This window comes from Pontibacter sp. E15-1, assembly GCF_022601975.1.
In the GTDB taxonomy this organism is placed as follows: domain Bacteria; phylum Bacteroidota; class Bacteroidia; order Cytophagales; family Hymenobacteraceae; genus Pontibacter.
The window spans coordinates 54,504-152,560 of the sequence record NZ_JAKVIR010000017.1 but is presented as its reverse complement, the minus strand read 5'-3'; the positions used below and the strand labels follow the sequence as shown (position 1 = coordinate 152,560).

The following is a 98,057-nucleotide window of genomic DNA, read 5'->3' as shown; positions in this document are numbered from 1 at the left end:
TGGTTAAGGGATATATGCAACAGCCTGAGGCAGTAAAGCAGCTAACACTCTTCCCATACATGGCCCAATGCGCATAATTGATTTGATATTGGTATTAGATGTGCTATGGAGGCAATATCATGCTCGGTACGACCTGAAAGGCAAGCCTCGTGTATTGAGAAATTCTCAGAACATGCTTCCATGAGCATGAAGGGCAGTGCAGACGAGTTCTTTTTTTTTGCTCTTTTACCTGAAGCAGAACACGCTAAGGTAAAGGTGAAAAACCATGGCTACAAAGCCAACAGCTTTTTTCGCACGGGACTTGACAAAATAAGGGAAATGCTCAGAATGAAAGCAAAAGAATGGCACCAGAAGATAGAAACCTTTATCCGATGGATCAATCGACAAATTCAACACTACCAAAACACCACAATTTTAGTTGGGTAGAGTAGGCTGAAGTTAACGCTCATAACTACGTGACTTTACAAGTTAAACAAATGTAGCTTTGCAGTCAACCTTAATCAAGATGTACAGCTTCTGTACATCTTGTGAATCAATAGGTTATGTAGATATTGGTGAGTCGATCACCCCTTCAGCCTAACTCACCAGATTACTCACCTCTATTATGCGAAAAAGTGAATAATTTAGTGTCGTCCGGAAACGAAAAAACCCTGCAAACATTTGATTTGCAGGGTTTTAGCTGATTTTGGTATCGCTACCGGCAGAGAGTGAGGGATTCGAACCCCCGGACCTGTTACAGTCAACGGTTTTCAAGACCGCCGCGTTCGACCACTCCGCCAACTCTCTTTCTTAATTCGTGTACAAAAGTAGGGGGCTGGGTTGAATTATCAAAACGATACCACAAAATTTTTCAAGGCCATGGGCGTATCTGTTGTTAAAACCCTGACAGTGAACTCCATTTTTTATCCGATTGCGCAGACCTTTCTTCGTTTGCCTATACCGCTGTGCGCATGTATGGCCTTTCAGGCGCGTGCAGTGCGGGTGATGCGGGCGTTCTTTTTCCGCACCAGGCGCTTGGTCACTGTGTCGATGCTCACATTGATCTCGAAGCCCAGGATCAGGATCATGGAGATAAAGTCGAGCCAGATCATCAGACCGATAAGCGCCCCGATAGAGCCGTAGAACTTATTATAGCTATCGAAGGCTGTGATATAGAAGGAGAAGATCATGGACACCAGAAAGATGAGCCCGGTTGCCACCACGGCACCCGCCGAAAAGAAAGGCCACTTGTCTTCGATGGCGGGCACATAGTAGTAGATAAGCGACGTGGCCAGCAGAAACAGCAGCACAATGGCGATGTACTTCAGCACGATGAGCAGGGTATAGGTATAACTCTCCGTCACGACCTCGTAAAACACCAGCACGTCCAGCATCCACTGCCCGAAGAAGATGGTGGCCACCGCCGTGAAGAGGATAAAGGCCAGCACTACCGTCAGGGCGGTGGCGATCAGGCGCTTCTTCACGTACCTGCGCTTGTAAAAGGTATGGTACTTCTTGTCGAAGGCGTCCATCAGCGACATGATGCCGTTGGTGGAGAGCACCAGCGCAAACAGGAAACCGAACGAGAGCAGGCCCCCGCGCGGCTTGTTCACGATGTCCTCGATGGTGGTATAGGCCACGGCATACATCTCCTCGGGCATAAAGTCCTCGATAAAGCTGAAAATGCTCTGGCTCAGGTCCAGCGACAGCACGCTGGGGATGTATGGGATGAGCGTAAAAAGGAAGATGATACTCGGGAAAATGGCCAGGGTAAAGTTAAACGCCATATAGGAAGCCCGCTTCGTGATAGAGTCGAGTCGCAACTCCCCTATCAGCACATCGACGACATCGTATACCGATGACTGGCCGTCGTTGAACCGCCAGCGTTTCAGAAAAACGATGAACTTCCGATACGACCTACGGCGCTTCAGATATTGTTGGTTTAGCCTCATTCGCTAAAGTAAGAGTCCATTTTCTGGTGAATGAGCTCAGGCGCCGTCCTGGGGCGGCCCGTTTTCATGTCCACAAAAACCATGGTGGTCTCCCCTACATTCAAGAGGGTATCGTCCTGGTTATACACCTCATACGAGAAAAGTATGCGCGAGCCGCTGGGTTTGGTTTTCAGCAACAACTTTATCCGCAGCATGTCGTCGTACTTGGCGGGCCGGATGTACTTGCACTTCAGTTCAAGCACGGGCATCATGGTGCCGGTGGCCTCCATGTCTTTGTAATTTATACCCAGCCGCCTGAAAACCTCGGTACGGGCCACCTCATAATACGCCGCGTAGTTGCCGTAGTATACATACCCCATCTGGTCGGTTTCGGCATACCGCACGCGTATCTGCACTTCTGATTCGAACATGGTTTCGTTGATTGTTATTCGTTGCTCGTTAATCGCTATTGGTTGATTACTTGATGATGTTCTTAAATAAATTTTGGCTATTCGCCGACCTTTACTCAAGGTGTAGGGCACTAATTAACTTATCACGATCAACCAATAACGAATAACGAGCAACCACTATTTAAGAATATTCCGCTGCGTCAGTGCTCGTTGGTAGCGGCGGGCGTTGGCCACATGCTCTGCCTGCGTCACGGCAAAGCTGTGGTAGCCGGAAAAATCCTCTTTGGCGCAGAAATATATATACTGGTGCTGCTCCGGGTTCAGGACGGCGTCGATGCTGGAGATGTTCGGCACATTGATCGGGCCCGGCGGCAGTCCTTTATACATATAGGTGTTGTAGGGCGAGTCGTAGCGCAGGTGCACGTTCAGGACACGGCGGATGGTGAAGTCGCCCACCCCGAACACCACGGTCGGGTCGGCCTGCAGCAGCATGCCTTTCTGCAGCCGATTGAGGTATACCCCGGCCACGCGCGGCTTCTCATCGTTCTTAATGGTTTCGGCCTGCACGATAGAAGCCAGCGTGGACACCTGCTGCTGCGACAGGTTCAGCTTTTCGGCTTTGGCTTTTCGCTCCGCTGTCCAGAATTTGTCGTACTCGGTCTTCATGCGCTCCAGCAAAGCAGGCGCAGAGGTCGTCCAGTATACCTCGTAAGTGTTCGGGATGAACATGCTCACGATGTTGGTGGTGTCGAACCCGAGCGACTGCAGGTGGGCCGTGTCGTTCAGCAGGCTGTCCACTTCTTCCTCACTCGCCTCCACGTTGGCGGCAAGCTTTTGGGCAAGCTGACCACGCAGCCGGATGCTGTTGAAGGTCAGGTTTAGCGGGGTTTGCTTGCCCAGCCGTAGCGCCCCGATCAGCTGCCGGTTGCTCCAGCCATTCTCTATCTTGTAGCGCCCCGGTTTCACCAGTTCATCATAGTCCATCAGCTTCGACATAAACCGCATCGAGAGCTTGTCGATGATCGCGCCCGTTGCCTCCACAGAGTCCATCGCCTGGGTATAAGTAGCCCCTGTCGGGATGAGCACGAACGTATCGCGGTCTTTGGTGTCCACGTTCGAGGTATATACAATCTGGTAAGCGTAGTATGAAAAGCTCACGAACAAAAACAGGAACAGCGCGGTCAGGGCTGGGGCCAGCATGCTCTTCTCTTTTCTCTTTCTTCTCGGTTTGGGTGTATTCACTTTATTGGCTTTTTTAAAGTAAAAGGCCCGGGACATGGTGTAAGGTTCCGCGGCTGTCTATTTTCAGGGCTCAAAAATAACACTATTCTTCCTGATCTGGCTTATTTAAAGCAACTGAATTGAGGGGGCACCTTTGGTAGGGCCATCCGGGCAAGCTCGCAACTCCCGCCAGGGCAAAACCTGAAACGCTTGCACTGCTTATTAAGTATGAGTAGTTTTAATGCCTACCAGCAACCCATACCTAAACCGCTAAACCATGAGTAATGCTTCCCTCCTCCAGATCCATCCCGAAAACCCGCAACAGCGCAAAATACTGGAGGCTGTGGAGATCCTACGCAAAGGCGGAGTGATCATCTACCCCACCGACACGATCTACGGCATCGGCTGCGACATCCACAATGCCCGCGCCGTGGAGCGCGTATGCCAGATAAAAGGCGTGAAGCCCGACAAGGTGAACCTCTCTTTCATCTGCTCCGACCTCACTCATATTTCTGATTACGCCAAAATCGACACGCCTACCTACAAGGTGATGAAGAAGGCCCTGCCCGGTCCGTTCACGTTTGTGCTGGAGGCAAGCAGCCGTGTGCCCAAGTATGCCGGCAACAAGAAAACGGTGGGCATCCGGGTGCCGGACAATAACATTGCGCTGCAGTTGGTAAAAGAGTTGGGCAACCCTATTCTCTCCACCTCCATCCGCGACGACGATGAAGTGCTGGAGTACAGCACCGACCCGGAACTGATCTACGAACGGTATAAAAACCTGGTGGATGCCGTGATTGACGGTGGCCCGGGCAACAACATCGCCTCAACTGTGGTGGATGTCACCAACGACTTCGAAGTGCTCCGCGAAGGTGCCGGAGACATCGAACAATACCTTTAGAGTTCCGAATTATGAGTTCCGAGTTCCGAGTTGTATGATTTGAAACTCGGAACTCGGAACTCATAATTCGGAACTAAGCCGCTTGCGGCTTGCTGTGTTTCCAGCGTTTGTGGGTCCAGAGGTAGTCGGCGGGGCTGCGGCGGATGGACGCTTCGAGCTTTCTGGCAAAGAGCGTGGTGATGGGGTATTCATCGGCTTCTGTTGCTAAGGGCGCAGTGCCATCCCAAATCGTCTCGAAGGTGAGGGTATAATGGCCGCGGCTGGTGCGCTTCACGTCCAGAAACAGGACAGGGCAGTTAAAGCGGATCGCAATTTTCTCCGCGCCCACATAAAACGGGGTGTCCTGGTGCAGGAAAGTGGTCCAGAAGGTGATCTCGCTTTTCAGGGGTGTCTGGTCTGAGAGCATGGCCACGACGCGGGGCTTGTTGCGGTTAGCGGCGAAATCGCGCAGGGTATCTTTCATTTTGATGAGCGTTGCCCCCAGGTGCGTGCGTGCCTTCAGCATAAACGCATCGAAAAACGCATTGTTAAGGGGCTTGTAGATGCCTGCCGCCGGAAAACCGAACTGCACAGCCCCCGCCGAGAGCACCCACTCCCAGTTGCAGGAGTGCGAGCCCATGGTGATGGCGGTTTTGCCTTGCCGCACCAGGTCATCGAGCAAGTGCTGGTTGGCAAAGGTGATGCGGCGCTCCATCTCTTCCCTGCCCATCGACCGAAGCCGCAGCGTCTCTACGGCCACATCGGCAAACTGACGGTAAAAATCCTTCGCCACCCGCCGAAGCTCAGCTTCGCTTTTTTCAGGGAAGGCCCGGCGCAAATTGTCCAGCACTACTTTTTTCCGGTAGCCTATCAGGTGATACACGACCACATACATCACATCGGCCAGCACATAGAGCACAGGCAGCGGCAGCATCGACAGGCCTTTCAGCAAAAACCAGAGCGGGTAATAGACCGGGGGTATGGGTATAGCTTTCTTCATGGGTTAAACGCAGGCTACAAAGGTACAATCGGTGCCCCGCATTACGAAATTCGAGAATTGTGCTACTTTAGCAGCACGTGAGGTATAGCGTCTGCGTATTGCTCCTTAAAACCGATGCTTATACCCTCTCCCCTAATTCGTAATTATTAATTCGTAATTCATACCGCTTGATTCTCCTTACCGAAGCCCAATATAACCCGCCGGTGTCCTACTTCTGGCATGCCCTGCGCGCCGAAATCCTGCTGCTGGAGCAACACGAAAATTATATTAAACAAAGTTACCGCAATCGCTGCCACGTGCTCACGGCGCAGGGTGTGCAACCGCTCAGCGTGCCGGTGGTGAAGGGCAGCAGCAGGCACAAAACCCTGATCACGGAGATCGAGATAGACTATACCCAGAAATGGTATAACGTACACTGGCGCACCATACAGGCGGCCTACGGGCGGGCTCCCTATTTCGAGTTCTACACAGACTACCTGCAGGAGGTGTATGCCCGGCGTCCAAAATATTTATTCCAGCTTAACACGGATTTGTTGCGCCTTTATCTTAAATTACTAAAACTAAACAGGCCGCTCGGATTTACGGAGGCCTATCACCAGGAAAAGCAGGGCGAAAACGTGCTGGATATGAGAAACAGGATACATCCTAAAATCTATCCTGACATTTTGAACGTAAAACCTTATACGCAAGTATTTGGCAAACAATTTGTACCAGAGCTTAGTATACTTGACTTGTTGTTTACACAGGGGCCTGCTTCACTTTCCTTCCTTCAGTAAAGGCGGGCATCAGGCTAAACATTTGCGCTGCTCGGCTTGTTTAAGAATTGGCTTTTCCTGTTAGCCTCAATCAGTTACCATTTTTTGAAATTTTTAAGAATACACGGAGTATAGTAATAATACATGGAAGCAAAATTCTCAAACCGAGTGAAAGAGGTCATCTCGCTAAGCCGTGAGGAAGCTATTCGGCTCGGTCATGATTACATCGGCACCGAACATCTCGTGCTGGGTATGATTCGTGAGGGAGAAGGTACTGCAATTGCCCTGCTAAAAAAGCTTGGCGTTTCGATAGATGAGTTAAAGTACGCTTTAGAGCAGGCTACGCGAAATACAGCAACGCAGAGCAGTAACATTACCGGCAGCATCCCGCTAACGAAACAGACTGAGAAGGTTCTCAAGATAACCTACCTGGAGGCTAAAATCTTCAAGAGCGATATCATTGGCACAGAGCACCTCTTATTATCCATCCTTCGGGATGAAGACAATATATCTTCTCAAATTTTAGCGAAATTCAACGTGAACTACGAAGCAATAAGAGATTCCCTGGATTATCATAGCAATAATCCACTCGCGTCGTCAGACACTGACGATTCAGATGATTCAGACAAATTGTTCGGCAGCTCGTCCTCCCGCTCCGGCAGTACCAGCAAAAAGGCCGGTGAGAAGTCGCGCACCCCGGTGCTCGACAACTTTGGCCGCGACCTGACCAAGCTGGCCGAAGATGACAAGCTGGACCCGATTGTTGGCCGCGAAAAAGAGATTGAGCGTGTGGCCCAGGTTCTGAGCCGCCGCAAGAAAAACAACCCCATCCTGATAGGTGAGCCTGGTGTAGGTAAAACTGCTATTGCCGAGGGCCTTGCCCTGCGCATTATCCAGAAGAAGGTAAGCCGTGTGCTGTTCAACAAGCGCGTGGTAACCCTGGACCTTGCCTCGCTGGTGGCCGGCACAAAATACCGTGGCCAGTTTGAGGAGCGTATGAAGGCCGTGATGAACGAGCTCGAGAAGTCTCCGGACGTGATCCTGTTCATTGATGAGCTCCATACCATTGTGGGTGCCGGTGGCGCCTCAGGCTCCTTGGATGCCTCCAACATGTTCAAGCCAGCGCTCGCACGCGGCGAGATCCAATGCATCGGGGCCACTACTTTGGACGAGTACCGACAGTACATCGAGAAGGATGGTGCCCTGGCTCGTCGTTTCCAGATTGTGATGGTAGACCCTACCACACCGGAGGAAACGATCGAAATCCTGAATAACATCAAGGACAAGTATCAGGATCATCACCACGTAAACTATACCGATAAAGCCATTGAGGCCTGCGTGAAGCTTTCGGACCGCTATATGAGCGACCGCTTCCTGCCAGACAAGGCCATCGACATTCTGGATGAGGCTGGTGCGCGCGTGCACATCAACAACATTATTGTGCCGGATGATATCCTGAAGCTGGAAGAGCAGATCGAGAACATCAAGGTAGAGAAAAACCGCGTGGTGAAGAGCCAGAAATACGAAGAGGCCGCCCAACTCCGCGATAAAGAGAAGAAACTCATCGACCAGCTGGAGACAGCCAAGAAAAACTGGGAAGAGGAGACAAAGAAGAAACGCTATACCGTGAAGGAGGAAAATGTGGCAGAGGTAATTGCCATGATGACAGGTATACCGGTGAAGCGTATCGCGCAGAAAGAAGGCGTGAAGCTGCTTAACATGGGCGAAGAGCTCAAGGGCAGAGTAATTGGCCAGGACAAAGCGATCGGTCAGTTAGTGAAAGCCATTCAGCGTACTCGTGTGGGTCTGAAAGATCCTAAAAAGCCAATCGGCTCGTTCGTGTTCCTTGGCCCGACAGGTGTGGGTAAGACTGAGCTTGCGAAAGTGCTCGCCACATACCTCTTCGATAAAGAGGATTCGCTGGTGCGCATCGACATGAGCGAGTATATGGAGAAATTCAGCGTGTCTCGTTTAGTGGGAGCGCCTCCGGGATACGTGGGTTACGAAGAAGGCGGACAGCTGACAGAGAAGATCCGACGCAAGCCTTACTCTGTGGTGTTGCTGGATGAGATTGAGAAAGCGCACCCAGATGTATACAACCTGCTGCTGCAGGTGCTGGACGATGGTATCCTGACGGACGGACTGGGCCGCAAGGTCGATTTCCGGAACACGATCATTATCATGACCTCGAACATCGGTGCCCGCGATCTGCAGGACTTTGGAGCCGGTATTGGTTTCATGTCGAAGAGCAAGCAGGAAAACGTGGACGATATCATGAAAAGCACTATTGCCAGTGCCTTGCGGAAAACGTTCTCGCCTGAGTTCCTCAACCGTCTGGACGACGTGATTGTGTTCAACTCGCTCAACCGCGCGGACATGCACAAGATCATCGAGCTGTCTTTGAACAAGCTTTTCAAGCGCGTTCAAGCCTTGGGCTATGCCATCGAACTGACGAAAGAAGCGAAAGACTACGTGGCCGAGAAAGGGTATGATCCTAAGTATGGTGCCCGTCCGTTGAATCGCGCGATTCAGAAGTACATCGAGGACCCGATTGCCGAGGAAATCCTGAAGGCTGAGGTAAATCAGGGTGATGTGATTATGGTTGATCACAAAGAAGGAGACGAGAACCTCTCTTTCGTTTCGAAGAAGAGCAACGGCAAAAAGCTCAAGGGCGCTTCCGACGAAATGCCGGGGGAAGAAGAAAAGGAGCCAACCAAGTCATCTGATTCGGACAAGACCAAAGAATAAGCATGAAGTACATTGTTGATAAGGGCTGCCTGCAAAGGCAGCCCTTATTTTTTTCTCTTTTGCGCATCCCGGAATTCTGCTCCCCGCCTACTTAAAAAAAAGGCAACTCTACAGAATTTAGCTGCAGAGTTTTTAAATTTGAAAAATAACAATTTAGTCACACTGGATTAACTATACCCTACTCACATGGCAGGAGAAATCAAACAGAGCCAATTGGAAACCCTAGAGCGCAAAAACGCTGAGGCACTTTTAGGCGGCGGCCAGGACCGCATCGACGCACAGCACAAAAAAGGGAAGCTGACAGCACGTGAGCGCATTCACCTGCTCCTCGACGAAGGCTCCTTTGAAGAGATCGGCAAGTTTGTGATGCACCGCTCTAAAGACTTTGGCCTGGACAAGCAGTATTACCTGGGCGACGGCGTGGTGACGGGCTACGGCACCATACACGGTCGCCTGGTGTATGTCTTTTCTCAGGATTTCACGGTGCTCGGCGGTTCCCTGTCTGAGACTCATGCCGAGAAGATTGTGAAGGTAATGGAGTTGGCCATGAAAAACGGCGCACCGGTTATCGGGCTCAACGACTCGGGCGGAGCCCGCATTCAGGAAGGCGTAGTCTCGCTGGGGGGCTATGCGGATATTTTCTACCGCAACACGCTAGCCTCTGGCGTTATCCCGCAGATTTCGGCAGTGATGGGACCTTGCGCGGGCGGCGCGGTATACTCGCCAGCCATCACCGATTTCATCATGATGGTGGAAGACACCTCTTACATGTTTGTGACCGGCCCGAATGTGGTGAAAACCGTGACGCACGAGGACGTGACCTCCGAAGAGTTGGGCGGTGCCAGCACGCACAGCACCAAAAGCGGCGTCACGCACTTTTCCTGCGCCAACGAGGTAGAGTGCATCACCTACATCAAAAAACTGCTAAGCTATATACCCCAGAACTGCGAAGAGCTACCCCCTGCCCTGCCTTATGAGGCTTCCGGCGACGAGATGCGCAGCATCCTGGACACTATCATCCCGGAGAACCCAAACCAACCGTATGACATTCGCGAGGTGATCGATGGCATCATCGACACAGACTCCTTCTTTGAGGTGCACAAAAATTTTGGGGAGAACATCGTCGTCGGTTTTGCGCGCCTTGGCGGCCGAAGCGTCGGGATTGTGGGCAACCAGCCCGCTGTGTTGGCCGGTGTGCTTGACATTAACGCCAGTACAAAGGCTGCCCGCTTTGTGCGTTTCTGCGATTGCTTTAACGTGCCGCTGCTGGTGCTGGAAGATGTACCGGGCTTTCTGCCGGGCACTGACCAGGAGTGGCGCGGCATCATTACCAACGGTGCCAAGCTGCTGTATGCCTTCTGCGAGGCCACTGTGCCGCGCATCACCGTGATTACCCGCAAAGCGTATGGCGGCGCCTACGACGTGATGAACTCCAAGCACATTGGGGCCGATATGAACTTTGCCTGGCCAACCGCCGAGATCGCCGTGATGGGCGCACAGGGAGCGGCCGAGATTATCTTTAAGCGCGAGATTGCCGCCGCCGAAGACCCGGAGGCAAAACTGGCCGAGAAGGTGCAGGAGTATAAAGCCAAGTTTGCCACGCCATACCGCGCCGCGCACCGTGGTTTTATAGATGAGGTGATTTTGCCCTCCGAAACCAGAGCCAAGCTGATTAAGGCGTTTAAGATGCTTGAAAATAAAGCCGTTACCCTGCCCAGAAAGAAGCACGGAAACATTCCACTTTAAAAAAATTTGGATTAATTTTAGGGATTCTTTATGAATGTATGTACATAAAACTGTTTATAACAAGTCCCTACAGTGTATAAATCCTACCATCTAACGCATATGAGACAAGAATCTTTCGACTTTTTACAGCAGTACCTCAATAACTCCTCACCTACCGGATTCGAGTCTGAAGGCCAGAAGCTGTGGCTGGAGTATATCAAACCCTACATCGACTCATATTTCACGGACACTTACGGCACTGTGGTGGGCGTCATCAACCCTGAGGCGGAGTATAAAGTAGTGATTGAGGCGCATGCCGACGAAATCTCCTGGTTTGTGAACTACATCACGCCGGAGGGCTATATCTACGTGAGGCGCAACGGTGGCTCCGACGCGTTGATCGCCCCGTCCAAACGCGTGAATATTTATACCTCCAAAGGCATCGTAAAAGCCGTGTTCGGCTGGCCAGCCATCCATGTGCGCAAAGTGGAGAACGAGAAAGCCCCTGCCATCGACACCGTGTTTCTGGACTGTGGCGCTAAAAACCGCGAAGAGGTGGAGGAAATGGGGGTGCATGTGGGGTGCGTGATTACTTTCGAAGACGAGTTTACAGTGATGAACGACCGCTACTATGTGGGCCGCGCGCTTGATAACCGCATCGGGGGCTTTATGATTGCCGAGGTGGCGCGCATGCTGAAGGAGAACAACAAGCAGCTGCCGTTTGGGCTTTACATCGTGAATGCGGTGCAGGAGGAGATCGGGCTCCGCGGCGCGGAGATGATTGCGCACCGCATCAAACCGGACGTGGCCATTATCACCGACGTAACACACGACACACAGTCGCCGATGTATGAGAAGAAGACGAGCGGCGACATCCACTGCGGCAAAGGCCCCGTGATTGCCTATGGCCCCGCGGTGCAGAACAACCTCCGCGACCTGATCATCAACACCGCAAAGGAGAAGGAAATACCGTTCCAGCGCTCTGCTGTTTCACGTGCAACCGGCACCGATACCGATGCCTTCGCTTACTCTAACGCCGGTGTGGCCTCGGCCCTCATCTCGCTTCCGCTCAAGTATATGCACACCACCGTCGAAACCGTGCACAAGGACGATGTGGAGAGCGTGATCAAGATGATTTACGAGACAGTGCTCAAGATTCAGGACAAGCAGGACTTCCGCTACCTGAGCTAATCACATAACGAAACGCCTCCGGACCTATATTCGGAGGCGTTTCGTTTTATGCTTGTATCACTCCGTTACCGGCTTTCTGTATATGAACCGCTACCTGTTCTGGGCCCTGATTATCCTGCCATGGATTGTACTGGCTGTGTACCTGAGCAGACCCAAGGACGATCCCCGTGTCACGGCGTTTATACTTGTGTCGCTGGTCATACATCTGGGCATTATCTTCAACATTCGCAGAAACGCGGTGGGCCTGACAGTAGCCGAAACGCTCAAGGCTTTTGTGCCGCTCTGGGGAACCAAAGAATTTAAGCGCCTGTACTTCCAGAAGGTATAGCCATATAGGAAACGCCTGCGGCACAACAACGCAAAGGTCTTTTCTGGGCGCTGCGAGGTTTTCGAACGCTTTAACTTGTCATTCTAAAAGTGATTTTTACTGATCAAATGCACCACCGGATTACGCTGCCCGCCTTGCCGCAGCGGATCGTTTCACTGGTGCCTTCCCAAACGGAACTGCTCTTCGACTTAGGCTTGGCTGACCGTGTGGTGGGCATCACGAAGTTCTGTATACATCCTGAAGCGACGGTGAAGGAGAAAGCGATCATCGGCGGCACCAAGAACTTTCATTTCGATCAAATCAATGCGCTGCAGCCCGATTTGATTATCGGAAACAAGGAGGAAAACTACAAAGAAGGCATTGAGGCTTTGCAGCAGAAGCACCCGGTATGGATGAGCGATATTTATACCCTGGAGGATGCGCTGCAGATGATCCAGCAAATTGGCCAATTGACGGGCACAGCAGCAAAGGCCACCGAACTGGCCCTGAACATCAGTGCGGGCTTTGGCGGTCTGAAGCCAATGCAACCGCCCGTCAGCACGGCGTATTTTATCTGGCGCAAACCCTATATGGCAGTGGGCAACCAAAACATCATCGACTACATGCTGCAACGCTGCGGCTTCCGGAACGCCTTTTCAGGCCTAAACCGTTACCCCGAAATCATACCCGAACTGTTACACGAGGCCAACCCAAGGCTCATTTTGCTTTCATCGGAGCCATACCCTTTCCAGGAAAAACACATTGAGGAGTTCAGAGCACATTGCCCCGATGCGGTGATACAAGTGGTTGATGGCGAGATGTTCAGCTGGTATGGCAGCAGGCTGCTGCACGCGCCCGGTTACCTGCAACAGGTGATTGGGGAGGTAGAGCGGCTTATTGCCTCGAAGGCCTGATTTTCTCTAAAACCCGCGTGGCGCGGTTGGCAATGGCTGTGAAGTCAGCGGCATCCTGTGCAATTTCGGTTTGGGTTTTGCGCAGCACCTCGCGCCTGTTTAAGGGGCTATCCAACTCTGTTAATTTGATCACCTGCCCCATTCGTTTCCGGGCGGGGGCATCTTGCGGCAGAAGCAGTTGCTGCTCCAGCTTCTCTACTAAACTTTGCCGGAATTCCTTTTTCTCCAGCGCCTCTTCGTCCAGCAACCGGAAGACGGCGGCCACCGTTTCATCTTCGTGCGCACTCTGAAGGGCAATGTCAATAAGCTGCGCCGTTGTAGGCAGCGGAAGCCGGATCAGCAGTTGGTAACCGCCGCCCTGTGCGGCGGAAGTGGCATAACACAGGAACCAGAATGCGCCCGTGTCCGAGTGTTTATACACGGCGGCGTAACCTCCGGCAGCGGTTTCCTGCAGTTCCATGTGCTGCAGGAGTTCTTTTATCTGCCCCGCGTCCCCGTATAAACGCCGCCCGGCCATCAGTCATTCTCCTGTATCTCGAACCCTACCTTTTGCAGGTCTTCCCAGAAACGGGGGTATGATTTGCGCACCACGCTCGGCTCCTGTATCTCTACGGGCTCCAGTAAAGCAAGCGGCGCGAAGGCCATGGCCATCCGGTGATCCTGGTAGGTACGGAACGACAGCTCCTGCTTTGTCAGGATGCCCGGTGTGAGCCTGAACACCTCCGGCGTGATTTCCTCCAGACCGGAGTTCATGGAGAGCACCTCAATCTGGAGGGCCTGAATACGGTCTGTTTCTTTGATGCGCAGGCTTTCCAGCCCGGTCATGTCCAAGCTGATGCCCTTGCCGGCACCCAGCGCAACAATGGTCTGGGCCAGGTCCGGGCAATCGGAGAAATCGAAGGAGGCGTGCCGCTCATGCTCTTTCTTAGTGAGGCGAACGCCCTCCCCTGTAAACATGGTGTATACTCCCAGGCGGCTCATGATGTCCACGATCGCGCGGTCGCCCTGGAATGATTTTTCCTTCAGTCCCAGCAGCGTGATATCTGCCTCTTTGGCCAGCGCCACCAAACTATACCAGTAGCTTGCCGCCGACCAGTCCGACTCCACGCTAAAGGTGGTGGCACGGTATGGCTGGTGCGGCACCGTGATGGTGCTTCCCTCAAAAGCAGCCTTCACCCCGAAATGCTCCATCAGCGAGAGCGTCATCTCGATGTATGGCCGCGAGCCGATCTTGCCCTCCAACTCCAGCTCCAGCCCCTCGGGCAGCAGCGGCCCCACCATCAGAAGCGCCGATATATACTGGCTGCTGATGTCGCTGCGCACGCGCAGGTGGCGCTTGCCGTTTCCGGCAAAACCCCTCATCTGCAGCGGCGGATACCCTTCCTCGCCCAGATACGCAATGTCAGCGCCCAGCTCGCGCAGCGCCTCCACCAGTATCTTGATCGGGCGCTGGCACATGCGGTCGGTTCCGGTAAGCGTTTTTCGTTGCTCCGTCACGGCGTAGTAAGCCGTCAGAAAGCGCATCACGGTGCCTGCGTCCTCTGCGTCTATGGCGGCGGCATCGCTTTTAAGCAGGCGCTGCAGCAGTTGGGTGTCATTCGCCTCGGAGAGATTCAGTAGCTCCGACTCCTGCCCGGACAGTGCCGCGATAATCAGCGCACGGTTTGCCTCGCTCTTGGAGGCGGGCAGCCTGATCTCGCCTTGCAGTTTACCAGTTGGGTGCATGAGCGTAACGGAGCGTAGTTTTTTTGATGATATCATAGTGACTGGTAATAGCGTAATGACTCTTTGATGTCGTGCAGGGTGATGGGTTGGTTGTAAACGGCGTGGCCGATGCCATTGAGCAAGGTGCAGTTGATGGACATGCCCGTGTTCTTCTTGTCCTGAAGCGCAAGGGCGGCAATCTGCTCCACATCGTCTTCCCGGATGGCCACCTTCTCGTAGATCATCTCCATAAACACCTCTATCTTGTCCAGGTCAGCTTTTGCGAGCAGCTCTTTTTTCTCGGACAGGAACGCCTCGCAGATCATCCCGACGGCAATAGCCTCGCCGTGCAGCAAGGCGCGGTCGGGTTGGCTCATCAGGTAGGTTTCCACGGCATGCCCCACGGTATGGCCGAAGTTCAGCACCTTGCGGTACCCGCCCTCCAACGGGTCAGCCTCCACCACCTGAGATTTGATGGCCACTGAATGCCATATCAGTTCCTCCCAGTTATCGGTCATCATACCGATGTTCCGTTGCTCCTCAAATTTGACGGCATCGGCAATAAGCCAGTGCTTGATGATCTCGGCATACCCGGATTTGAGCTGGCGGGGAGGCAGGGTTTGCAGGAAAGTGGGGTTGATGAACACAGCCTGCGGCTCCCGGTATACCCCGAGGTGGTTTTTGAGCCCCTGGAAATCGATGCCTGTTTTCCCGCCCACGCTGGCGTCTACCTGCGCCAGCAGCGTGGTGGGCACCTGCACAAAGAAGATCCCGCGCTTGAACACAGCCGCGCAGAAACCGCCCATATCCCCTATCACGCCACCACCGAGGTTCAACAGCACCGCCCAGCGGTCCAGGTGCAGTTCCGTCATCCGTTGCCAGATATAGGCGCAGGTTTCCAGCGTCTTGTGCTCCTCACCGCTCCTGACCTGGATCAGGTCATGCTCCGGGAGGTGCGGCTTCAGGAGCGGGTAGCAATGCGCCAGGGTATGTTCATCAAGCAGCACAACCACCTTGCTGAACGCCTTGTTCTGAAGCAGTATGGGCAGTTCCTCCAGCGCCTGCTGCCCGATATGTATCGTCTCTGTCATGGTTCGAACGTTAGTTTGTTGCCATCAAGTGTTTTCGCGCAATCTGCTGGGGCTAAGGTATGGCTCCGCGGGTTGCACCCGCAATATAGTAGCTACAGCCATACTTTTTCCTACCCAAAGGCAGAAAAGGCCAAATGATCTTGCCCGCTGCGAAAAAAAGATCAGAAAAATAAAGCCTGCGATGCTTACAACTTTTGCAACGGACTACCGCTAAAATTACAAAGTTACTAAACGCCAAATCAGAATAAAATCAACCTCGTAGCGGTTGTAAACACAGGCCAGAACAGCACGGTTTTTGACCTTCTGCTCTGGCAGAGACAGGGGTTGTGAACGCTGCCCGAAACACTATCTTTACAGCGAAATTTATACTTGCATGAACCTTACCACATCCGTGTCTTTTGATGACACAGCCATTGCGTTTTGCTCAAAATCCAACGCGGAGCTTTACAAACTTTATCTGCTGTTTAAGATGATGAACAGCAACTTTCTGGTGAAGGTGGGCGGTGGCCTGCTGAACACGGCCATCAACCTGCACCTGCCGGTAAAGTTCATTGTCAAAAAAACCGTTTTCGATCACTTTTGCGGCGGCGAGACGATTGAAGAGTCGGAACGGGCCATACAGGAGTTGAGCCGAAGCAACATCGGTACTATCCTGGATTACTCTGTAGAGGGGGAAGGCGATGAGAAAAGCTTTGACGCCACGCTGGCGGAGCTGCTGCGCACCGTGGAGAAGGCGCGTGGGCATGCGCTTATACCTTTCTCCGTGTTCAAAGTCACGGGCCTGATCGACATCAACCTGCTGCAGAAAGTGCAGGACCGCCAGGACTTGGGCGTAGCCGAGCGTGCGGCGTTTGAGCGCGGCCGCGACCGCATGAACACGCTGTGCCAGCGTTGCCACGAGGCCAACGTGCCGGTGTTTGTGGATGCTGAGGAAAGCTGGATACAGGACTCTATCGACAACCTGGCCTACGAGATGATGGCGCGCTACAATAAGGAGCGGGCCATTGTGTACAACACGTATCAGATGTATCGCCACGACCGCCTGGCCGTTATCCAACAGGACTACGCCACCGCTGTGAAAGAGGGATATTATTTGGGTGCGAAGCTGGTGCGTGGCGCCTATATGGAGAAAGAGCGCAGGCGCGCCCAGGCAATGGGTTACCCCGATCCGATCAACCCCAGCAAGGAGGCGTCAGACAAGCTGTTCGATGAGGCCATGCAGTTCTGCGTGGAGCATCTCGAAGGGATATACTTTTGCGCCGGAACGCACAACGAGCAGAGCCTATACCTGTTGATAGAGCTGATGGCCGAGCATAACATCGCCCCAAACGACAAGCGGGTTTACTTCTCCCAACTGTATGGCATGAGCGATAATCTGTCTTACAATCTCGCGCATGCCGGGTATAACGTCGCCAAGTACGTGCCGTATGGCCCCGTTGAGGCCGTCATGCCATACCTGCTGCGACGCGCCAACGAGAACACGGCCATCGCGGGGCAAAGCAGCCGGGAGTTTGGCCTCATACAAAGCGAGATGGAGCGCCGGAAGAAGCAACAAGCCGCATAGCAAAAGAAAAGGCCCGCTTAAACAGCCGGGCCTTTTCTTTTGCTATGCAGTAAAACACAACGGGACCTCGCGCCGAAGTACAAGGTCCCGTTATGTGTTTTTAGAACTATAAGCTTATCGCTGTAGTTCTTGCTTCAATTACTGAGCAGCTTCTTCAGTAACTACAGGAGTTTCAACAACAGTTGAATCAACGATTACTTCTTCTTCCATTACTGGAGCCTCTTCAACAACTTCAGTCTCAACAGCTTCTGTTTCAGTAGCTGCTTCTTCGTTGTTACAAGCAGAGAAAGTAAGAGCAAGAGCTACGATGGCGAAAGTGAATAAATTTTTCATTTTGTGTTTGTAATTAAGTTTTTGGTTTCGATTTTAACTTCATACCGGAACAAGCCATAGGTAACCCGGCTTTTTCAAAAAATTTAAAAATAATTTTTCAACGGGTTACATTGCGGCCCCAAACGTATTAAAATTGACAGGAATGAAGAAGAGTTTGTATGCGACGGATGAGGCAGTGATGGAGGGCATCCGGCACGATGATGAAAGAGCGCTTGCCTACCTGTACAAACTATACTACCCGATGATCTCTCATTTCATTTTGAGCAACAGCGGAACCGAAGACGAGGCGAAAGACATATATCAGGAGGGTGTGATTGTGTTCTACGAGAAGATCAAGGGCAACACGCTCGACCTGCACTGCCAGATCAAAACCTACCTGTATTCGGTGTGCCGCCGGCTGTGGCTGAAGCGGCTATCTGAAAAAGGCCGCTTCGTGATGAAGGTAGACGAGTCGGAGGAGTTCCTTCCGGTGGAGGAGGACTCCCAGCACCACGAAGAGCAGGAAAAGCAGTTCGGCATCATGGGCGAGTCGCTGGAGCAGTTAGGTGAACCCTGCCGCAGCTTGCTGGAGGATTTTTATATCAAGGCGCAGAACATGCAGGTGATTACGGAGAAGTATGGCTACACCAACTCCGATAACGCCAAAAACCAGAAGTACAAGTGCCTTCAGCGTCTCAAGAAATTGTTTTTCACCACCTATAAGCCCGGGGTGTGACCGGGTTGGGAAATATGACAGGCCTAGGCTAGGTCAAAGAGGAAAAGAAGATGTTAGAGTACCGCGCTTACGAGCAAATTGAAAGCTACCTGAAAGGAGATATGGCCGCCGAGGACAAGGTTGCCTTTGAAGCCTTGCTGCGCACCGACGCGCGTTTGGCGGAGCAGTTGCGCGAGCATAAGCAGTTGCTGCAAACACTGCAGGGCTTTGGCCAGCGCCGGAACCTGAGGCAGCAGCTTAACCGCTTCCATTCTGAACTGGAGTCGGATACAGTAGCCCCCACAGCCGCCCCGGCAGGCTGGAAGGTATACTGGAACCGCCATGCGCAGACGATTGCCGTTGCGGCCAGCGTATCGCTGCTTTCCGTCTTCGGTGCGCTCTGGAGCGTGCAGCAGTTGAAGGCGCCTGTGCGCCAGCAGACCGCACGTTACGTGGAGCTGCGCCGCGAGGTAGAACGGCTGAAGAAAACCCAGACAGCCATTATCAACGGCATCAACGACGCGTCGAAGCCTGCCCCCCGCTCAGCGGCGTTCAGCGGCACCGGCTTTGCCATCAGCGCCGATGGTTTCCTGGTTACCAGTTCGCACGTGGTAGAAGGGGCAGATTCTGTGCTAATCGAGAATGCGGCAGGGCACAAATACAAGGTAACTGAGGTATACCGCGATCAGATCCATGACCTTTCTATCCTGAAGGTGTCGGACCCGGCGTTTGTCTCGTTTGGCAACTTGCCTTATACCTTCAAGACGCAGGAGTCTGATTTAGGAGAGCGAGTATATACCCTGGGCTATCCGCGCGAAGACATTGTTTTTGGAGAGGGCTCACTGAGCTCATCCACCGGGTTTGAAGGTGACACTACTGCCTACCAAATCTCTATCCCTCTAAATCCAGGCAACAGCGGCGGCCCCCTGCTGGATGATAAAGGCAACCTGATCGGGGTAATCAGCGGAAAGCAGGCTGGCCAGGAAGGGGCGTCATTTGCCATCAAATCTGCATATTTACTGCAAATGATCTCCGAGCTGCCTTCTGAAGACACTTCCTCTGCTGCAGTTTTACAAAGGAATAATACACTTTCTGGACAGAGCAGGCCACAACAGCTAAAAAAATTAAAAGACTACGTTTTTGTAGTTAAGGTTTATAATTGATTCGCCAAAGGCCTCATTTTATTAGCCAGAAGCAATAATTCACATAATAACGAGGTTGTTTTAACAATCATAGCTTAACATTCAGTGCCATAAACCAGTTAAAAGTATAGTTACTTAAGAAATACGAATCTTCGAACTATTAAATTTTTAACTACGAGCTATGAAAAAGAAATCAATTTTACCAGTGGCACTTTCAGCAGCTTTGCTGTTTGGCTGTGCCAGTTCTAATGATACGATGAACGACGCTACCGCCACGGACGAAATGACCATGAGCGAAACCCAGACAATGGCTGGTAGCACCACGGATGACGACGCCTCCGCAACAATGCCAATGAATGATATGTCCTCACATGACATGTCCGCCCATATGGACCTATCCATGGAAAATCCGGTTGATGTGAACGACATGTTCGAAGACGTGAGCGACTCCAAGCAGTACGATATATTGACTCTGGCAAAGAAAACCCCAAACCTCTCTACATTTGTGGCCTTGGTTGAGCACGCGGGTTTGAAAGACGACCTGATGCGCGTGGGCGAAATGACTGTTTTTGCGCCTACAAACGTGGCCTTCGCCAAATTGGACAAGCAGAAACTAGAGATGCTGACTGAGCCCGGCAACAAGGCGCAACTTATGAATATACTACAGGCCCATGTGTTGCCAAGCAAGGTAAGTTCCGTACAATTTAACAGCAGCCAGCGCATCAAGCTCACTGAAGACAGCTACCTGCCTGTATCCGTTGGCATGAACGGCACCAGCATTACAGTTGGGGGAGCCACCATCGTAAAAAACAACATAGAGGCCTCTAATGGCTACATTCATGTTGTTGACAATGTGATTATGCCAAGTAAAGTCTCTGCTGAATAAGGAGCAGGATATCACGTATCCTCGCCCCGTTAAAACAGAAAGCCTTTCCCGCTTAGGAAAGGCTTTCTGTTTTAACGGGGCGGGGGAAAGCAAGTAGAAAATCAGGCGCGCCAACTGTGCTGCTAATCTCACCGTTCATATAAAGTCATTAAACCGAGACAACCACATGAGAATATACACTTGGGGAGCATTGGCTTTCGCTGTTTCTGTAAGCTATGGCTGCGCGAGTTCTGATACGACCGTGAACTATGAAGGCATGGCCACAGAGTCTCCCATTACAGATGAAAACGAGATAACCTCCTATACCCCTCCCGACACGGCAGGCTCCATGGATCGAGACGCTTACGTTTCCGCAGAGAACGAGCTTGGCAGCAACCAGAATATTATCGCTTTGGTGCAGCAGAACCCGGACCTTTCAACCTTCCTGGACCTTTTACGGGCCGCTGACCTGGTAGTAACCCTGGAAAGCCCCGCCAGCTACACAGTATTTGCGCCATCAAACAAAGCCTTTGCCGCGTTGCCTGAGGGTACCCTTGCCGCGCTTAAGGCACCATCCAACAAGATGGAACTTACCCGTATTTTGCAGGCGCACATACTCCCCATCAGGCTCTACACTGCTTCTCTGCAGCAGCACCCCGCGGTTACCACTGCACAAGGGGATGCACTAAAGGTAACACACAGCGACTCTGGGCTGATGGTGGGAGGGGCTCACGTCCTCACTCCCGATGTAAAAGCCGCCAACGGGGTGGTTCACGTTATCGATAAAGTGCTCGTGCCGCCATCGGCAGACAACCGGTAGCGAAGAAACAATGTAACCATCGCGGAAAGTCACCGTTAATTATCAGGCAGGAAAGAATTTTACATTCCTGCTTACGAACTTTTAAAACTGAAAAAGCTATGAACACAACAGATAAAGCGGGTATGATGACCGCCATGTTTCCTGATAGAGACACTGCAGAGCGTGCGTATGACGAACTAAGAGCTCGCGGCTACGAGAAAGACGATATAAATGTAGTTATGTCGGATGATGCGCGCAAGCGCCATTTCGGAGATGATGACAAAGAAGACACAACTGAGCTAGGCAACAAGTCGCTGGAAGGCACTGGGGCTGGTTCTGCCATCGGAGGTACTTTGGGCGCTATTATTGGCGCAGTGGCAGCTATTGGCACGTCAGTAGCTATCCCGGGCCTTGGCCTTGTAATTGCCGGTCCGTTGGCGGCAGGCCTTGCAGGCGCAGGTGCCGGTGGCCTTACTGGCGGACTTATCGGGGCACTGGTTGGTGCTGGCATACCGGAAGAACGCGCCAAGGTGTATGAGTCCGGTGTAAAAGAGGGCAACATTGTTCTTGGCTTCAGGCCACATAACGCGGAAGATGCGCGCTATTTCGAGACGCATTTCAACAAAAACAGAGGAGAGCACATCTATTATTAATCGGAGATAGCGGTTAATAGGCATCCTCAAATCAGAAAGCCAGTTTCCTATTTAAAGGGAACTGGCTTTCTCTTTTAGTCAGGTTTGATAATGCCATTTATACCTATACGCGAACTACACATAGGTATAACCCGGTATAGGGCAGCACCCGCTCTTCTCTTGAGGGTACGAGGTTTTGTGCAGGTATAAACTTGCGATTATGTGAACAGGCAAACGCTACCCATACTGAACGCCGGGAGTGCTTGCGGGTAATTTACAGGAGTTCTTTCAGCACGTTCCAGGTATGGCTTGCCAGCACCTTGTGCCCTTCTGCATTCGGGTGTATTCCATCGGGCAGGTTCAGGTACCGGTTTCCCACTACCCCTTCGAGCAAAAACGGGACAAACGACACTTTCTCTTTAAGCGCCAACTCCCGGAACAGCACCCTGAACTCAGCGGCGTAGCGCCCGGGCACAATATCCGGGATTTCCATCCCCGACAGGATAACCTTTACTTCAGGGAACGTATGGCGCACCTTATGGATGATCTCTCTCAGGTTTTTGGAGGTTTCGTGTACGGGTATGCCGCGCAGGCCATCGTTCGCCCCCAGCGCAAGCACCAGAATATCCACGGGCTCCTGTAGCCAGCGGTCAAGGCGTTGCAAGCCGCTGGCAGAGGTGTCTCCGCTAAGCCCCGCATTAATCGCCTTGTAAGCATACCCCTCCTCCTGCAGCTTTCTCTGGATGAGGCTTGGGTATGACTGGCCGGAAAGCAGACCATAGCCGGCAGTAAGGCTGTCGCCGAAAAACAGGATATTTTTCATTCTTCCTTTGTTTTAAACCTAGGTTGATGGTTTTCTTTTGGACATATACGCACTGCCGAAAACAAAAAGGGGCTACCATACCATGGTAACCCCCTTTTATTTTTAATCCAGGTGAGCTTAGTCTACGCTCTCTTTCATTTGGCGCAGCCGCTCGCAGGTAGCCAGAGACGAGTTCTTCTGCTTCTCTACCATCTGCACTACATTCTGAGGCAACTCTGCCTTATGGTCCAGGGCATCGTTGTACGCTTTTTGTGCCCACTCCTCGCCGTATATGTTAGACTCCACGATAGACTCTTCGTCGTTGCCGGTTACGGTAGCTTTCACGTCCATCCAGCCGCGGAAAATCTTTCCTTTCATGGTGGTGCCTTCTTCTCGCTCGCCCCCGAAGCTGCTCAGGGTGCTGTTTATCTCATTGGAGAATGACTTACTCTCCTGAATCAGGTCTTTGTAAAAAGATTTGTGCGCCGGGTTCTTTGTCTCCTCAGCGGCGTGCTTATACCCCTCCATTCTGTCGTTCACGAATTGGTTAAGCTCCTGTAAAACATCTATTGTTCTCTCGTTGTTAGTTTGCATAGTTTTAAAAGTATTTTGGTTCTTGAGTTAATGGAAACGAAAATACAGCCGGAAGAGTTATATAAACCTAAGCCCATTACAGTATAGCCAGGGAAGAGTAACCGCTAAAAGCAATTCGGGAACTGCCCCCTATGAATTAACGCATTTTCATACTACATTACGGGGTAATGCTTTTTGTGTGAATTTAAAAGCGATATGCGGCATTACTTTTGCGTATCAAGTTATAAGTCCAATCACTAAATAGATGCTATCATTGACAACCCGTTTCAAAATCATATTGTCGGTTTTCGCAGTAATTCTGCTGACAGGCTCGTTCATCCTTTACAGTCGCGACAACTCGCCGGAGGGCAAGAACCAGATCCTGATCAAAGCTCTGATGCAGGGCCTGAACTCCGGACACTACCAGCCTGAGAAGGTTGACGACGCTTTCTCCCAGAAAGTGTTTGACCTGTATTTGGACAGGATCGACTTTAACAAGAAATTCCTCCTTGCCTCTGATGTGCAGGCGCTGCGCAAATACAGAACGGCCATCGACGATCAGCTTCGCCAAGGCTCATTCGAGTTCTTTGACGTGTCTTCTGACCTCATCGGCCAGCGCATGAAAGACTCGGAGGCCTATTATAAGGAGATATTAGACAAGCCTTTTGATTTTTCGAAGGACGAGACGATTGAGACTGATGGCAAAAAGCTGGCTTATGCCAAAGACAAAGCCGATCTGAAGGAAGATTGGCGCAAGCAACTGAAATACCAGACGCTGATCAGGCTGGTAGACCTGCAGGAAGAGCAGCAAAAAGCCCTCGAGAAAGACAGCAAGGCAGCACAGAAAACACCTGCGGAGTTGGAGAAAGAGGCCCGTGAGAAGGTGAAAAAAACGTACGACGACCTGTACAGCCGTTTGGCTAAAATCAACAAAGATGACCGCCGCACGACTTATATCAACGCCATCACCAACGTGTATGATCCACATACCGGCTATTTCCCGCCGAAGGACAAGAGTAATTTCGACATTGAGTTTACTGGCCGTTTAGAGGGCATTGGCGCTTCGTTGCAGGAGAAAGACGGTCAGATTAAGGTGATGGAGATCGTGCCTGGCAGCCCATCTTATCTGCAGGGCGACTTAAAGCCGGGAGACGCGATCCAGAAAGTGGCGCAGGGCAACGGTGAGCCAGTTTTGGTGGAGGGCATGCGCCTCGACGACGCGATCCAGCTGATTCGGGGTAAGAAAGGCACAGAAGTTCGCCTCACCGTGAAAAAGCCGGATGGCTCATCCAAGGTTATTCCGATCGTGCGCGACATTATCGTGCTGGACGAGGGCTATGCGCAGTCAGCCATTATCAACGACAAAGAGAAGATAGGCTATATCAAACTGCCAGGTTTTTACGCCGACTTCCAGAACAAGGACGGTCGTTTTAGTGGCGCTGATGTGAAGCAGGAAATTGAGAAACTGAAGAAAGCCGGAATGGAAGGCCTGATTCTGGACCTCCGAAACAACGGCGGCGGCTCCCTTTCTGACGCTGTGGAGATGGCAGGCCTGTTTATTGAGCAGGGCCCCATTGTGCAGGTAAAGACAGCCTCTGGCAAAGCCGTGGTGCTTGACGACCGCGACACGCAGGTGCAGTACAGCGGCCCGCTGGTGATACTGGTGAATGCCAACAGTGCCTCGGCCTCCGAGATTCTGGCCGCAGCCATGCAGGATTACAAGCGCGCCGTGATTGTAGGCAGCCCAACGTATGGGAAAGGCACTGTGCAGCAGTTCTTCGAGCTGGATGATGCGCTTCCGTCGCAGTTCAATGCTTTTAAGCCGTTTGGCGCCCTGAAGCTCACCACACAAAAGTTTTACCGCATCAACGGAGGCACCACACAGCTACGCGGTGTGACACCAGACGTGATCTTACCGGATGCCTATGCATACCTTGAGTTTGGCGAGAAAGAGCAGGATTATCCGCTGCCCTTCGATGAGATTTCTCCGGCAAAATACGCTACCTGGAAAAATGGCAAGATAAACTTCCAGCAGATACAGGCCAACAGCAAGACCAGAATCGCGATGAACGAGAACTTCAAGCTAATCGAGGAAAGCGCAGAGCGCCTGAAAAAGCAGTCTGATAAGACAGAGCGTTCCCTGAAGCTGGAAAAATATATGGCAGAGGAGGCCAAAGCCGAGGCAATATCCAAGCGCTACGAGGCGGCCCAGAAAAACATACCTGTGCTGGACATCAAACGCCTGCAGCAAGATCTGCAAGCCCTGGGCACCGACACAGCCAAAGTGGCCCGCAGCAAAGAGTTTGTGAAAAGCCTTACGCAGGATGTGTATGTGGAGGAGGCAGTAGCAATCATCGAAAACGACCTGCATACAGTGGCAACAGTAAAGAAAGGCGTAAAATAAGCCTTCCCATACATATTTAAGAAAACGCCGGCTATGGTTTCATAGCCGGCGTTTTCTATATTAGCCCCTCACGTTTCCCATACCCTATGCGCTACCTATCTCACTCACACCGGACGATGCGTCCTCTCCTGCTAGTCTGCCTGCTCCAGTTGGTTTTTAGCGGCTGTGCAACCGACCCTGGCACTAAACAGATCCCTACGCAGGCAAGGGGCTTTATTGCGACTGAAGCCATGGTGGTCTCGGCACACCCGGAGGCCTCGCGTGTGGGCAAGGAGATTCTGCAACTGGGCGGCAATGCCTACGATGCCGCCATTGCCACACAGTTTGCCCTGGCGGTAGTGCTTCCGGCGGCAGGGAATATAGGAGGAGGGGGCTTTTTGGTATACCGCCAGCACACCGGAAAGGCCGGCACCCTGGATTACCGGGAAACAGCCCCAGCCGCCGCATCCGAAACCATGTACCAGGACAGTGCCGGGAATGTGGTGAATGGCCTGAGCACAGGCGGACACCTGGCAGTTGGCGTGCCCGGCACTGTAGATGGCATGGTGCAGTTGCACGGGCGGCTAGGCTCACTGCCCTGGGCCAGGCTTGTACAGCCTGCCATTGACCTTGCGGCAAAGGGAGTCGTGCTGACGGAAAAGGAGGCGGCAGGCCTTAACCGCACAAGGGAAAACTTCCTGCAGCACAACAAACACATCCCATACCTTACCCGGGAAAGCAACTGGCAGGCAGGCGATACGCTGCGCCACCCGGACCTTGCCCGCACCCTATCACGCATCCGCGACGAAGGCCGTGATGGCTTTTATACTGGCGTGACGGCCGACCTGCTGGTGCGCGAGATGCAACGCAGCAATGGCATCATCACACATCAGGATTTACAACGGTATGCTGCCGTATGGCGCGAGCCGGTAACAGGCCGCTACAAAAACTACCGGGTTATCTCTATGGCGCCGCCCTCCAGCGGAGGCGTAGCACTGCTGCAACTGCTCCAGATGGTGGCGCCTTACAACCTGCAGCGGTATGGATGGCAAAGCACCGAAACCATTCAACTCATGACGGAAGCGGAGCGCCGGGTATACGCAGACCGTGCCACCTATCTGGGCGACCCAGGGTTTGTAACGGTGCCTGTGCAGGAACTGCTCGACTCCGTTTACTTACGCCAGCGTATGGCCACCCTGGACCTAGCCAAAGCCACCCCCTCCACAGCGGTAAAAGCCGGTGAAATGCCTGTATATGAATCAGAGCAGACCACTCACTTCAGCATCGTGGATACGCAGGGCAACGCCGTGTCGGCCACAACCACGCTCAATGGCGCATATGGCTCTAAGGTAGTGGTGGAAGGCGCTGGGTTTCTGTTGAACAACGAGATGGACGATTTCAGCGTGAAGCCCGGCGTGCCGAACATGTTCGGACTGGTGGGAGGCAAAGCCAACGCCATCGCCCCCGGCAAGCGGATGCTCAGTTCCATGACGCCAACCATTCTGGAAAAAGACGGCAAGCTATACATGGTGGTGGGCACGCCCGGTGGCTCCACCATCATCACTTCCGTGTACCAGGCTATCCTGAATGTGGTGGCGCATGGCATGACAATGCAGGAAGCCGTGGCAGCGCCCCGCTTCCACCACCAGTGGCTCCCAGATGAGATACAGCATGAGCCCAACGCCATATCGCCCGAAGTACGGGAGGCCCTGCGCCATAAGGGGTATACCCTGCAGGAACGCGGGCCTTACGGTCGCGTTGATGCCATTTTAGTGCTGCCCGACGGTCGCCTGGAAGCCGGTGCCGACCCGCGCGGCGATGATGCCGCCGCTGGGTTCTAAGCTTCTGCCATACCTCAAAGTAAGTTATACCACCACTGCTCTTTAACTGTATAAAAGCTGAGGCCTGCCGCAAACGCGACAGGCCTCGGCAAAATCTATCCGGAACCAGGCTGGATTACTGCTTCAGCATCTTGCTTTTGAAAACCTCTTTCCTCGCCTTCACTTTCAGGACATAGAGCCCTTTTTAAAGTCAGCGGCTTACTGGCGCAGCAGCTGCTGCACGTTTTCCCGAGTCCCTGTAACAGTAAACAACTGCTTTCCTTCCATACCATACCCGTTCATCTGCGCGGCTCCGGTGCCATTCAGACCATAGGTGGTACAATCCCAGACTGCGTTTCGGTTAGACATACCGGAGCCAGTTGCGCTAACCGCTGTCACATTTTAGCCAGGGCCTGGGCCACATCCCGGATCAGGTAGTCCGGGTCCTCCAGGCCAACATAGAACCGCACGAGGTTGAAAGGTAGGTCCAGTTTCATTTCCTGGGAGGTATAGGCCGCCGACATCGGAAAAATGAGCGACTCGTGGCCACCCCACGAGGCAGCCATCAGGAAATGCTGCAGGCTGTCGCAGAACCGGTCTACCTGCTCCAAACTATCGGCGTGCAGCAACACCGAGAACTGCCCGGAGTTGGTGCGCATCTGCCGGTGCGCCAACGCATGTTGCGGGTGTGAGGGCAGAAACGGAAACAGCACCTGCGCTACTTTAGGGTGCGAAGCCAGATAAGCCACGACCTTTTGCGTGGAGTCCGCCACCCGTTCCATCCGCACGGGCAATGTGCGCAGCCCCCGGATAAACAGCCAGGCGTCGTGCGGCGACATTACCGCGCCCAGCGTCATATACTCCGCCTTGAATATTTTCTGAATACGCTCCCGCGAACCGCACACGATGCCGCCCATCACGTCGGAGTGTCCGCCAATGTACTTGGTACAGGAATGGACCACTAAATCGATGCCGAAAGAAAGCGGGTTCTGGTGCAGCGGGGAGGCAAAGCTGTTATCGATGATGGTGGCGCAGTTGTGCTTTCGGGCAAGGGCTGCCACTGCGGCCAGGTCCTGCAGCTCGAAGGTGAACGAGGTGGGGCTCTCGAGATAAAACAGGCGCGTGTTTGGCCGGATCGCGCGTTCGAAGTTGGCTGTGTCGCTTCCGTCCACCTGCGTCACGTCCACGCCAAAGCGCGGGAGAAAGCGCTGCATCAGCGTCTTGGTCCAGGTATAGGTGCGTTTTACGCATACCACATGGTCACCGGCCTTCACCTGCGAGAGCACGGCAGCCGCCACGGCCCCCATGCCACTCCCAAACGCGATCGCCTCCTCGGCCCTCTCCAGCGCAGCCAGCTTCTTCTCCAATATCGATACAGTGGGGTTGTTGCCACGGGTATATAGGTGCGCGTCTGCCTCGTGCCGCATTTTATACCGCATTTCGGCCACTGTGTTGCTGGCAAAGTTGCTGGTCTGCAGAATGGGTGGTGCCACCGCATCATAGTACTTTCCGCGCTCCTCCCCCAGTTCGTTGATGATGTATGATAAATCCATAGAAGTGATATGTACAACGTAAACCCGGCAATCAGAAATTATATGATGTATGAGAACAGCATCAACTTAAACTATGGTGTCATCCTCATCCTATAAAAAAGTGCAGTCAAAAAATCAATCTATAATTTTCGGGCTCGCATCAATCCAACCACACATTTCCGTGAATACTTTTTATCAGAATGCCTTTAAATCCCGTCTCGCTATACTCTTTTACTCCGCCCAAGCACTTTGCGTTCCGTGGCTTTTTTGTACGCCTGCACGGGTATAAAAGCCCTCTGCTCCCGCCTGTTTCAGGCATGTAGCTGGCTTCGTTTCCCCAGTTTTATACCTCCTCACAAATTTTTCAAAATTAATTTATAACACGCTGATTTACAGCGGTATAATTTTGCTAAAATACTACAAATATTAGCATTCCCTGCAACTGTTATACCCCCCAAACTGTTATAAATGCATGAAAGAGAAAGAAGAAGAAAACGTGGTTTCGATGTATCCGGAGGAGCAGAGAGAAACTGACAAAGAGTGGCAGAAGTCGATTCCGGCACAGGTGTTTCTGAACTACTTTTTTGCGATCAATTACCATATCCAGCACTTCACCGACAACGGCCTGGACCACCTTGCTTTCTTCCGGGAGGCGAAGCCGGAGCTGAGCGAGCAGGACGTGGCCGCCGTGAAACAACTGTTGCTCAATTGCTGGAGCACCGAGTATGCGTTGCGGGCCACCGCCGAACTGGGAGACGAGGCGTATATGCGCAATGCCCTCCACTGGACGTTTCCGCAGGCCTACTATACTGTCTTTTCGGGCCTGCAGGCTTTCCTGCGCACGCGTGGGGTTACCTCCGGCCACGAGGCGCTTGTGCTGCGCGAGGCAGGCCGCCTGGTGGTGAAAAACGCCTACCCGCGTGCCATTAGCTTTTACGCCTCGGGCCATTACGGTCACTTTAACATACATCGCCTGCCGCTGGCGCACTACAAGCCGGGCCTGCAGATTGCGGGCAAGGAACTGGAGGCGCAGGCCCAGGTAGGGCAGTTTTTGCGCACCACCCGCCGGCAAAAAGCGAAGGCCGTGCGCCAGCAGGTGCAGGCAAACCCGGCCACTGCCATCCGCAGCACTCGCACCGGCGAGACCCTGCAGAAGTTTGGCCCGCAGCACTGGCAGCAGCTGACCTGGCGCGTGGGCTATACCACCCTGTTCGACCTGATGGCGCGGCTGCGCATTTCCTCTTCGCACCGCGAGATCGAGCGCTTTGTGCAGGCCGACATCGACTTTAAGCTTTTCCATGAGTCGCTGCTGCAGATCGTGAGCTACCTCAACGGCATCCACGAGGGGTATGTGGCACAGGCGCTGGGCATCGCGGAGTACACGGCATTTGTGCAGGAGCTGCCGCAGCACCTGCAAGGCTCCTTTGTGGCCGCCAGAATGCACGAGCGTATCAAGCCACTCTTCGGTGATGAGTTCCGGCTGGGACAGGCAGCCTAGGCTCGCCCACTTTAGCTATCTTTCCGGCTCCCGTAGGTTCTCCTGCGGGAGCTTTTTTATTTCGAACAATTGAATTTTAAATAGATGACGAAATGAATTTTAACGATGAAGAAGTGACCACTGTATAAGCAGGCAAATGGACATTATACATCGTCTCCAACCTGGAGCGTTTGCAGTAGGCAGCTATATTTTTTCGACTTTATCAGCACCTACAGTGCAGCAATTCAACAATCAAGAATTAATTATTTAAAAGCTGCCATTTATTTCCGAATTTCGCAGATTGTTAAAACGACCACCATTAGTTAAGATAGCATGCAATTGAGCGAACAGGAACTACGCAGACGCCACGAGCGCGAAGAGTTGGAGAAGATGGGCATCAACCCATACCCCTCTGAAACATTTGAAGTTACTGCCACTGCCAAAGAGATAAAGGAAAATTTCGATAAGGAAAAGAACAACTACCAGGAGGTAAGCCTTGCTGGCCGGCTGATGAGCCGCCGCGTGATGGGGAAAGCCTCTTTTGCGGAGCTGATGGACAGCACAGGCCGTATCCAGATTTACGTGTCGCGCGATGACATTGCACCCGGCGAGAACAAGGATATGTATAACACCGTGTTCAAGAAGATGCTCGACATCGGTGACTTCATCGGTATAAAAGGCCATGTGTTTGTGACGCAGGTTGGCGAGACATCGGTTCACGTAACAGAGCTTACGGTGCTCACGAAATCGCTGAAGCCGCTGCCGATTGTGAAGCGCGAAATAGATGAGAACGGCGTGGAGCACGTGTACGACGCTTTCAGCGACCCGGAGCTGCGCTACCGCCAGCGCTACGTGGACATGATCGTGAACCCGCAGGTGCGCGAGACGTTCAAAAAACGTACGCAGTTGGTGAACTCCATGCGCACCTTCCTGAGCGACAAAGGCTACCTGGAGGTGGAAACCCCTATCCTGCAGCCGCTGTACGGAGGTGCCGCCGCCCGCCCTTTTAAAACGCACCATAACACCCTGGACATGACGCTTTACATGCGCATTGCCAACGAGCTATACCTGAAGCGCCTGATCGTGGGCGGTTTCGACGGTGTGTTTGAGTTCGCAAAGGACTTCCGCAACGAAGGTATGAGCCGTTTCCACAACCCGGAGTTCACGCAGGTGGAGCTATACGTCGCCTATAAAGACTACAACTGGATGATGGACCTGGTGGAGGCGATGGTGGAGAAAGTAGCCCTCGACCTGCACGGCAAAACAGAGGTACAGGTTGGCGAGAACATCATCAACTTCCAGCGCCCCTGGAAGCGTTTCACCATGTTCGAGGCGATTGAGCATTTCACTAAGATCGATATCTCGGAGATGGAAGAGCCCGAGCTGCGCCAGACTGCCGAAAGCCTGGGCATCAAGATCGACCCTAGCCTGGGCAAAGGCAAGATCATTGACGAGATTTTCGGCGAGACCTGCGAGCCATACCTCATCCAGCCTACCTTCATCACGGACTACCCTGTAGAGATGAGCCCGCTGGCCAAGAAGCACCGCAGCAAGCCCAGCCTGGTAGAGCGCTTTGAGGCCATCTGCAACGGCAAGGAAATCTGCAACGCCTTCTCTGAGCTGAACGACCCGATTGACCAGCGCGCCCGCTTTGAGGAGCAGTTGGAACTAGGCAAGCGCGGCGACACAGAGGCCATGGTGCTGGACGAAGACTTCCTTCGCGCCCTGGAGTACGGCATGCCGCCAACTGCAGGCCTTGGCATTGGCATCGATCGCCTTAGCATGATCATGACCAACTCGCACTCTATACAGGATGTGCTGTTTTTCCCGCAGATGAAACCGGAAAGACAAGAGAAAAAGGAAGAGGAAAAATAGATTGCCCCATACGCAAAAAGGAAGCGCCTGCTATAGTCATATAGCAGGCGCTTCCTTTTTTATACCCTGGGCGGGTGCCTGGCCTAACGGTTCGGCGTGTTACCCGGTTTGTTGGAGGTCGTGTCTTTCGCATCGTTAATCATACTCTTCACCTCCTGGTCAGAGTGCTTGTTGGTATCGGTGTATGGGCTTTTCTGCACATTGCCAGCGGTTGTGGCAGTTCGGCCGGTGCTTTCCGTGGCTGGGAGCGTAGGTGCCTCGTTTACATGTGCATTTGTCTTGCCGTCTTTCTTCGTCAGTTTTTCGGTCCAGCTGCTGGCTTTTTCTTTGCCGGAGGTATAGCTCTTGCTCACCTGGTCTCCTAACTTAGAAGCGGAGTCTGCCACTTTTTTGCGCATTACGTTTCCTTTCTCCGGGGCCAGCAGCACTCCTGCCAGCGCACCCACTGCGGCACCTGCCACCAGGCCCATGGCTAATCCGCCTCCGCTGCTCTTTTTGCCTGTATCCTTTTGCTTCATCTGTCGGACAGAGGTAGCGTTTGTGGTATAGTTTGATTTGCTCTCACCAAGTGATCTGCATTCCATGTCAGTCTTCATCGTCTTTTTTTGGGTTATAAGATTCTATTCGCTTCTAATTCAGGCCTCTGTTTAGCCTTGGCCTGAAACTGTTTTAACGAAAGAGCAGGCAATAAGTTAGCACCGCACTTTTATAAAAGCATTCGCGCCTGCCCTTTTGCAAGAGCAGGCGCGAGCATATGATTTCGGCAAGCCGATATCATATAATTTAGGTATGATGTTGCTTAGGAAGCGCTTCTGCCAGTAGAGCCAGTATTTGAACTTCCACCAGTAGAGCCAGTGGAGCCAGTAGAAGCACCACCTGTTGAGCCTGTAGACGCTGAGCCAGTAGAAGAAGCACCTGTGGAAGCAGAACCGGTAGAAGAAGCATTGCTTCCACCTGATTTATCGCCTTTCACGGCGTTGCTCACGTTGGAATACGCCTCATCGCTCATGTTCTTGATCTCATCCAAGCCAGCCTGCAAATTCTTCTCCAGATCTTTGCTCAGTTTGCCAGCCCATTTTTTCACGCTCGTACGCGTTGCTTCTCCAGTGTCTGGCGCCATCATCAAACCAGCAATTACACCGGCACTTGCACCAGCTAGCATCGCTAGCAATATCTTTCCGCTATTATCTTTCATAGTTTTAATTTGTTATAAATTTACTTTGGTTATCTCTGAAGTTTTTTTCGTGTGTTTTTAATAACGTTCAAGTATAAATTAAGTTATACCTATACTAAAATTCTGTCATCCTGAACACGACCATGTAAAGAAAACCCCGGAGGATGTAAAAACGCGCTTTGGTTTATTTAGTGATTTTAGAGATCAGTTCCACGATCTCATCCTTTGTCTTTCCCAGGCGGGTCTGCAACCGGCCAAGCAGCTCCTGCTCGCCTCCCTCCTGATAATCCAGGTCATCTTCCGTCAGTTCATCGTAGTTGTTGCGGAGCTGGGCGCGCACGTCATCCCAGGATCCGTGCATTACGAGCTGGTCATCGGCTGGGCTTTGCTTTTTGCCTGCCTTGGCCTTCAGGTTCGTCGTCCAGCGCTTGAGTGTCAAGTTTAACTCGTCTCCAGCCTCTGTCAGGCTTTGGCGCACGTTCTCGCGGGATGAGCGGCCGTCTTCGGGGGCCAGCAGCACACCGGCGATGATACCGGCACCTAAGCCCGCCAGCGATGCCATTAAGATTTTTCCACTATCCTTGTTCGGATTGTTCATGTGTTCTGGGTTAAATAAAAAGATACATTTCAATGCTTTGGCGCATGCCAGGGCAGTTTTACGGATATCCGCAGAATAAAACCTGCACTCCGCCTATATTTTGATAGTTTTGTGCATTGGAAATACATACGGTTTCGGCCATACTTGGTTAATGTGCGCACACCAAGCACACTGACAGCGTATAAAGGCCTGTACCATACCTCCCTCCTGATGAAACAACTATTTCTCCCTGCGTTTGCGCTTCTGGTTAGCGGGTTGCTTTCCTGCGCGAACCGGCAAAGCGCGCAACCCGCCTGCATCGACCCCGCTAAAATTAACCCCGATGGCATTTGCACCATGCAGTATGACCCTGTATGTGGCTGCGACGGCAAAACGTACAGCAACGCCTGCATGGCCGACAATGCGGGTATCACGGCATACACGCAGGGCCCCTGCAGCGGCAAGTAACGCAGCGTTTTCTAATAACTGATTTATACCCCTAATTTTGACTACTATGAACGAGAAAAAATATTTTAAGCAGACTAAGCCTTTCCGGGTGCCCACCACCGACGGGAAACTGATTGAAGAGCACTTCGGCCACGCATCCACTCGAACCGGTGGGTTTAGTGTGGCACACATGGTGGCACCGCCGCATTGGGGCGAGCCGCACCAGAAACCGGAGTTCGACGAGATCACCATCGTGACGCGGGGCCGCAAGCTGATCGAGATAGACGGCGAGGAGGTGGAGGTGAAAGCCGGAGAGTCGCTACTGATCAAGGCGGGGGCCCGCGTGCGCTACGCCAACCCGTTTGATGAGGAGGCCGAGTACTGGTCTGTCTGCATCCCGGCCTTCGATATTAGCACCGTGCATCGGGAGGAAGATTAATCTCTTTTCAAACCAAAGCAAACATGAATCCCAACCATACCCACTGAACCATACTCACTGAACGCTGTATGAAACAAATCTCTATGCTACTTCTCGGCACTGCCCTCACGGCGGGTGCCTGTACCCAAACTCCTGCCAGCACCGCTTTAGAGGCACCCAGCCAGCACGAGCTACAGCTTGCCTCGATCAGCCAGGAAGAACTGCGCAAGGACCTTTTTGAATTATCCAGTGATGCGATGCGCGGCAAGCGGGCCGGTACCGTTGATGAGCTGCGGGCAGCGGCCTGGGTGGCGGAACAGGCCCGCAACGCTGGCCTGGAGCCTGCCGGAGAGGACGGCACCTACTTCCAGTTCTTTCCTATCAGTCGCATGCGGGTTGCCGACAACAGCACGATCAGCATCAACCAAAAGCCGGCCAAACTCTGGCAGCAGGTATGGGTTACCAACCCCGCTGAAACTCGCCTCGACGCCCCGGTGGTATGGCTAAACTCGTTGGCCGATACCGCGAAGCACAACCTAAAAGGCAAAGTAATCGCGATGCTGTTGCAGGCGCCAGAACCTTTGCCGGCCGCAGGCATGAGCCTCTGGAACTATAGGTATGTGGCATCGGCCTTACGACAGCAAAGTAACGCCCTTAAAAACCAAAAGGCGGCTGCTATCCTGCTGGTAACAGATCCGAAAACCGAGGGTGACTTTGGCTTTATGGGCCACGTGTTTGAGGAAGGCACCTATGCGCTGGAGAGTGATGCCAGACGGCAAAACAACAGCGCTCCGGTGTTGCTGGCGCACGCTTCCATCGCGCCGAGCCTGCAACAAGCGGGCGCAAAACTCACCACCGACATCAGAGTAGACACCTATACCTACCCGTCGATGAATGTGGTGGCCAAAGCTCCCGGCTCCGATCCTAATTTAAAAGAAGAGTATGTGCTCTTCAGCGGCCACCACGACCACGACGGTATCGGTGCTCCCGTAGACGGCGATTCTATTTATAACGGTGCCGACGACAATGCTTCTGTAACAGTGGCCCTGTTGGCCATCGGGCGCAGTTGGGTGAAGAATCCCGGCAAGCGCTCGGCTTTGTTTGTGTGGCATGGCGCGGAAGAACGCGGCCTGTTTGGTTCCCGTTGGTTCGTGGAGCACCCCACCGTGGACAAGAGCAGCATTGTAGCGGTGCTGAACGGCGACATGATCGGGCGCAACGCCCCGGACTCTGCCGCCCTGCTGGGTTCCATACCGCCACACCGCAACTCCAACGAGTTAGTGGACATGGCCCTGCAGGCAAACAAGCAGCACACCAATTTCAGCATCGATACTTCCTGGGACGAGGCAAGCCACCCGGAGAACTGGTACTTCCGCAGCGACCATTTGCCTTACGCCCAGGCGGGTATCCCAGCCATATTCTTCACCACGCTCCTGCACCCCGATTACCATACCCCCCGCGATGAGGCAGAGCGAATAGACCTGGAGAAACTGACCAGAATGACCCGCTGGATGTATGCCACGGGCTGGACCGTTTCAGAAACGCCTGAGCGCCCTACCGTAGATCCCAACGCTAAACTGGAACGATAGATATTGCTGAATAGAAATGAACAGTTTGTGCTCTCAAGCCCCGGTGAGGGAGGACAAGCATAACCACATGTTGGGAGGTATAAGAATTAAGATATGAAGAAAATACACACCATCTTCTTTGTGTTGTTTTTGATAAGCTGTATTGTAAAAGAAACTGAGGAAGAATCTGTTGTCCAACATCAAGATGGCACTTCTTCACCAGCAGTTGAGTCAATGTACTCAGGTATTCAGCCATTATATACTGAAGAGGATATAAAAGGTATATGGACTTCAGGAGAATCTGAAAACGCAAGCTTTAGTATCGAGGAAGACTCAATACTGTTTGTGGACGCATTCGAATACTTGAAATATGAATTCAGAAATGATACTCTAATTTACATTGAAGATGGTGTTTCCTTTTTTAAAACAAGAGTAATAAAAGCGGACAAAGATTCTTTAGTAACTTCCAACGAGGATGGAATCCGTAGATTGTGGAGATTTAAAGATTAGAACGTTGGCACGAAAATTACATCTCCCAACACAACCTACAAGGTAGCTTCGCCACCTCATAGCCTAACCCGATATAATAGGAAAGGGCCTCTGTTGTAGTAGCAGAGGCCCTTTCCTATTATGAACTCAGTAGACCGAATTACTTCTGCATCGAGTTGATGATATCTTCGGAGATGCCCATGCTGCTGAAGCCACCGTCGTGCATCAGGTTCTGCATCGTCACCATTTTGGTCAGGTCAGAGAACAGGGAGATGGTATAATCGGCGCAGGCCTCAGCGGACGCGTTGCCAAGCGGCGACATTTTATCAGCATAGTCATAGAACACGTCGAAACCGCCCACACCCGTACCGGCAGTTGTTTTGGTCGGCGACTGGGAAATGGTGTTTACGCGCACGTTCTTCAGTTTGCCTAAGCGGTAGCCGTAGTTACGGGCAATCGACTCCAGCACTGCCTTCGCTTGCGACATATCGGTATAATCAGGGAACACGCGCTGTGCCGCGATGTAGGACAGGGCCACGATAGATGACCACTCATTCAGGGCATCCTGCTTCTCAGCCACCTGCATCAGCTTATGGAAAGAGAGCGCAGACACGTCCAGCGTCTTCAGGAACCAGTCGTAGTTCAGGTCGCCGTAAGACTTTCCTTTGCGGATGTTCGGGCTCATACCTATTGAGTGCAGCACGAAGTCGATCTTGCCGCCCAGTATCTCCTGCGACTTGGTAAACAGGTTCTCCAGGTCTTCCACAGACGTTGCATCCGCCGGTACGATCTCTGCGTTGCACTCCTCTGCCAGCTTCTTGATCTCACCCATACGCATGGCAAGCGGGGCGTTTGTCAGCACGAACTCAGCGCCTTCCTCATGGGCGCGCTTGGCTACCTTCCAGGCAATCGACTTTTCGTCGAGGGCGCCAAAAATGATTCCTTTCTTTCCTTTTAGCAGGTTATAGGACATGTCTTCTATATGTTTTTATGATTTACCGCAATTAAGGCAGCAATATAGCAATATCTCCTTACAGTGAAAGCAACTCTTTCGCACTTTGATAGGCGTTGGCGCTTGGGTTGGCCCCTGCAATCATGTGCGCGATTTCGTTCACCCGCTCTTCCTCGTTCAGTTTGCGCACCCGGCTGATGGTGCGCTCGGCGGTGTCCTCTTTATACACAAAGTAATGCGAGTTGCCCTGCGCGGCAATCTGCGGCAGGTGCGAGATGGCGATAATCTGGTGCTTCTGCGCCATTTGCTGCATCATCTTGCCCACTTTCACGGCCACCTCCCCGGATATACCCGTGTCGATCTCATCAAACACGATGGTCGGGAGTGCGGTTTTATCGGCCAGCATATACTTGATACTCAGCATCAGGCGCGAGAACTCACCACCCGATGCGGCCTTAATAAGCGTTTGCGGCTGTGCGCCTTTGTTGGCGCTGAATAGGATGTTGATATCGTCGGTGCCCGTTGGCGTTGGCTCCACTTCGTTGTGCTGGATCACGATGCGGGCGTTTGGCATCCCCAAATCCGCCACTAGCACATAAAGCTCCTGCTCGAAGGTATCGAAGGAGGCGCGGCGGCGCTCCGACAGCACAGCGGCTTTCTCTTTCACATCCTGCTCGGCTTTTTTCATGGCCTTCTCGGTGTTGGCAATGGCTGTGTCCAGGTTCAGGACGCTGCCCACCTTGTCCTCCAGTTCGCGCTTTATGCTCAGCAATTCGGTATTGGTTTGCACCTGGTGCTTGCGCTGCAGGGTATAAATCAGGTTCAGCCGCTCCTGCACCTCGATGGTTCGCTCCGGATTAGCCTCGGTGTTGCGCTCGGCATCCTCCAGTTCCCCGGCAATGTCGTTCAGCTCGATCATGCAGCTCTCGGTACGGGTGCGCAGCTCATCATACTTCGCCGAGAATTGCGCCAGCTGCCCGATGAGATGCACCGTGTCTTTCAGGGCTGAGGTAATGTTAAACTCCGACTCGGTGAGGCTTTGCACCGCCTGCGTCAGCTTCAGTTTGATGTCCTCGGCGTTTTCCAGCTGTTTCAGCTCCTCCTCCAGCTCTTCCTGCTCCTTTTCCTGCAGGCCCGCCTCATCGAGCTCGTTCAGCAGAAAAGCGTGGTAGTCATGCTCTTTCTGGGCCTGCGCCAGTTGGTCGGTCAGCTTCCTGAAATCGGTTTGCAATTTTTTATACTGGCGATACGCCTCGTTGTACTTGCGCAGGTATGATAAATTGCCCGCGTATACATCAAAAGTGGTGTTGCCCATGGCGGCCGTGTTTCCGGCATATATGTCCAGGATGTTGAGCTGGTAGCTGGTGTCGCCGAGTTGCAGGGTGTCGTGCTGCGAGTGCACGTCCATCAGGTTCTCCCCTATCTTCCGGATCACGTCCAGCGTCACGGGCGTGTCGTTCACAAAAGCACGGCTCTTCCCGCTGGGGCTGATCTCGCGGCGCAGGATACACTGGTCATCATAGTCGAGGTCCTCTTTCACGAAAAGCTCCTTGAGGTTATAGCTCGATATGTCGAACACGCCCTCAATCACGCACTTTTCGTCCTGCTTGAAAAGGAGTTTGGAGTCGGCGCGGTTGCCCAGCAGCAGGCCAATCGCCCCCAGCATGATGGACTTCCCCGCGCCTGTCTCGCCTGTGATGATATTGAGCACCGGCGATGGGTTCATCTCCAGCTTCTCGATCAGGGCGTAATTTTTTATTCTAAGATCTACCAGCATATACTAAGACACAAGACTATAGACATAAGGCACAAGACTTTTGGCCTATGCTAAAGTTCGAAAATTCTGTTGAAATATAAAGTAAGAAAAGCGACGCAAGTTGCACGACACAGGATACACGATGCTATCATTGAAATCCTGCGGCTTGGCACAACCATGCTTCAAGATGCTAATAAGGCGCCTCGAAGTCATAGATTATTTCTTCCACGTCATCAAGCGGCATGGTATGCTTGCTGAAGCGCTGGTCCTGCAATTGGAGCTCTTCGGCTGTCAGGTGCAGGAGATGGCCCTGCATAACCACTCTGCTGCGCAGCACCACCTGCACTGTTTGCCGCTCGAGCAACTCTGATGTGTGCGCCTCAATGTCTTTTCTGAAGATGCGTTTCTGCCGCTTGCCCATGAGCATATAGGTATAAATCCGGCCTCGCTGCCGGGGGCGTGAAGATACGCCGATTTAGCGGGATTCTAAAAAAATTAGCGTTTTAGCAAAACGTTGTACTTGGTGTTGTTGGTGGGGTCTACCTGCGTCAAGATCGTGAAGGCCTGCTGCTTCTGCGCCGGGGCTGCAGTCTTGAACATGTTCGTCAGCTCGTCTGCCTTCGCATCGAAGAACGCGCGCAGGATAGCGGCGTTGGGTTTCTGGCGCTGCAGGCGTTGCAGACTCTCTAAGAAGGTAAGCACAGTGCCGCGCGCTTCTTCCGGGTTCTCCGCCATACGGTCCAGCCCCAGGCGGTGCATGTTGTAGATGCCCTCGCGGTAGGGTATAAACTGTGGGTCCTGGAGGTTGTCGATCAGCCAATAGCGGTTCCGGTTCCCGTCAAACGCCTTCCAGCCCGGATAGCCCGCGCCCTGCGACGCGGCAATGTTCAGGATGCCCCTTGCCTTGTCGAACGACGGGGCCCCGCCCAAACGGCCAAAGCTGTCGTTGTCCATCCCCACAATCATGTAGGCATAAAAGGCCAGCATGGAGGAAAGGTTGGAGGTATAGTTGTTCTCGGCGAAATCGAGGGGCTGCGCCGTGGTGTAGCGGAAGGTCCAGTCTTTGTCGATAAAAGAGAAGAGCGTGGACTCGTAGGCGGTTCCGTAGGCTGGCCGCACCGACACCACCTGCACGTTTGCCTGAAAGGTGCCGATCTCGGGCATGTCCGTCAGGTTGATGAGGATACGGCACTTGATGCGCTCGTCGGGGCGGTAGGGCTGCTCGCTCCAACGGCGGTTGTTCATAAACTCGTAGATGCTGTTCTGCATGTCCGCGAACAGCTGCCGGTCCGTGTACTGTACTTGATCGCTGTTCACCACCACATCGCACTGCAGTTCCTGCGCCCTGGCCACCCAGGCCGTGCAAAGCAGCAGCAGCAATACAAATACGTTCTTAGCCATGTACTCGGTCCCAGATTAAGTTGATGATATCCTGCGCCACCGCTGTCTTCTTCTTCAAGTCGAAAGCCGTCGTCGCGTGTTGCTCCAGTATGGTGATCTTGTTGGTGTCGTGCCTGAAGCCAGCCCCCGGATCGTTCAGGGAGTTCAGCACGATCATGTCCAGGTTCTTCTTTTGCAGCTTTTCCAGGGCGTTGGCACTTTCGTCGTGCGTTTCGAGGGCAAAGCCCACCGAGAACTGCCCCGCCTTTTTGCGCTGGCCCAGGGCCGCTGCTATATCAACGTTCTTAACCAGTTCAATCGTCAGCTCGTTCCCGGATTTTTTGATTTTTCTGGCGGCGGCCGCTTTCGGCTTGTAGTCGGCCACGGCGGCGGCAAACACCAGGATGTCGGCAGCGTCCACCAGCTCAAGCACGGCCGCATACATTTCGTCGGCGGTGGTGACGTGCGTTACCGTGATGTTGGGGTGTTGTGCCTGTAGGTTGGTAGGCCCGGACACCAGTTGCACCGAGGCTCCGTGGGCAGCGAAGCACTCGGCCAGCGCATACCCCATTTTACCGGTCGAGTGATTGCCGATAAAACGAACCGGGTCAATCGGCTCGTGCGTGGGCCCCGCCGTCAGGAGTACGGTCTTGCCTTTAAACGATCTTTCCGTCACCGCTGAAGAAGTTCTGAAGTGCCTGTACTATTTCCTCGGGCTCGGCCATGCGCCCCTGGCCCACCAGTCCGCTGGCCAGTTCGCCGTAGCCCGCCTCGATGATGCGGTTGCCATACCCCCGCAGCTTCGTGAAGTTGCTCTGCACCGCCGGATGCTGGTACATATCCAGGTCCATGGCAGGGGCCACAAACACAGGGCAGCGAGCCGACAGGTATGTGGCCGCCAGCAGGTTGTCGCAGAGGCCGTTGGCGATTTTGGCCGCCGTGTTCGCGCTGGCCGGGGCAATCACGAGGGCATCGGCCCACAGGCCCATGTCCACGTGGTTGTTCCACACGCCGGTCTGATCCCGCACAAAATCGGTGAGCACGGGCCGCCTGGAGAGTGTGGCTAACGTGAGCGGGGTAATAAAAGCAGAAGCAGAAGTAGTCAGGATCACCTGAACTTCTGCTTCCGCTTTAACGAGTAAACGAACCAGCACGGCCGCCTTGTAGGCTGCGATGCTCCCGCAAACTCCCAATATGATTTTTTTGCCCTGCAGCATTCGCCTGCCTTACAGGGAGGTCTCCTCCTGCGTCTCTTCGTCCGGCGTTCTTACGTAAACCTTCTCTTCCAGGAACTCCTCAATGGCCAGGTTAGTGGGCTTTGGCAGGCGCTCATAGTACTTGGATATCTCGATCTGCTCGCGGTTCTCGAACACTTCCTCCAGGTTGTCGACGGTAGTGGCGAACTCCGCCAGTTTGGAGTTCAACTCTTCTTTCAGCTTCACTGAAATCTGGTTGGCTCTTTTAGAGATTACTGCCACAGACTTATACACGTTGCCGGTTTGCTCTGCAAAGTCGGCCATGTTGCGGGTAACGATAGATGATGAAACTATTGCCATATGTGTATTCTTTATGAATTCTCTTTGTTGTTTTTTCTGATTCGCGCCAGCTCGTTCCGTGTCTGGTCATAAAACTGCTCTGCATCGCGCTTATACCGACTTTCCGGGTATTGGTCCACGAAGCTCTGGAAATAGTCGATGGCCTGGTCAAAGCGCTCTTCCTGCTTGTTCAGCACACTTTCCATCGCAAACCGGTACTGCGACTCCAGTTTCAGGAAAGCAGCTTCCTCGCTATACGGGGAAGAGGCGTGCTCGCGCTGGAAATTATTGAACGCCACCACCGCCGAGCGCCAGTAGCGCAGCTGGTAGTATAAACGGGCCTGGTTAAACTCTTTCTTGTCCAGCTTTACATACAGCTCCTCGATGGTTTTGTTCGCCTCCTCCACATACGCGCTGGCCGGGTAGCGGGTCACAAACTCCTCAAAGGCCTGAATAGCCGTGATGGTCGGGGTCTGGTCTTCCTCGTAGCTGGGCGACTGCTGGTACAGCGACTTCGCCTGCATGTAGGTGGCCTCCTCAGCAAAGGGGCTGCGCGGATACGTGGTGAAGAACGTCCGGAAATACGCATCGCTCAGGATGTAGTTCCCCTGCTTGTAATGTGCCTGGGCCTGGATAAACTGGGCGTTCTCGGCTTTGTCTGTACCTGCCAGCAATGGCGCGATCTGGTCCAGGAGCTGCGAGGAACGGTAGTACTCCTCGTTCTCGTAATACTTGAGCGCTGCCTCGTATTTCTTGGTTACGTCGTTGCTCTTCAGAAGCTTCTGGAAGTTGCTACAGCCACTGGCAAGCAGCAACAGGCAGAAGAGTACTGCGGTATGTAAAAAGCCTTTATTCATGAACAGGCAAAATTATAGAATATCCGTATGATTTACAAAAATGAAATGGCAAACACGGCTTTATCCGCCGCATAGCTTAATTTTTATTTTTCAGGAAGCCCCTTTTGGGCTTTTTGGGGCTTGGGGCAGCCTCCTCTTTCGCTGGGGCTGGCTTTTTCCGGACCTCGGCGGTTGTGGCCGGGGCGGCCTTCACCTTCGGTGCCGGCGGCGTGGCGGCGGGCAAGGGCTTTTGGCTCAGCACCTGCTCCCGCGTGGGCCGCAGCTCTTCCATCCAGGCAAACCCCTCCAACTGCTTCTCCTCCTCCTTCAGCTCGTGGGGGGGTATAAAACTGGCATCGGGCTGCATCAGAAACGCAATCGTCTTCAATTTATTTTCCGCGAACTTCAGCACCATGTCGCTGCAAATGGCCTTGTTCATACCAGTCAGGATCGTATCGCCCTGCAAGGCATAGTACAGGCTTTCGCTGTTGCCATTCACATCCACGCGCCGCAGGTCGCCGCTCTGGAAAAAGGCGGTCATGTCGCGGCCCTTCACCTGATTGTGGTTCTTCAGCGTGTCTTGCGTCGCGATGAAGGCATTGCTGTAGAGGTACATCTTGTCGATGGTCTTGTTGCGCAACTCGATGTGGATCGTGTCGGACTCCATCTGGCTGTTGTCGCTCCACAGCACCGGCTGCACATTCAGGTGCATCACCGAGTCGGTGCGGTTATAGCTCAGCGAGTCGGCCTTCCCCTGCAAATCCGACTTGTAAATCCGGACGTTGGGGTAGGCAAACACCATGCTGGCGGAACCGGGTGCCTTGGCCTCGCGGGAGTACAGCGTGTCTGCCGCCATAAACAGGGTGTCTTTGTCCAGCTTGGTTTCCATCAGGGCGCGGCCGCCATACACCTTCGCTTCGCCCCTGTCGCGCCAGTAGCGGCCCACCTGGCCACGTATGGTCACGTCGTCCTTCAGCGAGCGCAGCGTTACGTTCTTCTCGGCGTAGCCATACCCTTTGTTCTGGTCATAGAATAGCTTGTCGCCGCCCAGCCGGTATTCTTTGGTCAGGATGTAGGCGTTGCGGCCAAAGTTGGAGATTTTGGTGAGCGTGTTGTAGATGCCCTCCTCCGCGTACAGATCGCCCTGCTGCCCTTTAATGATGGTGGGGCCCTGGAAGTATACCACCTTGCTCAGGGTGTTGTACCGCATGTTTTCGGAGGTGATGTTGTAGTCTTTGGTGGTGACGCGCACATTCTGCTGGAAGGTATACATCTTGGAGGTCACGTCGTAGGAGCCGATGCGGCTTTGCAGGCGGTTCTCCGGGTCCACGATCACGCCGCCCTCGGTGTATACCGCCGTTTTTGCATTCAGGTCATAGTCCAGGCTGGGCGTGGTCAGGGTCATGCGCGGGTCCCGCATCACCACGTTGCCGGTTATTTTAGAGGTTCGCTTGTTGCCGTCGTATATGGCGTGGTTGCCTGTAATGGTCACGGTGTCGGCCTGGTTGATGCGCACATTGCCGAAGGCCTCCAGCAAATCAGTTTCCTTGTAGCGGTATACCGAGTCGGCAGAGAGCGTAGTATCTTTCTGCTTGAACTGCACCTTGCCGTATAGCTTGTCGATCCGCTGCCCGTTAAAGACACCGCCCACCAGCGAGTCGGTGCCCGGCAGGAGCTGCACCTTGTCTGACTGCCCTTGCGGCAATGTAGGCTGCTGCCGTTGCTCCACCTTTGGCTTGGGCGGCTGGGGCGCTTGCTGCAGTTTTGGCTTGGGCGGCTGCGCTGGCCGCTCCTGCGCGAAAACCGCAAACCCAAGCAGGGTAAAGACAATAGAAAACAGTAGTTTTGTGAGCTTCATTTAGTATATGGATTCAAGACACAGGACGCAAGACATAAGATTTTGTAAAGAAAGAGCACATTGCCTGCCCTTTTTAAAACCTGCGGAAATACTCGCACACTCAGGTTTTACCACTTGTCTTGTGTCTTGTGTCTAATATCTTGTGTCTGATTGTAACTGTCAAAATTAGAAAAAAATTACCAGCCGCTGCCTTATGCTACAGAAAGTTTCAGCTTATATACACTCCCACAGCCTCTGCCAGCCGGAGAGCAGAATACTGGCTGCCGTGAGCGGCGGCATCGACTCTACCGTGCTCTGCGAGGTGCTGCACCAGCTTAAATACGATTTCGCGGTGGCCCACTGCAATTTCGGGTTGCGCGCCGAGGAGGCCGAGGCCGACCAACTGTTCGTCAAAAAGCTGGCCAAGAAGTATAACGTGCCGTTTTATACCGAGAACTTTAACACGCGCGCCTTTGCCGGGCAGGAGAAACTCTCGACGCAGATGGCTGCCCGCACCCTGCGCTACCAGTGGTTCGAGGCCGTGCGCCAGCAGGAAGGGTATGACTATATCGCCACGGCCCACCATAGCAACGACACAACCGAGACCATATTGCTGCACCTGACCAAGGGCACCGGCATTGCGGGGCTACACGGCATCCCGCCGAAGAACGGCCACATCATCCGCCCGCTGCTCTCCATCACTAAAGACGATATCTATGATTTCGTGACGTCGGAGAAGATCGTCTGGCGCGAGGACAGCTCGAACGAAACCACCAAGTACCAGCGCAACAAGATCCGGCACGAGGTTATACCCGTCCTGAAAGAGATCAACCCGAGCCTGGAGGAGACCATGCAGCACACGGCAGAACGCGTGAGCCATGCCGAGGCCATTGTGGCGAGTTATATAGATAACCTGCGGGCGCAAAGCATAAAGGAGGCCGAGGACGCCGTGTACATCTCGCTGGTGCCCCTGCAAAATGCCATCGGCCTGCCTGTGGTGCTGCACGAGCTGCTGCGGCCCTACAACTTCAGCTATACCGTGGTGCTGGAACTGGCAGAGGCGCTGGACGGTATCTCGGGCAAGCAGTTCGACTCCCCTACCCATACCCTGGTGAAGGACCGCGAGCAACTCGTTATCACGCCCCGAAACATGAGCAGTTTCGGCAGCGTCAGCATACACGACGGCGACACCAGTGCCAAAGCGGGCAACGCCTCCTTCGTGATCCGGTACGTGGATGCGGCCAGCTATGAACTGAACACCAAACCGCACGTGGCAGCCCTCGACGCAGACCAGCTGAAGTTCCCGCTGAAGCTGCGCACCTGGCAGGAAGGCGACTGGTTTGTGCCATTGGGTATGAACGGCAAGAAAAAAATCAGCGATTTACTTATCGACAAGAAAGTGCCAGCCAACCTGAAGCCCCAAGTACTGGTGCTCGTGTCGGAGCAGTCTATCGCCTGGGTGGTGGGCCACCGCCCCGACAACCGCTTTAAAGTAACCGACAAGACCGAGCGGGTGATGGAAATTACGATGCAGCGGAATGCTTAATTCGTAGCACGACACACGTATCTCGACACACGACACACGATAATAGTCGTGATACGTGTGTCGTGTGTCGTGTTTCTCGAAAGTCGTGCTACGAAACCGATACTTCGGGCGAAAAGCGCAATTAATGGAATAACTTTATAAATTTACTGCAAGTAACAGAATCTCAAACCAAATTAAAGCATATCCGAAATGAAAGTAACTGTAGTTGGAGCAGGCAACGTGGGCGCAACATGCGCCGATGTGCTGGCTTACCGCGAAATCGCGAACGAAGTAGTTTTAGTGGATATTAAAGAAGGTTTTGCTGAGGGCAAGGCGCTTGATATCTGGCAGAAAGCACCGATCAACTTATATGATACCCGCACGGTGGGTGTCACCAACGACTATTCCCGCACCGCCGACTCTGACGTGGTGGTGATTACTTCCGGCTTGCCGCGCAAGCCCGGCATGACCCGCGACGACCTGATCTCTACCAATGCGGGCATCGTGAAGTCTGTAACCGAGAACATCGTAAAATATTCACCGAACACGATCATCATCGTGGTTTCTAACCCGCTGGATGTGATGACCTACGCCGCGCATATGACCTCCAAGTTCCCACGCAACCGCGTGATGGGTATGGCTGGCATCCTGGACACGGGGCGCTACCGCGCATTCCTGGCAGAGGAGCTGAACGTGTCTCCGAAAGACATCCAGGCGGTGCTGATGGGCGGCCACGGCGATACCATGGTGCCACTTCCGCGTTACACCACGGTGGGCGGTATACCTGTAACTGAGCTGATTGCTGAAGACAAACTGAACGCCATTATCGAGCGCACCAAGTCTGGCGGCGGCGAGCTGGTGAAACTGATGGGCACTTCTGCCTGGTATGCACCGGGTGCTGCAGCGGCACAAATGGTGGAGGCCATCGTGCGCGACCAGCGCCGTGTGTTCCCGGTTTGCGTGAAGCTGGAAGGCGAGTACGGCATTGACGGGGTATACCTGGGCGTGCCGGTAATCCTGGGCAAGAACGGTATCGAGAAAGTGATCGAGCTGCAACTCAACGACGAGGAGAAGCAACTGCTGGAGACATCCCGCGGCCACGTGAAAGAAGTGATGGACGCGCTGGACAACATGTCTGCCAAAGCCTAAATCCCCGGATTCCATATATAAAAGCAGAAGCGGCGCTCTCTTTCGGGAGCGCCGCTTCTGCTTTTATATATTCCTGAGCCTAAGTATAATGACAGCATCAGTTGACTATATCCACACATTTAAAGTAGCACCTAATTTTTCTAAATTATGTGCTTAAACCGGTAAAGTCTTGTGTCTTATGTCTTGATACTTGTGTCCTTTTACTGAGATACTTGTGTCCTTTTAGTTTATCCTGGCACATCCAGCCACTCATGGGGGTTCCAGAGGACGGGCCTTGCGCCCACGGGTTTGTAGACCATCTTGAGGTCATCCACTTGGGCCAGGGTCAGGAGGCGCTCGCCCAGCAGCAGGTGCCATTGCGCGGCCCTGGCCAGTACATCGAGCAGTTCCTGCCCGAGCTCTTTCTCCACTGCGTCGAGGTGGTGCAGCACCAGCACCAGGCCCTTTCCGGTGATATCCGCTTCTTTCAGCCTGTCGCCCAGTTCCTTAAAACTGCCGCTTTCCTGTAACCGCAGCCTCTGCGCCACGTCTGTGCGCAACGCTTGCTCACCTGCCCAGGCAGTGCAGTCAAACTCAATCACTCGGTAGCGCTCTCCCCGAAACCAGGCAATGTCGAGCAGCAGAAACTCTTTGCGCAGGTACAGGCAGGCATACCCGTTCTGCAGAATCATCCAATCCAGTCGTTGCCACTCCTCGGGTGTGTTCCGGAAAACAACCATCTTGTGTGTGTTTAGTCTTTCTGACTCGCCTGAAATAGCTTTTGTTTCTCCTCTTTTGAGAGGCTCTCATACCCGGAGCTGGAAATCTTGTCCAGAATGCGGTCGATCTCGCTTTGGTCGGGCTTGCCGCTTGCACCATTGGATGCCCCGTTTGCTCTTGGCATAGACGGAGCGCCCCCCGGGCGGCGGTGTGTCACTTTCAGATGGGGCCTGCGCTTGAACAGGTTTGTGAAGAAGTCGAGGATGGCATGTATGGGGCGCCCCAGGTCGGTGCCGCGCTGCAACTGCTTGATGTAGACCCAACCCAGAACCGCGCCGCCGATGTGCGCGATGTTGCCGCCCGCATTGTCGCCCACGGCCCCCGAGATAGAGAGCAGTACCAGAAACGCGGCGATGTACTTGATTCGGATCGGCCCGATCAGGATGAGGTTGAAGGCGAAGTTGGGCAGCAGCGTGGCGGCCCCCACCACAATGGCCAGCACACTGGCTGAAGCGCCGATCATCATCGAGAAGGCGGCGCGATCCGCAAAATAGGGTATAAAGTTATAGCTCAGCAGGTAGAGCACCCCACCCGTGATACCGCCCAGTATGTATAAGCTCAGCAGCTTTTTCTCGCCCAGGTACTCGCGCACTAGCTGCCCGAACCAGTAAAGGTTCAGCATGTTAAAGATGATGTGCAGAAAGCCCTCGTGGGTGAAGAAATACGTGATCAGCGTCCAGGGCCGGGTGATAAAGGTAGTAGGGTATGAGTTGAGCGCCATGTACTGCATGATGAGGGCATATATACCCGAGGCGCCTGTTAAGTACAAGATGGTGCGCGTTAAGATCAGCGCCACAAACACAATGATGTTGATCAGGATAAGCTGTTTCAACGTGTTGTTGGGCTGCCGGAAGGCGTACTTTATGTCTTCGATGATGCTCATTATGCTCTAAAAGTTATCCTGATAGTCTTTCCGCTGCCACATTTTTACCAGTATATACGCGAACAGCATGCCTCCAAGGTGCGCAAAGTGTGCTACGTTATCGCCGGGTGTCCGGTTGAAGCCCGAGTATAATTCATACGCGCCGTAAAACAGCACGAAGTACTTGGCCTTGATGGGCACAGGCAGGAAAAGCAGCATTAGCTCTAAGTTAGGAAAGAGCATGCCAAATGCCATAAGTATCGCAAAAATTGCCCCGGAGGCACCCACTAACGGACTGTTGTACACGGCACGGTATACCTTGGTCACCATCTCGCGGCTGGCCTCTATGTAATCCGGGTTTTCGGGGTTGCGCAGGTAGGCCACGGCAAGCTCCCGGCCGGCGCCTGGCCCGTAGTGCTCATCCATATAGTTGTTAAAGGCAACCGGGCTGGGGTTTTCTATATAGGTCGCCGTTTCCTCCTCCAGGCCATTCAGCTCATAGGCCCGCACACCCGAGTAGAGCAAACTCGCCCCAAGTCCCGTGATGAGGTAAAACGCCAGCAGGCGCTGCGGCCCCCAGAAGCGCTCCAGCATCGGCCCGAAGATGAACAAGCTGAACATGTTGCTGAACAAGTGCCCCCAGCTGCCGTGCATGAACATGTGCGAGAACAGCTGCACCGGCTTGAAATAATCTGAGCCGAAGTAATGCAGCGCAAAGTCCTCCATGCTGACGATGCCACTATTTTGCAATAAAAAGATAACCACGTTGATGATCAGGAGATTCCGGACCATGGGGGTGATATTGAACATGCGATTTTATATTTAAAGAAAATCCGGCCTTCCTTATTATCTGAAGCCGGTACTTAGGTTATATATAGATTCAGGAGCGAACACTAAAAAGCTGACCAAAACAGGCATACTACGCCTCTACCGCCCGAGCCGCCTTTTGCTGCTGTCAATAGCATGCCCCAATGCAAAAATTTGACAAGCAACCACACTCAGCCTTTCTGAAACAGATCGTGCAGCTGGCTAAGCTCCATGATCACAAGCGTTTTCTGCCCTCCCGGCGCATAGTTGGGCACTTGGCACGCAAAAAGCTTGTCTACGAGAGAATTCATCTCCAGGTCCGACATGCGCGACAGCGACCGCGAGGCCATGCGCCGGGCCATGGCTCGGGCCAGGTTCTCCCGCTTATCAAGCTTCAGGGTGGCCAGATTGTTTTTATACTGCTCTATCAATTCCTCCAGCAGCTCTTTTTCATTGGCCGCATGCACATCGGCCGGTATACCGTTCAGGATGATGGCGTTGCCGCCGAAGTCCTCAAACAAAAAGCCCATGTCCTTGAACTCTGCCGCCAGCTCATGCATCAGCGCGGCGTCGGCTGGCGAGAGCTGCAGCGTCTGCGGGAAGAGCAGCGCCTGCGAGGCCCCGGTCTTCTTCTGGAGCGAGGCGCTGTATTTCTCATACAGGATGCGCTCCTGCGCCGCCTGCTGGTCGATGATCATCACCCCGGACTTGACCTGCACCAACAGGTACTTCTGGTGAATCTGGATGGCTTTGTTAGATGAGGCCGCGGGCACATCCGTCGCCGCGAACACATCGTCGAGCAGGCCCATGCCTGAGCTGGCGGAGGTGGTATGGCTCTCTGCCATTGGCTGCTCCCGCAGGGGTTCGTACAGCTGCTCCCAGCCTTTGGAGGTGGCCCTGCGCGACGTGGCGGGCGGCGAGAACCCCGGAAAGGCGCTGCCGCTATCGCCCCGGGCTTTGCTGTCGGGGTCAAACTCATTGTAGCCGCCCTGCACCCGGATGGGCTGCAGCGGGGCAAAGTTCACGTCGCCCTCAAAGTCAAGGGACGGGGCAATGTTATAGGTGCCGAGCGCCTTCCGGACGGCGGCGTGCACAATGGCATACACCGTTTTCTCGTCCTCGAACTTAATCTCGGTTTTGGTGGGGTGCACGTTTATGTCGATCTTGCCGGGCTCCAGCTCAATAAACAGCACGTAAAAGGGGTAGTTTTCTTTAGGTACCAAGCCCTCGAAGGCGGTCATCACGGCGTGGTTCAGGTAGCCGCTCTTCACAAAGCGGTTGTTCACGAAGAAAAACTGCTCGCCGCGCGCCTTTCTGGCGTGCTCCGGCTTGCCGATGTAGCCCTTCACCGTCAGGAAAGTGGTATCCTCCTCGCAATAGGCCATCTGCTCCTTGTAGTTGCTCCCGAAGATGCTGACGATGCGCTGGCTCAGCTTGCCGGGCACCAGGTTGAACACCTCGGTATCGTTGTGGTGCAGCGTGAAAGCCACCTCGGGGTAGGCCAGCGCCACCCGCTGAAACTCATCCAGGATATGGCGCATCTCCACGGCGTTGCTCTTCAGGAAGTTGCGGCGGGCGGGCACGTTGTAGAACAGGTTCTTCACCGCGATGGACGTGCCGGGCGAAACCGCCACCGGCTCCTGCAGCACAATCCCCGAGCCCTCCACCAGCAGCTTTGTGCCCGTGTCGGCGTGGTGGGTCTTGGTCTTGAGTTCTACCTGCGCCACCGCCCCGATGGAGGCCATGGCCTCGCCCCGGAAGCCCATCGTCCGGATGCGGAACAGGTCTTCGGTGGAACTGATTTTGGAAGTGGCGTGCCGCTCGAAGCACATGCGGGCGTCTGTCTCCGACATGCCGCTGCCGTTGTCTACCACCTGCACCAGTTGCTTGCCCGCCTCCTTCACAATCACCTGGACACTGGAGGCCCCTGCATCAACGGCGTTTTCGAGCAGTTCCTTCACCACTGAGGCGGGGCGCTGCACTACCTCGCCAGCGGCAATCTGGTTGGCCAGGAAGTCGGGCAGTAAGTGTATGATGTCAGGCATCCGGCTTTTTTTAGTCCTTTATTTATATATAGATTTTTTTTACTCACAACCAGCCGTTTCAGGAGTTCCCGGCTGCATTTTTGCACTCACTAAATATGTAAAACAGAACTTATTCAGAATCAAATTTATTATTAATTTACAGACCGATTTTCAGGTGGGGTTGGAAAACATCCGACAACAGGCGCTTTTCCCTTGGCCAAACCAAAGCTGGAGAAGCATGCGTCGGTACGGGGCGGGTGGCGTTAGCACGTTTAGGCTACACTTGGGGCCACACCCGCTTGCAGGCAGGCAGCAGCAGGCTTCGTTTCCCGGTTATGTCCGATCGAAAGAAACTACGGCGTCACTGCTGAAATTAGTCTGCTTTCTGAACCGCCTTTTGCAAAATTAGGCTTAATTTTGACTTGTTCCAATTATATAACAGCAGTATAGAATGTTGAAGGGTTTTAGTTTGGGGTTGTTGACACTTATTTTTCTCTGCATGGGGCCATTGATGTCTTTAAAGTCATCGGAGGAAGTGGTCGTGAATGCGAAAGAGAGAAGTTGGGTTGATAGCGTGATGACCACCCTTTCGCCGGAGCAGCGCATCGGCCAGCTGTTTATGGTGGCCGCCTATTCCAACAAAGACGAAAAGCACTTCCGGAGGATAGACGCGCTGGTAGACCGCTACGGCATCGGGGGGCTGATGTTTATGCAGGGCGGACCGGTGCGGCAGGCAGTGCTCACCAACCGCTTCCAGCACGGGGCGAAGGTGCCCCTGCTTATTGCCATGGATGCCGAGTGGGGCCTGGACATGCGCCTGGACAGCAGCATGCACTTCGCCCGCCAGATGACGCTGGGCGCCCTCGACGACGACAAGTACATTTACCTGATGGGCCGTGAGATTGCCCTGAAGATGAAGCGCCTGGGCGTGAACGTGAGTTTCTCGCCCGTGATGGACGTGAACGTGAACCCCGCCAACCCTGTGATCGGCAGCCGCTCGTTCGGGGAGTCGAAGGAAGAAGTGACGCGCCGCGGCGTCGCCTACATCCGGGGCCTGCAGGACCACGGCGTGATTGCGGTGGCCAAGCACTTCCCCGGCCACGGCGACACCGACACCGACTCGCATTACGCGCTGCCCATTGTCTCGCACAACGTGAAGCGCCTGACCGATGTCGAGCTATACCCCTTCAAGAAGTCCTTCGAAGCCGGCGTGATGGGCGTGATGGTGGCGCATTTATACATGCCCAGCATTGATACCACGCGCAATCTGGCCTCAACCCTTTCGCCTGCCCTGGTCACAGGCCTGCTAAAAGACAAGATGAAGTATAGGGGGCTGATTTTTACCGATGCCCTGAACATGAAAGGCGTGAGCAGCTACTACAAGCCCGGCGAGGTGGACCTGAAGGCCCTGCTTGCCGGCAACGACGTGCTGCTTTTCCCGGAGGATGTGCCTACAGCCGTGAACTACATTAAAGGCGCCATTGCGGCGGGGCAACTGAAGCAGGAAGAGGTAGACCAGCGGGTGCGCAAAATCCTGCACGCCAAGTACTGGGCCGGGCTCAACTACTATAAGCCGGTGTCTTTAACCAATTTGGAGCAGGAGATCGACAGGCCCCTCAGCAATGTGGTGCAGGAGCAACTATATGAGCACTCTGTAACCGTGGTCCGCAACCAGGGCAACCTCCTCCCTTTCCGCAACCTCGACACCTTGAGCATCGCCTCGGTGGCCATTGGTGCCCCGGCCGGCAACGTGTTCCAGGAAACGCTCGGCAACTACGCCCCCATCAGCAAATTCAGCATCCCGGACCGCTTCGCCCCGGACTCCGCGTTCACTAAGGTCATCACCAAACTAAAGGACAACGACCTGGTGGTAGTGAGCATCCACAACATGAACTTCACGCCTACCAAGGATTTTGGGATTGGCGTGGGCACGCGGGCCTTTATCCAGTACCTACAGGAGCGCACCAACAAAAAGGTGGTGGTGGTGGTGATGGGCAACGCCTACAGCCTCAAATTTTTTGACAAAAGCAAATGGCTGGTGTGCGGCTACGAAGACAACCCGGTGGCACAGGAACTGGTGCCGCAAATGCTGTTCGGAGCCCGTGCGGCGGGAGGCAAGCTGCCGGTAACCGCCTCTACCAGCATCAAATCCGGTATGGGCCTCACTACCCCGGCCATTGGCCGCCTGAAGTACGGGGCACCCGAAAGCGTGGGTATGGACTCGCAGGTGCTGAAGCAGATAGACAACATCGCCCTAGAGGCCATTGCCTACGCCGCCACCCCAGGTGCCCAGGTGCTGGTGGTGAAAGACGGTACCGTGATCTTCGACAAGTCGTATGGCCACTATACCTACGAAAAGGAAAAGCCCGTGACCAACAACACCGTGTACGACGTGGCCTCGATTACCAAGGTGGCGGCCACGCTGCAGGCCATCATGTTCCTGAAAGACCAGGGCAAAATAAGCCTCGATGCCAAGGTGTCGGCTTATCTGCCGGAGCTTAGGGGCACCAACAAGGAGGGCATCCTGATGCGCGACGTGCTGACGCACCAGGCGGGCCTGCTGCCCGTGTTGCCGCACTGGCAAAAGACGCTGGCCACTATGCAGACAAAGCAGATGTACTACGCCAGCATCCGGACCGACTCATACCCCAACGAGGTAATACCGGGCTTCTATTCCATCAAAACGATGGAGGACTCGCTGTGGACCTGGACCGTAAAATCGAAAATGCTGCCGCGCAGCAAGAGCGGAAAGGGGTATGACTATAAGTACAGCGACCTTGATTTCTACGTGCTGAAGCGCGTGGCCGAAAAGATGCTGAACCAGCCGCTCGACGAGTTTATGGACCAGAACTTTTACGCCCCGCTGGGCCTGAGCACCATGACCTACAAGCCGTTGCTCAAGCACTCCCGCGACGTGATTGCGCCGACAGAGGACGACCGCTATTTCCGGCACAACCTGATTTGGGGCAGCGTGCACGACCAGGGGGCAGCCATGCTGGGCGGCGTGGCCGGCCACGCGGGCCTGTTCTCCAACGCCAACGACCTGGCCATCCTGCTGCAGATGAACCTGCAGAACGGGAAATACGGCGGCCAGGATTACTTTAACACCAACGTGGTGACGGAGTTCTCGAGACGGCAGTCGACGAACAGCCGCCGCGGCATTGGCTGGGACAAACCGGAGCCGGAAGGCAACGGCCCCACCTCCGACCTAGCCCCGATGAGTACCTTCGGGCACACCGGTTTCACGGGCACGGGCGCGTGGGTAGACCCCGAGAACAAACTCATTTACATCTTCCTGTCCAACAGGGTTTTCCCGGACGCAGGCAACAACAAGCTGGTAACCTACAACATCAGGACCCGCATACATGATGTCGTTTATAAGGCCATCATACCTAAAACATAATCTTCAATTGGTAGTTTAGCAGGTGCAGCAACGTCGGTTCGCTGCACTTTTGTTTTTATTCAGCAAGCACAATGAAAATCGGTATAGTTTGTTACCCAACCTTCGGGGGTAGCGGTGTAGTGGCCACGGAACTCGGAAAGGCGCTGGCGCTGAAAGGCCATAAGGTGCACTTCATCACCTACAGCCAGCCTGCGCGCCTCGATATATTTAACGAGAACCTTTTTTACCACGAGGTATACATCCCCTCATACCCGCTGTTCCAGTACCCGCCCTACGAGCTGGCCCTGGCCAGCAAAATGGTGGACATCGTGCGGTTCGAAAAGCTTGACCTGCTGCACGTGCACTACGCCATCCCGCATGCCTCGGCGGCGTTTATGGCCAAGCAGATTCTGCGCACCAAGGGCATCAACATCCCGATTATCACCACCCTGCACGGAACGGATATTACGCTGGTGGGCAAGGATGCCTCCTTTGAGCCGGTGGTCACGTTCAGCATCAACCAGTCTGATGGGGTTACCGCCGTTTCTGACAGCCTCCGCACCGAGACGTATGAGTACTTCCCGATAGAGAAGGAAATTGAGGTGATTCCGAACTTCATCAACCTCGAAAAGTTCAAGCGCCAGAAAAAAGAGCACTTCCGGATGGCCATCAGCCCGAACAACGAGAAGCTGGTGGTCCATACCTCCAACTTCAGGGCCGTGAAGCGGCTGGATGATGTGATCCGCATTTTTGCCAAGATCCGGCAGCATGTCTCCAGCAAGCTGCTTTTGGTGGGCGATGGCCCCGACCGCCCCAAGATGGAGAAACTCTGCCGTGAGCTGAATATCTGCAGCGATGTCCGCTTTCTGGGCAAGATGGATGCGGTGGAGGAAGTGCTGTCTATCGCGGACCTGTTCCTGATGCCCTCCGAGAAAGAGAGCTTTGGCCTGGCTGCCCTGGAGGCCATGGCGTGCGAGGTGCCTGTGGTGTCGACCAACGCAGGGGGTATACCCGAGCTGAATATCGACGGCGTAACCGGATTCACGAGCCCTGTGGGCGCAATCGACGACATGGTTAAGAACTCGCTTTACATTCTGGACGACGAGAACCTGCCGCGCTTTAAGGCAAATGCCCTGCACCAGGCAACCAATTTTGACATTAATAAAATAGTGCCGCTTTACGAGAATTTTTACCAAAAAATAATCTACGAGCAGCCAGCTTTGCTATAATCATATAATTTATACCCCTTTTTGATGAAAAAGAACCGGCGCACTATATGTTACCGGTTCTTTTTTGTTTATTTTGGCTGCTTCATTCCAGAGGCTGCACTTTCCAGCGAAAGCCCGGCCCTATTTTTTTATTTTTAGACATGAACAAGGACAAATATTTCATCATTGATTTCGACAGCACATTCACCAAAGTAGAGGCCCTCGACGAACTGGGCGAGTTGTCGTTGGAGGGAGACCCGGACAAAGAGCGCGTACTGCAACAGATAAAAGCGCTGACAGACAGTGCCATGGACGGAAAAAGCTCCTTTACTGACGGCCTCCGCAAGCGGCTGGCCCTGCTTAAAGCACACCAGAAGCACCTTCCGCAACTCGTAAACCGCCTGCAGGACAAAGTATCGGAGTCGGTGCGCCGGAACAAGGAATTTCTGACCGAGTACTCTGACCAGATCTTCATCGTATCCAGTGGCTTTAAGGAGTTTATCACGCCCATCGTGATGGAGTATGGTATAAAAGAGGAGAACATTTACGCCAACACGTTTACCCTGGACGACAACGGCAACATTGTCGGGTTTGACGAGGAGAACGTGCTGAGCCTGGACAAGGGCAAGATTAAACTGCTGGAGCAGCTGGCTTTGTCGGGCGACGTGTATGTGATTGGCGACGGTTATACCGACTACGAGATAAAGGAAGCCGGGCTTGCCAACAAGTTCTATGCCTTTACCGAGAACGTGGTGCGCGACAGCGTGGTGGCCAAGGCCGAGCACATCGCCCCTAGCCTTGATGAGTTCCTGTACCAGAACAAACTACCAATGGCGATCTCATACCCCAAAAACAGAATCAGCGTGCTGCTGCTTGAGAATATCCACCCAAGAGCGGTGGAGATGTTCCGGCACGAGGGCTACCAGGTGGAAACCATCGCCGGTGCCCTGAGCGAGGAAGAGCTTTGCGAGAAGATCCAGAACGTATCGATACTGGGTATCCGCAGCAAAACGCACGTAACGCGCAAAGTGCTGGAGCACGCCAACCGCCTGATGAGCGTGGGCGCGTTCTGCATCGGCACCAACCAGATCGACCTGGATGCCTGCCTGGAGGCCGGTATCACCGTGTTTAACGCCCCGTACAGCAATACCCGCAGCGTGGTGGAGATGGCCATCGGCGAGATCATCATGCTGAGCCGCGGCATCGTGGACAAGAGCAACAAAATGCACGAGGCCACCTGGGACAAGTCGGCCACAGGCAGCTTTGAGGTGCGCGACAAGAAACTGGGCATTGTGGGCTACGGCAACATCGGCGCACAGCTGTCGGTGCTAGCCGAGGCGATGGGTATGGTGGTATACTACTACGACGTGGTGGAGAAACTGCAACTGGGCAACGCCCGCAAATGCGACACCCTGAAAGAACTGCTGGAAAAAGCTGACTTTGTGACGCTACACGTTGACGGTCGCCCGGACAACAAGAACATCTTCGGGGCCGAGGAGTTTGCCGCCATGAAGCCGGGGGCTATTTTCCTGAACCTGAGCCGCGGCCATGTGGTGGAAATTTCCGCGCTGGTAGAGAGCCTGAAGTCAGGGAAGCTGCGCGGTGCCGCTGTGGATGTGTTCCCGCAGGAGCCAGCCACTAACAGCGAGCCGTTCGTGAGCGAGCTGCGCGGCCTGCCCAACGTGATCCTGACGCCGCACATCGGCGGCAGCACCTCCGAGGCGCAGGTGAACATCGCCAACTTCGTTCCGAACCGCATCATGGACTACATCAACTCGGGCAACACCTACCAGAGCGTGAACTTCCCGAACATCCAGCTGCCGGAGCTGAAGAACGCGCACCGCCTCATCCATATCCACGAGAACGTGCCGGGCGTGCTGGCCAACATCAACAGCGTGCTTGCTCAGAACCAGGTGAACATCCTGGGCCAGTACCTCAAAACGAACGAGCATGTTGGCTATGTGATTACCGACATCGACAAAAAGTACGACAAGCAACTGGTGAACGACATGCGCGGCATTCAGCATACCATCAAATTCCGGATGCTGTACTAACACATTGATGAGATCTCCGAGCGTTGCTCCCCCTTAAAGCAACGCTCGGAAAACTCGTCGCTTTTATTCTGAAAAGAACTGACACCTTTGCGCGTAGGTATAAAAGCACCTGCTTTAGCATAAGAAGAACATGAACAACAAGATATACTTCACCCCGGGGCCATCGGAGCTATACCCTACCGTGCCGCAGCACATGCAAACGGCGCTCGAGGAGAAAATCGGCAGCATCTCGCACCGCAGTAAGCAGTTTCAGGATATTTTTGCGCATGCTGTAGCCGGGTTGCGCCAGCTGCTGCAACTGCCGGACAACTATGAGGTGCTCTTCCTGGCATCGGCCACCGAGATTTGGGAACGCGCCATCCAGAACAATGTAAAGCAGGAGAGCTTCCACCTCGTGAACGGCTCTTTTTCTGACAGGTTCTTTGAGACGGCGCAGGAACTGGGGCGTACGGCACAGCAGCACAAAGCGCCTTTTAGCCAGGGGTTTGATGTGGAAGCCATCCGTGTGCCTGAAACCGCAGAACTCGTGGCCCTGATCCACAACGAGACCAGCTCGGGCGCTTGCATGCCGGTGCAGGACATTAACCGGTTCCGGGAAAAGGCTTCTCCGGAGGCACTCATTTACGTGGATGCCGTTTCGTCGCTCCCGAACCCCGCTTTCGACTATGACAAAGTGGATGCCGTGTACTTTTCGGTGCAGAAGTGCTTTGGCTTGCCCGCTGGTTTGGGGGTATGGCTCGTAAACGAGCGCTGCATCGCCAAAGCCGAGGCCCTGGCTGCCGACGGGCAGGTAATCGGCTCATACCACAGCCTGCCAGCCATACTGAGCAAAGCGAAAGTCAACCAAACCGTGGAGACACCGAACGTGCTGGACATTTACCTGCTCGGCAATGTGCTGGAGGATATGAATAGCAAAGGTGTCGCCACGATCCGGGAGGAGACGGAGGCCAAGGCCGCGCAGGTATACCAGTACCTCACGCAAAGCAAGATTTTCACGCCAGCGGTCGAGAACCCAGCGCACCGCTCCCCTACCACAATTGTAGCCAACACCACGGTGCCAGCTTCTGAAGTGAACAAGCAACTGGCGGCGTTTGATATGGCTGTGGGCAGTGGCTACGGCAAACACAAGGAAACCCAGATCCGCATCGCCAACTTCCCGGCGCACAGCCCAGCGCTAATGGAGGCACTGGTTGCCAAGCTGCAGGAACTTTTCGGATAAAAATTTCCAGCTGTTAAAATGCCATTGGGTTAAAGATTAGAGAAGCAGCTTCTCAATCTTCAACCCAATGGCATTTTACTTTCTAACGCTCTGTCTCCCCAACTTTTTAACTTAGAGTATGTTTAAATTTCGTTTTTGGAAGCGAAAATTATTCAGGAAGGGTTCTGGCGAAGCGTTTTTTGAGCCGCATAGCAGCGCTATGGGGTGATAAAAAGGCGAAGTCAGGTTCCTTTATGAACAATTTGCAGCCCAAAAGATGAATTTTAAATATGCTCTTAAAACACCTGCCCAATTTCCTGCTTCACATAGGTCAGGGCACGGGCGGTGGGGTCTTGTTCGGTACTGAGCACGTTTTCGAGGATGCGCTTGGCCAGTTCCGTGCCGCGTGCGTTTTCGGGCAGCTCGTGGTAGGTTTTGTTAATCAGGGCTGCCACGTCTTCCCGGGCGTGCTTCACCTGCTGCCAGGCCTGCTCGGTCATATAGACCTGCTGCGACAGGTTATGGTCAAACTCGTTGCGGATCTCGGAGAGCAGCACGCGGTGGTACTCGGCCGCCGTCTGGCCCGCGCTGCCTACGCGCAGCAGCATGCTGCTGGGTGTGATGCGCTCGAGCAGCAGCACAACGCGCTCATACGCCTGCAGCCGGATCGGCAACACCACTTCCGCGTTCTTCTGCCGCAGCTCCAGCAGCCGCACCTTATAGTCCCGCTCGTAATGCTTTTTTACCAGGGCATACATGGCCAGCGCCACAATTATGGCTGGCAAGGCGATCTTCAGGAGGTCTATAATAAGAATAAGAAACTCGTTCATAGGGCTTTCGGTTGAAAGGCTAAATATCGCAAAAAATTAACGGAAGACACATGAATCATTCAGCCTGTTTGCCTGTTAAGAAGTACGACAGACGAACCAGTGCACATGTTTCAGGAGAATTGTGTATGTTTGTGACTACAAATTAAAGCGTTAACACTATGGCAACAGCAACTAAGACTGCACCTATAACCTTGACTGAAAAGGCCTTGCAAGAGGCGAAGAATATAATGCAAGAGAAGAATGTTCCGGGAGAGTACGGTTTGCGCGTAGGCGTGCAAGGCGGCGGCTGTTCGGGCATGTCATACCTGTTGGGTTTCGATAAACCAAAGGATTCTGACGAGACCTATGATATCGACGGCCTGACGCTGATCATGGACAAGAAACACGGCATGTATGTGATGGGTATGGAAGTCGATTTCCAGGATGGCCTGAACGCACGCGGCTTCACGTTCAGCAACCCCCAGGCCAAAAGCACCTGCGGTTGCGGCAGCTCGTTCTCTTCATAATCCGATTTATTTAGTTTTTAACAGGAAAGCCCGGCCATATGGCCGGGCTTTCCTGTTAAAAATACGTTTGTAGAGCCGCAAAATTTTGCGGCTCTACTGTTTCAAATGTTTTAAAATAATCCCTCCAGACACTCACAGGAGTTGCGCACGCTGTGAGGTCTTTGGCTTGCGTCGTTCTGGGCCTGCATACCTCTACCAGGCCGTATGTTTCTAACCCGAGGATACAGAAAAGCCAGTACCTTAGGCACTGGCTTTTTCTACTTCACATCACAGGCAGCTAAGCCTTGTTTCTTTCGTTGCCCCAGTTTTAAATTACCGAAGCGCTACGTGTTTTTTTCTCAGGAAAGGAAGTTTATACCCTATAAAACAACCATTTCGACAGCTCTTTATAGTTGATCTTCTTGCCATACATCAAAATACCGACGCGGTAGATGCGGCTCGCGATCCAGGTGGTGAACACAAATCCGGCGACGAGAAGCCCCATCGAGAGCAACAGTTGCCAGGCAGGCACGCCAAACGGCACGCGCACCATCATCACAATCGGGGAGGTAAACGGAATGATCGACATCCAGAACGCAACCGGCCCATCGGGGTTTTTGAGCACCACCGAGTACGACATGATAAACGAGATGATGAGCGGGATCGTGATCGGCATCATAAACTGCTGCGTGTCCGTCTCATTGTCCACAGCTGCGCCGATGGCCCCGAAAAGGGAGCCGTACAGCAGGTAACCGCCCAGGAAATAGAACAGGAAGCAACCGAAGATCAGGGCGATGTTCAGGTTGGCAACGCTTTGCTTCACGTCGTTTATGGTGTTGGCGATCTCATTGTCTTTTGCGGAGTTTTCCACAGCGGCTTCGTCATCTTCTGTCACCTCCTGCCCCTGCGCGGCCACCTGGCCAGCGGCAAACTGCGCTGCCGGCGACGGGGCGGCATCTACCCCAAACACGGCGGACACGCCCGTTACGGCCACAAAAGAGAGAATAATCCAGAGCAGGAACTGCGTCAGGCCCACGGCGGCTATACCCATGATTTTGCCCATCATCAGCTGAAACGGCTTCACCGACGAGATCATCACCTCCACAATGCGGCTCGTCTTCTCCTCTATCACGCCGCGCATAATCTGCACGCCATACATAAAGATGAAGAAATAGATGATCACGGCCCCGACCACACCCGCAATGGAGGTTACGATGGCGTTATTGTCCTTCTCTCCCTCACCGCTCAGGTTAATGGTATTCAGCTTCACGTTGGCCTCTATCTTGTCGAGGGTGGCGCGGTCGAGCCCGGAAGCCAGGAAGCGCTGGTTCTCAATCTCTTTCTCCAGCACGTTCTCGAGGCGCACCTGCGTTTGAAAGCTGGTGTTTTTCTTGCCATACAGGGTAATGTCCTTCGGGTCGTCTATCGAGATGTTGGGGATGTATAACAGTGCGGTGTTGTCGGTTTCCTGGTACACGGTTTTGGCCTGCTCCAGCGAGCCCGACAGGGGTATAAACTGCAGGTCTTTCTGATTTTTCAGCTTGTTCTCAAACAGGCCGCTCTCGTCCAGCACCATCACCGTCTCCGTGTCGCCAGACATGGTCATGAGAAGGCCGGGCAGAATCATGAACGTGGCCAGCAGCAGCGGGGTCAGCAGCGTCATGATGATAAAGCTTTTCTTTCGGACGCGCGTCAGGTACTCCCGCTGTATAATCAACCAGATTTTAGACATGGTGTGTTTCCTTTACTTTTCGGATGAAGATATCGTTTATACTTGGCACCAGTTCCACAAAGGAGTGTACCTCCACGCGCTGGATCAGGTAGCGTAGCAGGTCGTTGGGCGTGGACCCGTTCAGTAGCTTCACATTGGCCCGGAAGATGCCGTGGTTGTCGTGCTGCTCCAACACCTGAAAATCAGGCGAGGTGATCAGCAGCTGCCCGTTGCCGATGATCTGAAAGGTATCGGTTTTGTAGGTGTCCTTGATCTCCCGCACAGGGCCGTCCAGCACTTTCTGCGCCCGGTTGATGAGCGCGATGTTATCGCAAAGCTCCTCCACAGACTCCATGCGGTGCGTCGAAAAGATGATCGTGGCCCCCAGGTCGCGAAGGCGCAGGATCTCGTCCTTGATCAGGTTGGCGTTGATGGGGTCGAAGCCGGAAAAGGGCTCATCCAGAATGATCAGGGCCGGCTCGTGCAGCACAGTGGCAATAAACTGCACCTTCTGCTGCATGCCTTTCGACAGGTCCTCGATGTTCTTGCCCAGCCAGTCGCGGATCTCGAAGCGGTCTATCCAGGTTTTGATCCGCGCGGTGGCCTCGGCCTTGCTCAGGCCTTTAAGTTGCGTCAGGTAGAGCAACTGCTCGCCCACCTTCATTTTCTTATACAGGCCGCGCTCCTCGGGCAGATAGCCGATCTCTTTGATATGGGCAGGCTTCAGGCGCTCCCCCTTAAAATAGATCTCGCCGCTGTCGGCACCCGTGATCTGGGTGATGATGCGGATGAGGGAGGTTTTACCGGCGCCGTTTGGGCCCAGCAAGCCAAAGATACAGCCTGGCGGGATGTCAAAGCTCACGTTGTCGAGGGCGGTATGGTTGGCGTAGGTTTTGGTTACGCCGTCAACTTTCAGAATACTCAAAGCGGTCTTCTTTTGATTTAACCAAAAATACCTTTATTAATAGTAGAGCGCAACAACATATATAAAATACCATATAGCAAATCGACCAATAAGGGTATAAACCGGATGAACGCATGACGCTGTTCAACGAAAGGCCCTAAAAAACGCAGGCCCTGCTTCTCATACCGAAAAGCAGGGCCTGCGCCTATTCACTAGTGGGGAGTATACTATTGGAAATAGTCTTTCACTTTCTCGAAAAAGCCTTTCTCATTCTTGCCCGGATGCGGTGCGAAGTTATCGGAGTGGCGCAGGCCTTCCAGCGCCGCGCGTTCCTCGCCTGTCACCGACTTTGGCGTCCATACGTTGATATGGATCAGCTGGTCGCCTTTGCCATACCCGTTTATGTCCTGCACGCCTTTGCCGCGCAACCTGAAAATCTCGCCGCTCTGTGTGCCCGGCTTGATGTTGATCTTCACCTTGCCCGTGATGGTCGGTACCTCAATCTCAGCGCCCAGCGTGGCGTCCACAAAGCTGATGTACTGGTCGAAGATCACGTTGTTGCCATCGCGCTTCAGGGTTGGGTGTGCCTCTTCCTCAATCTGAATCAGCAGGTCGCCGGGCACGCCGCCGCGCTCCGGCACATTGCCCTTGCCGCTCATCGACAGCTGCATGCCGTCCATTACGCCAGCGGGCACGTTTATCGTGATCACCTCTTCCTGCAGCTCTCTGCCGCTACCCTTGCACGTTTCGCAGTTGTGCGTCACGATGCGGCCTTCGCCGTTGCAGGTAGGGCAAGTCGCTGTAGATACCATCTGGCCCAGCATGGTGTTTACCACCTTGCGCACCTGGCCAGAGCCCTGGCACGAATTACAGGTTTGCATCTCGGTGCCGTTCTTGGCGCCGTTTCCGCCACAGGTGGCACAGGCCACATAGCGCTTTACCTTTATCTTTTTCTCAACGCCGTTGGCGATCTCCTCGAGGTTTAGCTTGAGCTTGATGCGCAGGTTGCTGCCTTTGCGTGTACGCCGACCGCCGCCTGAGCGCCCGCCACCGAAGAAGCTCTCGAACGGGCTGCCACCGCCGCCGCCAAAAATATCACCGAACTGCGAGAAAATATCCTCCATGTTCATACCACCGCCGCCGCCACCGAAGCCGCCGTTCATACCCTGATGGCCGAACTGGTCGTAACGCTGGCGCTTCTGCTGATCGCTCAGCACTTCGTACGCCTCAGCCGCCTCTTTAAACTTGTCTTCGGCAGTGGGGTCGTCCGGGTTTTTGTCTGGGTGGAATTTGATGGCGATTTTGCGGTAAGCTTTCTTTATCTCATCCTGTGCGGCGCTTTTGCTTACCCCCAAAACCTCATAATAATCTCTCTTAGCCATGAATTATGCTCCTATTATTACTTTCGCGAAGCGGATCACCTTCTCATTCAAGGTATATCCCTTCTCAATTACATCTACAATCTTGCCTTTCAGCTCCTCTGACGGCGCAGGAATCTGCGTCACGGCTTCGTGCATGTCGCTGTCGAAGTCGTCGCCTGCCTTAATCTCCATCGGCTTCAGGCCTTTCTGCTGCGTCACGTGCTTCAGTTTATGGAACACCAGTTCAAGCCCCTGCAGCATGGCATCCACGTCTTTGGTGGTCTCTATCGACTGACGCGCGCGCTCCATGTCATCTAACACGGGGAGCAAATCGCCCATCAGATCCTGCGTGGCAGTTTTGGAAAGCTCGATGCGCTCTTTGGCCGTGCGGCGTCTGAAGTTCTCGAACTCGGCCATCAGCCGGATATACTTGTCTTTCATCTCGGCCAGCTCCACGGCGGGTCCGCCCCCGGCTTCCGTTGCCGCTTCCTGGTCTGTGTTCTCTTCCTGCGCTTCTGCTTCAGCACTGGCAGTCGTATCTTGTACTTCTTCGTTCTCCTGCTCTTGCTTCATATCTTTTTTATCTGACATAATGCCTTTAAAAAATTAGGTTGATAAGTCTTCTTTGTTTTGTCAATTAACTTGCCAAAGCCACTTAAGTGACAATCTGACACCGTTTTAATTTTGAAGGCGGGAATTTTGAAAAACGGCACGAAAGCGAACCATCCTGCATCACTCCGGCCATACTTCCATCTTGCTTTTCCGCCGAGTCCCCACAAAAAAATCGGTAGTCAGCTTTGCAGTCTGCTACCGATTGGGTTTATACATGCAGTTGGCCTGGTTTAGCTATTGAGCGCCTCCCAGATCATGTCTTTCAGCGGCATGATGTTTTTGCCGGAGATGCTTGAGATGAACACTGTCGGCAAGTCCTTCGGAAGCGTCGCGCGCATCTCGGTTTCCAGCTCTTCGTCCAGCATATCCGACTTGGTGACGGCCAGCAGGCGCTTCTTATCGAGCAGCTCCGGGTTGAACTTCTCCAACTCGTTCAGCAGCACGCGATACTCTTCCGCAATGTCGGCGCTCTCGCAGGAAACCATGAAAAGCAGGATAGAGTTCCGCTCGATGTGGCGCAAAAAGCGCAGACCCAGACCCTTGCCTTCGGAGGCACCCTCGATAATGCCCGGTATGTCGGCAATCACAAAAGACTTGTAATCGCGGTAGGCGACCACGCCAAGGTTTGGCTCCAGCGTGGTGAATGCGTAGTTCGCGATCTTTGGCTTGGCCGCCGATACCACTGAAAGCAGCGTGGACTTGCCCGCGTTCGGGAACCCTACCAGGCCCACATCGGCCAGCAGTTTCAGCTCCAGGATCACCCACTCGTCAATGCCGTCCTCACCGGGCTGCGAGTGCCGCGGCGTCTGGTTGGTAGGCGACTTAAAGTGCGCGTTGCCAAGGCCGCCGCGCCCGCCGGGAGTCAGGATGACCTCCTGCCCGTCTTCGGTGATCTCGCACTTGATCTCGCCGGTCTCTGCGTCGCGGGCTATCGTGCCCAGCGGAACCTCCAGCACATCGTCCTTGCCCTGCGCGCCAAACGAGTGGTTTGGCCCCCCGTTATGCCCGTTCTCGGCAATAATGTGCTTGCGGTACTGCAGGTGCAGGAGTGTCCAGAGCTGGGCGTTGCCGCGCAGGATGATATGGCCGCCTCGGCCGCCGTCACCCCCGTCCGGGCCGCCCTTAGACGTCATCTTGTCGCGATGCAAATGGGATGAGCCGCCGCCGCCGTGCCCGGAGCGCGCGTTAATCTTAACGTAATCTATAAAGTTGCTGGAGGCCAAATTGGGTAGGCGTAAGTGTGCTTATTTCTTGTCTTCTTGTTTGTCTTTAATCGCATCTATCTGCTGGCAAAGGGCGTTGAAGATTTCATCGATCTCGCCGATGCCATCCACTGCGCGGTATTTCCCCTGCCCGGCATAATAGTCTGCCACGGGTGCTGTCTTGGTGTTATACTCCATTACGCGCTTGCGTATCAGCGCCTCATTCTGGTCGTCGGCGCGGCCCGATGTCTGGCCGCGCAGCAGCAGGCGTGCCGTCAGTTCCTCGTCGTCCACGCGCAAGGCGATCATACACGAGATCTCTGTGCCGTTTTCCTGCATCAGTTTGTCGAGGCTCTGGGCCTGCGGCACGGTGCGCGGAAAACCGTCGAAAATGAAGCCAGCCGCATGGCGGTGCTCCTTCACTTTGTTGCCGATCATGCCAATCACCACTTCGTCTGGCACCAGCAGGCCGTTGTCCATCTGTTTCTTCGCCTCCATACCCAGTTTTGTGCCGGCGGCAATCTCTGAGCGGAGCAGATCCCCGGTAGACAGGTGGATCAGGTCGTATTTTTCTATCAGTTTCTGGCTTTGGGTACCTTTGCCGGCTCCCGGAGGACCAAATAAGACGATGTTGAGCATATCTTAGTTAAATAACAAATAGCAAATGTATGGATTTATCGATGTATTAGCTAATGCATGGGTATGCCGGGCGTTTGCGCCGGGCTTGCAAGGTTGCTAACGGGGCAACCGGCAGGCAAGGTTACGAAACAATTTTGTAGATATCGCGCAGGTTGCGGCCAAGCCCGTTGTAATCCAGGCCATACCCCACCACAAAATCATTCGGGATCGATTTGGCCGCATACTTGATATCCAGCCGGTGCTGCAGGCAATCCGGCTTCAGCAGCAGGGTGGCCACCTCCACAGAGGCTGGGTCCTGCGCACGCAACTGCTGCAGCAGGCCGTGCACGGTATGGCCCGTATCCACGATGTCTTCCAGCACCACCACATGGCGGCCTTTAATGTTTTCCGTCAGGCCCAGCACCTCTTTCACCTTGCCCGTGGTTTTGGTGTCCTGGTAGCTCGACAGGCGGATAAAGGAGATTTCGCACGGTATGGACACGCGTTTCAACAAGTCGGCCACAAACATGAAGGAGCCATTGAGCACGGCCAGAAACAGGGGCTGCTTGTTGGCGTAGTCCTGGTCCAGCTGCTCGGCCAGCATCAGGACACGGGCAATGATTTCCTCTTCAAAAATGTAGGTACTAAACTCGCAATCTTGTAATTGAATGGTACGCGGATCCATGGTGTGTTTTTTTGGTGCCTCTACAAAGGTAAGTATAAATTAAAAAACAAGCCCAACACAATGGTTGGGCTTGTGCGAACTTCATACGGCTGGCGTGGCAGGGCAGCCCAAGGCCACAGCAGGAAACACGCGAGTTAGGGGCGGTATATGGTGGCTACCACAAAGGTATTCTCCCGCGTTTCGCCCGCTTTAGCCGTTTCCGGGCTAACTTCTTTTATGTCTAGGTTAATCGGCTCCAGGTCGATGGGGGCTTCCGGTATAGCCGGTTCCTGCTGCAGGGCTATGTGCGGCGCAATCACCAGCGACACGATGGACATAAGCTTGATGAGAATGTTCATCGACGGGCCGGAGGTGTCTTTGAAAGGGTCTCCCACGGTGTCGCCGGTCACGGAGGCCTTGTGGGCTTCAGAGCCCTTGTACTCGATCACGCCGTTAATCTCCACGCCTTTCTCAAAAGATTTCTTCGCGTTGTCCCAGGCGCCGCCAGCGTTTGACTGGAACATGGCCATCAGCACCCCCGACACCGTGACGCCTGCCAGCAAGCCCCCCAGAATCTCGGGCGAGGACGTGTCTGCAAACACCCCCCTGAAGCCGAAGCCCACAATGACGGGTACGAGCAGGGCAATGGCTCCGGGCAGCATCATCTCCCGGATGGCCGCCTTGGTGGAGATGGCCACGCATTTATCATACTCCGGCATGCCGGTGCCCTCCATAATGCCCGGTATTTCCCGGAACTGGCGGCGCACTTCCTGCACCATCGCCATGGCCGCGCGGCCCACGGCCGCTATGGCGAGCGCCGAGAAGATAAACGGGATCATGGCCCCGATAAACAGGCCCGCCAGCACCGGGGCCTTGTACAGGTCGATGCTGGAGATGCCGGCTATCCCCACAAAGGCGGCAAACAGGGCCAGCGAGGTGAGGGCGGCCGAGGCGATAGCAAAGCCTTTTCCAGTGGCTGCTGTAGTGTTGCCCACGGCATCCAGGATGTCGGTGCGGCCGCGCACTTCTTTGGGCAGCTCACTCATTTCGGCGATGCCCCCGGCGTTGTCGGCTATCGGCCCGAAGGCGTCTATGGCCAGCTGCATGGCGGTGGTGGCCATCATACCGGCTGCTGCTATAGCCACGCCATACAAGCCGGCAGAGGCGTAAGAAAGCACGATACCGGCTGCCAGCACGATGATGGGGAGCACCGTAGAGTGCATCCCCACGGCCAGGCCAGCGATAATGTTAGTGGCATGCCCGGTGGAGGACTGCTGCACGATGGAGTTTACAGGGCCTTTGCCCATGGCGGTATAGTGCTCGGTGATCATACTCATCAGAGAGCCCACCACCAAGCCTACCATGACAGCCAGGAACACGCCGTTTGCCGTGAACTCGAAGTTGCGGAGCGATAGGTTCTCGGGCATGAGCCAGTGGATCGCGCCATATGCCCCTGCTGCGGTCAGGATCACCGAGATCCAGTTTCCGAGGTTCAGGGCTGCCTGCACGTTCCCGTCTTCTTTCACGCGCACAAACAGCATTCCTATCAAAGAGAAAACAATACCGAGCCCGGCAATGAGCATGGGCAGTATAACCGGGGAAAGCCCGCCGAAGTTATCCTCCACAAGCACTTCGCGGCCCAGCACCATCGTGGCCAGGATAGTGGCCACGTATGAGCCGAAAAGGTCGGCACCCATACCGGCCACGTCGCCCACGTTGTCGCCCACGTTATCGGCGATGGTGGCCGGGTTCCTGGGGTCATCCTCGGGGATACCGGCCTCCACCTTGCCCACCAGGTCAGCGCCCACGTCGGCTGCTTTGGTATAGATACCGCCGCCCACCCGGGCGAAGAGGGCAATACTCTCAGCACCCAGCGAGAAGCCGGTGAGCACCTCCAGCGCGCGCTCCATCTCCAGCCCGTTTACTCCGGCCCCGATGCTGTATACAAATTTGTAGTAGAACACAATGAACAGGGAGCCCAGCCCCAGCACGGCCAGGCCGGCCACACCCATACCCATCACGGTGCCCCCGGCAAACGACACTCCCAGCGCCTTGGAAAGGCTGGTGCGGGCGGCCTCTGCCGTGCGCACGTTGGCTTTGGTGGCGATGCGCATGCCTATAAACCCCGCCGAGGCTGAGAGAAAGGCCCCGATCAGGAAGGAAACCACGATTAGCCAATGGGACCGCTCGCTGGTATAGCCCAGGTAAAACAGGAAGAGCGAGGCAATCACGGCAAAGTAAAACATCACTTTATACTCTGCCTTCAGGAAGGCCATGGCCCCGTCGGCGATGTGCTTGGCAATGGTGCCCATGCGCTCGTTGCCGGCAGGCTGCTTCGTCACCCACCCAGACCTAAACCATGTGTATACAAGTGCGGCTAATCCGAAACAGGGAATGGCGTAAAGAATACTTTCCATATAGTGAATTTAGGGTTTGAGGACATTTATATATAGGTATTAAAGAAAGGAGATTCTATAGACTTTTCCAAATACTTAGTACCCAATCCTGAAACGCGTTCCAGAATATATAGGGCTATCAGCTAGAATGTTGCAACACCAACCCCCTTCAAGTGATTAAGGGCTCACTTTCCAGGCATACACAACCAATGTAGCGCACTAAAAAAGCTGCACCTTTTTTAGATACAGCTTTCTCTGTTTATGCGCCATGGGCAAAGGTATTTCTCCCTTTCTAATAATCTCCCTCGGTTAAGGTCAAGGTATACATGGCACTGTAGTTGTTCTTTTTGTGGTATACCCAACGGCGCGTGTCGTTTAGGTTCACCTGATACCTGAAGCCGTTTCTGGAGGCGGAAACGCTGATCCAGTGAAGTTCCTGGTTGTTCCTCTCCTGATCAAACACCGCGTCTGGGGTAAAGCCAGAGGTAACCCATACCGTTACCGTGCCACCTGGTTCTATCGTATAGGAGTGGTTCGGATCTCCTACGATGTTGACGCCGGAATTTTGCTTTATCTCCACCACTACCTCTACCGTGGCGTCAGTACTGTTTTCAATCTTGTAGCGATAATTCGCGTCCTGATCGAACAGGCGCTCGCAGGAAGAAAGCGGCAAAATGGATAAGATCAGCAGCAAAAGCCGGGGCAGGATGTGAGATGATTTCATATAAGCAGTTTACTTTATAATGGCACGGGGGTGGAGGACACGCTAATTCGTTTCCGGTTAAAGCTTTTCCATCAGTACCTTATACAGGGCCACCATGCTTTCGATGTCTTTCTTGTGCACGATTTCATCCGGCGTGTGCACATTGTCTTCCGGAGCGCCCACAAAGCACCAGTCCCAGGGATAGTCGCTACGCTGCAGTTCCTTGGCATCGCTTCCGCCCGCGCCCTCTACCTCCAGCTGGAACGAGATACCTGACTCTTTCGCGATGCCGATGATCCGCTGCACATAGGCACGGCGCGGAATCAGGCTGTCGCGCAGCGAGATGGCCACGCCCCGGCCCGCCTGCACGCCCTCTGTCACCCAGGTGATATCGGAGACCAGGGCCTGCGTAACGCCATACTTCTCGTGGATATACCGGGAGAGGTAAGACACGGAGCCGCCGCCGTGCTCCTCCCAGGAGCTGAACGCGATGATGCCGTGCTCCAGCGTCTGGGCCACCTGCAGGGCACTCCATACCCCCAGGCGGTTGTCGAGGTAGCAGCATTGCACCGTTTCCTCTGTCTCCCGAAAGTCGCTTTTGAAGACCAGCTCCGTGCCTCGCTCAATTTCCCGGTCATACACATACTGAACTTCCCCCTCCGCTTCGTTGTACTGTAAAGAGCACTCGATCCTTCCCTGCGCGTCCTCACCCACCAGCCGGTAGCCGTTTGCTACGTCAGGCCCACCGATCTTCACCAGTTGGCGGCCGTAACGCACCGTGAACCCGATGGAATCCATATGGGCAAAAATTGCACTTCGGGGTGTACCGAACACCAGCAGGATACAGTCCTGAAAACCATTGCCGTGCAAAACGCGGGGCATGTGCCTCCAAGTGCTTTTTTGGTCGTTTATATAGTTTAGAAGAAATTCTGACATCTTTTGCTCGTTGCCTGATGGGGCATGGATCTGGCAGAGCTGTTGTAAAAGTTTCATAATTATTTTCTTTTTATGGAATTCAAAATTAGGAGATATGTTGTACTTTTAGAATTGAAGGCACTTCCCTTTTCATTGTGAACTGCCAAAACCTGAATATTCTGATTTTTTCATGAAGAAGTTATTGTTTATCATCTTCAGCGTTGCAATACCCGCTTTAGCTGTGGCGCAAGGCTCCCCGGCCCCCACCGACACGACCGCCATGCGCCATGTCACCTTCGACCAGATCGAGGTGATTCCGGAGGCAGGCAAGGTAAAGGGCATGCTGCTGCTAGACAAGGATATTCAGTATGAACTGGAAGGCGCCGTAGACAACATGTACAACTTCAAGTACGCGCGCGCCGAGAAGCAGTTCAAGTCGATGCGACGCCGCTACCCCGACCACCCGCTGCCCTATTTCCTGATGGGTCTCAGCCAGTGGTGGAAGATCGTACCCACCAATATCCGCACCCTACAGTATGACGACATGTTCTTCGCCTACATGGACACGACCATCCAGAAGGCCGAGGTGATGTACGACAGGAACGAGAACAATGTGGAGGCCGCCTTCTTTCTGGCCGCCGCCTATGGCTTCACGGCGCGCCTGCACTCCGAGCGCAGCAACTGGCGCAAAGCCACCGTGGCCAGCAAGCGCTCCCTCGACTTCATGGAAAAGGCCAAGGCCGGAAACGGATTGAGCCCGGAGTTCCTTTTTGGCGAGGCGCTTTTCAACTACTACTCCATCTGGATACACGAAAACTACCCCATGCTGCGCCCAGTGCTCGTCTTTTTCCCGGACGGCGACAAGTACCTGGGGTTGCGGCAACTGGCCTATGTGGCCAATACGGGGTTTTATACCGGCACCGAGTCTAAGTTCTTCCTGATGAAGATTTATGCCAACGAGGAGAAGAAGATGCAGGAGGCGCTGCAGCTGTCTGAGCAACTGGCGCTCAAATACCCCGACAATGCTTACTTTGAGCGCTTTTACGCGCGCCTGCTCTTTGTGCAGGGCTACTTCACGAAAGCAGAGCAGGTGTCGTTGGACATCCTTGACAAACTGGAGCAGCAGATGCCCGGCTACGAGGGTGTGAGCGGCCGGTACGCCTCATATATCCTGGCCTACATCAACCAGCACAAGTACCGCGATTTTGAGAAGGCCGAGAAGTACTACAAAAGCTCCATCATGTTTGCCGAGATGACGGAAGAGCGGGAGTCCGGCTATTTCATCAACTCATACCTGAACCTGGCGCGCATTGCCAAGCAGCAGGGAAACCTGGCGGAGGCCAGGCATTACTTTACGATCGTGATGCAGGTGAGTGAGAAGAAATCGGATAGCTACAAAGAGGCGAAAGAGTACCTGAAGGAGGCAGACAAGCGCCTGAGAAAAGCTAGGAAAAAAGGCTGAGAAACGTATGCCGGTGTGCCTGCAGCGAATACTTCGCTTCCACCCATGCCCGGCCCGCCTCTCCCATCTCAGCACGAAGTCCCGGCTGGCGCAGCAATTCCTCCAGCCGCCCATACCACTCCTGCTCCGTGCGGCATACATAGCCCGTCACGCCGTTCTGCACCACCTCCGTGTTAGCCCCAACCCCGGAAACCACCGCCGGTATACCCAATGCCATATACTGCAGCGCCTTGAACGCGCATTTCCCCTGCGCCCAGGCAGTGTCTGGCAACGGCATCAGCCCAATATCAAACTGCAACAAGTCGGCTACCTCTGTCTCCCGCTGCCACCTTCTGAACTCCATATGCTGCAGCGCCAGTTGGGGGGGCTTGTCGGCTACTATCACAACCTTTATGGCATATGCCTGCTCCAGCCGCCGCAGCACAGGCTCGATCAGTTGGAGGTATGGCAGCGTGGAGTGCGATCCGATCCAACCCAGCACAACCGGCTCCCCACTCTTGGGCACCTTGCTTTTCGCGTAGCGCTGCGCTGTGTCCAGCACGCTTGGCAGTAGCACGGAGGCCGCATTATGCTGAAGGGCGAATTGCTGCAGGAAACCGTTCCCGCAGCTCACTTTGTGGCTCCACCGGCAGATTTGGGTAACTTTCTGCCGCCATTTCAATTTCGTTACCAGACTTTTCTCTATCGAAGTGCTGGGCAGCCAAATCGCGTCGTCAAAATCATAGATGATCTTTTTCTGAAAGGCTTTCGCCGCTAGCCACTCAAACCAGGGCGGCCCCAGGGGGGTTGCTTCACGGTGCAGGAAGATGCAGTCGTAGCGGGGCAGGTCTGCCAGCAACAGCAACCGGCGCCACAGACCTGCTAACAGGCCGAGCCCCTTTTGCAGCCTATGGCCCGGCTTGTAAAGGAGGTTCCAAGCGTTCAGGCTCCAGAAAGGGGCCACCTCATACTGAATATGCTGCTCTTCCAGCAACGGCAGCCACTGCTCCACCCTGAAGCGCTGAGATGCCGCCTCCCCGACAGGGTATGGCACGACAAACAGGATGTTCATGGCAACTCCTCCCCGCTTTGCCCGAAGAAATACGCATAGGCCTCCCGTATCCGCTCCGAGGACCTGTACTTTCGGGCCAGCTCCGGGATTTGCTGTCGGTGCGCCGGGTCCTGTATGATTTGCAGTATTTTCAGCAACGCTCTGTCCAGGCTTCCTTCCTCCTTCAAATTAAAGGTCGCCCCCCCACCTTCCCGATGTATGATGTCACTATCGTCACCCACGCCCTCCGTCAGCAGCACCGGCAGACCGTTTGCCCAGTACTCTCCGATTTTGACGGGAGAACAGTAGCGGGCAGAAGGGTATGATTTGATGGTGGCAAATGCAAAGTCGGCAGCAGAAAGGTATGCAGGCACCTCAGCATGCGTCACAGACGCCACATGCACCTTCTCTACATCAATAGCACACGCTACAAGGTATTGCAGGATTTCCTCCTGCGGCTGCGGCGAAAGAATGATGAGCCTGAAATTGGGTATAACCTCGAAGCAGCGCCTGTAAATCTGGAAAGCTTCGTGCGCATAGTATAAGCCCCCGTACTTGCCGACGTAGATGCCTACAGTTGCATTGCTAAAAACCCGGCGCACCTCTTTGGAGTAATAGAACATTGCTTCGTCCACGGCATTTCTAAGCACCACAACCTTCTCAGCCGGTAGTGTATAGCGCCTCATCAATTCACGCTTGAACGCGTCAGAAACCACCAGCAGACCTTGAGCGGCCAAAGCCTGCTCTTTCTCCCACTTCTTCTGAAAAACATATCGGGGGTCATACGTTTTCCATACCTTGTTTTCCTGCATGTAAGCGGCATGTGGCTCGTAAAAGGAAACCAGGTACGGAATTTTGAGGGGTATGGCTGTTAAATGTACCAAGGCTCCTGCCAGCGTTCCAACTGCCACGATATGATCTGCCTTTTCGTACTGCACCAGCTTTTTCAGTTGCCCTGGCAACACCATAAAATCAAAAATCTTGGAGAGAAGGTTTAGCTTATAATCCCTGGGGTAGATCGGCTGGTGCACCACCTTGTCGGGCAGCTGGGCGGTTAGCCCTATCGTGGGCGCAGGCACTCCTTTGCGCTCCAGGGTTACGAGCACTATCCGCCGCACCTGCTCCAGCGCAGCCAGTTGCCGCAGATGCGGCATCGCTGCGCCTTGGGTAAGGCCATCGCTTAAACTCCAGTACGTTACGAATAAGATGATCACTTTGAATTTAACCCCTCTCTGTACGCTTCGGTCAACTGCCTGATATGGTTCTCGATGGTGAAACAGGCTGCCGCCCTTTTAGCGCTTTCAGAATACGTCAGCCATACCTCTGGCTTGTTATAGAGTAGCAGTAAGTTCTCGGTAAACTCTTCTTTGCTTCCCGGACTAAAGTACAGCTGCGTATGCTTAGACACTTCTCTTAGCACATCGATCCCTGACACAATGCAGGGCAAGCCTACCGCCATCGCTTCGGCCATAGCTAAACAGAACCCCTCGTAGTGCGATGCCAGCACGAACGCATCATAATTTTTGAGGATCGACTCCGGCGCAGGATGACTGCCCATGAGCCTCACATTTGTGATCTTATTTGCTGCTATATATGTTTCAAGTTCAACCCTCTGATGTCCCTCGCCATATATGTCCAGTGAAATGTCGTGGTCCGTAAGATTTTGGAGACACTTCACAAGAAACATGTGCCCTTTCTGAGGCCTTAAATTGCCAACAGTCACTAATTTGAGCCCATTAGCGTTAAAGTCAACTTTCTGAGCTTGAGATGAGAAAAATTCTGCTCTTACAAAGTTATATAACACTGACCCGTTACCAGACAAATTTATATGCGACTGGTAATCAGCAAGTGCAGCCCCTGAAACGAATAATGCCTTCTGCTTAGGGGTATAGCTTAGCTTTTCGAGATATTTGCTTAGTCTATTCGGCACGAAGGCATCATCTGTCATCAAAGTATGGACGCTAAAAATGTGCGGCAGTTCGCCCAGGTTAGCGCCTCTGGCCACAATAGTGGGCCAGTAAAGATGCGAATGAATAAGATCTACCCGGTACGCTTTAATAATTTTATTTAACGCAATACAAGCGCTCGGCACACCATAGTTGCTGTTTGAATTGAGACATTTTATTACCTTGGCATTCTCGATCTCATGCGCTAAAGTAGATGGCCCTTTAAGATACACCACAATATTTTCAAATTCCCCCGCCAATGCATTGATGTAGCCAACAAACATAACCTCTGCTCCTCCTCTACCTAAGGTCTCTATAATGTGTAAAATTGTTGGCATTCGTTTAATCCTAGTAGCAAATGAGTAAGCAAACTATCTTATTTGTTGGCAACTACAACAGGTCCGACTATATAGATTTATTTTCTGAAAGTAAAAATGATTTTAATTTTTACTTTCTTGAGTATTCGTCTTCACGTGAGGTTCGAAACACCTATTTCAAAAGCTACGGCGAGTCTGTTTTCTGGAAAGACTACCATGACGCCTTTGAGCTTTTAGAGCACTTAAAACCTATTAAAGTGCTATTCCTCTTTATAGAGGCTTATAACCATGTCGCACTGAACATTGCCTGCAAGCTTTCTCAGATTCCTACCTTTCATTTAGAGCATGGCTTGAGAGCCGATTATCTTTACAATCATGCACATGGCCAACAACCCTTACCCGTAACTTTACATGGCCTGCCTTCAAAATTACTGAAAACACTAACACCAGTGATTCAATTCAGAGTTAAGCTAAAAACCAGACTCTTCTTGCTTAACAGCATTGAATGCTTTCCAACTGAGGAGGCGCATTTTATGAAAAGATTTATGGCTGTCCGAAAAAGGTATAATTTTCTACAAACTGCAGCTTTAATCAAATCAAGTAAAAGGCAGGCTGATTATTATATTGCTTTCAGCCAAAACATCCTTAACACGCATCAGAGGTACGATAATTTAACCGCCTCAGATAAAATTTTCTATATTGGAATACCCTATTTTGACAGATTTGCTAGTGTGCGGCCTGCGGAACAAGTTCGGGCTGTGCTCTTAATAGACCAGCCTTTATCAGAGCACGGTCTTTTTGGCTGGACGAAGGAGAAGAAGCTAAACTTTCTGCAGAATTTGACTGAAATATGTTCCAGATATCGTTACAAGCTATATATAAAATCACACCCAGCCCAAAAAAATACGTCCTGGATGTTAAACCAGACAAACGTTGAACCAATTGATGATGGCCGCCTATTTGCCCTTGCACCAGCGATACCTGTGATAATAGGCTTTTACTCTACGCTGTTGATGCCTTTTGCCTCATTCAGGCACACTACAGTTATTACTTACGAAAATCACCCCATCGGCAAAATTAACGTGTCTAAATCCTTCATAGACGCCGGAGTGGCGCATCCTATCTATGACCTGGAGGAACTTGATGCCATCTTGCAAGACCCCGAGGCACTGCACCGGCAACAGCTGCCGCATAAAGCGAAATTCACGGAGGAGTGGATGTATAAATTCGACGGCCGGGCTGGTGAGCGCCTCCGGGACATTCTGCTGCGCGATGACCTGTAAAATCAAAGAGGCTGCCCTAGGGCAGCCTCTTTGATTTTGTAACTTTGCTATCTTTAAAAACTTCTTGCAGCTGCAGGAGCTGTATCAACGTTTTCCTTGAAATACTCCAGCGTGCGCTTCAGGCCCTCCGCGCGGTTCACCTGCGGCTCCCATCCCAGCACGTCCCTTGCGATGGTGATGTCCGGCTGGCGCTTCTGCGGGTCGTCTTTCGGCAGCGGCTGGTACTCCAGTTTCAGCTCCACACCGGTAAGTTTACAGATCTCTTCGGCAAACTCCTTAATAGTGATCTCTGATGGGTTGCCCACATTTACCGGCAAGTGGTAGTCGCTCAGCAGCAGGCGGTAAATACCCTCCACCAGATCGTCCACATAGCAGAAAGAACGCGTCTGGCTGCCGTCTCCGAAGATACTAAGCGGCTCACCCCGTAGCGCCTGGCTCAGGAAAGCAGGCAGCACGCGGCCGTCGTTCAGGCGCATGCGCGGGCCATAGGTGTTGAAAATGCGCACGATGCGTGTCTCCAGCCCGTGGTGCATGTGGTAGGCCATGGTCATTGCTTCCTGGAAACGCTTTGCCTCGTCGTAGCAGCCGCGAGGGCCTACAGGGTTCACATTGCCCCAATAGCTTTCTTTCTGCGGATGCACCAGAGGATCGCCGTATACCTCTGATGTGGAGGCAATCAGCATACGTGCACCTTTCGCTTTGGCCAGGCCAAGCAGGTTGTGCGTTCCCAGCGAGCCTACCTTCAAGGTCTGAATCGGAATCTTCAGGTAATCGATCGGGCTTGCCGGCGAGGCAAAGTGCAGGATATAATCCAGGTCGCCTGACACATGCACGAATTTGGAGACATCGTGATGGTAAAACTCGAAGTTGGGCAGCTTGAAGAGGTGTTCTATGTTGTCGAGGCTACCCGTGATCAGGTTGTCCATCGCCACCACATTATACCCTTCTTTTATGAATCTATCGCAAAGGTGAGAGCCTAAAAAACCTGCCCCCCCCGTGATGAGTACTCTTTTATTCGTCATTTTTATACAGAAGTGTTTAACGGCTGTGGTACCTGCTGCTTTAGGCCAATACCAAAGTAGGTAAAGCCTTTCTCTCTCATATCCACAGCATCATATATGTTCCTGCCGTCGAATATTACTTTGTCTTTCATCAGTTTGCTCACCACGTTGAAGTTGGGCGAGCGGAACTCAGGCCACTCCGTCACGAGCAGGAGCGCGTCTGCGTCGATCAGCGCCTCGTACTCGTCTTTGCCGTATTCGATGGAATCGCCCAGCGTGTGTGCGGCCTCTTTCATGGCAACCGGATCGTAGGCACGTACCTTGGCACCCTGCTCCAGCAGCTTTTGGATGATCACCAGCGAAGGCGCCTCACGCATGTCGTCTGTCTTAGGCTTGAAAGAGAGACCCCAGATGGCGAATGTCTTCCCAGCCAGCTCTCCGCCGAAATGGGTATAGATTTTATTGAAAAGCACCGATTTCTGGTTCTCGTTCACATCCTCCACCGACTTGAGCACCTTCATGTCGTAGCCGTTCTCAGAGGCTGTCTTGATCAGGGCTTTTACGTCTTTCGGGAAGCAGGAGCCTCCGTATCCGATGCCCGGGTATATGAACTTGTTGCCGATGCGCACGTCGCTTCCGATGCCCTTGCGCACCATGTTCACGTCTGCGCCCATGATCTCGCAAAGGTTCGCGATGTCGTTCATGAAGCTGATCTTGGTGGCCAGCATGGCGTTAGCGGCATACTTGGTCATTTCGGCGGAAGGGATATCCATGAAAATCAGCGGGTGGCCGTTCATCAGGAAGGGCTTGTAGAGCTTCTGCATGGCTTCCTGCGCCCTCTCAGACGATACGCCCACCACAATGCGGTCTGGCTTCAGGAAGTCCTCGATGGCGGCTCCCTCTTTCAGGAACTCGGGGTTAGATGCCACGTCAAACGGGATGTTCACGCCGCGGGCTTCCAGTTCCTCAGCAATGGCGGCGCGCACTTTGATGGCTGTCCCAACCGGAACGGTGCTCTTTGTCACAACCACAATGTAGTCGTTCATGTGCTGCCCGATGCTTCTGGCCACTGCCAGCACATACTTCAGGTCAGCGCTTCCGTCTTCTCCGGGAGGTGTGCCCACCGCAATAAAGGCAACGTCGCAGCCCTGTATGCTAGGCGCTAACTCGTTGGAAAAAGAAAGGCGTTCTTTCTGCGTGTTGCGAACAACCATCTCCTCCAGGCCTGGCTCATATATGGGCAGGATACCTTTTTTCAGGTTTTCAATTTTCTTCAGGTCAATATCAATGCAGGTTACATCAATACCTACCTCTGCAAAGCATGTTCCTGTCACCAGGCCCACATAACCAGTACCAACTACAGCGATTCTCATAATTAGTTAAATCTTAATATAGCGACAAATATAATTCTATTCTCTTAAAAAAGTATACCTACGAAGTGTATTAACTTAAAAATTTCCTATTTCAACTCATATACCGCTGCCACCAGTGCTGGAACACCAGCAGCGTCCAGGCTGTGCTCTCAACCGGGGCCGCATTCTCCGCATACAATTGCCTGCGGATACGCTGGGTATGCTGCACGTCAAAAATCCCCTGCGCCGCCACATACCTGTCCGAAAGCAGCTCATTCACCAGGCATTTACCCTCTGTTTGCAAGAAGGAGCGCAGCGGAATCTCAAAGCCCTGCTTTGGCCTCCCGTGCAACGCAGGCGGAAGCAGTTCCTGAAAGGTGTCCCGCATCAGCTTTTTCTGCTGCTTCCCATCAATCTTGGAAGTGCCGGGCAAGGAGAATGCAAACTTCACCAGCCGATGGTCCAGGTAGGGGCTGCGGATCTCCAGGCCATTGGCCATTCCCATCAGGTCGATCTTCGGGAGCATGTCGTTTGCGAGCACCAATTGCCAGTCCGCACAAAGTACGTTATTAATATTATAAAAGTTTTTATCAACACAATCCAATAACCTGTTTTTTCGGGCTCGGCATAACCTGCTCTGTGCAGAAGCTCTGTGCTGGGGAGCCAAAAGCGCCAGGGCATCCGTTTCCTGCTGCCACGTGGCCCAGAACCAGTAGCGCGCTGCCGGGGCCATGGACGCCCCTGCCGCAAAACGTTGCAGTTGCCTTACTTTGTTTGCGGCAAAAGAGTTACGCGCCTTGGGCAGGGCATCCCATAAAAACTTCAGCTGCCTGACTGCCCCTGCCGCCATACCGCCCGACTGGGCCAAATACTCAGCGCGGTGCTTGTTATACCCTGCGAAAAGCTCATCGGCCCCATCGCCGCTCAGCACGGCCTTCATCTCCTGCCCCACGTGCTTGCTCAGGGCGTACACGGCCAGCGCCGAGGAGTCTGCAAAGGGCTCGCTCAGGCTGTCCAGCATCCCGGAGAGGCTTTTGTAGAGGTCGTAAGTAGACAGGCGGAGTTCGGTATGATCTGTGTCGTACTGCGTTGCCACCAGCCGTGCGTAGCGGGTCTCATCAAAAAGAGGCTGCTCCGGGAAACCGACGGCATAGGTCTTCAGCCTCGGGACCTGCTGCGCGGCCAGCGCCACCACCACCGACGAGTCGAGGCCACCGCTGAGGAAAGCCCCCACCGGCACATCGGCCACCAGCCTGTCCGACACGGCCTGCTGCAGCAGTTTCCGGAGCTTGGCCTGCTGCTGGGTATAGGTCAGGGGGTTCTGGGCGGCCTTTTCCCCGTCGAAGGGGAGTCGGTACCAGGTGTGCTCCTGCACCCGGTTGCGCTGTATGATTAAGGCTTGGCCCGGCAGGAGCTTCTTCACATTTTTGAGCATGCTGGCGGGGGCGGGCACGTAGGTGAGCTGCAGGTACTGGTAAAGGGAGGTATAATCCACCTCGCGCGGCACGCCGAGTTGCAGCAGGGCCGCCATCTCGGAGCCGAACAGGAAATGGTCGGCGCTTTTGTAATAGAGCAGGGGTTTTTCGCCGTAGCGGTCGCGGGCCAGGAACAGGCTTTCCTCCACGGCGTCGTAGATGGCCAGCGCGAAAAAACCTGTCAGCTTTTTTAGGCATTCCTGCCGCTCGCGCGCATACAGGTGCAGCAGCACCTCGGTGTCGGAGTTGGTGCGAAAGCAGGCGCCCCTGGCTTCCAGCTCTTTCCGCAGCTTGCCGTAGTTAAAAATCTCGCCGTTGAAAACAAGGGTATAGCGGCCGTCGCTGCTCGTGAATGGCTGGTGTGCGGCGGGCGAGGGCGCAATCAGGGCGAGCCGACGGTGGCCCAGCGCCACGGGGCCGTGCACGTATACCCCTTCCGCGTCGGGGCCCCGGTGGTGCAGCGCGGCCACGGCGCCCGGGAGCCGCCCCTGCGCGTTGCGGCCAGCTTCGGTAAACGCAAAAACTCCTGTTATCCCACACATACGCAAGCGTAAATATAGCCATATTTTAAACCCTAGCCCGCCCATCTGCCATGGCAACTAAATTTTATACCTCCCGGGCTTCTTTTTTTGCACTGCCTCACAACCCGACACCGTATAAAAGGTATAGAACCAAGACCAAACACCCTACATTTTTTATATGGAACCAGAGTGGCTGGATAGGAAGGAGTATCCTTTTGAATCCAAATATTTACAATTAGAGGCGGGCAGAATGCATTACGTAGACGAGGGAGAGGGCCCGCCCATTGTGATGGTACACGGCACCCCCGTCTGGTCATTTCTGTACCGCAACCTGATTAAGATACTGCGCAAGAAATACCGCTGCATTGCCATGGACATGCTGGGCTTTGGCCTGTCTGACAAACCCAAGGACTGGAGCTACAAGCCGCGGGCCCACGCCGCCAACTTCGAGCAGCTGATGGAGCACCTGAAACTGAAGGACATCACGCTGCTGGTCCACGACTTTGGGGCGCCTATCGGTTTTGCCTATGCCATCAGGCACCCTGAGAAGGTGAGCAAAATCGTGATGCTCAACTCCTGGACCTGGTCGCTGTCGAAGCACCAGACCCTTAGCGGCACCAGCAAGTACCTGGTGGGGCCACTGGGCAAGTTCCTGCACTCCAAGCTCAATGTGCCGACGCATACCCTGATCGACGAGCTGTTTGAGGGCAAGGAAAAAATGCCGGAGCAAATCCGGCAGCACTACGTGAACGCCCTGGGCAGCCCCAACGACAACGTGAGCACGCTATCCTTTGCCCGCGAGTTGGTTGGCATCACGCGCTGGTACGAAGAACTCTGGAAAGGCCGCCAGAAAATCCAGGACATCCCAACCCTGATCCTCTGGGGAGAGCGCGACAAGCTAATCCAGAAGGGAGCGCTGCTGAGCTGGAAAAAGTTTTTCCATGAGTCGTACGTGATTCCCTTTGAGGGCTGCGGACACTTTCTGCAGGAGGAGAGCGCCGAGGAAATAGCCAACTACGTGAGCAATTTTGTGCAGGAGGAAAGTAAAAAGAGAGAGCTAGTACATCACCATTAAACCCATCAATCATATGGAAACCAACAAATCATTGCAGGAGGCGATCTTACAGGCGCATCCGTCAACCGAAAAAATCAACCAACCGCAGGACCTGCTCTTTTCAATAGCCAGCCCAAAGCAGGAAACCTATACCGATAACTCCCACCACGCGCCGCTGAACGAGTCGCACCTGAACCTGATGCAGTCGTGGATGAACCTGCGGGACTTGGAATGCAAGCTGGCAGAGAGCATGCCGGGCGAACTGAGCGACAAGCCGGAGTAAACCCATACCCCTGGCTCCCAGCCAACATCTTTATACTTATACATACTTATACAGAAATGGCGCAGGAAATCCTTCTGCGCCATTTCTGTATCCGGGCATGTTTAACACTCATCTTTCGGGAGCGAAAATTGTCGGTGCGCTTAAAATATCTTGCCGGGGTTCAGGATGCCGTGCGGGTCGAAGAGGTTTTTGATGCCGCGCATCAGCCGCAATTGCACCTCGTTCAGCGCGATGCCAATGTAGGGGCGCTGCACCAGACCGATGCCGTGCTCGCCGGATATGGTGCCGCCCAGGCGCACGCAGAGGTCGAAAATCTCCCGGATGCCTTCCTGTAGCTTGTTGTTCCAGTCCTCATCGCTCATACCTGCCTTCACGATGTTCATATGCAGGTTTCCGTCGCCGGCGTGGCCGTAGCACACGGATTTAAAGTTATACCTTGCCCCGATCTCCTTCACGCCCTTTAGCAGCGCAGGGAGCTCCGCGCGCGGCACCACCGTGTCTTCCTCCTTATAGATAGAGTTTGCTTTAACGGCGTGCGCCACATTGCGGCGGAGTTGCCACAGGTCGTTTTTCTGCTTTTCAGTGTCTGCCACCAGTATGTCGCCCACGTCAAACTGCTCCAGCACCGCATATAGCCGCTCGGCATCCTTATAGAGCTGCTCCATCTCATTGCCGTCCAGCTCGATCAGCAGGTGGGCCCGCTCGTCGGCGGGCCGGGCTATGGTGAAATTGAGGTAACGGTCGGCCCACTCGATGGCCTCGCGCTCCATAAACTCCAGCGCAGAGGGCACCAGCCCCGCCATGAAGATTTTGGACACGGCCGCACAGGCTTCCTCCTCTTTACGGAAGGGCACAAGCAGCACCAGGTTCTGCGGAGGGTATGGGATGAGCCTGAACACGATTCTGGTGATGATGCCCAGCGTGCCCTCGCTCCCGATCATCAGTTGCGTCAGGTTATAGCCGGTGGCGTTTTTCAGGACGTTGGCTCCGGTCCAGGTGATCTCCCCGGTCGGCAGCACTACCTCCATGTTCAGCACGTAGTCTTTGGTTACCCCATACTTCACGGCCCGCGGCCCGCCGCTCGACTGGCTCAGGTTGCCCCCCAGAAAGCAGCTTCCCCGGCTGGAGGGGTCAGGCGGATAATAGAGCCCGCGCGCGATCACCGCCTCCTGAAACACCTGCGTGATCACGCCCGGCTCCACGGTGGCCTGCAGATTGCGCTCGTCGATGTCAAGGATCCTGTTCAGCCGCTCCGTAGACAGGATCACGCCTTTGTGCAGGGCCAGCGCCCCGCCGCTCAGCCCCGTGCCTGCGCCGCGTGGGGTCACGGGGATAAAGTTTTCGTGACAAAACTTCATAATAAGGCCGATCTCTGTGGCGTTAGCAGGTTTGAGCACCACCTCCGGCTCGAAGCGCAGGTCCTCGGTCTCGTCGTGGGTATAGCGCAGCATGTCGGCAGTGGCGGCGGGCAGCACCACATGCTCCGGCCCTACCATGGCAGAGAGGGCTTTGAGGGCTTCTAAAGAGATTGGGTTGAATTTCATTTTTAAAAGGGGCGGCTTCTCTGTATTTTAGCCCTCCGTTACAAAAGGTTACTTTACGCATGCTAAAATACGCTTTGAAAACACATTTTACTACTGCTGCCCTCATTACATTTTTAATGTTTCTGATGGCTTCCTGCCAATCCTCGCAGCCGGTGTTCAGCAAACGTGGCGAGCAGTATAAATCAGCCAGGGAGATAGCGGCGGAGAAGCGCCAGGGGGGCCGGTCTGGCACGGGCGGGAAGAGCGTTGCCTCTGCCTCCAAAGACCGCACCAGCCGTACCCGTGTCCGGTCGAGCAAGAACCTTGATCGGGATGTGGCCACCGTGATTGAGGCGGCCCGCTCATACACCGGCGTGCCGTATAAATGGGGCGGCACCACACGCGTGGGTATGGACTGCTCCGGCCTGCTGTGCACCTCCTTCCAGAGCATCAACGTGAACCTGCCCCGCACCTCCGACGAGCAGGGCGATTATGGCAAAAAGGTACGGCCAAAGGATATCAAGGAGGGTGACCTCGTGTTTTTCGGGGCCAACAGGTTCAGCAACAACATCACGCACGTGGGTATGGTAACCGAGGTGAACGGCAAAGAAGACGTGCGGTTTATACATGCCTCCTCTTCGCTGGGCGTGATCGAGGCTAACTTATACGCCGACCATTACCAGAAAATCTTCATCAAAGCCGTCAGGCCACCCGTGTTTTAGCCTGCGGCGCTGCCTGTTGCGGTTCTGTTAATTTCAGGCAAAGCGTGATCCCGGCATAATCTGCCCACGTACTTAATAACTAAGTAAACAATTGCTGTTCAACTAGTTATTAGGAGCTATGAGATTTTTCTACAAAAAACTATTCCTTTGCGTGGCCCTGTGCCTTGCGGTGCAAACGGTATGGGCACAGGGGGCCACCACGGCCTCGCTCATTGGCACTGTAAAAGACCAAAGCGGCGCCACGCTGCCCGGTGCCACCGTGATAGCCGTGCACACGCCCACTAACACGCAGTATGTGGCAGGCACAGACGCCGAGGGCCGCTACACGATCCAGAACATGCGGGTGGGCGGCCCTTATACCGTCCGGTCTTCCTACGTCGGTTACCAGGAGCAGGCCACGAGCGGCGTGATGCTGAGCCTGGGCCAGACTGCCCGCATCGACCTTGTGCTTGCCGAGGGCAGCCGCCAGCTGAGCGAGGTGCAGGTGATCGGCGAGAAGCACGAGGTTTTTAACCAGGAACGGACCGGTGCCGCCACCAACGTGTCGCGGGAGCAACTGGAGAACCTGCCCACGCTTAGCCGCAGCCTCCAGGACTTCACCCGCCTCACCCCGCAGGCGTCGGGCAACTCCATTGCCGGCTCCAACAACCGCTACAACAACATCACCATCGACGGGGCCGTGAACAACGACGTGTTCGGGCTTGCCGGAAGCGGCACCCCGGGCGGGCAGGCGGGTACGCAGCCCATCTCCCTCGACGCCATTGAGCAGATACAGGTGGTGGTGGCCCCCTACGACGTGAAGCTGGGAAACTTTACGGGCGGCGGTATAAACGCCGTTACCCGCTCCGGCTCCAACAGCTTTACGGGGTCGGCCTACGTGTTTGGCCGCAACGAGAAAACCATTGGCAAGGCCGTGGAAGGCCCGCGCCTGCGGGCCGACGAGTTCAACAACTACCAGTATGGCGTGCGGGTGGGCGGCCCTGTCCTGCGCGACAAGGTGTTCTTCTTCTTCAACTACGACGCGACCCGCATCACAGAGCCCGTCCGGTTTGCGCCCGGCTCGGCCGAGTCGCAGATACCGCTGGGCGCGGCGCAGCAGTTGGCTAGCTTCGTGCAGCAGACGTATGGGTATGACGTGGGCTCGTTGGGGACTTTCGACCGGGAGACCAACAGCGACAAGTTTTTCGGGAGGCTGGACGTGAACATTAGCGACAACCACCAGCTGACCGTCCGCCACAACGTGGTGGACGCCTACCAGGACGATTTCAGCAGGAGCCGCAGCTTCGTTAGGTTTGGCAACAACGCTTACCAGTTCACCAGCACCACCAACAGCTCGGTGCTGGAGCTTAACAGCCGCTTTGGCAACGAGTTCTCCAACAAGCTGATCCTGGGGTACTCCCGCATCCGGGACCGGCGCGCGCATGTGGGCGCGCTCTTTCCGCAGGTCACCATCGCCGACCCGATCGGCACGTTTGAGTTTGGGGCGCAGCGCTCTTCCACCGCCAACGAGCTGGACCAAGACCTCTTCGAGATTACCGACAATTTCAGCTACATCATGGGTCGCCACAACTTCACGGTCGGCACCCACAACGAGTTTTTCAAGTTCCGGAACCTGTTCATCAACAACTTCAACGGCCGCTGGGACTTTAACAGCCTGGATGATTTTTATGCCGGGAAGCCCTCGCGGGTGCAGGCCACCTACTCGCTGAGCGACGACCCCAGGCCTGCCGCCGAGTTCAACGCCATGCAGCTCGGCTTTTATGTGCAGGATGAGTACTCCCTCTCAGAGCAACTGCGCTTCACGCTCGGCCTGCGCATCGACATACCCGTTTTCCCGGATGAGCCGCCTCGCAACCTGCAGTTCGAGCAAGACTTCGGGAGCCTGTACCCCTCTATCAGAACAGACCGCACCCCTGGCGGAAACGTGCTCTGGGCCCCGCGCTTCGGCTTTAACTATACCCCCACCGACGACCGCTCCCTGCAACTGCGCGGCGGGACGGGCGTCTTTACGGGCCGCGTTCCCTTTGTCTGGCTCTCCAACCAGTTCACAAACACGGGCACCATTTTCGGCACCGTGTTTCAGAACAACCCCACTGCGTTTATCACAGACGTAGACCAGCAGCGCAACGCCGGGGCCAGCAACACCACCGTGGAGGTGAACGTGGTGGACAAGGACTTTAAACTGCCGCAGGTATGGCGCAGCAACCTGGCCCTGGACTATACCCTGCCCGGCGACGTAACGGCCACCGTGGAGGGGATCTACTCCAAAACCCTGAACGACGTGGTATACCGGAACCTGAACCTGGTGGCCCCCACCGGCAACCTGCCAGAGCCAGACACGCGGGAGGTATACCCCTCCGTCACAAACAACCGGCGCATCAACCCGGACTATACCAACGTCATCCTCCTCGACAACACAGACAGGGGCTACCGCTATAGCCTAACGGGCGAGCTGAAGAAGGATTTCCTGAACGGGCTGCAAACCAAGCTGGCCTATACCTATGGCAAGTCCAAAGACGTGAACTCCGGCACCAGCTCCACGGCCCTCTCCAACTGGGAGTTTAACCAGGTGGTGAACGACCCCAACAACCCGTCCCTGAGCTTCTCGCGCTTCGACATACGCCACCGCATCATTGGGTCGGGCGGGTATACCTTCGCGTACGCCAACAATTTCTCAACCAGCGTGTCGCTGTTTTACCAGGGCCAGTCGGGGCTGCCCTTCACCTACCTGTATGCCCAGGACCTGAACAGCGACGGCAACCGCAGCAACGACCTGCTCTACGTGCCCCGCTCGCAGGCCGAAATAAACCTGGTGCCCTTTACCTCGGGTAGCACCACCTTCACACCCGATGCGCAGTGGGCGGCGCTGGACGCCTTTATCGCCTCGGATGACTACCTTAGCGGGCGGCGGGGGCAGTATGCGGAGCGGCACGGTGCGCGCATGCCCTGGACCCACCAGTTTGATGTGCGGCTGCTTCAGAACTTTTACATCGTTACGGCGGCAGAGAAAAAGCACACGCTGCAGCTTACCTTCGATATTTTTAATGTGGGGAACCTCCTGAACAAAGCGTGGGGGCGACAGTATTTTGTCAGTAACTCGGCCAACGAGATCATCCGCTTCGCGGGCCTAAACGATGCCGGGCAACCCACCTTCACGTTCAACCCAAACAGCGCGGCCTACAACATCTCCCAGTTCGACTCCCGGTGGCAGGGGCAGGTGGGTATCCGTTACCTCTTTGAGTAAGCCCATCAGGTCAGCCTTAAAAACAGCGAAGCCTCCCGGTATGCCGGGAGGCTTCGCTAGTATGGGGTATCGGGTATCGGGAACGCTACTCGCCTTCCTGCGCCTCGGTGAACTCCCCGGTTTCCCGCATCACAAAGGTTTTCTGCAGCAAGCCAGCCGGGTAGGTGTCGTAGGTCACAGCTATCTTCTGGCCTGCTTCTACATCCGGGAAGCGCATTTTCAGCACCGCGGCTAAAGCCTGCACGATCGCCTCGTCTGACCAGCTGGAGGTGTTGATGTTGCCAAACGCGTTCAGGTTGTCTCGGCTGGCGGATGTGCCAAAACCGTTGGCGGCATTACCGATGAAGCCATAATCAGCCCCGGTCAGCGTATACTTGATGCTCAGGTCCGGCTTCCAGGTGCCGTTTGCCTCTTTCTTGAACTGTATGGTGGCATTGGCAGTCACGTTATCGTCCAGCTTAATCCAGCGCGTGCCGTCATATAGCATGGCGGTGACGCGCTGTGAGGTGGTTTTGCTGGAGCTGCTGTAGTAGGCGTAGCTCACATATTGCACGTCGCCGGCGGTTGCGCCCAGGATGTTCGCTCTCAAAAACTTATCCAGGTATAGCGGGAAGTTATCGCCGTCCGAAGAAGAGAAAGTGTAGTTGGTGTGGTTTACAGACTCATAATCAGCCTGCGACACCAAATAAGCATCTTCCCAGTTGCCGTTGATGTAGAAGAAGCGATCCGTTACCTCATAGGTAGATGGATTGGCAGAGCCGTTGTACCAGGTATACGTCAGCTCAACCAGGTCTTTCTCCGCCACATCCGGGTATCTGTACTCCAGGAAGGCCACGATCTCGCTGTATTTGCTGAAGTTACCAAAGGCGAAGCCCAGCGCGTCGTAGTCGCCTTCTGTTACGGTGTACTCGGAGAAGGTTTTCACGAAGGTGTTGGAGAACGGCACCACCAGCTTGTTGTACGTCACCTGGGCAATGCTGCCCCTCTCCAGCTGCGGGTAGCTCTCGTTCAGGATCATCGGGATGATCCCGGCGGCCTCTTCCTCAGAAGCGAAATAATTGTCTTCCCACACATAAGCGGGCACGCCGTCGGCATCCTCCACCGCCTCGTACTGGTCGGCTGTCAAGGTCACGGCGATGTCTTTGGAGTAAGCCGCTTGCTCGTCCAGCTCGTCATATACCTCTTCCATCGGGTCGCAGGCTGTGAACAACAGGGCTACGAAAGAGGCTACTATATATAAATGCTTTTTCATGTTGCTTCGCTTTTTCTACTTTTTTAGAAATTGATTTTCAGGCCAGTTGTCCAGGTTCTGCCCGTTCCGAAGAACACGGTTGAGCCAAGTGCGTCGCCGTTCTTGTCTTCGTCCAGGCCTGTGTCTCCGTTCTGGGCATCAGAGATGTACTCCACGTCCAGCACATTGTTTACATTGGCATAAAGTGAGGTTTTCAGACCAGCCACCTTAAACTTGAACACAGCGTTCAGGTCAAGCAGCGAGTAAGAAGGCACTTCCCATACCTCGATACCTGGGTCTCTGAGTGTAGTTGGGTCGAACTGGGCGAAGAAGTCTGTGTAGTAATTGTAATCCACACCCACTTTCAGGTCGTCTAACACTTTGTAGGTGGCACCGAGGGCAGCCGTTGTCTGGGCAGCGTCACCCACTTTCAGGCCTTTCATGTACATCGGGCCGAAAGTCTCTGACTGCGTTCTGTCTTCGTTGAATACAGTCACCTCGTCGATGTTATTGCGCCATGTCCAGTCGCCCACAGAGGCCATACCCCTGATGTTCAGTTTGGAGGTTGGCTGGTACGTGAAGTCCAGCTCAACACCCTGGTGCAGGGCATCCACACCCAACAGGTTGGCGAAGAAAAGCTCGCCGCTCTGGCCCGTGATGGCTCTTGTGAACGATCGGTCGTTCCAGGCAGTGCGGTACAGGTTAATGTTACCGCTCAGGGTTGGGCTTCTGAAACCGTAACCCAGCTCGTAGCTCAGGATCTTCTCGTTTACAGCGTCTTTGTTGATGATATTCTCGTTGTTCAGAAAAACAGCATCGAAGAAAGGTGCTTTCTCGAAGTAACCGAGGTTGGCGAACACATTGTGGTTCTCCGTCAGGTTGTAGTTAGCACCGCCCTTTACCTGGTATCCGAAGAAGTTCTGGAAATCTGTCTCCTGGTTTCCTTCCGTATACTGGAAGTAGTCGATACGCTTGTAAGATGTGTTGGAGGCTGCCAGGGAAACGAAAGCAGAAAGCGTTCCGTCTGTGTATTCGCCCTGCAGGAAGCCGCCCTCCCAAAGCACCACGCCGTCGTTGTTGTAGCTGATCTTGTCGCCCACACGCGCTTTGTTGTTCGGGTTGTTCACGTTTGAGTTGTCCAGCACGTAATCCGCACCAAGCAGGTCATATACTTCTCTGAAGTGCATCCCCTTGTAATAACGCAGGTCAGCGCCACCCAAAATGTTGAAGTTAGCGTTTAGGCTCTTCTGGTAAGTAGAAAGGGCTCCTACCCAGGTATGGTCGTTGCGCGAAGCATACTGGTATGCTCTTGCATGGCCGTCCACGGAGTTTCCGTTGATGTCAACTACCTGGTCCAGGTCATAAGGAGAGTACATATCGCCTGTTCTGATCGTGTCCACGTTTAGGGAACGGTCTGTAGTGATGCCGCCGCCACCGCCTGTGCCCTTAGACACATACACAGCAGTTGAAAGGAAAGAAGACGCATCGATTGTCCAGTAGTGGTTCAGGGAGATCTGCGGCTTGTGGTAGAAGTTATCCTCTACGTTTACCACCTCACCGTCTTTCACGCCCCAGTCAGGGTTCCAACGCAGGCCTTGGGGCGCGTTTCTATACTCCTGGATATACTTGCGGCTCTGGCGTTGCCCGTGGTATTGCGGCGCGCCGAAACCAGTCAGGGAAATCGTGTGTTTGTCGTTGATCAGCTTCGAGATGTTGAAGAAGTAGTTATACCCCTCAAACTGCAATCCCTCGGCCCAACCGTTACCTTCTGTTTTAGAGCCGGAAGCGGCAAATGCCCAGCCGTTCTCTGATAAGCCAGTGGCAAATGAGAAGCCCAGCTTGTTGTAACCGTTATTACCGATGCCGTAGAACAGGGAACCGCCTTTCGTGGCATCCGTTGTTTTGGTGATGATGTTGATGGTGCCACCGATAGAGGGCACCGCTACTTTAGAGGCACCCAGACCGCGCTGCACCTGCATCGACTTGGTAACATCCGTCAGACCGGCCCAGTTAGACCAGTACACGCGTCCGTTCTCCATGTCGTTCACCGGCACGCCGTTGATCATCACGGCCACGTTCTCGCTCTGGAAACCACGCAGGTTAATGCGGGAGTCTCCAAAACCGCCACCCTGCTTTGTGGCATATACCCCTGGCGTACCCTTCAAAAGCTCCGGGAATTCCTGGTTAGAGGCTTTCTCTGAGATGATCTCGCTGCTGATAGTAGACATGGCAACCGGCGTCTCGCGATCGATGGCGTAAGAGTTGGCCGTAATCAACACCTCGTTAATCGACGTCACGTTAGACTCCATAAGGATAGCCCCCAGGTTCTTGTTGCCGTTCACGTTGCCAAGCGCAACCTCCTTTTGCAGATAACCAACAAAGTTCACCAGAATAGCCGCGTTCGGGTCGTCTATCTTGATCTGGAACGAGCCGTCCAATGACGCCGGAACAGCGCGCTCTGTTCCTTTCAGGATCACTGTTGCTCCGGGCAGTGGCTCTTTTGTTGTTGCGTCAACAATTTTACCGGTCACCGTTCCCTGAGCAAAAGCACCTACTGCATTCGCGGAAGATATCACGAGTGCAAAGACAAAAAGTAAACACTTTTTCATTTAGCTAGATTTGGTTGTGAGATAGGATAATTGATGTATAGGATGTTATGGTTTCTCTGATTGCGGGCAAAGATAAGTCTTCTGTTTTGATTATTTAACAAATTAACATTTTGTTAACCTTGATTATAAATAAGTAAATATATAAACAATAAAAAGTGATATAAAATATATCTAGTTGATAATTTTGGTTTTGATTATTAAAAATCGTACTCAGGGCACAGTATTGAATAAATTTTATCCGGACCAATAATTTTCCCCGAAAAATGAATGTCATCACTCACTCACTCTATTTTGGTTTTTGCATTTTACTCATACACCTGCTTTATATAAAAGGCTTTTGCTTTCCTTATTCCGAATAAACAGACACCGTAGCGCCTGTTTCTGTAGTGCAGATGCGCTACCGCCTTTTTCCGTTCCGATTCTGCCGTGCCCGGCCTGAAGCACCGCTATTGGTTTGGGGTATAAAAAACGGTTCTTACGCGTTGCCTCCCATGCTTCCGGGGGGAGCATGCTATATTAAAATCATACCATATATGCCCTATTGGTCCGACTGCCTTAGGGGTTGCTTAAGCTGTAGATCCTCAGTCCGTAGCGGCACCTTTCCTAAATAATGGTTGAACTTTAATTTGCATACCCGAATACTCGCCTTTTGGTAACAAATAAATAATTTCAGAGTGCTTGGAAATAGGAAATAGCGGCATACTTTTGCGGGCAAAATCAACCAACCCCTTTATGAAAAAGTTTTATAGTACATTGTGTCTTGTTCTGGCAATGCTACTGACCACTCAGTATAGCTGGGCACAAGGAAGCACCACTTCCGCCATGAACGGCAGGATTACCGACGAAAGCGGAGAAGCGCTTCCGGGAGCCACCGTGATTGCGGTACATACTCCTACTAACACCCAGTATGTGGCGGGAACTAACGCAGATGGCCGTTATAACTTCCAGAACATGCGCGTGGGTGGGCCATACACCGTTAAAACCAGCTACGTTGGGTATCAGGAGCAACGCTTCGATAACATCACGCTGAAGCTGGGCCAAAACCTTACCCTCGACATTCGCTTCACATCAGGCAATGTTAACTTAAGCGAGGTTGAAGTAGTAAGTAGAAAAGACAATGTGATCAACGCTGACCGTACAGGTGCTGCCACCAACGTTTCGCGCGATCAGATTGAGAAACTGCCTACACTGAGCCGTAGCCTTCAGGACTACACGCGCCTTACGCCACAAGCTAATGGCAACTCCTTCGGCGGACGCAGTTCAGGTTACAACAACACCACGATCGACGGTGCCCTTTTCAACAACTCGTTTGGCCTGCAGGCAAACGTTGGTTCACAGACAGGTGCCCAGCCGATTTCACTTGATGCCATTGAGCAGATCCAGGTAAACCTGGCTCCTTATGATGTGCGGCAGGGTGGCTTTACTGGTGCTGGCATCAACGCCGTGACGCGCAGCGGCACTAACGAGTTTAAAGGCTCTATTTACATGTTTGGCCGTAACGAAGACTTCGTTGGCCGTAACGTTGGCGACACGAGAGTACCAAAGCAGGAGTTCACGCTATCACAGCGCGGTGCCCGTATCGGCGGCCCTATCGTGAAAGACAAGTTGTTCTTCTTTGTGAATTATGAGCAGGAAAGACAGTCTGCCCCAGGCTCCAGCTTCATCGCAAGCCGCCCGGGCGTGTCTGGCTCAAACGTTTCAAACGCTGAGGCCGCTCAACTCGATGAGCTGAGCAAGTTCCTCAAAGACAAGTTTGGCTATGAGACCGGCCCTTACGAGGGTTACAACATGGAGACCTACAACAACAAGGTAAACACCAAACTGGACTGGAACATCAACAAGAACCACACTTTCTCTTTCAAGTACAACTACCTCAAGTCCTGGAAAGATATCCCGGCTTCTAATAGCGGAGCCCCAGGAGATGGCCGTCAGCCAAGCATAACCGGGCTTCCTTTCAAGTCTTCGTTCTATATCATCAACAACAACCTTAACTCGTATATAGCAGAGTTAAACAGCCGCCTCGGCAGCAAATTTGCCAACAACATGATCGTTGGGTATACCGGATTCCGTGATTTCCGCGAGAGCAGCGGCGGTATTTTCCCTTTGGTTGACATCGAGAACGGCAATGGCTCCAGCTACACTGCCTTTGGTTACGAGCCTTTCTCTGCCAACAACAGGCTAGACTCTGATGTATACCAGTTTAGCGACAACTTCTCTATCTTTGCTGGGAAGCACGTTGTGACGCTGGGCACTGCAAATGAGGCCTACAGATTCGTGAACGGTTTCGCCCCGAACTACTACGGCCGCTATCGTTTTGCCTCGCTCGATGATTTTTATGAAAGTGCGAACAACGGCGTGTCTAATGCAAAGCAATACCAGTTACAGTACTCAGCGGTAGAAGGCGGCGCGTTCCCATTTGCTGTCATCAAGGCCATGCAGCTTGGCTTCTATGCCCAGGATGAGTGGTCTGTCCTGAACAACCTGAAGCTTACAGGCGGCATACGCGCAGACATTCCCATCTTTAACTCTGAGCTGCTGAAGAACCCTGCCGTAGAGGATATGGAGTTCCGCAACGGCGAGAAAATTGATGTTAGCAAGATGCCTGACACCAGAATACTCTGGTCTCCTCGCGTAGGCTTTAACTGGGATGTAACAGGTGATGCCAGCACGCAGGTGCGTGGTGGTACAGGTATCTTCACTGGCCGCGTTCCGTTTGTATGGGTTTCTAACCAGGCATCAAACAACGGTGTGCTGTTCGGCTCTTTCACACAGAACAACCCTACCGATCGTCCGTTCAATTCTGATGTGACAGCCTATATACCTCAGGACGCAGGCGCCGCCGCCAGCTACAATCTGGCCGTTACGTCGAACGACTTTAAGTTCCCGCAGGTATGGAGAAGCAACCTGGCCGTTGACAAGCAGTTGCCGTTTGGTTTAGTAGCCACTTTAGAGGGTATCCTCACCAAAGACGTGAACTCTGTTTACCACAGAAACGCGAACCTGCCAAACGCATCTGGCACAGCCAAAGGCGCTGACAATCGCCCTATCTATTACAAGCTTGACGCCGATGGTGTCCCGGTTTATGACAAAGGCAAGTTAGTGTTCCAAAACCGCATCAACTCCAACATAAGCGATGCGATTATAATGGACAACTCAAACAAGGGTTACTCCTATACCCTGACTGGCCAACTGCAGAAGTCTTTCACGAACGGTTTGTTTGCAAGCGCAGCCTATACCTACTCTGACGCACGTTCAGTAAATGACGGTGGCAGCATTGCCAACTCTATCTGGAGAGACAGACAAATTTCCGGCGACCCGAACGCGAACGTGGTGTCGTACTCTAACTTTCTGACCAAGCACAGGGCAATCCTTGCCCTTTCTTACAGAAGAGAGTATCTGGGCCACTTAGGCACTTCTATCTCTGCCTTCTACGAGATTTCTTCTGGCAACCAGTTCTCCTATACATACTCTGGCGACATCAATGGTGATGGACAGTCCTCTAACGACCTGATTTATGTCCCTAGAGATGCAAGCGAAATTGCACTTGTTGCTGCCGATGCCAACGACACCCGTGATGCGGGCCAAATTTGGAACCAGTTAGATGCTTTCATCCGGCAGGATGATTACCTGAGTTCCAGAAGAGGGCAGTATGCCGAGCGCAATGGTGGCACTACCCCAATGACCACACGTCTGGATGTGCGCTTACTCCAGGACCTGTTCACCAACATAGGCTCTAAGAAAAACACCTTGCAACTGAGCATCGACATTTTCAACGCAGGTAACCTGGTCAACAAAAACTGGAGCATTGTGCAGTCTGTGAACAGAACAAGCTTGTTAGCATTTAAGGGTTATGATGCAGCAGGCAAACCACAGCTGGCATTCCCTTACCTGAACGCAAGCACTGAGTCGCCACTTTCAAAGACTTTCCGTGACAACACCAGCGACATTTCGCGCTGGAAAGCGCAGGTTGGTGTGCGTTATATCTTCAACTAAGCGGCACACGCTTTAAAAAGAAAAGGGGCAGCACACGCTGCCCCTTTTCTTTTTAATAAATTTTGCGCCGGATGTTTTGCATCTAAAATAATTGTTCTATTTTTGTGCCACACAAGGGGATTAGCTCAGCTGGCTAGAGCGTCCCGAAGGCTTCCGGGAAGGTCATCGTACCGGATAGGAAAGCTGAAACAAGCCAGAAAAAAACACATGGGGGATTAGCTCAGCTGGCTAGAGCGTCCCGAAGGCTTTCGGGAAGGTCATCGTACCGGATAGGAAAGCTGAAACAAGCCAGAAAAAAACACATGGGGGATTAGCTCAGCTGGCTA

84 protein-coding genes and 2 tRNA genes (1 of these 86 only partly in view) are annotated in these 98,057 nt (G+C 53.7%); 37 read left to right on the top strand and 49 right to left on the bottom strand.

The window, feature by feature from the left end; genetic code table 11:
* Positions 1-180 precede the first annotated feature (180 nt).
* A complete protein-coding gene (locus MKJ04_RS13545) occupies positions 181-426 on the top strand; it encodes a hypothetical protein (RefSeq protein WP_241642184.1) in 246 nt (81 codons plus the stop codon).
* Between the two features lie 275 nt (positions 427-701).
* Here the strand turns inward: MKJ04_RS13545 and MKJ04_RS13540 are convergent.
* The 4 genes from MKJ04_RS13540 to mltG form a co-directional block, all read right to left on the bottom strand.
* Positions 702-786 (bottom strand) — tRNA-Ser (locus MKJ04_RS13540).
* 176 nt (positions 787-962) lie between these two features.
* Complete coding sequence (locus MKJ04_RS13535) at positions 963-1,931, bottom strand: YihY/virulence factor BrkB family protein (protein WP_241642183.1); 969 nt, start codon at positions 1,929-1,931, stop codon at positions 963-965.
* Complete coding sequence (locus MKJ04_RS13530) at positions 1,928-2,341, bottom strand: acyl-CoA thioesterase (RefSeq protein WP_241642182.1); 414 nt, start codon at positions 2,339-2,341, stop codon at positions 1,928-1,930. The genes MKJ04_RS13535 and MKJ04_RS13530 overlap by 4 nt, the downstream gene beginning before the upstream one ends.
* A 156-nt stretch (positions 2,342-2,497) precedes the next feature.
* Complete coding sequence (mltG, locus tag MKJ04_RS13525) at positions 2,498-3,520, bottom strand: endolytic transglycosylase MltG (RefSeq protein ID WP_241642188.1); 1,023 nt, start codon at positions 3,518-3,520, stop codon at positions 2,498-2,500.
* 298 nt (positions 3,521-3,818) lie between these two features.
* Between mltG and MKJ04_RS13520 the strand changes: the two genes are divergently transcribed.
* Entirely contained in the window at positions 3,819-4,442 is a 624-nt protein-coding gene (locus MKJ04_RS13520) for an L-threonylcarbamoyladenylate synthase (RefSeq protein ID WP_241642181.1), read from the top strand.
* A 73-nt stretch (positions 4,443-4,515) separates the two neighbouring features.
* On the opposite strand, the gene MKJ04_RS13515 is transcribed toward MKJ04_RS13520, so the two are convergent.
* Positions 4,516-5,421, bottom strand: coding sequence for a lysophospholipid acyltransferase family protein (locus tag MKJ04_RS13515; RefSeq protein ID WP_241642180.1), 906 nt, complete (start codon positions 5,419-5,421; stop codon positions 4,516-4,518).
* A gap of 167 nt (positions 5,422-5,588) precedes the next feature.
* Between MKJ04_RS13515 and MKJ04_RS13510 the strand changes: the two genes are divergently transcribed.
* The 6 genes from MKJ04_RS13510 to MKJ04_RS13485 all read left to right on the top strand — a co-directional run bounded on the left by MKJ04_RS13510 (position 5,589) and on the right by MKJ04_RS13485 (position 13,061).
* Positions 5,589-6,197: a WbqC family protein gene (locus tag MKJ04_RS13510; protein ID WP_241642179.1), complete on the top strand. Its 609-nt coding sequence runs from the start codon at positions 5,589-5,591 to the stop codon at positions 6,195-6,197.
* A gap of 123 nt (positions 6,198-6,320) precedes the next feature.
* Positions 6,321-8,924, top strand: a complete 2,604-nt coding sequence (locus tag MKJ04_RS13505; RefSeq protein WP_241642178.1) for an ATP-dependent Clp protease ATP-binding subunit — start codon at positions 6,321-6,323, stop codon at positions 8,922-8,924.
* Positions 8,925-9,110: 186 nt separating this feature from the next.
* Positions 9,111-10,670 (top strand): acyl-CoA carboxylase subunit beta, encoded by a 1,560-nt coding sequence (locus MKJ04_RS13500; RefSeq protein WP_241642177.1) that lies wholly within the window; start codon positions 9,111-9,113, stop codon positions 10,668-10,670.
* A 99-nt stretch (positions 10,671-10,769) separates the two neighbouring features.
* Positions 10,770-11,840 carry a M42 family metallopeptidase gene (locus MKJ04_RS13495; RefSeq protein ID WP_241642176.1) on the top strand — a complete coding sequence of 357 codons (1,071 nt, stop codon included), beginning with the start codon at positions 10,770-10,772 and terminating at the stop codon, positions 11,838-11,840.
* Between the two features lie 82 nt (positions 11,841-11,922).
* Positions 11,923-12,168, top strand: a complete 246-nt coding sequence (locus tag MKJ04_RS13490) for a hypothetical protein (RefSeq protein WP_241642175.1) — start codon at positions 11,923-11,925, stop codon at positions 12,166-12,168.
* A gap of 107 nt (positions 12,169-12,275) precedes the next feature.
* Positions 12,276-13,061 carry an ABC transporter substrate-binding protein gene (locus MKJ04_RS13485; RefSeq protein WP_241642187.1) on the top strand — a complete coding sequence of 262 codons (786 nt, stop codon included), beginning with the start codon at positions 12,276-12,278 and terminating at the stop codon, positions 13,059-13,061.
* On the opposite strand, the gene MKJ04_RS13480 is transcribed toward MKJ04_RS13485, so the two are convergent.
* From MKJ04_RS13480 to aroB, 3 genes are read right to left on the bottom strand one after another with little or no spacing between them, the layout of a single operon-like run.
* Complete coding sequence (locus MKJ04_RS13480; protein ID WP_241642174.1) at positions 13,042-13,521, bottom strand: hypothetical protein; 480 nt, start codon at positions 13,519-13,521, stop codon at positions 13,042-13,044. The genes MKJ04_RS13485 and MKJ04_RS13480 overlap by 20 nt on opposite strands.
* 56 nt (positions 13,522-13,577) lie before the next feature.
* A complete protein-coding gene (locus tag MKJ04_RS13475; RefSeq protein ID WP_241642173.1) occupies positions 13,578-14,822 on the bottom strand; it encodes a 3-phosphoshikimate 1-carboxyvinyltransferase in 1,245 nt (414 codons plus the stop codon).
* Positions 14,819-15,856 (bottom strand): 3-dehydroquinate synthase, encoded by a 1,038-nt coding sequence (gene aroB, locus MKJ04_RS13470; protein ID WP_241642172.1) that lies wholly within the window; start codon positions 15,854-15,856, stop codon positions 14,819-14,821. Before aroB ends, MKJ04_RS13475 begins: the two co-directional genes overlap by 4 nt.
* 373 nt (positions 15,857-16,229) lie before the next feature.
* Here aroB and MKJ04_RS13465 point away from each other — a divergent pair, with 373 nt between their 5' ends.
* Positions 16,230-17,420 carry a proline dehydrogenase family protein gene (locus MKJ04_RS13465; RefSeq protein WP_241642171.1) on the top strand — a complete coding sequence of 397 codons (1,191 nt, stop codon included), beginning with the start codon at positions 16,230-16,232 and terminating at the stop codon, positions 17,418-17,420.
* Between the two features lie 138 nt (positions 17,421-17,558).
* On the opposite strand, the gene MKJ04_RS13460 is transcribed toward MKJ04_RS13465, so the two are convergent.
* Positions 17,559-17,753: a hypothetical protein gene (locus tag MKJ04_RS13460; RefSeq protein WP_241642170.1), complete on the bottom strand. Its 195-nt coding sequence runs from the start codon at positions 17,751-17,753 to the stop codon at positions 17,559-17,561.
* Between the two features lie 142 nt (positions 17,754-17,895).
* Between MKJ04_RS13460 and MKJ04_RS13455 the strand changes: the two genes are divergently transcribed.
* The 5 genes from MKJ04_RS13455 to MKJ04_RS13435 all read left to right on the top strand — a co-directional run bounded on the left by MKJ04_RS13455 (position 17,896) and on the right by MKJ04_RS13435 (position 21,906).
* Positions 17,896-18,468, top strand: coding sequence for an RNA polymerase sigma factor (locus MKJ04_RS13455; protein WP_241642169.1), 573 nt, complete (start codon positions 17,896-17,898; stop codon positions 18,466-18,468).
* Positions 18,469-18,518: 50 nt separating this feature from the next.
* A complete protein-coding gene (locus MKJ04_RS13450) occupies positions 18,519-19,610 on the top strand; it encodes a serine protease (RefSeq protein ID WP_241642168.1) in 1,092 nt (363 codons plus the stop codon).
* Between the two features lie 160 nt (positions 19,611-19,770).
* Positions 19,771-20,475, top strand: a complete 705-nt coding sequence (locus MKJ04_RS13445; protein ID WP_241642167.1) for a fasciclin domain-containing protein — start codon at positions 19,771-19,773, stop codon at positions 20,473-20,475.
* Positions 20,476-20,641: 166 nt separating this feature from the next.
* Positions 20,642-21,274, top strand: a complete 633-nt coding sequence (locus MKJ04_RS13440) for a fasciclin domain-containing protein (RefSeq protein ID WP_241642166.1) — start codon at positions 20,642-20,644, stop codon at positions 21,272-21,274.
* Between the two features lie 98 nt (positions 21,275-21,372).
* A complete protein-coding gene (locus MKJ04_RS13435; protein ID WP_241642165.1) occupies positions 21,373-21,906 on the top strand; it encodes a hypothetical protein in 534 nt (177 codons plus the stop codon).
* 253 nt (positions 21,907-22,159) lie between these two features.
* On the opposite strand, the gene MKJ04_RS13430 is transcribed toward MKJ04_RS13435, so the two are convergent.
* A complete protein-coding gene (locus MKJ04_RS13430) occupies positions 22,160-22,708 on the bottom strand; it encodes an arylesterase (protein WP_241642164.1) in 549 nt (182 codons plus the stop codon).
* Between the two features lie 117 nt (positions 22,709-22,825).
* The gene (locus MKJ04_RS13425) at positions 22,826-23,281 is read right to left on the bottom strand and encodes a ferritin-like domain-containing protein (protein ID WP_241642163.1); all 456 of its coding nucleotides are present in this window, start codon (positions 23,279-23,281) and stop codon (positions 22,826-22,828) included.
* A gap of 244 nt (positions 23,282-23,525) precedes the next feature.
* Between MKJ04_RS13425 and MKJ04_RS13420 the strand changes: the two genes are divergently transcribed.
* A complete protein-coding gene (locus MKJ04_RS13420; protein WP_241642162.1) occupies positions 23,526-25,664 on the top strand; it encodes a carboxy terminal-processing peptidase in 2,139 nt (712 codons plus the stop codon).
* 86 nt (positions 25,665-25,750) lie between these two features.
* Positions 25,751-27,484: a gamma-glutamyltransferase gene (gene ggt / locus MKJ04_RS13415; RefSeq protein ID WP_410896825.1), complete on the top strand. Its 1,734-nt coding sequence runs from the start codon at positions 25,751-25,753 to the stop codon at positions 27,482-27,484.
* A gap of 198 nt (positions 27,485-27,682) precedes the next feature.
* Here the strand turns inward: ggt and MKJ04_RS13410 are convergent, their stop codons facing one another.
* Complete coding sequence (locus MKJ04_RS13410; protein WP_241642161.1) at positions 27,683-27,832, bottom strand: hypothetical protein; 150 nt, start codon at positions 27,830-27,832, stop codon at positions 27,683-27,685.
* A gap of 26 nt (positions 27,833-27,858) precedes the next feature.
* A complete protein-coding gene (locus MKJ04_RS13405; RefSeq protein WP_241642160.1) occupies positions 27,859-29,016 on the bottom strand; it encodes a trans-sulfuration enzyme family protein in 1,158 nt (385 codons plus the stop codon).
* 451 nt (positions 29,017-29,467) lie between these two features.
* On the opposite strand from MKJ04_RS13405, the gene MKJ04_RS13400 reads away from it, so the two are divergent.
* Positions 29,468-30,493: a hypothetical protein gene (locus MKJ04_RS13400; protein WP_241642159.1), complete on the top strand. Its 1,026-nt coding sequence runs from the start codon at positions 29,468-29,470 to the stop codon at positions 30,491-30,493.
* Positions 30,494-30,805: 312 nt separating this feature from the next.
* Entirely contained in the window at positions 30,806-32,347 is a 1,542-nt protein-coding gene (lysS, locus tag MKJ04_RS13395) for a lysine--tRNA ligase (protein WP_241642158.1), read from the top strand.
* 83 nt (positions 32,348-32,430) lie between these two features.
* Here the strand turns inward: lysS and MKJ04_RS13390 are convergent, their stop codons facing one another.
* The 3 genes from MKJ04_RS13390 to MKJ04_RS13380 form a co-directional block, all read right to left on the bottom strand.
* Positions 32,431-32,931, bottom strand: coding sequence for a YtxH domain-containing protein (locus tag MKJ04_RS13390; RefSeq protein ID WP_241642157.1), 501 nt, complete (start codon positions 32,929-32,931; stop codon positions 32,431-32,433).
* Positions 32,932-33,146: 215 nt separating this feature from the next.
* Positions 33,147-33,542, bottom strand: a complete 396-nt coding sequence (locus MKJ04_RS13385; protein WP_241642156.1) for a YtxH domain-containing protein — start codon at positions 33,540-33,542, stop codon at positions 33,147-33,149.
* A 163-nt stretch (positions 33,543-33,705) separates the two neighbouring features.
* Positions 33,706-34,119: a hypothetical protein gene (locus tag MKJ04_RS13380; RefSeq protein ID WP_241642155.1), complete on the bottom strand. Its 414-nt coding sequence runs from the start codon at positions 34,117-34,119 to the stop codon at positions 33,706-33,708.
* A 210-nt stretch (positions 34,120-34,329) separates the two neighbouring features.
* Here MKJ04_RS13380 and MKJ04_RS13375 point away from each other — a divergent pair, with 210 nt between their 5' ends.
* The 4 genes from MKJ04_RS13375 (at position 34,330) to MKJ04_RS13360 (ending at position 37,041) form a co-directional block, all read left to right on the top strand.
* The gene (locus tag MKJ04_RS13375; protein WP_241642154.1) at positions 34,330-34,566 is read left to right on the top strand and encodes a Kazal-type serine protease inhibitor family protein; all 237 of its coding nucleotides are present in this window, start codon (positions 34,330-34,332) and stop codon (positions 34,564-34,566) included.
* A gap of 46 nt (positions 34,567-34,612) precedes the next feature.
* The gene (locus MKJ04_RS13370) at positions 34,613-34,984 is read left to right on the top strand and encodes a cupin domain-containing protein (protein ID WP_241642153.1); all 372 of its coding nucleotides are present in this window, start codon (positions 34,613-34,615) and stop codon (positions 34,982-34,984) included.
* A gap of 68 nt (positions 34,985-35,052) precedes the next feature.
* On the top strand, positions 35,053-36,552 hold the full coding sequence (locus tag MKJ04_RS13365; protein ID WP_241642152.1) for a M28 family peptidase: 1,500 nt from the start codon (positions 35,053-35,055) through the stop codon (positions 36,550-36,552).
* A gap of 93 nt (positions 36,553-36,645) precedes the next feature.
* Complete coding sequence (locus MKJ04_RS13360; RefSeq protein ID WP_241642151.1) at positions 36,646-37,041, top strand: hypothetical protein; 396 nt, start codon at positions 36,646-36,648, stop codon at positions 37,039-37,041.
* Between the two features lie 139 nt (positions 37,042-37,180).
* On the opposite strand, the gene MKJ04_RS13355 is transcribed toward MKJ04_RS13360, so the two are convergent.
* The 9 genes from MKJ04_RS13355 to MKJ04_RS13320 all read right to left on the bottom strand — a co-directional run bounded on the left by MKJ04_RS13355 (position 37,181) and on the right by MKJ04_RS13320 (position 45,337).
* Positions 37,181-37,993, bottom strand: coding sequence for an enoyl-ACP reductase (locus MKJ04_RS13355; RefSeq protein WP_241642150.1), 813 nt, complete (start codon positions 37,991-37,993; stop codon positions 37,181-37,183).
* A 58-nt stretch (positions 37,994-38,051) separates the two neighbouring features.
* Positions 38,052-39,749, bottom strand: a complete 1,698-nt coding sequence (gene recN, locus MKJ04_RS13350; protein WP_241642149.1) for a DNA repair protein RecN — start codon at positions 39,747-39,749, stop codon at positions 38,052-38,054.
* Between the two features lie 169 nt (positions 39,750-39,918).
* On the bottom strand, positions 39,919-40,149 hold the full coding sequence (locus tag MKJ04_RS13345; protein WP_241642148.1) for a hypothetical protein: 231 nt from the start codon (positions 40,147-40,149) through the stop codon (positions 39,919-39,921).
* Between the two features lie 74 nt (positions 40,150-40,223).
* Positions 40,224-41,129, bottom strand: a complete 906-nt coding sequence (locus tag MKJ04_RS13340; RefSeq protein WP_241642147.1) for a DUF4835 family protein — start codon at positions 41,127-41,129, stop codon at positions 40,224-40,226.
* Positions 41,122-41,784 carry a bifunctional phosphopantothenoylcysteine decarboxylase/phosphopantothenate--cysteine ligase CoaBC gene (gene coaBC, locus MKJ04_RS22875; protein WP_317246717.1) on the bottom strand — a complete coding sequence of 221 codons (663 nt, stop codon included), beginning with the start codon at positions 41,782-41,784 and terminating at the stop codon, positions 41,122-41,124. Before coaBC ends, MKJ04_RS13340 begins: the two co-directional genes overlap by 8 nt.
* Positions 41,765-42,325 carry a flavoprotein gene (locus MKJ04_RS22870; protein ID WP_317246716.1) on the bottom strand — a complete coding sequence of 187 codons (561 nt, stop codon included), beginning with the start codon at positions 42,323-42,325 and terminating at the stop codon, positions 41,765-41,767. Before MKJ04_RS22870 ends, coaBC begins: the two co-directional genes overlap by 20 nt.
* Before the next feature lie 9 nt (positions 42,326-42,334).
* Positions 42,335-42,664 (bottom strand): DNA-directed RNA polymerase subunit omega, encoded by a 330-nt coding sequence (locus tag MKJ04_RS13330; RefSeq protein ID WP_241642146.1) that lies wholly within the window; start codon positions 42,662-42,664, stop codon positions 42,335-42,337.
* An 11-nt stretch (positions 42,665-42,675) separates the two neighbouring features.
* On the bottom strand, positions 42,676-43,500 hold the full coding sequence (locus MKJ04_RS13325; RefSeq protein ID WP_241642145.1) for an outer membrane protein assembly factor BamD: 825 nt from the start codon (positions 43,498-43,500) through the stop codon (positions 42,676-42,678).
* Between the two features lie 76 nt (positions 43,501-43,576).
* On the bottom strand, positions 43,577-45,337 hold the full coding sequence (locus MKJ04_RS13320) for an OstA-like protein (RefSeq protein WP_241642144.1): 1,761 nt from the start codon (positions 45,335-45,337) through the stop codon (positions 43,577-43,579).
* A 193-nt stretch (positions 45,338-45,530) separates the two neighbouring features.
* Between MKJ04_RS13320 and tilS the strand changes: the two genes are divergently transcribed.
* Both tilS and mdh read left to right on the top strand, forming a co-directional pair.
* Positions 45,531-46,862, top strand: coding sequence for a tRNA lysidine(34) synthetase TilS (gene tilS, locus MKJ04_RS13315; RefSeq protein ID WP_241642143.1), 1,332 nt, complete (start codon positions 45,531-45,533; stop codon positions 46,860-46,862).
* Between the two features lie 189 nt (positions 46,863-47,051).
* Entirely contained in the window at positions 47,052-47,990 is a 939-nt protein-coding gene (gene mdh, locus MKJ04_RS13310) for a malate dehydrogenase (protein ID WP_241642142.1), read from the top strand.
* A 227-nt stretch (positions 47,991-48,217) separates the two neighbouring features.
* Here the strand turns inward: mdh and MKJ04_RS13305 are convergent, their stop codons facing one another.
* From MKJ04_RS13305 to mutL, 4 genes are all read right to left on the bottom strand, one after another.
* Positions 48,218-48,709 (bottom strand): hypothetical protein, encoded by a 492-nt coding sequence (locus MKJ04_RS13305; protein ID WP_241642141.1) that lies wholly within the window; start codon positions 48,707-48,709, stop codon positions 48,218-48,220.
* Between the two features lie 11 nt (positions 48,710-48,720).
* Positions 48,721-49,632 (bottom strand): rhomboid family protein, encoded by a 912-nt coding sequence (locus MKJ04_RS13300; RefSeq protein WP_241642140.1) that lies wholly within the window; start codon positions 49,630-49,632, stop codon positions 48,721-48,723.
* Positions 49,633-49,638: 6 nt separating this feature from the next.
* A complete protein-coding gene (locus tag MKJ04_RS13295) occupies positions 49,639-50,421 on the bottom strand; it encodes a rhomboid family intramembrane serine protease (RefSeq protein ID WP_241642139.1) in 783 nt (260 codons plus the stop codon).
* A gap of 188 nt (positions 50,422-50,609) precedes the next feature.
* A complete protein-coding gene (gene mutL, locus MKJ04_RS13290; RefSeq protein WP_241642138.1) occupies positions 50,610-52,463 on the bottom strand; it encodes a DNA mismatch repair endonuclease MutL in 1,854 nt (617 codons plus the stop codon).
* 478 nt (positions 52,464-52,941) lie between these two features.
* Here mutL and MKJ04_RS13285 point away from each other — a divergent pair, with 478 nt between their 5' ends.
* The 4 genes from MKJ04_RS13285 (at position 52,942) to MKJ04_RS13270 (ending at position 60,305) form a co-directional block, all read left to right on the top strand.
* Entirely contained in the window at positions 52,942-55,845 is a 2,904-nt protein-coding gene (locus MKJ04_RS13285) for a glycoside hydrolase family 3 N-terminal domain-containing protein (RefSeq protein WP_241642137.1), read from the top strand.
* A gap of 71 nt (positions 55,846-55,916) precedes the next feature.
* A complete protein-coding gene (bshA, locus tag MKJ04_RS13280) occupies positions 55,917-57,053 on the top strand; it encodes an N-acetyl-alpha-D-glucosaminyl L-malate synthase BshA (protein WP_241642136.1) in 1,137 nt (378 codons plus the stop codon).
* A gap of 140 nt (positions 57,054-57,193) precedes the next feature.
* Positions 57,194-59,086, top strand: coding sequence for a phosphoglycerate dehydrogenase (gene serA, locus MKJ04_RS13275; RefSeq protein ID WP_241642135.1), 1,893 nt, complete (start codon positions 57,194-57,196; stop codon positions 59,084-59,086).
* Between the two features lie 130 nt (positions 59,087-59,216).
* Positions 59,217-60,305 (top strand): aminotransferase class V-fold PLP-dependent enzyme, encoded by a 1,089-nt coding sequence (locus tag MKJ04_RS13270; protein WP_241642134.1) that lies wholly within the window; start codon positions 59,217-59,219, stop codon positions 60,303-60,305.
* A 275-nt stretch (positions 60,306-60,580) separates the two neighbouring features.
* Here MKJ04_RS13270 and MKJ04_RS13265 read toward each other — a convergent pair whose 3' ends face one another.
* Positions 60,581-61,114: a hypothetical protein gene (locus MKJ04_RS13265; RefSeq protein ID WP_241642133.1), complete on the bottom strand. Its 534-nt coding sequence runs from the start codon at positions 61,112-61,114 to the stop codon at positions 60,581-60,583.
* Between the two features lie 158 nt (positions 61,115-61,272).
* Between MKJ04_RS13265 and MKJ04_RS13260 the strand changes: the two genes are divergently transcribed.
* Positions 61,273-61,620 carry a HesB/IscA family protein gene (locus tag MKJ04_RS13260; protein ID WP_241642132.1) on the top strand — a complete coding sequence of 116 codons (348 nt, stop codon included), beginning with the start codon at positions 61,273-61,275 and terminating at the stop codon, positions 61,618-61,620.
* 352 nt (positions 61,621-61,972) lie between these two features.
* Here MKJ04_RS13260 and MKJ04_RS13255 read toward each other — a convergent pair whose 3' ends face one another.
* The 10 genes from MKJ04_RS13255 to MKJ04_RS13210 all read right to left on the bottom strand — a co-directional run bounded on the left by MKJ04_RS13255 (position 61,973) and on the right by MKJ04_RS13210 (position 72,763).
* On the bottom strand, positions 61,973-63,331 hold the full coding sequence (locus MKJ04_RS13255) for an ABC transporter permease (protein ID WP_241642131.1): 1,359 nt from the start codon (positions 63,329-63,331) through the stop codon (positions 61,973-61,975).
* The gene (locus MKJ04_RS13250; protein WP_241642130.1) at positions 63,324-64,235 is read right to left on the bottom strand and encodes an ABC transporter ATP-binding protein; all 912 of its coding nucleotides are present in this window, start codon (positions 64,233-64,235) and stop codon (positions 63,324-63,326) included. Before MKJ04_RS13250 ends, MKJ04_RS13255 begins: the two co-directional genes overlap by 8 nt.
* Before the next feature lie 206 nt (positions 64,236-64,441).
* Positions 64,442-65,596, bottom strand: coding sequence for a molecular chaperone DnaJ (dnaJ, locus tag MKJ04_RS13245; RefSeq protein WP_241642129.1), 1,155 nt, complete (start codon positions 65,594-65,596; stop codon positions 64,442-64,444).
* A 3-nt stretch (positions 65,597-65,599) separates the two neighbouring features.
* The gene (locus MKJ04_RS13240) at positions 65,600-66,166 is read right to left on the bottom strand and encodes a nucleotide exchange factor GrpE (protein WP_241642128.1); all 567 of its coding nucleotides are present in this window, start codon (positions 66,164-66,166) and stop codon (positions 65,600-65,602) included.
* 251 nt (positions 66,167-66,417) lie between these two features.
* A complete protein-coding gene (gene obgE, locus MKJ04_RS13235; RefSeq protein ID WP_241642127.1) occupies positions 66,418-67,410 on the bottom strand; it encodes a GTPase ObgE in 993 nt (330 codons plus the stop codon).
* 21 nt (positions 67,411-67,431) lie between these two features.
* Complete coding sequence (locus MKJ04_RS13230; protein ID WP_241642126.1) at positions 67,432-68,028, bottom strand: adenylate kinase; 597 nt, start codon at positions 68,026-68,028, stop codon at positions 67,432-67,434.
* 121 nt (positions 68,029-68,149) lie between these two features.
* Entirely contained in the window at positions 68,150-68,692 is a 543-nt protein-coding gene (gene hpt, locus MKJ04_RS13225; protein WP_241642125.1) for a hypoxanthine phosphoribosyltransferase, read from the bottom strand.
* A 134-nt stretch (positions 68,693-68,826) separates the two neighbouring features.
* Complete coding sequence (locus MKJ04_RS13220; protein WP_241642124.1) at positions 68,827-71,088, bottom strand: sodium-translocating pyrophosphatase; 2,262 nt, start codon at positions 71,086-71,088, stop codon at positions 68,827-68,829.
* Positions 71,089-71,359: 271 nt separating this feature from the next.
* The gene (locus MKJ04_RS13215) at positions 71,360-71,791 is read right to left on the bottom strand and encodes a hypothetical protein (protein WP_241642123.1); all 432 of its coding nucleotides are present in this window, start codon (positions 71,789-71,791) and stop codon (positions 71,360-71,362) included.
* A 57-nt stretch (positions 71,792-71,848) separates the two neighbouring features.
* The gene (locus MKJ04_RS13210; protein WP_241642122.1) at positions 71,849-72,763 is read right to left on the bottom strand and encodes an aminopeptidase; all 915 of its coding nucleotides are present in this window, start codon (positions 72,761-72,763) and stop codon (positions 71,849-71,851) included.
* 112 nt (positions 72,764-72,875) lie between these two features.
* Here MKJ04_RS13210 and MKJ04_RS13205 point away from each other — a divergent pair, with 112 nt between their 5' ends.
* A complete protein-coding gene (locus MKJ04_RS13205) occupies positions 72,876-74,147 on the top strand; it encodes a tetratricopeptide repeat protein (protein WP_241642121.1) in 1,272 nt (423 codons plus the stop codon).
* On the opposite strand, the gene MKJ04_RS13200 is transcribed toward MKJ04_RS13205, so the two are convergent.
* From MKJ04_RS13200 to MKJ04_RS13190, 3 genes are read right to left on the bottom strand one after another with little or no spacing between them, the layout of a single operon-like run.
* Positions 74,131-75,198, bottom strand: coding sequence for a glycosyltransferase (locus tag MKJ04_RS13200; protein ID WP_241642120.1), 1,068 nt, complete (start codon positions 75,196-75,198; stop codon positions 74,131-74,133). The genes MKJ04_RS13205 and MKJ04_RS13200 overlap by 17 nt on opposite strands.
* On the bottom strand, positions 75,195-76,391 hold the full coding sequence (locus MKJ04_RS13195; protein ID WP_241642119.1) for a glycosyltransferase family 4 protein: 1,197 nt from the start codon (positions 76,389-76,391) through the stop codon (positions 75,195-75,197). The genes MKJ04_RS13200 and MKJ04_RS13195 overlap by 4 nt, the downstream gene beginning before the upstream one ends.
* A complete protein-coding gene (locus MKJ04_RS13190; RefSeq protein WP_241642118.1) occupies positions 76,388-77,461 on the bottom strand; it encodes a glycosyltransferase in 1,074 nt (357 codons plus the stop codon). Before MKJ04_RS13190 ends, MKJ04_RS13195 begins: the two co-directional genes overlap by 4 nt.
* 20 nt (positions 77,462-77,481) lie before the next feature.
* Here MKJ04_RS13190 and MKJ04_RS13185 point away from each other — a divergent pair, with 20 nt between their 5' ends.
* Complete coding sequence (locus MKJ04_RS13185) at positions 77,482-78,723, top strand: alpha-2,8-polysialyltransferase family protein (RefSeq protein ID WP_241642117.1); 1,242 nt, start codon at positions 77,482-77,484, stop codon at positions 78,721-78,723.
* 53 nt (positions 78,724-78,776) lie between these two features.
* Here the strand turns inward: MKJ04_RS13185 and MKJ04_RS13180 are convergent, their stop codons facing one another.
* The 3 genes from MKJ04_RS13180 to asnB all read right to left on the bottom strand — a co-directional run bounded on the left by MKJ04_RS13180 (position 78,777) and on the right by asnB (position 83,093).
* Positions 78,777-79,745: a UDP-glucuronic acid decarboxylase family protein gene (locus MKJ04_RS13180; RefSeq protein ID WP_241642116.1), complete on the bottom strand. Its 969-nt coding sequence runs from the start codon at positions 79,743-79,745 to the stop codon at positions 78,777-78,779.
* Between the two features lie 2 nt (positions 79,746-79,747).
* Positions 79,748-81,097 carry a UDP-glucose dehydrogenase family protein gene (locus tag MKJ04_RS13175; protein ID WP_241642115.1) on the bottom strand — a complete coding sequence of 450 codons (1,350 nt, stop codon included), beginning with the start codon at positions 81,095-81,097 and terminating at the stop codon, positions 79,748-79,750.
* Positions 81,098-81,188: 91 nt separating this feature from the next.
* The gene (gene asnB, locus MKJ04_RS13170; protein WP_241642114.1) at positions 81,189-83,093 is read right to left on the bottom strand and encodes an asparagine synthase (glutamine-hydrolyzing); all 1,905 of its coding nucleotides are present in this window, start codon (positions 83,091-83,093) and stop codon (positions 81,189-81,191) included.
* Positions 83,094-83,322: 229 nt separating this feature from the next.
* Between asnB and MKJ04_RS13165 the strand changes: the two genes are divergently transcribed.
* Together MKJ04_RS13165 and MKJ04_RS13160 are read left to right on the top strand one after the other, a co-directional pair.
* Positions 83,323-84,147, top strand: coding sequence for an alpha/beta fold hydrolase (locus MKJ04_RS13165; protein WP_241642113.1), 825 nt, complete (start codon positions 83,323-83,325; stop codon positions 84,145-84,147).
* Positions 84,148-84,160: 13 nt separating this feature from the next.
* Positions 84,161-84,409, top strand: a complete 249-nt coding sequence (locus tag MKJ04_RS13160) for a hypothetical protein (protein WP_241642112.1) — start codon at positions 84,161-84,163, stop codon at positions 84,407-84,409.
* 140 nt (positions 84,410-84,549) lie between these two features.
* Here the strand turns inward: MKJ04_RS13160 and MKJ04_RS13155 are convergent, their stop codons facing one another.
* Complete coding sequence (locus MKJ04_RS13155; protein WP_241642111.1) at positions 84,550-85,953, bottom strand: FAD-binding oxidoreductase; 1,404 nt, start codon at positions 85,951-85,953, stop codon at positions 84,550-84,552.
* A 125-nt stretch (positions 85,954-86,078) separates the two neighbouring features.
* Here MKJ04_RS13155 and MKJ04_RS13150 point away from each other — a divergent pair, with 125 nt between their 5' ends.
* Together MKJ04_RS13150 and MKJ04_RS13145 are read left to right on the top strand one after the other, a co-directional pair.
* A complete protein-coding gene (locus MKJ04_RS13150; protein WP_241642110.1) occupies positions 86,079-86,654 on the top strand; it encodes a C40 family peptidase in 576 nt (191 codons plus the stop codon).
* Positions 86,655-86,772: 118 nt separating this feature from the next.
* Complete coding sequence (locus MKJ04_RS13145) at positions 86,773-89,898, top strand: carboxypeptidase regulatory-like domain-containing protein (RefSeq protein ID WP_241642109.1); 3,126 nt, start codon at positions 86,773-86,775, stop codon at positions 89,896-89,898.
* A gap of 85 nt (positions 89,899-89,983) precedes the next feature.
* Here MKJ04_RS13145 and MKJ04_RS13140 read toward each other — a convergent pair whose 3' ends face one another.
* Both MKJ04_RS13140 and MKJ04_RS13135 read right to left on the bottom strand, forming a co-directional pair.
* On the bottom strand, positions 89,984-91,150 hold the full coding sequence (locus MKJ04_RS13140) for a hypothetical protein (RefSeq protein ID WP_241642108.1): 1,167 nt from the start codon (positions 91,148-91,150) through the stop codon (positions 89,984-89,986).
* 23 nt (positions 91,151-91,173) lie between these two features.
* Positions 91,174-93,738, bottom strand: a complete 2,565-nt coding sequence (locus MKJ04_RS13135) for a TonB-dependent receptor (protein ID WP_241642107.1) — start codon at positions 93,736-93,738, stop codon at positions 91,174-91,176.
* 732 nt (positions 93,739-94,470) lie between these two features.
* On the opposite strand from MKJ04_RS13135, the gene MKJ04_RS13130 reads away from it, so the two are divergent.
* A complete protein-coding gene (locus MKJ04_RS13130) occupies positions 94,471-97,731 on the top strand; it encodes a TonB-dependent receptor (RefSeq protein ID WP_241642106.1) in 3,261 nt (1,086 codons plus the stop codon).
* A gap of 304 nt (positions 97,732-98,035) precedes the next feature.
* A tRNA-Ala gene (locus MKJ04_RS13125) sits at positions 98,036-98,057 on the top strand (it continues 152 nt past the right edge of the window).

Excerpts from the sequence above, each read along its gene's own strand:
- MKJ04_RS13180 (WP_241642116.1), bottom strand. The coding sequence starts at position 79,745 with ATGACGAATAAAAGAGTACTCATCACGGGGGGGGCAGGTTTTTTAGGC.
- MKJ04_RS13255 (WP_241642131.1), bottom strand. The coding sequence starts at position 63,331 with ATGTCTAAAATCTGGTTGATTATACAGCGGGAGTACCTGACGCGCGTC.
- MKJ04_RS13155 (WP_241642111.1), bottom strand. The coding sequence starts at position 85,953 with ATGAAATTCAACCCAATCTCTTTAGAAGCCCTCAAAGCCCTCTCTGCC.
- MKJ04_RS13140 (WP_241642108.1), bottom strand. The coding sequence starts at position 91,150 with ATGAAAAAGCATTTATATATAGTAGCCTCTTTCGTAGCCCTGTTGTTC.
- MKJ04_RS13345 (WP_241642148.1), bottom strand. The coding sequence starts at position 40,149 with ATGGGCAAGCGGCAGAAACGCATCTTCAGAAAAGACATTGAGGCGCAC.
- MKJ04_RS13495 (WP_241642176.1), top strand. The coding sequence starts at position 10,770 with ATGAGACAAGAATCTTTCGACTTTTTACAGCAGTACCTCAATAACTCC.
- MKJ04_RS13545 (WP_241642184.1), top strand. The coding sequence starts at position 181 with ATGAGCATGAAGGGCAGTGCAGACGAGTTCTTTTTTTTTGCTCTTTTA.
- MKJ04_RS13400 (WP_241642159.1), top strand. The coding sequence starts at position 29,468 with ATGAAAGAGAAAGAAGAAGAAAACGTGGTTTCGATGTATCCGGAGGAG.
- MKJ04_RS13145 (WP_241642109.1), top strand. The coding sequence starts at position 86,773 with ATGAGATTTTTCTACAAAAAACTATTCCTTTGCGTGGCCCTGTGCCTT.
- mltG (WP_241642188.1), bottom strand. The coding sequence starts at position 3,520 with ATGCTGGCCCCAGCCCTGACCGCGCTGTTCCTGTTTTTGTTCGTGAGC.
- MKJ04_RS13450 (WP_241642168.1), top strand. The coding sequence starts at position 18,519 with ATGTTAGAGTACCGCGCTTACGAGCAAATTGAAAGCTACCTGAAAGGA.
- MKJ04_RS22870 (WP_317246716.1), bottom strand. The coding sequence starts at position 42,325 with ATGCTGCAGGGCAAAAAAATCATATTGGGAGTTTGCGGGAGCATCGCA.
- MKJ04_RS13300 (WP_241642140.1), bottom strand. The coding sequence starts at position 49,632 with ATGAGCATCATCGAAGACATAAAGTACGCCTTCCGGCAGCCCAACAAC.
- MKJ04_RS13475 (WP_241642173.1), bottom strand. The coding sequence starts at position 14,822 with ATGATATCATCAAAAAAACTACGCTCCGTTACGCTCATGCACCCAACT.
- asnB (WP_241642114.1), bottom strand. The coding sequence starts at position 83,093 with ATGTGTGGGATAACAGGAGTTTTTGCGTTTACCGAAGCTGGCCGCAAC.
- MKJ04_RS13355 (WP_241642150.1), bottom strand. The coding sequence starts at position 37,993 with ATGTCCTATAACCTGCTAAAAGGAAAGAAAGGAATCATTTTTGGCGCC.
- MKJ04_RS13430 (WP_241642164.1), bottom strand. The coding sequence starts at position 22,708 with ATGAAAAATATCCTGTTTTTCGGCGACAGCCTTACTGCCGGCTATGGT.
- MKJ04_RS13220 (WP_241642124.1), bottom strand. The coding sequence starts at position 71,088 with ATGGAAAGTATTCTTTACGCCATTCCCTGTTTCGGATTAGCCGCACTT.
- MKJ04_RS13175 (WP_241642115.1), bottom strand. The coding sequence starts at position 81,097 with ATGAGAATCGCTGTAGTTGGTACTGGTTATGTGGGCCTGGTGACAGGA.
- MKJ04_RS13260 (WP_241642132.1), top strand. The coding sequence starts at position 61,273 with ATGGCAACAGCAACTAAGACTGCACCTATAACCTTGACTGAAAAGGCC.
- MKJ04_RS13340 (WP_241642147.1), bottom strand. The coding sequence starts at position 41,129 with ATGGCTAAGAACGTATTTGTATTGCTGCTGCTGCTTTGCACGGCCTGG.
- mdh (WP_241642142.1), top strand. The coding sequence starts at position 47,052 with ATGAAAGTAACTGTAGTTGGAGCAGGCAACGTGGGCGCAACATGCGCC.
- MKJ04_RS13215 (WP_241642123.1), bottom strand. The coding sequence starts at position 71,791 with ATGAAATCATCTCACATCCTGCCCCGGCTTTTGCTGCTGATCTTATCC.
- MKJ04_RS13375 (WP_241642154.1), top strand. The coding sequence starts at position 34,330 with ATGAAACAACTATTTCTCCCTGCGTTTGCGCTTCTGGTTAGCGGGTTG.
- MKJ04_RS13500 (WP_241642177.1), top strand. The coding sequence starts at position 9,111 with ATGGCAGGAGAAATCAAACAGAGCCAATTGGAAACCCTAGAGCGCAAA.
- MKJ04_RS13380 (WP_241642155.1), bottom strand. The coding sequence starts at position 34,119 with ATGAACAATCCGAACAAGGATAGTGGAAAAATCTTAATGGCATCGCTG.
- MKJ04_RS13460 (WP_241642170.1), bottom strand. The coding sequence starts at position 17,753 with ATGAAAAATTTATTCACTTTCGCCATCGTAGCTCTTGCTCTTACTTTC.
- MKJ04_RS13410 (WP_241642161.1), bottom strand. The coding sequence starts at position 27,832 with ATGTCTAACCGAAACGCAGTCTGGGATTGTACCACCTATGGTCTGAAT.
- MKJ04_RS13535 (WP_241642183.1), bottom strand. The coding sequence starts at position 1,931 with ATGAGGCTAAACCAACAATATCTGAAGCGCCGTAGGTCGTATCGGAAG.
- bshA (WP_241642136.1), top strand. The coding sequence starts at position 55,917 with ATGAAAATCGGTATAGTTTGTTACCCAACCTTCGGGGGTAGCGGTGTA.
- ggt (WP_410896825.1), top strand. The coding sequence starts at position 25,751 with ATGCGCTACCTATCTCACTCACACCGGACGATGCGTCCTCTCCTGCTA.
- MKJ04_RS13160 (WP_241642112.1), top strand. The coding sequence starts at position 84,161 with ATGGAAACCAACAAATCATTGCAGGAGGCGATCTTACAGGCGCATCCG.
- MKJ04_RS13190 (WP_241642118.1), bottom strand. The coding sequence starts at position 77,461 with ATGCCAACAATTTTACACATTATAGAGACCTTAGGTAGAGGAGGAGCA.
- MKJ04_RS13440 (WP_241642166.1), top strand. The coding sequence starts at position 20,642 with ATGAGAATATACACTTGGGGAGCATTGGCTTTCGCTGTTTCTGTAAGC.
- tilS (WP_241642143.1), top strand. The coding sequence starts at position 45,531 with ATGCTACAGAAAGTTTCAGCTTATATACACTCCCACAGCCTCTGCCAG.
- MKJ04_RS13465 (WP_241642171.1), top strand. The coding sequence starts at position 16,230 with ATGAACCTTACCACATCCGTGTCTTTTGATGACACAGCCATTGCGTTT.
- MKJ04_RS13505 (WP_241642178.1), top strand. The coding sequence starts at position 6,321 with ATGGAAGCAAAATTCTCAAACCGAGTGAAAGAGGTCATCTCGCTAAGC.
- mutL (WP_241642138.1), bottom strand. The coding sequence starts at position 52,463 with ATGCCTGACATCATACACTTACTGCCCGACTTCCTGGCCAACCAGATT.
- MKJ04_RS13365 (WP_241642152.1), top strand. The coding sequence starts at position 35,053 with ATGAAACAAATCTCTATGCTACTTCTCGGCACTGCCCTCACGGCGGGT.
- MKJ04_RS13370 (WP_241642153.1), top strand. The coding sequence starts at position 34,613 with ATGAACGAGAAAAAATATTTTAAGCAGACTAAGCCTTTCCGGGTGCCC.
- MKJ04_RS13530 (WP_241642182.1), bottom strand. The coding sequence starts at position 2,341 with ATGTTCGAATCAGAAGTGCAGATACGCGTGCGGTATGCCGAAACCGAC.
- MKJ04_RS13520 (WP_241642181.1), top strand. The coding sequence starts at position 3,819 with ATGAGTAATGCTTCCCTCCTCCAGATCCATCCCGAAAACCCGCAACAG.
- recN (WP_241642149.1), bottom strand. The coding sequence starts at position 39,749 with ATGCTGGTAGATCTTAGAATAAAAAATTACGCCCTGATCGAGAAGCTG.
- dnaJ (WP_241642129.1), bottom strand. The coding sequence starts at position 65,596 with ATGGCTAAGAGAGATTATTATGAGGTTTTGGGGGTAAGCAAAAGCGCC.
- MKJ04_RS13485 (WP_241642187.1), top strand. The coding sequence starts at position 12,276 with ATGCACCACCGGATTACGCTGCCCGCCTTGCCGCAGCGGATCGTTTCA.
- MKJ04_RS13185 (WP_241642117.1), top strand. The coding sequence starts at position 77,482 with ATGAGTAAGCAAACTATCTTATTTGTTGGCAACTACAACAGGTCCGAC.
- MKJ04_RS13265 (WP_241642133.1), bottom strand. The coding sequence starts at position 61,114 with ATGAACGAGTTTCTTATTCTTATTATAGACCTCCTGAAGATCGCCTTG.
- MKJ04_RS13455 (WP_241642169.1), top strand. The coding sequence starts at position 17,896 with ATGAAGAAGAGTTTGTATGCGACGGATGAGGCAGTGATGGAGGGCATC.
- MKJ04_RS13425 (WP_241642163.1), bottom strand. The coding sequence starts at position 23,281 with ATGCAAACTAACAACGAGAGAACAATAGATGTTTTACAGGAGCTTAAC.
- MKJ04_RS13480 (WP_241642174.1), bottom strand. The coding sequence starts at position 13,521 with ATGGAACTGCAGGAAACCGCTGCCGGAGGTTACGCCGCCGTGTATAAA.
- MKJ04_RS13445 (WP_241642167.1), top strand. The coding sequence starts at position 19,771 with ATGAAAAAGAAATCAATTTTACCAGTGGCACTTTCAGCAGCTTTGCTG.
- MKJ04_RS13240 (WP_241642128.1), bottom strand. The coding sequence starts at position 66,166 with ATGTCAGATAAAAAAGATATGAAGCAAGAGCAGGAGAACGAAGAAGTA.
- MKJ04_RS13285 (WP_241642137.1), top strand. The coding sequence starts at position 52,942 with ATGGGGCCATTGATGTCTTTAAAGTCATCGGAGGAAGTGGTCGTGAAT.
- hpt (WP_241642125.1), bottom strand. The coding sequence starts at position 68,692 with ATGGATCCGCGTACCATTCAATTACAAGATTGCGAGTTTAGTACCTAC.
- MKJ04_RS13330 (WP_241642146.1), bottom strand. The coding sequence starts at position 42,664 with ATGGCAATAGTTTCATCATCTATCGTTACCCGCAACATGGCCGACTTT.
- MKJ04_RS13205 (WP_241642121.1), top strand. The coding sequence starts at position 72,876 with ATGAAGAAGTTATTGTTTATCATCTTCAGCGTTGCAATACCCGCTTTA.
- MKJ04_RS13490 (WP_241642175.1), top strand. The coding sequence starts at position 11,923 with ATGAACCGCTACCTGTTCTGGGCCCTGATTATCCTGCCATGGATTGTA.
- MKJ04_RS13150 (WP_241642110.1), top strand. The coding sequence starts at position 86,079 with ATGGCTTCCTGCCAATCCTCGCAGCCGGTGTTCAGCAAACGTGGCGAG.
- MKJ04_RS13165 (WP_241642113.1), top strand. The coding sequence starts at position 83,323 with ATGCATTACGTAGACGAGGGAGAGGGCCCGCCCATTGTGATGGTACAC.
- MKJ04_RS13230 (WP_241642126.1), bottom strand. The coding sequence starts at position 68,028 with ATGCTCAACATCGTCTTATTTGGTCCTCCGGGAGCCGGCAAAGGTACC.
- serA (WP_241642135.1), top strand. The coding sequence starts at position 57,194 with ATGAACAAGGACAAATATTTCATCATTGATTTCGACAGCACATTCACC.
- MKJ04_RS13305 (WP_241642141.1), bottom strand. The coding sequence starts at position 48,709 with ATGGTTGTTTTCCGGAACACACCCGAGGAGTGGCAACGACTGGATTGG.
- MKJ04_RS13360 (WP_241642151.1), top strand. The coding sequence starts at position 36,646 with ATGAAGAAAATACACACCATCTTCTTTGTGTTGTTTTTGATAAGCTGT.
- MKJ04_RS13270 (WP_241642134.1), top strand. The coding sequence starts at position 59,217 with ATGAACAACAAGATATACTTCACCCCGGGGCCATCGGAGCTATACCCT.
- aroB (WP_241642172.1), bottom strand. The coding sequence starts at position 15,856 with ATGACAGAGACGATACATATCGGGCAGCAGGCGCTGGAGGAACTGCCC.
- MKJ04_RS13405 (WP_241642160.1), bottom strand. The coding sequence starts at position 29,016 with ATGGATTTATCATACATCATCAACGAACTGGGGGAGGAGCGCGGAAAG.
- MKJ04_RS13295 (WP_241642139.1), bottom strand. The coding sequence starts at position 50,421 with ATGTTCAATATCACCCCCATGGTCCGGAATCTCCTGATCATCAACGTG.
- MKJ04_RS13385 (WP_241642156.1), bottom strand. The coding sequence starts at position 33,542 with ATGAAAGATAATAGCGGAAAGATATTGCTAGCGATGCTAGCTGGTGCA.
- MKJ04_RS13320 (WP_241642144.1), bottom strand. The coding sequence starts at position 45,337 with ATGAAGCTCACAAAACTACTGTTTTCTATTGTCTTTACCCTGCTTGGG.
- MKJ04_RS13325 (WP_241642145.1), bottom strand. The coding sequence starts at position 43,500 with ATGAATAAAGGCTTTTTACATACCGCAGTACTCTTCTGCCTGTTGCTG.
- MKJ04_RS13390 (WP_241642157.1), bottom strand. The coding sequence starts at position 32,931 with ATGGAATGCAGATCACTTGGTGAGAGCAAATCAAACTATACCACAAAC.
- MKJ04_RS13435 (WP_241642165.1), top strand. The coding sequence starts at position 21,373 with ATGAACACAACAGATAAAGCGGGTATGATGACCGCCATGTTTCCTGAT.
- MKJ04_RS13420 (WP_241642162.1), top strand. The coding sequence starts at position 23,526 with ATGCTATCATTGACAACCCGTTTCAAAATCATATTGTCGGTTTTCGCA.
- MKJ04_RS13515 (WP_241642180.1), bottom strand. The coding sequence starts at position 5,421 with ATGAAGAAAGCTATACCCATACCCCCGGTCTATTACCCGCTCTGGTTT.
- MKJ04_RS13210 (WP_241642122.1), bottom strand. The coding sequence starts at position 72,763 with ATGAAACTTTTACAACAGCTCTGCCAGATCCATGCCCCATCAGGCAAC.
- MKJ04_RS13135 (WP_241642107.1), bottom strand. The coding sequence starts at position 93,738 with ATGAAAAAGTGTTTACTTTTTGTCTTTGCACTCGTGATATCTTCCGCG.
- MKJ04_RS13130 (WP_241642106.1), top strand. The coding sequence starts at position 94,471 with ATGAAAAAGTTTTATAGTACATTGTGTCTTGTTCTGGCAATGCTACTG.
- lysS (WP_241642158.1), top strand. The coding sequence starts at position 30,806 with ATGCAATTGAGCGAACAGGAACTACGCAGACGCCACGAGCGCGAAGAG.
- MKJ04_RS13200 (WP_241642120.1), bottom strand. The coding sequence starts at position 75,198 with ATGAACATCCTGTTTGTCGTGCCATACCCTGTCGGGGAGGCGGCATCT.